Origin of the sequence: Streptomyces mangrovi, assembly GCF_900114215.1 — a bacterium.
Classification (GTDB): domain Bacteria; phylum Actinomycetota; class Actinomycetes; order Streptomycetales; family Streptomycetaceae; genus Streptomyces; species Streptomyces barkulensis.
The window spans coordinates 113,732-227,458 of record NZ_FOSG01000006.1 but is presented as its reverse complement, the minus strand read 5'-3'; the positions used below and the strand labels follow the sequence as shown (position 1 = coordinate 227,458).

Sequence of the window (113,727 nt, the reverse complement as noted above, 5' to 3'; positions counted from 1 at the left end):
GCGACCACCGCGGGGGCGCCGTTGGGCGCGCCCAGCGCGCTGCCGGCGACCTCCAGGAAGGCGGAGAGGTAGTCGCCGTGCCGGTCCTCGGCCTGCCGCCGGAACTCCTCGAGCTGCCGCTGGACGGCTCGCCGGCCCTGTGAGCGGTCGGGCATCCGTAACTCGCGGTCCGAGGCGAGCAGGCCGAGTGTGAGCCGGGGGAAGCGCGAGACGCGGTACTGCGGCAGCCTGCGCTCCAGCTGCCGGGCGATCAGGGCGAGGGCGTAGCGGGGCAGCAGTGCCTGGTCCGCGGCGAAGTTGAGGTAGGCGAAGGGGTGTTCCAGTCCGAAGCGGCCCATGACGGCGCCGTGCGCCTCGCTGGCCCCGCTCCCCCGCGGGCCGACCAGCATCGTCACCGGCCGCTCCGTACCGGGCGGCTGGTCCAGGCACTCGGCGACGAGGGCCAGGATGCCGTTGCGCCCCCGCATGCCCGTTCCCGCGCGGGAATCCTCCATCCGACCGGCCCTCCCCCGTGACAATCAACCGTCGGCACACAGGAGGATGCCACCTTCGTTGCACGGGCGACAACGAAAAGCGACCACCCACCGCGGGAAGTACGGAAAGTGCGGGAGGTGCGGTGCCCGCCGCCTTCCGAGGCGCGCGCCGGGGAGCCTCAGTCCTCCCAGGTGTAGAAGCCGCGGCCGGTCTTGCGGCCCAGCTCGCCGCGGGCGACCTTCTCCCGCAGCAGCTCCGGCGGCGCGAAGCGCTCGCCCAGGGTGCCGTGGAGGTACTCGGCGATGGCCAGGCGCACGTCGAGGCCGACGAGGTCGGTCAGCCGCAGCGGCCCCATCGGGTGCTTGTAGCCCAGGCTCATGGCGGCGTCGATGGCCTCGGGCTCGGCGACGCCCTCCTCGACCATCCGGATCGCCTCCAGACCGAGGGCCACGCCCAGCCGGCTGCTGGCGAAGCCGGGCGAGTCCCTGACGACGACGTCCTTCTTGCCCAGGGCGCGGACCCATTCCAGGGCCGTCCGCACGGTGTCGCCCGCGGTCCGTCCGGCCACGACCAGCTCCACCAGGGCGGAGGCGGGCACGGGGTTGAAGAAGTGCATGCCCAGGAACCGCTCGGGGCGGGCCAGCGCGGTGCCCAGTTCGGTGACGGACAGGGAGCTGGTGTTGGTGGCCAGCACCGTCGACTCGCCCACGGCCTTCTCCACGGCGGCGAGCAGCCGGGCCTTGAGGGCGGGGTCCTCGGGGACGGCCTCGACGACCAGGTCGGCGTCGGCGGGCAGGTCCTCCACGGCGGTGACGGTGGTGACGCGGGCCAGGACCCGCTCGGCGGGCTCCTCCAGCCTGCCGCGCTCGGCGGCCCGGCGCAGACCGGTGGCGACGCGCTCCAGGGCCGCCGCGGCGGCCTCCTCGCCGCTCTCCACGACGACCACGGCCGAGCCGGCCGTCGCGAAGGACTGCGCGATGCCCGCGCCCATCCGTCCGCCGCCCACCACGCCGACGGTTCCCGGTGCCGCTGCCATGAGCTCTCCCCTTGTCTGTCGCGTCCGCTGCCATGCCCGCCGTGTCCGCCGGGGGCAGGGCGACCGTACCGGTGGACGTCCCGTCCCTTGACAGGCGGTCCGGGTGTCGGTTTACCTGACGTCGCCGCAAAGCTAACCGAATGGTCGGTCGGGCTCAAGGGGTGCGGATCCGGGTCCGCGGTACCGCACGGCGGCCCTGGGAGGCCCATGACGGTCCACGACTGGAGTGGTGGAGGCGCATGACACAGCTCACGGAGGCCGGACAGGGCCCCGCCCAGCGGATGTTCGCCGCCGACCGGGCCTCCCGGGGCCTGGGCATGGAGCTGCTCCGGGCCGGCGACGGCTCGGCGGCGGTGCGGATGACGGTGACGGCGCACATGGTGAACGGCCACGGCGTCGCGCACGGCGGTTTCCTGTTCACGCTCGCCGACACCGCGTTCGCCTGTGCCTGCAACAGCCGCGGCCCGGTGACCGTGGCGGCCGGGGCGGACGTCGTCTTCACCGCTCCCGCCCACGAGGGCGACGTGCTGCTGGCCGCCGCCGAGGAGCGCGCCCGCTTCGGCCGCAGCGGCGTCTACGACGTGACCGTCCTGCGGGAGGCGGACGGCCTGGTGATCGCCGAGTTCCGCGGACGCAGCCGCACCGTCGGCGAACGCGGCGCGGACGGACGCGGCGCCCCGGCGGGGAAGGATGCCTCATGAGCGGCGGCCCGGCCCATCCCCCGCGCCCGGCCCTCGCCCCGGCCCCGAGGCCGGGGCAGGCGCCCGCCCTCGCCTCGCTGGACGCGGCCGAGCGGATGGACCGCGAGGAGCTGCGTGCCCTCCAGCTCGACCGGCTCCGCTCCACCCTGCGGCACGCGTACGACAACGTGGAGCACTACCGGCGCGCCTTCGAGGCGGCGGGCACCACCCCGGAGGACTGCCGTTCCCTGGCGGACCTCGCGCGCTTCCCGTTCACCACCAAGGCCGATCTGCGCGACACCTACCCCTACGGCATGTTCGCCGTCCCGATGTCGCGGGTGCGCAGGCTGCACGCCTCCAGTGGTACCACCGGGCGCCCCACCGTGGTCGGTTACACCGAGGACGACCTGGAGGTGTGGGCGGACGTCGTCGCCCGCTCCATCCGGGCCGCCGGCGGCCGCCCCGGGCACAGGGTGCACATCGCCTACGGCTACGGCCTGTTCACCGGCGGGCTCGGCGCGCACTACGGGGCCGAGCGGGCGGGCTGCACCGTCATCCCGGCCTCCGGCGGGATGACGGCCCGGCAGGTGCGGCTGATCCTGGACCTCCGGCCCGAGATCATCATGGTGACGCCCTCCTACATGCTCGCCCTCCTCGACGAGTTCGAGCGGCAGGGCGTCGACCCGCGCGACTCCTCCCTGGAGGTCGGGATCTTCGGCGCCGAGCCGTGGACGGAGGGAATGCGCCGCGAGATCGAGGAGCGCGCCGGGCTGCACGCGGTGGACATCTACGGGCTGTCGGAGGTGATGGGCCCCGGCGTCGCGCAGGAGTGCGTGGAGACCAAGGACGGGCCGCACATCTGGGAGGACCACTTCTACCCGGAGGTCGTGGACCCGATCACCGGTGAGGTGCTGCCCGACGGCGAGGAGGGGGAGCTGGTGTTCACCTCGCTGACCAAACAGGCCCTGCCGGTCGTCCGCTACCGCACCCGCGATCTGACCCGGCTGCTGCCGGGCACCGCGCGCCCGGCCTTCCGCCGTATGGAGAAAGTCACCGGCCGCTGCGACGACATGATCATCCTGCGCGGTGTCAACGTCTTCCCCACCCAGATCGAGGAGATCCTGCTGCGGGTCCCCGGCCTCGCGCCGCACTTCCAGATACGGCTCACCCGCCGGGGCCGGATGGACCACATGACCGTGCGCGTCGAGGCCCGCCCGGGCGCCGGGCCCGAGCGGCGCGCGGCCGCGGCGGCGGCCGTCGCCCGTGACGTCAAGGACGGTGTCGGCATCACCGTCGACGTCGATGTCGTCGATCCGGAGACCCTGGAGCGCTCGGTGGGCAAGATCCGCCGCGTCGTGGACGCCCGCGAGGGCTGACCCGGCGGCGCCCCGGGCGTACCACGGACCGTATCGCGGGCCCTACTCGGGGAGGCGGCCGGCCGGGCACCCGGTCGGCCGCCTCCGGACTGCGGCGCGCGGTGCGGACTGCGATGATCGCAGTCCGCACCGAGGGGGAGGAAGGGGATGGACGGGACACCGTGCAGACGTTCCTGCCGCTCGCCGACTTCGCCGGTACCGCCCGTGTGCTCGACGCACGGCGGCTGGGGAAGCAGCGGGTGGAGGCCCTGCAGGTGCTGCGTGCCCTGACCGTCCCCGGTTACGGCTGGGCACGGCATCCGGCCGTGCGCATGTGGACGGGGTACGAGGAGGCGCTGGTCCGCTACGGCATGGAGATCTGCCGCCACTGGCGGCTGGCGGGGCGTGCCGACACCTGTGAGGCCACGATGCTGACCGATCTGCGGCATGCGACCGGCATCGCCGTCCCCCGCTCCCAGGAGGAGCTGGAGGCGGCCGGCGAGCTGCCGCCCTGGCTGGGCGAGCCCTCCTTCCACCGCAGCCACCGCTCCTCCCTGGTGCGCAAGGATCCCGACCACTACGCGCCCCTGTTCCCCGGCGTGCCGGACGATCTGCCGTACGTGTGGCCCGCCTCGGACCGCGACCCCCGCGCCCGGGAGCCGGGGTGAGGACCCGGCCCGGGGGTACGGGAGGAGGGTGGAGGCGGTCGGGGCCCGCGCGGACCGGCGCACGGGGGCGCGAAGGGACTGGTTTGCGCCCCTCACCCCCTCCGCGAGAATCTTGGCAGAGAGCAACCGTCCATCCGTGCCGACCGTCGAAGGGGGGATCGGGCGGAGCACCCCGGGTGCTGTGCCCCTGTTCTTCCGTGAGCGACCCTCCTCGTTCTCCAGGCGTCCTCGGAGACGCGCAAGCCCGCACCGGTGGCGGTGACGGGCCCGCCGCCCCGCACCACCGCGTCCTGGCCGGACCTGCGGTCGAGTCGGCGCCGGAGCCGGTCGTCGCGGTGGACCGGCGGGGGCGGGTGTCGCTGGTGAACGCCGCCGCTCGTGCCCTGCTGCCCGGCCTCGCCCCCGGGGTCCCGCTGGACACCGGCGTGGCGCCCGGCTGGCTGGTCGCCGCCGCACACGGCGGACCGGACACCGGGGCGGCCGAGACGGCCACAGCGGACGAGTCGGCCGGGACGGCGACGGGAGCGGCGGCGCGCGGGCCCCTCCAGGGGCGCGCCTTCACCGCGTACGCCGCTCCCCTGCCGGACGGGCACACCGCCTGGTGGCTGTCGGACGTCACCGGCCGGGAGGACGCCGAGCGGTCGCTGCGGTCGGAACGGGAGAGCACCGCCTTCCTGGCCCGGGCCTCCGCCCGGCTCCAGTCCTCGCTCAACCCGCGCAGGTGCGTGGTGACGACCGCCCGGCTGGCGGCCGGCCATCTCGCCGACGCCGCCGTCGTGGTCCGCCTGTCGCGGGACCGCCGCCCGGAGGTGACCCGGGCGGTCTTCGACGGGCGGCTGGAGGAGGAGACCCTGTCGGCGTCCCCGGAGGAGATGCCGGGGCTGGCCGAGGCTCTGGCGGGCTTCCCACCGGTCTCCTTCCGGTCGGTCGACCCCGGCCGGATCCCCGCGTGGCTGCTGCCCGAGGGGTTCGGCCGCCCGGCCCCGCCGACGGTCGTCCCGCTGCCGGGCAGCGGCGAGATCGCCGGGGCGATGGTGCTGCTGCGCCGTGCCGGGAGCGAGGACGCCGGACCGGAGGACGACACCGTGACCCGGATCTTCGCCGCCCGCGCCGGTGCGGCGATCTCGGCCGCCGCTCTCTACGCGGAGCAGGTCGCCACCGTCGCCGTGCTCCAGCGTGAGCTGCTGCCGCCCGCGCTGCCGCGTCCGGAGGGCGTGGAGCTGGCCGGGGCCTACCGCCCCGCCCAGAGCGCCCAGAGCGTCGGCGGCGACTTCTACGACGTGCATCCGGCCGACGGGCCCGGCCGGGAGACCGACGTCGTACTCGGCGACGTGGCCGGCAAGGGCCCGGAGGCGGCCGTTCTGACGGGGAAGGTCCGCAACACGCTCGCGGCGCTTCGGCTGGTCGAGACCGACCACGTGCGGCTGCTGGACCTACTCAACCGCGCGCTGCTGAGCGGCCCCCAGAACCGGTTCGTCACCCTGGTGCTCGCCTCGTTCGGCGCCCCGGACCCCGGCACCGGCCGGGTCGACCTGCGGCTGACCTCGGCCGGGCATCCGCCGCCGCTGCTCCTGCGGCACGACGGGACGGTGGAGGCCGCCCGCACCTCGGGCACCCTGATCGGCGTGCTGCCGGAGGCGACCGCGACCACCTGCTCCACCACACTCCTGCCCGGGGAGACCTGTCTGCTGTACTCCGACGGCGTCACCGAGGCCAGGGGCGGGCCCTACGGCGAGATGTTCGGGGAGGAGCGCCTGGCCGACGCGCTGGGCTCCTGCGCGGGACTGCACGCCCAGGCCGTCGTCGAACGCGTCGGGATGCTCACCTCCGAGTGGCTGGCGGGCCGGGAGCACGACGACATCGCGCTGGTGGCCGTCACCGCCGCCCACCGCACCCCGCTGAGCGCGGTGGGCGGGACCGTCCGCGCCGGAGACGACCGGTGAGCCCGGGGCCGGAATCCCTCCGGAGCCGGATGGAGGACTTCTGGGCGGCGCTGGAGAACGCGGACGAGCGCTCCGCCGTCGCCCAGGTCACCGAGGCACTGGACCGGGGCCTCGCGCCCGAGGACGTCCTGCTGGAGGTCATCGCGCCCGCGCAGCGGCGGGTCGGCGTGCGCTGGGCGGAGAACCGGCTCACCGTCGCGCAGGAGCACGCGGCCACCGCCGTCAGCGACCGCGCCGTCACCGCGGTCGCCGGCCATCCGGCGGCCCGGGTGCCCGCCCGGCTCGGCCGGGTCGCCGTGGCCTGCGCCGACGGCGAGTGGCACACGCTGCCCGCCCGGCTGGTCGCCGAGGTGCTGCGGCTGCGCGGCTGGCAGGTGGACTTCCTCGGGGCCCATGTGTCCACCCGGCAACTGGTGTCCCATCTGCACTCCACCGGCCCGGACGCGGTGGCCCTGTCGTGCTCCCTGCCCGTACGGCTGCCCGTCGCCCACGCGGCCGTCACCGCCTGCCGGGCCGCCGGCGTGCCCGTGCTGGCGGGAGGCGCCGGGTTCGGCCCGGGCGGCCGCTACGCCCGTCTGCTGGGCGCCGACGCCTGGGCCGGCAGCGCCCGCGGCGCGGCCGAGCGTCTCGCGGCGGGCATCGCGCCCCCGTCCGAGTTGCCCCCGACCGCCGAGGAGGCGCTGCCGCATCTGGCCGACCGCGAGCACGCCCTGGTCGACGAGGCCCGCGGGCGGCTCGTCGACGAGGTGATGGCGGTGCTGCCCGAACGGTTCCCGCAGTTGCGGGAGTACGCCGGGCGTCAGCGGGAGTACACCGTGGAGGACCTCCACCGCGTGGTGGAGTACCTGGTGGCCGCGCTCTACGTCGACGATCCGGGACTGTTCGAGGGCTTCACCGCGTGGACGGGCCGGATCATGACCGCCCGGAACCTGCCCGTCGACGCCCTGTCCGCGGTGCTGGAGGCCATGGCCGACGCCTTCCGCGAGCTGCCCCGCGCCTCGGCGTACATCGCCGCGGCGCAGGCCGCGCTCGACCGCGAACTCCACTCCCCGCCCCCATGACCCGCCGCCCCGCGGGCGGAGCGGGGTACGGTCGGGTCCCGGTCAGCCGGCGACCAGCAGCGCCTGCGGGGCCGCCGCCTTCAGCCGGGTGTTGAGCCAGGACAGCTGACGGCCCGTCTCGCCCTCGCAGCGGTGGGCGAGTTCCAGCAGCTCGCGGTCGCGCGCCCCCTGGGCCGCCTGGGCGACGGCCGTCCAGGTCGTCTGGACGAGAGTGCCCAGCACGTACAGGTCCTGGAGGTCGCGCAGCAGCCCGACGGGTCCCTCGCGGACCCCGGCGAGCCCTTCGGCGTGCAGCCGTTCGGGCTCCTCGACGTCCTCGCCGGCGGCCTGCTCACCGTAGCGGCGGGCGACGGGCTCCAGGAGGCGGACGTGCTCCTCGCTCATCTTCGCCAGGGTGTCGCAGACGTGGTACACGTCGGCCTCCGCGCCACGCGGCGGTACCCCGGGAGGCGGCGGAAATGCGCCCCGGAGGGCGTCTTCCCTCCGGAAGGCGGGCGGTCGGCGTACGGCCGAGGGGGCCGTGCTCCGGGGGGCTCAGGGATTGCCGGGACAGCGGTCCTCAGGGCAGCGGCGGCCTGTCGACGCCGTGGGGCGCCTGTGTGAAGACCTCCTCCGCGTCCATCGCCTCGGCCCCCGGGGCCGACCTGGAGGGGTCCGCCGGGCTGTATGCCGGTTCGCCGCGCGACGGCGGCGGGGTGCGGTCTCCGGGGGCTCCCTCCCCGTACCGCGGCAGCCGCAGGGCCAGCAGGGCGACGTCGTCGCCGCGGGGGTCCATGCGCTCCAGCAGTTCGTCGCAGAACTCCTCCAGACCGTGGCGGGCCAGGGCGGAGGCGTGGCGACACAGCAGCTCCATGCCGGTGTCGATCGGCCTGGTGCGGCTCTCCACCAGGCCGTCGGTGTAGAACACCACCGTCGCCTCCGGCGGCAGGTCCTCGTAGGCGTCGGGCCAGCGCAGCCCCAGGTTCAGGGTCGCGCTCATGCCCAGCAGCGGGCCGTGGCCGGCCTCCAGGAAGCGGGTGCCGCCTCCGGGCTCGACCAGCAGCGGCGGGGGGTGCCCGGCGTTGACCCAGTGCAGCCGCCAGGGTCCGCCCTCGCGGCCCTCGATCCGGGCGAAGACCACGGTGGCCATGGGGGCGTCGCTGGTGTTGGTCATCGCCTCGTCCAGACGTTGCATGATCACGCTGGGCGGCTCCCTGCGGTCCCAGGCCAGGGCGCGCAGCATGTTGCGGACCTCGGCCATGTGGGCGGCGGCCTGAAGGTCGTGGCCCGCCACGTCCCCGATGACCATCGTGGTGACGCCGTCCTCCAGCAGGAAGGCGTCGTACCAGTCCCCGCCGATCTCGGCCGCCACCTGGGCGGGCCGGTAGCGGGCGGCCATCTGCAGATGGTCCACCTGGGGCAGCGGGGTCAGCAACTGGCGCTGCATGGTCTCGGCGACGTGCCTCTGCTGGTCGAAGAGGCGGGCGTTGTCCATGGCCAGCCCGGCCCGGCGGCCGATGTCCGCGAGCATCATCACCTCGTCCTCGGTGTACGGGGGCGAGTCGCCGGTGCGCGCCGCGGTGAAGGCGCCGAAGACCCGGCGGCGGCTGTGCAGCGGCACCACCACCGCACTGTGCCCGCCGAGCCGGTCGAACAGCCACCGGTGGGCCGCGGTGAGGGGGGTGTCGGGTTCGCGTGCGAGGTCCGCGGCGTCCAGCGACACCGTCCCGGCGCCGCGCAGGGCGCGCACCAGGTCCGCGCCCGCGGACTCCGCCAGCGGCGGCAGGGGCCCCTCCAGTTCCCCGGCCGCCTCCGGGTCCGCGGCGCTGTGCACGGCGACGCGCCGTACCTCGTCCGGCTGCCCGGTGAGCACGTCCACCGCCGTCCAGTCGGCCAGGTCCGGCACCAGCATCCGGCCCAGCTTCCGGAGCACCCGGGGGATGTCCAGACTGGAGATGAGGACGGAGGAGACCTCCGACACCACGGTCAGCCTGGTGGTCAGGGCCTCCAGCGCCTGAAGGTAGGCGGCCGTCTGCCGCTCGGCGGCCCGGCGCACGCTGAAGTCGTGGAAGGCGAGGACCAGACCGGCCGGCTCCCCCGGCAGCTCCAGCGGGGCGGCCGACCAGATGACCGGGAGGGTGGTGCCGTCGCCCCTCAGCAGGTACTCGTCGCCCCCCTCGCGGGGGCGGCCGTCGGCGAGGACCTCGAGCATCCGGCAGTTCTCCCGGGGGATCCGCTCCCCGTCCGCGTCGCGGTGCAGCAGGTCGTGCATGTCGTGGCCCAGCATCCGCGCCGCGGGCCGCCCCACCATCCGCTCGGCCCGTGGGTTGGCGGCGATCAGGCGGCCCGCGGCATCCGTGGCGTAGATGCCCGTGCCCAGGCCGTCGAAGACCGCGCGCAGGACACCGGGCTCCCCTGCCCGGTCGGCCCCGCTCATCGCCCCTGCCGTCCCTGGTGGTCCCACTGCCCTTCACCGCCTCCTCGCGCGGCCGACCGCCGCGTCCCGTGCTGCCCGTACCGGCATCGCGCGCCCGCGTACGCCCGGTCCGCGGCACTGCCGGTTACCCGGTTCCCGCTTCCCCAGACATCGCGCACACCCGGCGGACGGGTGTGATCCGCCCGAGTGGGCGGGGTGCGACGGGCGGCCGGGGGACGGTTGCGGGCCGCAGTGGGAGGACACACGGGTGGGGTGGTGGGAGGACACACGGGTGGGGTGGTGGGAGGACACACGGTATCGATCTTCCCCGGGAGGGAAGGGCGGTAGTGTGCCTGAAGTTCCCGTACCCGTGATCGAGCTGGTGCGGCGGCGCAGGGAGCCGGTGGTCGTCCAGGCCCTCCGCTCCACGGCGGCCGCGACGCTCGCCTACTCCGCCGCCCTCTGGCTGACCGACGCCCGGGCCCCGCTGCTGGCCCCGCTGACCGCGCTGCTGGTCGTCCAGGTCACGCTGTTCGCCACGATCACCAAGGGCATCACCCGGGTCAACGCCGTGGTGGCCGGGGTCACGGTGGCCGTCGGCTTCAGCGCCCTGGTGGGCCTGAGCTGGTGGAGTCTGGGCCTGCTCATCCTCACCTCCCTGGCCGTCGGGCATCTGGTGCGGGCCGGCGACTTCATCCCCGAGGTGGCGATCAGCGCCATGCTGGTGCTGGGGGTCTCCCACGCCACGGACCTGGCCCTGAGCCGGGTGCTGGAGACCCTGATCGGCGCCGCGGTCGGCCTGCTGTTCAACTTCCTGTTCGTGCCTCCGGTGTGGGTGCAGCCCGCCGAGGAGGCGCTGGTGGACCTGGCCGGCCGGATGCGGCTGCTGCTGTTGCGCATGGGCGAGCAGCTGAGCACTCCCACCCCGGTGCACCGGGCGGCCGCCCGCCTCCACGAGGCACGGCGGCTGGACAACGACATCGCGCAGGTCGACGCCTCACTCGTCCAGGCCGAGGAGAGCCTGCGCCTGAACCCCCGGGTCAAGGAGGCGCTGCTGTCCCGGGTCGTGTTGCGCACGGGCCTGGACACCCTGGAGATCTGCACCACCGTGATGCGCGCGATGTCGCGGACCCTCACCGACCTGGCCAGGGAGCGTGAGGAGGAACCGCTGTTCCCGCACGAGGTGGCCGAGGCCGTGGAGGATCTGTTCGGCAACGTCGCCGGAGCGGTGCAGAGCTTCGCCGTCCTGGTCACCAGCGCCGAGAGCGCCAGTTCCGAGGAGGCGGAGGACCGGCTGGCGGCCGAGATGGAGGCCGGGCGCGCCGGGCGCGAGCGGGTCGCCCACCTGCTGCTCGCCCGCGTCCAGGAGCATCCGCGCCAGTGGCATCTGCTGGGGGCTCTGCTGTCGGAGTTCGACCGGGTGCTGGACGAGCTGGACGTGGAGAAGCGCTCGACGCGCCTGGCGGAGGAGCTGGACCGCTACACCCGTGAGGAACGGGACCGGCACCCGGTGCTGTACGAGTTCAGGCGCCGTTTCCGGCTGCCCCGCCGCCCTCGCCGCCGCCGCGGTCCCGGCACCGAGCGGGCGGAGATCTGAGCACGCCCGGTCCGTGCCGGGTCCGGGCCCGGTCCGTGCCGGGGCGCGATTGTCAGTGGCCGGTGGTTTGCTGGGAAGCGGTCGGCCGAAGCCTCGGCGGGCCGGTCCAAAAATGTGCGCCGCGCCCCTGCCACCGGGCGGAGGGGCCGGACGAGGACGAGGGTCACAGGGGGCCCCGATGAGTGACGTCGCCACGGCGGGCAGCACGAAAGGCGCGGCCACGCGCGAGTCCGCGGAACCGGAGCGCGCGGAGCTGCGGCTGGAGCGGCACCGGGTGGAGCTGACGGGCTACTGCTACCGGATGCTGGGGTCGGCCTTCGAGGCGGAGGACGCCGTACAGGAGACGATGGTCCGCGCCTGGCGCGCCCTGGACCGCTTCGAAGGGCGCTCCTCGCTGCGGTCGTGGCTGTACCGCATCGCCACCAACGTGTGCCTGGACATGCTCGGAGGCAGCCGGCGGCGCGCCCGCCCCATGGATCTGTCCTCCCCCTCGGGGGCGGAGAACCCGCCCGGGCCCGCCCTCCCGGAGACCGCCTGGGTGGAGCCGATGCCGAGCGGCCGGATACTGCCCGGCGGCGATCCGGCCGAGACGGCCGTGACACGGGAGTCGGTCCGGCTGGCCTTCGTCGCGGCCCTCCAGCACCTGCCGCCCCGGCAGCGTGCGGTCCTGATCCTGCGCGAGGTGCTCGCCTGGCGGGCGAGCGAGGCCGCCGAGCTGCTGGGCACCACGGTCGCGTCGGTCAACAGCGCGCTCCAGCGCGCCCGCGCCACGCTCGCCTCCGCCGAGATCACCGTCGGCGAGATCGCCGCCCACGGGAGCACGGACTCGATGGACGAGGAGCAGCGGGCGCTCCTCGCCCGCTACGTCAGCGCCTTCGAGTCCTACGACCTCGACGCCCTCACCGCGGTGCTGCACGACGACGCGACGCTGTCGATGCCGCCCTACGAACTGTGGCTGCGCGGCCATGCCGACATACGGGCGTGGCTCACCGGGCACGGCGCGGGCTGCCGGGGGTCACGCCTGATTCCGGTCACGGCGAACGGCTGCCAGGCGTTCGGGCAGTACCGGCCGGATCCGGACGGCGGCTTCTCCCCCTGGGCACTGCAGGTCGTGGAGGTGTCCGGCGGCAGGATCACCGCGCTCAACGCCTTTCTGGACACCGCGCGGCTGTTCCCCCTGTTCGGGCTGCCCGCGCGCCTCGCTGCCCGCTGAGCGCCCCCGGCACGGCACCGCGCCGGCGCCCGCTCCGACGGTGGGCACCGCCCCGTCCAGCCCCGCCCAGGCGATGAGGCGCAGCAGCTCGTCGTCGGCTTCGCCCAGCCGTATCCGGCGGCCCATGCGTCGGGCGGTGAGCTGCATCCGGGCCAGCGCCTCGACGGTGACCATGTCCGCCGCGCAGAACTCCCCGGCGTCCACGACGACCGGGTCCGTCCGGGTGCGGTTCAGCACGCGGTGCAACCGCTCGCACAGCCGCGGTATGCCGGCGCGGGTGACCGGGCCGTCGGCGGCCAGTACGAGCGAGGCCGCCTCCCGGCCGGGTGTCCGCGCTTCCTCATGAGCTGCCAAGGCCGGGCCTCCTGGTCATCGGGGGGCATACGGGGTCACCGGGGCAGACCGGCCGGCCGAGCGGAACTCATCGCCCGCCGCCTGGCCACCGGCACGGCGGCCCCGCCCGGCGGTACTCCGTCCGGGTGAAACGGGCGATGTCCGTCCGCCGCCGGGCGGGCGGTGGCCGTTTCGGCCTCCGCCCGGGGGGCACTCCGGCGCGGACGCCACAGCGGCCGCAGCGGCCGAGTGAGGAGGCAGCACCGTGGGCGGAGCGGTACGGCTGGATCTGGAGGGCAGGAACGCGCTGGTGACGGGCGGCGCCCGCGGTCTGGGCGCGTCCATCACCCGCCGTCTCGCACGGGCCGGGGCCGCCGTGCGGGTGGTGGACGTGCGCCGTGAGGAGGGCGAGAAGTTCTGCGCCCGGCTCAGCGAGGAGGAGGGCGCGGACGTCCGCTTCCTGGAGGTGGACGTACGCGATCCGGAGGCGGTCGAGACGGCCTTCCGGGGGCTGGACGAGGCGTCCTGGCCCCTGGACGTCCTGGTCAACAACGCCGCCGTGGACGTCTCCAAACCGATCGAGCACCTGTCCGCCGAGGAGGTCACCCGGGTGGTCTCCACCAACCTGCTGGGACCGATGTACATGTGTCTGGAGACCTACCGGCGCATGGTCGCCCGCGGCGGCGGACACATCGTCAACATCCTGTCCACCGCGTCCAACCGCACCTGGACCGAGGCCGGCCCGTACTCGGCCGGCAAGTCGGGGCTGCGCGCCTTCACCCACACCCTCTTCAAGGAGGCCCAGCGCGACTGCGCCGGCATCGGGGTCACCGGGGTGATCGCGGGTGGCATGGAGACCCCGTTCGTGACGGAGCGTTTCCCCGACGCGGACACCTCCAAGCTGCAGAGTCCCGACATCGTGGCGGACGCGGTCATCTGCGCGCTGGCGGTCCCCGAGGGCAGCGTGATGCCCGAGGTGGTCGTGGTGCCGCGCAGCGAGACCTCCTGGCCATGACCGGACCGGCGCACGAGGCGGGCCGGTGTCCGCTCCCGCCCCGGCGGCGGGGCGGGAGCGGACACCGACGGCGGGGCGGGGGTCAGGCCCGCGTGATCGGCTCCTGGAGCTCGGTCACCCACTTCTCCCTGTCCCGCGGGCACTCCAGGTACAGCTCCCGCGCGTAGCCGGCCGAGCGGTACCCGCCGGTGTCGATCCAGCGGGCCAGGGCCTGGGCCGTGGGCATGACGCGGTCCATGGGGCCGCGGTGGACAATGGTGGCGGCCTGCTCGATGCCGGGCAGGTCCACGGTCTCGAAGCCGTCCTCCGCCCCGGCCCCGGTCCCGGTCCCGGCCCCGGCTCCGACCCCGGCCGCGACCGTGATGCCGGCGTGGACGACGACCGCGCCGCCCCCGCCGGGGGCGTCCTCGTACCAGGCGATGCCCGGCCCGGCCGCCTCCACCCCGGCCCGCTCCAGCCGGCGGCACAGTTCGTCGTACAGCGGCTGGACGACCGGGCCGATGTGCTCGGGCCCGAAGCTGTCGGCGATGCCGGTCAGCTCGGCCACCCGTACCGGCGGGATGCTCTTGACCACGATGTCCTCGGTGGGCATGTGTCCCTCGCTCTCGATGGTCCGGAGCCTCGCCTCGACCCGGGCCAGCCGCGCGGTGGCGGCCGCCACCGCGTCCTCCAGCTCCGCCCGCCGCAGTCCGAGCATCCCGCGCAGTTCCTCGGTGCCCGGGCGCTCGTCGAGGATCGTCCTCACCTGTTCGAGGGTGAAGCCGAGGTCCTTCAGTGCGATGACGCGGTTGAGCCGGGCGAGCTGGCCCGCCTCGTAGAAGCGGTAGCCGCTGACCGGATCGGTCCGGGCGGGGCGCAGCAGCCCGATCGTGTCGTAGTGCCGCAGCATGCGGACCGACACGCGGCCGTGCCTGGCGAAGTCTCCGATGGTGAACATGACGCTCCCTACTCCAGGGCCTCACACGGTGTCAGGGTCAAGCCCGGACGGCGCGGGTGGCCCGGAGGGGGCGTGAGCGGCTTCAGCCACCGAGCTCGGAACCGTCCGCTCCGGGGCCCGGGGAGGCCGCGGAGGAGGCGGGAGCGCCGGGGGCGGTGACGCGGTCGTCCGCGCGGGCGGCGTTGCGGGCGATGGCGTCGGCCAGGAGCGGCCAGAGCTGTTCGGGCAGGTCGTGCCCCATGCCGGGGATCACCAGGAGCTCGGCGCCGGGGATCGCGCCCGCCGTCGCCTCGCCGCCGCCACGGTCGATGAGGGGGTCGTCGGCACCGTGGACGACCAGCGTCGGAGCGGTGACGGCCCGCAGGTGCGGCGTACGGTCGGGCGAGGCCAGGATCGCGGCGTACTGGCGGGCGAAGCCGTCGGACCGGGGGGACCGGTCGTAGGCGGCCTCGGCTCGCTCGCGCAGTTCCTCGGGGGCGGTCGGGTAGCCGGGCGATCCGAGGACGGAGAAGGAGCGCACGCCCTGCTCCCCCGCCTCCCGCCGGTCGCGGGGCGGCGGTGCCGCCAGCGCGGCCAGCGCCTCGGGGGTGCCCCGGCCGACGGAGCGGTCCCCGGTGGTGGACATGATCGAGCACAGCGAGCGCACCCGCGAGGGGTGGTCGATCGCGAACTGCTGGGCGATCATGCCGCCCATCGAGGCTCCGACGACGTGCGCGGCGTCGATCTCCAGGGCGTCGAGCAGGCCCGCGGCGTCCCGGGCCATGTCGGCGACGCGGTAGGGGGCTGTGGAGGTGTCGCCCGCCAGGACGGCTCGGATGTCCGGGGGCGGGCAGTCGTCCAGGAAGGTGGACAGGCCGCAGTCGCGGTTGTCGTAGCGGACGACGTGGAAGCCCCGGTCGGCGAGCGCCCCGCAGAAGTTCGGGTGCCAGGCGGTCATCTGGGTGCCGAGGCCCATGATGAGCAGCAGTACCGGCCCGTCCGGGTCGCCGAAGGTGTCGTACTCCAGTTCCATCCCGTTGGACAGGGCGCGTGGCATGTGTTCCTCCTCGGCGGGGCCCGGCCGGGGCCGGGGCGGTCGGCTTCCGCGGCCGTCGGGCGGTCCGCCGCCTGTCGCCGGGCCGTACGGCGGGCCCGCCGGGCGGGAGCTGCCTACCAGCCGGTCGGTACGATAGCGGGGCCGCGCCCCGGAGGGAACGGAGCAGGCCTCCCCGGCCGGACGGCTTTCCGGGCCGTACGGTTCTCCGGGCCGGCCCCGCGTCGGCCCGCGTCCGCCCCCTGCCGGCCGGTGCGCACCGGCCGAGACACGGTGGCGCCCGCGTTCAGCCGCGCCCGCCGTCCTCCCCTCCGAAGGTCACCGAGACCCGCTCGAACCCCAGGGAACGCAGCAGGTTCTCCAGCATGTCCTCGGTGTTCGCCTCGGCCCGCTTCGCCAGCCCGCTCTCCTTCGCGGCCTCTGCGATGTGCTCGGCCGCGAGCCGGTGGACCTCCCGCTCGTCGCCCGGGTTGTCGGAGAAGAGGTCGCCGAGCCGGTCGAGCAGGCCGCGCTCCTTGGTGACGGCGTACGAGCGCTCGACGTCCAGCGCGGGCTTCTCCAGCCGGGCGTGCGGCAGCCGCACCGTGGCGCTCCTGCGGTCGTCGGTGACCGTGACGGCCTCCTCGCCGAGACCGCCGAGGTCCACGTACGCGCCGACGCTGCCCGTGCCGACGAACAGCGTCCGACTGCCGCGTACCGCGTCCGGCAGGAACTTCGCGTCCTTGTCCAGGTCGACGACCACCTGGAAGGTGCCGGAGGCCCCCTCGTAGCGGCTCATGTCCCTGAGGGACTTCAGCACCGCGGGGCCGGTGCGGTCCTCGGTCTCGGTGGCGAACGGGTTCCTCAGTTCGGGCAGGATGCGCAGCTGCCCGGCCAGCAGCACTCCGGCCAGCAGGAGGACCACCAGGAGGAGCGGGGTGATCCATCTCGGGGAGACCGTGGATCTGTCGGGGCGGGCCATCTGCGTGCACCTCCGTCTGCGGCGGGAGACTCCGTCAGGTGGGGTTGTTCCCCGAAACTACCCCGGCATGGCAGGGAGTTGACTCCGCGCCGGACAGCGGGCGGTCCCGTCCGCCCTTTCCCGTGGCGCGATTCCACGGGCGCGTCCGCTCCGCTCCGCCGGCGGGAACGCCCGTTCCGTTCCGCCCGCCCCGGAGCGCCCGGTATCGGCCGGTATCGATCGGACGACGGCGGGTACCGGTGCTCTCGTGGACGCCCCCGGCCTCCCCGGCCGTACGGCCGGGGAGGCCGGCACCCGGCGGCGGGGAACGACGAGACGACCTGGAGAGCGGAGTGACTGTGACCGAGCATCCGGGCGAGGCGGCACCGGCCGAGCGGAACGCGCCGGCCGCCCCGCGCCCGGCGACCGGACGGGACGGCGGGCCCGGCGGGCAGGAGGGCGGGCGGGGCCGCCTGGACGCCGACGCGGGACTCGAGGAGCTGCCCCCCGACCTCACCCAGGCCATTCTGGAGGCCACCAAGCAGGTGGCCTCCCTGCTGAAGGGCGCCGGACACCCCTTCGCCCTGGCGGGCAGCGTCGCCGTCTACGCCCACGGCGGCCCGGGGAACCTCCAGCACGACGCCGACTTCTGCGTCCTGCCCGAGGACGCCGACGCGGTGGCCGCCACGCTCCGCGACGCCGGGCTGGAGGTGTACACCCCTCCGGAGGACTGGCTGCTCAAGGCCCGGTGCATGGGCCAGGACATCGATCTGATCTTCGAGCTGGCGCGGCAGCCGGTGACCCGCGAACTGCTGGGACGGGCCGAGGAACTGCCCGTGGAGTCGGTCCGCATGCCCGTGCTGTCGGTGACCGACCTGCTCGCCGGCCTGCTGAACGCCTTCACCGAGCACCACTGCGACTTCGGCGCCGTGCTGCCGATCGCGCGGGCCCTGCGGGAGAAGGTCGACTGGCCCCGGGTGCGGCGCGAGTGCGGAGCGGCGTCGATGCCGGACGCCTTTCTCTACCTGCTGGAACGTCTGCAGGTCATCTCGCCGCAGGACGACGACCGTGGAGGACTGTCATGACGGACCACGACACCGGCCGAAGCGGCCGGGGAGGCCGGGAAGGCGGCGCGGACAACACCGAGTACCGCATCGCCCATCTGCAGGAGAGGCTCGTGCGCGAGGAGGTCGCCGAACTCGGCATGCGCATCGAGTCCCGCGGCGGCACGGTGGTCGTCAGCGGCACCGTCCCCACCGCCGAGTGCCGCGACACCGTCGTGCGCGTCGCGAAGGAGGAACTGGGCGGCACACCGGTGCGGACCGACATCGTCGTGGCCGACCCCACCGCCCCCGACCGTCCTGAGGAGCTGGCATGATCCGCGTCGCGGCCGTCGGTGACATCCACATGGGGCCGGACAGCAGGGGGGTGCTGCGCCCCGCCTTCGAGACCCTGCCCGACCGCGCCGACCTCCTGCTGCTCGCCGGGGACCTGACCCGCCACGGCACGCCCGAGGAGATGCGGGTCGTCGCCGAGGAGGTCGCGGATCTGCGGGTGCCGGTGATCGCCGTGCTGGGCAACCACGACCACCAGGACGAGCGCCCCGAGGAGGTCACCGCCGTGCTGCGGGACGCGGGCGTGACCGTCCTGGAGGGCGGGGGGACGGTCGTGGACGTGGACGGCACCCGTGTCGGCGTCGCGGGGACCAAGGGGTTCGGCGGAGGGTTCGCCGGGCGCAGCGGCGGCGAGTTCGGCGAGCCGATCATGAAGGAGTTCATCCGCTACACCCGCCGCCGCGCGGACGGTCTGCGGGCATCGCTGGAGGAGCTGGACCGGCGGGGGTGCGCCGTACGGATCGCCCTGACGCACTTCTCCCCCGTGCCCGACACCCTCGCCGGCGAGCCACTGGAGATCTATCCCTTCCTGGGCAGCTACCTGCTGGCCGAGGCGGTGGACTCGGCGGGCGCCGACCTGGCCGTCCACGGGCACGCCCACGCGGGTACCGAGCACGGTCTGACCAGTGGCGGGGTGCGGGTGCGCAACGTCGCCCAGCCGGTCATCCGGCGCGCCTTCGCGGTGTACCACCTGGAGTCCGGCACGGAACGCGGAACCGGGGCGCTGGCCGGGGCCTCCCGCTGAGCAGCCGCCGCGCCCGCCCCACGAACTCAGGGCGCCCGGTTCTCGACCGAGAACAGGGCGCCCTGCGGGTCCCGGACGACCGCCTGCCGCCCCGAGGGGGTGTCGGCCGGTGCGGAGACCACCTCGGCGCCCAGTGCCTCCGCCTTCACCGCCGCCGCGTCCACGTCCTCGACGCGGAAGTGGACGTGCCAGTGCGGCCGCACCCGCGGGTCGGGCGCGTCCTCCACCGCTCCGCCGCTCAGGCCCGCCACGGTGCGCCTGTCGATGCGCAGGATCACCCGGTCGTGCTCGTAGCGGATGTCGTAGCGCTCGGGGTCCCCCTTGTCCCAGCCGAACACCTCGCCGTAGAAGAGCGCGGCGGCGAAGGCGTCGCGGGTGAGCAGTTCCAGCCAGGAGGGGGCGTTGATCCTGCTCCCGGCCTGCCACTCCGGGTCGATGCCGCCCTCCCAGATCCCGAAGACCGCCCCCGCCGGGTCGGCCGCCCACGCCACCCGGCCGGAGGCGAACCGCACCGGTCCCACGGCGACGGTCGCCCCTCGTTCGCGCACCCGCCCGGCCGCGACGTCGACGCTGTCGGAGGCGAAGTACGCCGTCCAGGAGGTGAGGGTGCGCAGGCTGTCCTTGGCCTCGCCCAGCCCGGCGACGGGGACGTCCCCGGCCAGCGCGACCACGTAGTGGCCGAGCCGCTGCGAGCCCGGCCGGTACCGCCAGCCGAAGAGTTCGCCGTAGAAGTTCTGCGCGGCTTCCAGGTTGGGAGCCAGCAGGGTGACCCAGCAGGGCGCGCCCTGCGGCACGCTCTCGGTCTCCGTCACGGCCGATCACCACACCGTCTCTCGTCCGGGCCGTTCTGTCAGGCCGTTCTGCCGGGCCGTCATGTCCAGGCTGTTCCGTCCGGCCTGTTCCGTCCGGGATGTCCTGAACCGATGCTGCCCCTTCACTGCGCCCGGGGGAAACCGGCGTCCACCAACCGGAGCAACGGCCGTCTTCGGCGGGGGCCGTTCAGGGCCGGCGCCAGGAGTCGCTCTCCAGATGGGAGCCGGCCTGCGGCCCCATCCGCAGTATGCCGCCGTCGACCGCCCACGACGCGCCGGTGACGTAGGCGGCGTCCGGCCCGGCGAGGAAGGCGACCACGGCCGCCACCTCGCGGGCGTCGCCGGGCCGCCCCGCGGGGATGCCGGGCCGCTTCTCGGTGGTCACGTCGGTGTCCTCCCGGCCGGTCATCGGCGTGGCGATCTCCCCGGGCGCGACGGCGTTGACGGTGATCGCGTGGGCGGCCAGTTCCAGGACCATGACCTGGGTGAGCAGTCCGAGCCCGCCCTTGGCCGCGCAGTAGGGCGCGGCCCCCACCCGCGGCTGGGAAACCGCCGTGTATCCGGCGGCCGGGGCCGCCCGGACCGCCCGGACCGCCTTCCGACGCACTGTTTGACCACCGTTCGGCCTAATCGCGGTGACCTCCGGGACGGCCGGGCGTTGGTCACGGCACCACCGCCTCCAGTCGGGCGGACGGGTGTTTGTTCGCTATAAGGAGTGACTCTTCATGTCGCGTATTGCCAAGGCTGTCGCCGTGACGGCCGCCGCCGGTGCCGCTCTGGCCGGTTCCGCCGGAGTCGCCGCCGCCGACGCCGGGGCGCAGGGCGCCGCCATCGGCTCCCCGGGCGTCGTCTCCGGCAATGTCATCCAGGTGCCGGTCCACATCCCGGTCAACGCCTGTGGCAACACCGTCAACGTCGTCGGCCTGCTGAACCCGGCGTTCGGCAACACCTGCGTCAACGGGAACCAGCACCAGGCCAAGAAGCACCACGCCAAGAAGGACCAGGCCAAGAAGGATCACGGCAAGAAGCACCACAAGAAGAAGGACCACGGCAAGAAGCACCACGGCAGCCGCTGACCGCGCAGCCGACCGCGTCCGGATTCGGAAGAACCTCCGGGGAGGAGGCCCGTACGAAGGGTCTCCTCCCCGGAGGTCTTCCGTTTCCCCTCCCCCGCGTCCCGCTCCGAAGCGGCGTCAGGCGGTGGAGGGGACCGTGTGGCGCGCGGTGCTGCCCCGGGGCACGCACCGGGCGGTGGGCGACCACCGCTCGGCGACCGGGAGGCCGTCGACCAGTTCCAGCACCGACTCGGCCACCAGCACGCCGTACTGGTGCACGTCCACGCTCATGGTGGTCAGCGGCGGCGATGCCAGGCGGCACATCGTCGAGTCGTCCCAGGCGATCAGGCTGAGCCGCTCGGGAACGGCGACGCCCATCTCCCTGGCCGCGCCCAGACCGGCGACCGCCATCACGTCGTTGTCGTAGAGGATCGCGGTGGGCGGCTCCGGCCGGCGCAGCAGCTCCGTGGTGAGCCTGGCCCCCGACTCGTCGGAGTAGTCCCCCTCGACGACCACCGGATCGATGCCGGCCTCCCGGCATCCCTCGACCAGCGCCTCGGTGCGGGCCCGGGTGTGCAGCAGGCCCGCCGGCCCACTGACCCGGGCGATACGGCGGTGGCCGAGGTCGAGCAGATGCGCCAGCGCCTCGCGCACCGGCCCCGCGTCGTCGGTGCGGACCGCGGGCATGGGCGTGTCCTCGCCGCTGCCCGCGCCGACCAGGACGGTGGGGAGCCCCAGTTCGCGCAGCACCGGCGGCCGCCGGTCGCCGACGGTGCGGTTGACCACCACGACCGCCTCGACCAGTGCGCGTTCCGCCCAGCGGCGGTAGGCGGCGATCTCGGCCTCCTGGTCCGCCACGACGTGCAGCAGGAGGGACAGGCCGCGCTCGGCGAGGCGCTCCTCGATGCCGGCGATGAACTCCATGAAGAACGGCTCGACGCCCAGCAGCCGCGCGGGACGCGCGAGCACCAGCCCGACGGCTCCCGAGAAGCCGGCGCCCGCCGTCCCGGTGTGTTCAGCGTTCATTCAGAACGCACCGCCGGAGCGCTCAGGGCGTTGGCGGAGCGCAGCACCGGCGGCTCCGTCAGCGCGGCGGGGTCGATGCCGGCCCCGGTCCGCACGGTGAAGGACCGGCTCTCCCCGGCGAGCAGGGGCACCAGCATCTCGTCCACGACCGCGTCGGGGGCGACCCGGTCGGCCAGGATCGCGACGTCGCGCGCGAACGACGAGGCGCTCACGTCCACCCGGTAGCCGCCCGGCACGGCGACGGCCTCGGCCTTGAGCGGCGCGGGATCGTAGTCCAGCTCCACGTCCTCGGCGAAGAGGTGCACGGCGCGTGCGTCCGGCGCGGTGGCCACCAGCACCTCCCTGCGTGCGTCGTCCGGGCTGACCAGTGACGTGTCCAGTCCGGTGCGGGTGACCGAGCGGGGCGGCACGTCGAGGGAAAGCTTAACGCTCCGCAGTACGACGCCCGCGAAGGTCTGCCGCTCCAGGAGCAGCTCGCCCCTCCAGGGCTCGTCGTGGTCGTTGACCGCGATCAGGGCGGGCCGGCCGTCGCGGGGCTGGACGGTCAGCAGCCGGGGGGCGTAGGCGTGGCGCAGCCCGTACCACAGCGGCTTGGGCCGCTCGTCGCCGTCCACCGCCGCCCAGGAGGTGACCGGCCAGCAGTCGTTGAGCTGCCAGACCACCGATCCGGCCGTCCGCGGCCACCAGGAGCGGAAGTGCTCGATGCCGAAGGCGACCGCGCGGGCCTGGTTGAGCTGGGTCGCCCAGTGCCAGTCATCGAAGCCGCCCGGCTCGGGCAGATGGGGGGCCATGCCGCGGGCGAGCTTGTCGTTGCCCTCCTCGGCCTTCTGGTGCAGCAGGAAGGCGGGCGAGGTGGGTGTCATCGGCTCGTCGTGGACCCACTTGGTCAAAGTCGCCCACGTCGGGGGCCCCTGGAAGCCGAACTCCGAGCAGAACCGCGGGATGTGGTCGCGGTAGTGGGTGTAGTCGACGCGGTTCCACACCTCCCACTCGTGCCGGGTTCCGTGGTCCTGGTCGTTGGGGTGGATCCCGTCGACCGGCGCCCCGGGGTTGTAGGGGCTGTTGGCGCTGTAGAAGCGGGTCGGGTCGAGTTCGGCCACGATGGAGGGCAGCAGTTCGGTGTAGTAGCGCAGGCCCCAGGTGCGGCCCTTCAGCTGCTCGGGCCAGCCCCAGTCGCGAAAGCCCCACATGTTCTCGTTGGCACCGTTCCACAGGGCCAGGGAGGGGTGCGGGGCCAGGCGGGCGACGTTCTCGCGGGCCTCGGCCTCCACCTCGCTCCACAGCGGCTCCTCCTCGGGGTAGGAGGCGCAGGCGAAGGGGAAGTCCTGCCAGACCAGGACGCCGCGCTCGTCGCAGACGTCGTAGAAGTCCTCGGTCTCGTAGATGCCGCCGCCCCACACCCGCAGCAGGTTCATATGGGCGCCGACGGCCTGGTCCACGCGGCGCTCGATCCGCTCGCGGGTGATCCGGGTCAGGAAGTGGTCGTCGGGGATCCAGTTGGCGCCCTTGACGAAGACGGGCCTGCCGTTGACGACGACGGTGAAAGGGGTGCCGATCTCGTCGGGCGCGGTGTCCACCGTGACGGTCCGGAAGCCGATGCGGCGCTCCCAGGCGTCCAGCGGCTCCCGGGAGCCCGTCCGACCCGGGGCTCCGAGGGTCACGGTGAGTCCGTACAGGGGCTGGTCGCCGTATCCGGCGGGCCACCACAGGCGGGCGCCGGGCACGGTGACGGTGACGGTCGCGGCCGTCTCGCCCGCGGGTACGGTGACGCGCTCGGTGCGGCCGTCCACGGTGGCGGTCAGCTCCAGGGGGACGTCTCCGGCGGCACCGCCCAGGCCGGAGCGTTCGACGTCGACGTGGATCTCGGCGCGCCCGGTGCCGTCGGCGTCCACCGTCACCAGCGGGCGCACCCCGGCCAGACGGGCGGTGTGCCAGCGCTCCAGGCGCACCGGCTTCCAGATGCCCGCGGTCTGCAGGTCCGGTCCCCAGTCCCAGCCGAAGCTGCAGGCCATCTTGCGGACCATGTTGAAGGGGTGCGGGTAGACGTGGTCCCGGCGGCCGAGACCGCGCTCGACCTCCTCGGCGTACTCCAGTGCGGAGCGGAAGGAGACGGCCAGTTCCTGGGCGCCGCCGGTCAGGGCGCCGCGGACGTCGAAGCGGTGGGCGCGGTGCATGTTGGCCGTGCTGCCCAGCACCTTCCCGTCCAGCTCGATGGTGGCCACGGTGTCCAGGCCGTCGAAGACGAGGTCCACCCGCTCCTTCGGCCCCGCGGGACCGGCCGTGAGGGCCAGCGTGTAGCGCCAGTCGGTGCGGTGGGCCCAGACCAGCTCCTCCTCGGCGCGGTCCAGGTAGGGGTCGGGGATCAGACCGGCCGCGAGCAGGTCCAGGTGGGCGCTGCCCGGCACGGCGGCCGGCACGGTCCGGCCCACGACGTCTGCGGGGACCGGCCCCCCGGCCGCCGACAACTGCCAGCCGTCGTGCAGGGTTTGGCGGATCATCGGCGCTCACTCCTCGGTCGGCTCCGCGGCGCGGAGCGGCTGGTCTGCGAAGGCGTCCGGGAACGGACGGAAGGCAGGGGGCGGGGGGCGGGAACGGACGTGGGAACGCGGCGGCCTCCGGTGGATTTCTTCCCGGCGGGCCGAGTATCGTCGCCCGAGATTCTTACGCCACCGAACAAAGTAAGTCAACGGCGCCTCCGGCGCCGGCCTGGCCAGGACGGAGACACCACCGTGACATCACGTTCCGCTCCCCTCCCCCTCGATGTGACGCATCTGCGGGCGGCCGGCGTCAGCCTCGTGCTGGACCTGGCCGGCGGCACCCTTCCGCGGGTCCTGCACTGGGGCGCCGACCTCGGTCCGCTCACTCCCGGGGAGCTGGGCTCCCTGCGGCTGGCCGGGGCGCCGCAGCCCATCGGCTTCTCCGTCGACGGCCCGGTCGAGGTCTCCGTGCTGCCCGAGCAGTCGGCCGGCTGGCTGGGCACCCCCGGTGTGGTGGGCAACCGGGGCGGCCGGGACTTCTCCACCGCCTTCGCCGTCCGCGAGGCCACCCTCACCGGGCCCGCGCAGGGGTCCCGCTCCCCCGGCGGCGAGGGCGGCGGCACCGTCACCGTTCTCGCCCGCGACGAGGCCGCGGCCCTGGAGGTGGAGCTGGTGATCGAGCTGACCGCCTCCGGGCTGGTGCGCCAGCGCGCCACGGTCGCCAACCGCGGCTCCTCCCCCTTCGCCGTCGACGCCGTGAACCTCATGCTGCCGGTGCCCGCCGAGGCCGCCGAACTGCTGGACTTCACCGGGCACCACCTGCGCGAACGCAGCCCGCAGCGCACCGCCTTCACCCAGGGCCTGCGGATGCGGGAGAACCGCACCGGCCGCACCGGCTACGACAGCGCCTACCTGCTGGCCGCGGGCACCACGGGCTTCGGCGACCGTTCGGGCGAGGTGTGGGCCGTGCACACCGCGTGGTCCGGCAACCACCGCACCTTCGCCGAGCGCACCTTCCACTCGGTGTCACTGCTGGGCTCGGGCGAACTGCTGCTGTCCGGCGAGGTGGTGCTGGAGCCCGGTCGGTCCTACGCCTCCCCCTGGCAGTACGGCTCCTACGGGCGGCACGGCCTGGACGAGGTCTCCGCCCGCTTCCACCGCTGGCTGCGCTCCCGCCCGCACCACCCCGCCACCCCTCGGCCGGTCACCCTCAACACCTGGGAGGCGGTCTACTTCGACCACGACCCGGACCGGCTGCGCGCCCTGGCCGACGCCGCCGCCGCGGTGGGGGCCGAGCGCTTCGTCCTGGACGACGGCTGGTTCGGCGCACGCCGCGACGACCGGCGGGCCCTGGGCGACTGGTACGTCTCGGACGAGGTGTGGCCTCACGGGCTGAGCCCGCTGACCGACCATGTCACCGGTCTGGGCATGCAGTTCGGCCTCTGGGTCGAGCCGGAGATGATCAACGAGGACTCCGAGCTGGCCCGCGCCCACCCCGACTGGATCATGGCCGCCGGCGACCGGCTGCCCGGCGCGGCCCGCCACCAGCAGGTGCTCGACCTGGCCCGCCCGGAGGCGTTCGCACACATCCTCCGGCGCCTGGACGAGCTGCTGCAGGCATATCCGATCACGTATCTGAAGTGGGACCACAACCGGGATCTGGTGGACGCCGGGCACCGGCCCACCGGCCGCGCCGGCGTGCACGGCCAGACCCTGGCGGTCCACCGGCTGATGGACGAGCTGCGCCGCCGCCACCCCGGGGTGGAGATCGAGTCCTGCTCCTCCGGCGGCGGACGGGTGGACCTGGAGATCCTCCGGCGCACCGACCGGGTGTGGGTCTCGGACTGCATCGACGCCCTGGAGCGCCAGACCATCCAGCGCTGGACGAACGCCCTGATCCCCCTCGAACTCATGGGCACCCATGTGGGGTCGGACGTCGCGCACACCACCGGGCGCCGCCACCCGCTCGACTTCCGGGCGGGCACGGCGCTGTTCGGGCACTTCGGCATCGAGTGGGACCTGACCGCCGCCGCGCCGGAGGAACTGGCGCGGCTGGCGCGGTGGGTGGAGCTCTACAAGGAGCTGCGGGGCCTGCTCCACACCGGCACCTCCGTCCACGCCGACCATCCGGACCCGGCCTGCCGCCTGCACGGCGTGGTCGCCGAGGACGGCTCGGAGGCGGTGTACGCCCTCGTCGCCACCGCCTCCTCCGAGCTGTATCCGCCCGGCCCGGTCCGGCTGCCGGGGCTGGACGCCGACGCCGTCTACCACGTGCGGCCGCAGCCCCCCGGCGATCTGCCGGACGGCAACGCCCACCACTGGGGTGTCCCGCTGCCCTGGTGGACGCCGGAGGGTGTGCGGCTGCCGGGCCGGGTGCTGGCCGCGGCCGGGCTCCGGGCCCCGGTGCTCCACCCCGAGCGGCTGGTGCTGCTGCGCGCGACCCGGGTGTGAGCGGTGCGCGCCGGGAGGGACCGGCCGGCGGTCCCTCCCGGCGCGCCGCCGCGCGGGCGGGCCGTGCCTACGCGGTGGCGGTGCCTCCGGCCGCCGGGCGGGCGCGGCACTGTTCGGCACGGCCCTCCCCGGAGTGCAGCCAGCACTTCGCGTGGTGGTCGTGACCCACCGCGAAGTCCTCCGGCCTGCGGGTGCAGGCCTCGAACGCCACGGGGCAGCGGTCGCGGAAGGCGCAGCCCGGATCGTCGCCGGGAAGGGCGGAGCTGCCCGCCGGCTCGATGCCCGTCGCCTCGGTGAGCCGGGCGCGGTCGCGTGCGTCGGGGTCGGGCGCGGCGGCCGCCAGGATCCTGGTGTACGGGTGTTGCGGGTTGAGGATGACCTCGTCGGCCGGCCCCCTCTCCACCACGCGCCCGCGGTACATCACCAGGATGTCGTCGGAGAAGTGCCGCGCGGTGGCGAGGTCGTGGGTGATGTAGAGGACGGCGAGGTCGTCCTCGCGCTGGAGGCGGGCGAGCAGGTTGAGCACGCCGAGGCGGATGGAGACGTCCAGCATGGAGACCGGCTCGTCGGCGATGACGACCTGGGCCCCGGGCGCCAGGGCCCGGGCGATCGCCACGCGCTGGCGCTGCCCGCCGGACAGTTCGTGGGGGCGGCGCCGGGCGATGTCGGCGGCCGGGGTCAGGTTGACGCGCTCCAGGAGCTGTTCGACCTTCTGCGCGATCTCCGCCTTCCCGCGGGCCCTGCCGTGCAGCTTCAGCGGACGGGCCAGATGGTGCTCGACGGTGTGGAAGGGGTTGAGCGAGGCGAAAGGGTCCTGGAAAACCATCTGGACGTGGTCGCGGTAGGCGCGGTCGGCCACCCGCCCGCCGTCGGGGCCGGTTGCGGTGATCTCGCCCGCGGTGGGCTTCTCCAGACGGGCGATCATGCGGGCGACCGTCGACTTGCCCGACCCGGATTCGCCGACCAGCGCGACCGTCCGGCCGGGGGTCAGGGTGAAGGAAACGTTGTCTACCGCGCGCAGGCGGGAGTGGCGCAGGCCGGAGCGTATGGAGAAGTCCTTGGTCAGGCCGCGTACCTCGAGCGTCGTCATCGCGAGCCCGCCTCCTTCACGATCGTTTCGGTGCCCGTGCCCGTGCCCGTACCTGTGCCCGTGTCAGGACCGGTGCCGGTGCCGGTGCGCTCGCGGGTGCTGGACTCCCCGGTGCGGATGAACGCCCCCCGCTCGCCGGTGAGGCTGGGAAAGGAGTCGAGCAGCCTGCGGGTGTAGGGGTGCCTGGGGGCGCGGTGGATCTCGTCGGCGGTGGCGTACTCGACCACCTCGCCCTCGCGCATGACCGCGATGCGGTCGCTCAGCTCCAGCAGCAGCGGCAGGTCGTGGGTGATGAAGACGACGGCGAAGCCCAGCTCGTCGCGGAAGCGCAGGATCTCCCTCAGGATGCCGCGCTGGACCACCACGTCGAGGGCCGTGGTGGGTTCGTCCATGATCATCACCTGGGGGTCGAGCAGCAGCGCCATGGCGATCATGACACGCTGCCGCATCCCCCCGGACAGCTCGTGCGGGAAGGAGTCCAGCCGGCGCGGGTCCACTCCGACCAGGCGCAGGACCTCGGCGCACCGCTCGCGGCGGGCCCGCGCGGGCATCTCCGGGCGGTGGGTGGTGAGCACGTCCTCCAGCTGGGCCCGGATGGAGATGACCGGGTTCAGGGCGTTCATCGCGCCCTGGAAGACCATCGACAGCTTCGACCAGCGGAAGGCGCGCAACTCCTCCCTGCCCAGGGCGAGCAGATCGAGGTGGGAGCCGTCGCGGTCGTGGAAGACCACCGATCCGGAGGTGACCTCGGCCGGCGGCCGGTGCAGCCGGTTGATCGCGTACGCGAGCGTGGTCTTGCCGCAGCCGGACTCCCCGGCCAGGCCGAGGATCTCGCCGCGGCCGAGGGTGAGCGAGACGTCCTTGACGGCGTGGACGGGCTTCTCGCCCCGGTAGACCACGTCGAGGTTCTCGACGGTCAGAACGGCGTCGCGGCCGGACTCGTCGCGGCCGGGGACGGAACGGGCCGCGGCCGCACGGGTCTTGCGCTCCGCGCTGCCCGCACCCCCGCGGGTGCGGCGGGAGGCGGCCGGGACGGTGCGCAGCTTGGGGTTGATGATCTCGTCGATGCTGAAGTTGATCAGGGAGAGGCCGCAGCCGAACAGCGCGATGACCAGGCCGGGCGGGCCGAACCACCACCACGCCTCCCGCTGGAGGGCGAAACCGTTCTGGGCGTAGTAGAGCATCGTGCCGAGCGTGTCGGAACCGGAGGCGCCCAGGCCCAGGAAGGACAGGCCCGCCTCGCTGAGGATGGCCAGGATGACGGCGAACACGAACTGCGAGGCCATCAGTGGCAGCAGGTTGGGCAGGATCTCCACGGAAACGATTCGCCAGGGCTTCTCGCCCGCCACCTTCGCCGCGGCGACGTAGTCGCGGTTGCGCAGGGAGAGGGTCTGGGCGCGCAGCACCCGGGCGGAGGCCGCCCAGCCGGTGATCGCCAGGACGACCGCGATGGTCCACCAGCCGCGCTGCTCCACGGGGACGAAGCCGGCGATGACGATCACCAGCGGCAGGCCGGGGATCACCAGCATCACGTTGGAGAACAGGGAGAAGCCCTCGTCCACCGCGCCGCCGACGTAGCCGCCGATGACGCCGAAGACCGCCGACAGCACGGTGGCCAGGACGCCCACCAGCAGGCCGATCTGCAGGGAGCCGCAGGTGGAGTGGGCCAGCAGGGCCAGCACGTCCTGGCCGGTCTGGGTGGTGCCCAGCCAGAACTCGCCGCCGGGCGGGGTCATGCTGATGTCGCGGATGGTGTCGGGGTCGCCGGTCAGCACCGGACCGAGGATCCCGAACAGGGCGATGGCGCCCACCAGGCCCAGGCCGATCCCGAGCTTGGGCGACCAGCGCGGCACCAGGGAGCGCCAGCCGCCGGAGCCCGAGCGCCGGGGCACCGGGGAGGCGCCGGTGGTGCCGGCCGGGGTGTCCGGCGCCGCGTCGGCGGCCTCGGCGGGCGGGTTGATGTTCGTCACGGTGTCGGTTCCTCAGCTCTCAGTTGCCGGCGCGGGTGCGGGGGTCGATGAGGCCGTACAGCAGGTCGACGACCAGATTGGCGCCCAGCACGGCCACCGTGATGACCAGGAAGATCCCCTGCATCAGGGCGTAGTCGTTGTTCTCCACGGCCTGCAGCAGCCTCGATCCGATACCGGGGTAGGAGAAGACCTGCTCGGTGATGACCGATCCGGACACCACGAAACCGAGGGAGATCGCGAAGCCGGCCACGGACGGCAGGACCGCGTTGCGCGCGGCGTAGCGGGTCATGATGCGCCGGTCGCGCAGGCCCTTGGCCTGGGCGGTGAGGATGTAGTCCTCCGACACCGTCGAGACCATCATGTTCCGCATCCCCAGCAGCCAGCCGCCCACCGAGGAGATCACGATCGTCAGGGCGGGCAGGATGCCGTGGTAGACCGCCGAGGCGATGAACTCGCCGTCCCAGCCCGGGGTGAGGATCACGTCGTACCCGCCGTTGAGCGGGAACCAGCTCAGGCCCGTGGCGAAGAGGGCGACCAGGATGAGGGCCAGCCAGAAGTACGGCACCGCCGCGAGCACGGTGGTGGCCGGGATGAGCGAGTCCAGCCAGGAGCCGCGCTTCCACCCGACGAGGGCGCCGAGCCCGACGCCGAGCAGGAACGACAGCGCGGTGGCCAGGCCCACCAGCACGATCGTCCAGGGCAGCGCGTCCCCGATGACGGTGGCGACCTCCGCCGGGAAGACGCTCACCGAGACGCCCAGGTCGCCGCGGAACATGTTGGCCAGGTACGAGAGGTACTGGACCACCAGCGGTTCGCCGGTGTCGGTTCCGAGGAGGATCTCGTAGGATCTGCGGACCGACGGGTCGGTCGCGCCGCCCCGCTGTTGCAGCTTCGCCATGAGGGTGTCCACCGGGTTCCCCGGCATCATCCTCGGGATGAAGAAGTTCAGGGTCAGCGCCGCCCACAGGGCGACGAGATAGAACCCGAGCTTCCGGGCGTAGTACCTCACCGATCTCCGCCTATCACTGTCTGCTCCTCCTCGGAACCGTTCACTGCCGTGTCACCACCGCGCCGACCGTCGCGCCGACCGCCGCACCGGCCGTCGGGTCGTCACTTGCCGGCGGGCTTGAGGGCCTTGTAGATCTGGGCCTGGTCGGGACGGCTCCAGACCGCCGGGACGGCGTAGAGGTTGTACTCCGTCGGCCAGCCCTCGAACTTGGAGTCGTGGTATTCGCTGGTGGTGCCGGCGGTGAGGACCGGGATGTAGGGCATGTCCTCCTCGATCCGGGTCTGGATGACGTCGTACTGCCTCTGGCGCTGCTCGGCCGCCTCGGGGGAGAGCTTCTTCAGCTCCTCCAGCGCCCTGTCCACCCGCGGGTCGCTGTAGCGGGCGAAGTTCGGGTTCGCCGTCTCGCCGACCTTCGCGGTGGTCTCGCTGCTGAAGAAGTAGCTGTAGGTGTAGTAGGGGTCGGGCGTCGGCCCGGGGTACAGCGAGTCGATCAGCAGCTGGTACTCGCCCTGCCCGCGGGCCTCGGACCACTCGTTCCAGGAGGACTGCTGGGAGGTCAGCTTGATGCCGGCCTTCTTGAGCTGCTCGGCCATGGTGTCGACGGCGGTGATGTAGTCGGTCCAGCCGGAGACGACCCGGACGGTCAGGGACAGCTTCTTCCCGTCCTTGGCGTAGAAGCCGTCCGGGCCCTTGGTCCAGCCGGCCTGCTCCAGCAGCCGTGTGGCCCTGGAGACGTCCGGCTTCATCGGGGCCAGGTTCTCCTCGAGCTTGTCGGAGACGAGCTCCTCGTTGCTCTCCACCAGCGCGAACCCGGGCGATATCTGGCTGGAGGTGTCCTGGAAGGCCAGCGAGTTGATCTGGGAGCGGTCCATGGCGTAGTAGATCGCCTTGCGCACCGCGGGGTCCGTCTGCGGGCCCTCGCAGCCCATCTCCGCGTCGGAGCAGGTCATCAGGGCGGTCTGGTTGATGGGTACGGTGACGGCCTTGTAGCCCGGGTAGTTCTTCTCCACGTTCTTCATGTCCGGGACCGGGCCGGTCTGCCAGTCGATCTTCCCCGCCTTCAGCGCGTCCGCGCCGGCCTGGTTGCCCGACAGGGCGATGTAGCGGACCTGCCTGACGGCCGGCTCACCGTCCCAGTAGCCGGAGTTGGCCTTGAGGGTGAAGGCCTGGCCCTTGAAGTCGCCCAGCAGGTAGGGGCCGGTGCCGACGGGCTCGGTGACGGTGTTCTTCGAGGGCTCCTCGAAGCCCTTCCAGATGTGCTCGGGGACGATGAAGATCTTGCCCAGGATCTGCGGACCGTCCATGTAGGACGGCTCGTCGAAGGTGATCTTCACATGGGTGTCGTCGACGGCCTCGGCCCTGCCCTTGTAGCCGGTGCCGTTCATCTCCTTGTACTTGGAGATCATGTCCAGTGTGAAGACCACGTCGTCGGCGGTGAACTCCTCGCCGTCCGACCACTTGACGCCCTCGCGCAGGGTCACCGAGAGCTCGGTGCCGTCCTCGTTCCAGGAGTACTCGGTGCCCAGCAGCGGCTCGGCCGGCTCGTCGCGGACCTGGTTGAAGTAGAAGAGCGACTCGAAGATCGTGCCCGCTCCCTCGTTCATGGTCGGCGAGAACGGGTTGAAGTTGGCCTGGTAGTCACCCGCCTGCCCCGTGAAGACCACCAGGGTCTCGTCCTTGGCGCCGCCGCCGCTGCCGCCCGATCCCGAGCAGGCCGTGGCCAGCAGGGCGATCGCGGCCATCCCGGCCGCTGCGACGCGCGCACGGCGGCGTCTTGCTTGCTGGAACATGGTGGATGGTTCCTCTCGTCCTGGAGGGGCACGTCCCTGTGCCGTTCGACCGCCCCGCGGGCGGCGGGTCGCTCAGTGGGGCGATTCTTAAGTCGCCGAAGAAAGAAAGTCAATACTCCTGCGGCGCCACCGGGCCACAGAGACACAAGTGAGACCGGGAGCCGGACGGGGGCCGGGCAGCGACCGGCCGGGCGCCGGGACAGGTACGGGGGAAGAATACGAGGGGAGAGGCCGGGCGGGGGCCGTTCGCGGGAAGAGGCGCCGGACGCCGGAGCGGACGGACACCGGGGGCGGACGGGCACTTGCCCGCCTTCGACAGGTAAATAAACTAACGATTCGTACACGCGCGGCGCGGACCGCGCGGAGCACATCGACAGCGCTCCCGCCCCTCGGCGGGGCGCGGGCGGAGGAACCAGTGAGCGGACCGGCTCGGGCCACGGCCCATGCGAGCAGCAGGGCGGCCGTCCTCGACGTGATCCGCGCGGCGGGCACCATCAGCCGGGTCGGTCTCATCAACGCCACCGGGTTCACCGGCGCGACGATCTCGACCGTCGTACGCCGCCTCATCGACGACGGACTGGTGGTGGAGACCGGGCGCGCGGAGTCCACCGGCGGCAAGCGCCGCGTCCTGCTCCAGCTCAACCAGTCCTCCCGGTACGCGGTCGGAGTCCACCTCGACCACGCGGGCATCACCTACGTCCTCACCAACCTCGGCGGCTCGGTCGTCGCCAGGATGTCCCGCGCGGGCGCGGGGGCCGAGGACCCCCCGGCCGTCGTCGAGCGCATGGCGGGCGAGGTCGGCGCCCTCGTCGAGGGCGTCGGCGTCGGGCGCGAACGGGTGCTCGGCCTGGGCCTGGTCTCCCCCGGCCCCCTGACGCCCACCAGCGGAATGCGGCTGACCCCGCCCCTGATGCGGCACTGGGAGGACTTCCCCCTCGACCGGGCTCTTCAGGAGGCCACCGGGCTGCCGGTGGTCTCCGACAACGACGCCACGGCCGCGGCCCTGGGCGAGCACTGGTCCGGGGGTGTCGGCGCGTCCGCGACCTTCGCCGCGCTGTACATGGGCACCGGCATCGGCGCGGGCCTGCTGGTGGACGGGATGGCCTACCGCGGAGCCAGCGGCAACGCCGGCGAGATCGGGCACAGCTGCCTGGCCGTGGACGGCCCTCGGTGCTGGTGCGGGGCCAGGGGCTGCGTCGAGGCCCTGGCCGGTCCCTCCGCCGTCGTCGCCGCCGCCCGCGCCGACCGGGCCCTGGCCCGCGCGGCCGGGCTGGACGGCGGCTCCGGGCGCCGCCGGTCGTCGGTGACCGCGGACTTCGCCGCCGTCACCCGCGCCGCGCGCCGCGGTGAACCGGGGGCGCGCGCCCTGCTGGAGCGCTCGGCGCGCTATCTGGCGGTGGCCGCCCGCACCCTGGCCAACATCATGGACCTGGAACTGCTGGTGCTCACCGGTCCGAGCCTGGCGATCGCGGGTTCGGTGTACCTGCCGGTGGTGCGGGAGGAGCTGGACCGCGCCTTCTTCTCCCGCGCGGCGCACCCCGTCGCCGTCCGGCTCTCCCGATCGGCCGCCACCGCGCCCGCGATCGGCGCCGCGGCCCTGGTGCTGCAGTCGGAACTCGTACCGCTGCGCCAGGGGCTGCGCCTGCCGGAGAACCTCGCCGACTCCGAGCCCGCCCCGGTGGAGCGGTCCAGCGCCTGAGCCGGTCCGTACGGCGGGAGCGCCCACCGCGGCGGGGTCCCGCGGGACCCCGCCGCGGGACCCGGCGACGGCCGTGCGCACCGCCCGGTGGCGGACGCCTCAGGCAGCGGTCACCCGCACTCCCTCGCCGCGGCCGGCACGGTCGGTGCGCGCGAACAGGGAACCCAGCGCCCACGCGCCGGGGCCGAGCGCGGCGATGAGGAGGAAGGCCCAGCAGAACATCGCCGCCGCCTCCCCGCCGTTCTGCATGGGGAAGAGCGCCTCGGTCTGGTGCTTGACGAAGTAGGCGTACGCCATCGAGCCGGAGCAGAGCAGCGCGGCGATGCGGGTACCGGCTCCCAACATCACCAGTCCGCCGCCGACGAGCTGAATGACGGCTGCCCACCAGGCGGGCCACTGGCCGACCCCGGGCGCCTGGCCGCCGTGCGGTCCGCCGAGCACATCGAACAGGGTCGCCGCACCGTGGCAGGCGAACAGCAGCCCCACCACCACCCGGTAGAGCCCGAGCACATGGTCCCTGTGCCTGTCCAGCAGTTCCATGAAGTGTCCTCTCTCGGCCGTTCCGCCGCCGTTCACCGCGTCCCCGCGGATGCCGCGACGGCCATGTCGTAAGCGAGCTGGGGGATGAACTGCCCGGCCGGTCCGGCGCAGCCGTCCGCCTCGCCGGGGAGCTTGACCCACAGGAAGGCGGCGATCCTCTCGTCGCCGGTCCGGTCGGTCGTCGGGGTGCCGACCGCCCGCCCCGACGGATCGCACCACTGGCCTCCGGCGGGCCCGTTGCCGTTGCGGCTGGTGTCGATCACCGCACGCAGGTCCGGCGACCCGATCGCGTCCAGGACCGCCTTGGCGTAGGCGGTCTCGTCGGCGGTGCGGTTGTAGTTGGAGACGTTGGTGGAGATGCCGTCGGCGTTCTCGGTGATCCCGGCCGCCCTCAGCCGGGAGGCCATCTCCGCCGGCGGGTGCCAGTTTGAGTGCGCGGCGTCGAAGTACACCTTCGCCTTGGACGAGGCCGCCTTGAGTGCCCTGCCCGCGTAGGCCATCGACTCCCGGGTCCGGGCCTGCTGCTCGACGCTCTGGCAGTTCGTCATCAGGGCCAGGACGTCCGGCTCGACGACGACGGCGGCCGGCCGGCCCTCCAGCCCGGCGGCCAGTTCGTCGATCCACTGCCGGTACGCGGAGTGGCTGGGGGCTCCGCCTCCGCTGGCGCCGCCGCAGTCGCGGTTGGGCATGTTGTAGACCACCAGGATCGGTGTCCCGCCCGCCTCCTCGGCGGCCGTGACGAGCGAGTCCACCTCGGCGCGGACCGTGCCGGTGTTGGTCGTGGTGAACCACTGCCCCTGCGGGACGGAGGCGATCCGGTCGCGGATCACGGGCGCGCGCCGGTCTCCCGGGTTGGCCGCCACCCAGCGGGCCGCCTGGGTGTCGGGGTTGACGTAGTAGGGCGAGGCCTCCTCGGTGGTCGCCTGCGCGGCCCCGCCCGGCAGGAGCACGGCCGTGCCGACGGCCGCCAGCGCGGCCGCGGCCGTCGCGAGCACGCGGCCGGCCGGGGGAAAGATCTTGCGGAGCATGAGTACTCCTCGGTGGGGGGACACGGACCGCCGCTCGCCGGCGGCCCGTCGCGACTCCGGGCGTCCCTGCCCCACTCCCGCACGGCCGGGACGGCGTGCTTCCGCGTCATGCGGAAGCACGGGACTCGGCCGGACGCGAGGGCCGGGAGAGCACGGTCACCGGGTCGGCGGTGCGGTGCCACGGTGGACGCCGACCGTCGGCGGCCGACCGCCGACCCGGAGCATGTGATCTGGAACACTTGATGGGAGCGCTCCCAGAAAGAGTAGCGACACTGAGTCCGGCGTCAAGGGAAACTGCGCGGTAGCCGAACGGCGACGCCTTCGTGAACAGGCGTGAGGCGACAGCCCGGGCATCGCGACACCCCCCGGAGGCGTCACCCCCGCCGGCGTTTTCATGGGAGCGCTTCCATATGCGGGTTCCGAAACGCCTTCTCGCCCCTTCCCGCCGCTCCCCCGGCCCCGCTCCTCACGTGTCGGGAGGAGCGGGGCGGGGCAGGGTGACGGTGTCTCTGACCGCCGTCGGCCGTCGCGGGCGGGGCGACCGGCGATGCGAACACGGGAACGGAGAGGTTCGTGGAAGCGATCGACCCGGCCTACGGAACGACGACACTGCTGCTGATGGCCGCGGGCGCCGTGGCCCTGCTGCTGTTCCTGATCATGAAGGTGAGACTGCACGCCTTCGTGTCGCTGGTCCTGGTGAGCGTGCTGACCGCGATCGCGGTCGGTTTCCCGCTGGCCGACATCCCCGACGTCCTGATGTTCGGCTTCGCCGACACCATCGGCTCGGTGGCCCTCCTGGTCGCCTTCGGGGTGATGCTCGGCCGACTGCTGGAGATCACCGGCGGCGCCCAGGTACTGGCCGACACCCTGATCAACCGCTTCGGGGAGCGCCGCGCGCCGCTGGCGCTGGGCGTGGCCGCGCTCCTCTTCGGCTTCCCGATCTTCTTCGACGCCGGGCTGGTGGTGTTCCTGCCCATCATCCTGACCGTGGCCCGGCGCTTCGGCGGCTCGCTGCTGCTGTACGCCCTGCCCGCGGCCGGCGCCTTCGCCGCCATGCACGCCATCGTCCCGCCCCACCCGGGGCCGGTCGCCGCCTCCGAGGTGCTCGGCGCGGACATCGGGCTCACGCTGCTGGTGGGCCTCCCGGTCGCGGTGGCGTCGTGGTACGTCGGTGTCCTGCTGGTCTCCCGCTTCCTCGGCTCCCGCATCCACGTCTCCCTGCCCGACGTGGTCTTCGGCGAGGCGCGCGACACCCGCGGGCGCGGCGAGGGGGACCGCGCGGACGGCGCCGGCGAGGAGCGGCTGGGCGAGCGGCCGCCGTCCTTCGGCACGGTCCTCGGCCTGCTGCTGATCCCGCTGGTGCTGATCTCCTTCGACACCGTCCTGAGCACGCTGGCCACCGCGGGCGTCATCGACGAGGGCGAGGACTGGGCGGAGTTCCTGGGTCTGCTGGGCTTCACCCCGGTCGCCCTGCTGATCACCGTGATCACCGCGATCCTCGTGCTGGGGCGGCCGCGCGCCCCGATGGGGAAGGTCGGCGACATCGTCGACGGCGCCCTGGGGCCGATCTGCTCGATCATCCTGATCACCGGCGCGGGCGGCATGTTCGGCGGTGTGCTGGAACTGTCCGGCATCGGGAGCGCACTCAGCGACTCCCTGTCCGGTCTGGGCCTGTCCCTGATCGTCCAGGCGTTCGTCATCGCCACCCTGCTGCGCGTCGCCCAGGGCTCGGCCACGGTCGCCCTGACCACCGCCTCCGGTCTGATCGCCGGGGCGGCCCGCGCCGCGGAGCTGAGCGATCTGAGGCTCACCCTGCTCGTGGTGGCCGTCGCGGCGGGCGCCACGGTGCTCTCACATGTGAACGACTCCGGCTTCTGGCTGGTGAGCCGCTTCTTCGGGATGGACGTCAAGACCACCCTGCGGACCTGGACGGTGATGGAGACGACCCTGGGCCTGTCGGCGTTCCTGATCGCCCTGGGCCTGTGGGCGGTGGTCTGAGCCCGGCCCCGCATCGGCCCGCAGCCGGCCCGCCGCCGGTGCGGGGCCGTCACCGGTCCCCGTCGGCGGCGGCCAGGTCGTCGTAGACCAGTAGGCCGTCCTCCCGCAGCCGCGCCCCCGGTGTCGGCCGGTGCGGCATGAGCCTGCCGTCGTGCATCAGGTGCCGTACGTCCGCTCCCGAGGTCAGGACCGCGGCGTCGGCGATCAGCCGGCGGTGGCAGCGCCACCACACCGACTCGGAGCACATGACCACCGTGGCGTTCCGTGCGGCGTCCCTCAGCACCCCGTCCAGCGCCTCCCGGAAGGAGGGATCCCGGGTGTGGGCGGCGTATCCGCGGAAGGAGGCGTTGCGCCACACGGTGTCGGGCGAGTCGTCCGGGGGCCTGCGGAAACCGCCCAGCGCCTTCTCCCAGCGGTAGCCGATGCCGTGTGCGGGCAGCCACCGCGCGAGCCTGTCACGGGCGAGGTCCGGGTCGCGGCGGCTGCCCGGGGCGGTGCGGACGTCCACCACCAGGGCGATGCCCGCCTCCGCCAGCAGTACGGCCAGCCTCTCCCGGTCCGCCGTGCCGTGCCCCACGGTGTACAGGACCGAAGCCGGCTCCGGGCCCTCCGTCATGGCGCCTCCTCCCGTCGCGTCTTCCCTTCCTTCCCCCGCTCCTCCGCCGCCCTCCGGCGATACGCGGGCGGCACCTGAGCGGCACCGTGATTCCCGCCCGGATCACGGGGTAACCGTCTGTCCTCGCGGTATGCGCCCCGCCGGGCCGGTACGCGGACGGCCGCCGTCATGCGCACAGGCTCCGGCCGGGGTTGAATGACCGGAAGTAGCGTCGCACTCCCATGGAGCGAGGCAGCCGAGTGAGCCCGACCACAGATCGCCACGACGCCGGTGACGGCCCCGCGCGGGGCGGCCCGGTGGTGTTCGTGATGGACGGGGAGGGGACCGTGCTGCGGTGCACGGCCGGCGTGCTGGACCTGATCGGCCGCCCGGCCGACCAGGTCCGCGGGCGGCCGATGGCGGAGTTCGCCACCACGCCCGGCCCCTGGGGCAGAGCTGCCGGCCACCTCGGTTCCGAGCCCCTGGAACTCCGCACGACCCTGCGCCACCGGGACGGCACGCCGGTCGAGGTGGACGCCGAGGTGCTGCCGCTGCCCGCCGGCGGCGAGGCGCGCCTGCTGATGTGCGCCGCCCCGTCCACCGCCGGGCGGCGCTGGACGGAGGACCAGTCGCTCATCCGCGCCCTGTTCGGGCAGAGCCGCATCGGCCTGGTGGTCCACGACACCGAACTGCGCACGACCCGCGCGAACCTCGGTTCGGAGTTCTTCGGCATCCCGCTGCCCGCGAAGCCCTGGCAGCACACTCCAGGCCGGGACCTGCGCTCGATCCTCGTGCCGGAGGACGCCGCCGCGGTCGAGAAGCAGTGGCGGCGCGTCCTGCGGACCGGCGAGGCGGTCATCGACTGGGAACACTCGGCGCGGCGTCTGAAGGCTCCCGACCAGGAGCGGATCCTGTCCTCCTCGGCCTTCCGGCTCGAGGACGACCACGGCCGTGCCATCGGGGTCGCCGCGGTCTTCACCGACATCACCGAGCAGTACACCGCGCGGCGGCGGCTGGCCCTCCTGCACGCCGCCGCCGCGCGACTGGGGCAGACCCTGGACATCGTCCGCAACTCCGAGGAGCTGACCCGCATTCTGGTGCCCGACTTCGCGGACCTCGCATGTGTGGATCTGGTGGAGAAGGTGATCGAGGGGGACGACCCCGGGGCTTTCTCCACCGGGACGCCGCTGCGCCGGATCGCGGTGGCCCCGGGGGGCGCCGCCTGGCCGGCCGAAATGTACCAGCGCGGGGACCCCGTCCACGCCAGGGACCTGGAGAGCGACGCCCTCCGCGACGGCCAGGCCGTGCTCGTGCCCGATCTGGCCGACCTGGGAAAGCGGCTGGCTCCCGACCCGGAGCGGCAGCGGCTGCTGTTCCCGGAGACGGCCGCCTCGGCGCTGATCGTCCCGCTGCGCGCCCGGGGACGGGTGCTGGGGGTGCTGGGCCTGTGGCGCGGCCGGGAACGGCTCCCCTTCGGTGTGAGCGACGTCCCCCTGGCCGAGGAGATCGCCTCCCGGGCCGCGCTGAGCGTGGAGAACTCCCGCCGCTACACCTCCGAACTGCGTACCGTGGAGACCCTGCAGCGCAGTCTGCTGCCCCCGGCCGGAGTGGAGTTCACCGCGGCCGAGACCGCCGGCACCTACGTACCGGCCGGCACCGCCGCGGGAATCGGCGGGAGCTGGTACGACGTCATCCCCCTGTCCTCCACACGGGTCGCGTTCGTCATCGGCGACGTGGCCGGGCACGGGCTGGGCGCGACGGCCACCATGGGCCGGCTGCGCACCGCCGTGCAGACCCTCGCCGACCTCGACCTTCCTCCCGAGGAGCTCCTCACCCACCTCGACGATCTGGCCACCCGCCTGGCCTACACCGAACCGCAGCCGGACGGCAGCGCGGGCGGGGTCGTGGGGGCGAGCTGCCTGTACTGCGTCTACGACCCGGTCACCGGGCGCTGCGCGATGGCCAGCGCCGGCCATCCACCGCCGATCCTGACCAGTGCCGAAGGGCGCACCCGTCACGTAAACCTCAAGCCCGGTCCCGCGCTGGGGGTGGGCGGCATGCCCTTCGAGCCCGTCGAACTCCACCTGGGCCCGGGCAGCGTACTGGCCTTCTACACCAACCAGTTGGTGGCCCACGACGAGATGTCGTCCGAAGGCCTGACGCGGCGGCTGCGCGAGAGCCTGCACGCCGCGGTGGAGGCCGGTGGCTCCCCCGCCGACATCGGGCGCACCGCCGTCGACCGGGTCCTGACCGAACCGGCGGCCGACGACATCGCCCTTCTCGTCGCCCGGGTGCGGGCACTGCCCGAAGGCGCCACCGTGGCCTGGCGGTTCACCGCCGACCCGACCGTCGTCGGCCAGGCCCGCGAGCTGGTCACCACCCAGCTCACCGCCTGGGGCCTGGAGGAGATGGCCTTCACCACCGAGCTGATCGTCAGCGAGCTGGTCACCAACGCCATCCGTTACGCCGGCTCCCCCATCGGGCTGCGGCTGATCAGGGACAAGACCCTGATCTGCGAGGTCTCCGACCCCAGCCAGACCCAGCCCCATCTGCGCCGGGCCCGGCTGACCGACGAGGGCGGCCGCGGTCTGTTCCTCATCGCCCAGCTCGCGCACCGCTGGGGCAGCCGCTACACCCCTTCCGGCAAGACCATCTGGACCGAGCAGGCGCTGGGCGCCGTTCCCGAGATCCCCCTGGACGTTTTCTGAGGCCGGCCCGGCCGCTCCCTGACACGGCCTCACAGAGGTTCCTCCCTCAGGCCGTTCGGTGGGGCTCCCGCGGGCTCCTCCACAGGAATCCGGGCGACTTCGCGGCCGGATACCGCCCTCGCAGGTGTCGGCCGCCCGCGACCGGCTACCCGGACAAGGAGAGCCGTTTCCAGCAGTCCTCGACAGCGCGGCCATCAGCCGACGCCGACGTACGGGAGACACACCCGTGGCCCACATCCCGCCGAACACCACCGCGCGCGGCACCGCGCGTACCGCCGGCGCGCGGCGGGCCGAACGCGACCTGTGGGGCCTGCTGCTGGTGACGTGCGCGGTGCCGCTGACCGGATCGTTGCTCGACTTCGCCCGGCTGTCCGGCGCACCGGTGGACGGGTGGTCCGGTGCGGTGCTTCCGTGGCTGCGGCTGCTGTGCTCGCTGGCCGCGGGCCGCTGGCTGGCCGGACTGCTCGCACAGCGCCGCGCGCCGCGGCGGCGCGGTGCCGCCCTCGCCGTGACCGTCGTCGCCGGTGCCGCCCGCGCCGCCGAGCTCGTGCGGCCCGGTGAGGTTCAGGGGGTGGTGGGCAGCATCGCCACCACCGCCTTGCTGGCCTGGCTCTGCGGCGAGCTGGCGGCCCGGCACGGGGCCGGATGGCGCGGGCTGGGGATCGGTCCGTCCGGTGCGCGGCCCGCCGCCGAACGGCTGACGGCCGTGATGGTCTTCGGGGCGGTCTTCGTCCTCGCCTACACCACCGTCACCTGGATGGCGGGCCTCCGGACGGGACTGCCCGCGGCCGCGCCCTGGCTGCCCGTCCTGGACCGCGCCCAGAGCGCGGCGCTGGGCTGGAGCGGCCCGGCGGACATGGTGGCCAACGTCCTGTTCACGGGCGTCGCCGAGGAGATGGTGCTGGTGGGCGCCGTGGTCGTACTGGGCCGTGCGGCGGGCCGCCCGCTGTGGGCGGCCTGCGCGCTCAGCCTGCTGCTGCGGGTGGCGGCGCACCTGTACCTGGGCGTGCCCGGCGTCGCCCTGCTGCTGCTCGGCTCGTGCGCTCTCCTGCTGTATCTGCGCCGCCGCAGGCTCACTCCGCTGGTCGCCGGGCACATCGCCTACGATCTGACGGCCTCTTTCGCTCCTTCCCCCGAAGTGCTGCACAACTGCGTCCTCGCCGTCCTGCTGGGCACCGGCACGGCGTTCGCGGCATGGCTGCTGTGGTTCGCCCCGGCCGTCTCCCCCGGCTCCGGCCGTCGCACCGCGGCCGCTTCGGAGGCCGGGCGTCCGGACGGTGCCGTTGCCGCCGACGGCCCGCGCACATAAGACATCAGGCCAGAAAGGCCACAAAGGCGGTGTTCTCCCCACACGCCCACTGAAGGGTCAAAGTCCGGTTGAGCCGGGCGGCGGTGTTATCCACGTCGGGGCGGCCCCTCGGACGAGACCGCCCGTGGAGAGGACTGGAACCGGGACCGCGGACGCGCGCCGGACAGGCGTCGCGGCCGGGGCACCGGTCGGAGCTGGTGGGTCGAGAGGACACGGGCATGGCACTGCGGACGGACGAGCCGAAGCGGGAACAGGAACGGAAGAAAAGCATGGGGGCGGTGGTGGTCGAGTGGCTGACCACCACCGACCACAAGAAGATCGGCACCCTCTACCTCATCAGCTCCTTCGCGTTCTTCACCTTTGCCGGCGTGCTGGCCCTGCTGATCCGGGCCGAGCTGGCCCGCCCGGGCACGCAGATCCTCTCCAACTACCAGTACAACCAGTCGTTCACCATGCACGGCGCGATCATGCTGCTGCTGTTCGCCACCCCGCTGTTCGCCGGCTTCGCGAACTGGATCATGCCGCTGCAGATCGGCGCGCCCGACGTGGCGTTCCCCCGGCTGAACATGCTCGCCTACTGGCTGTACCTCTTCGGCGGACTGATCGCCCTCTCCTCCTACCTCACGCCCGACGGCGCGGCCGACTTCGGCTGGACGGCGTACACGCCGCTGTCGGACGACACCCGCACGCCCCAGGTCGGCGGCGACCTGTGGATCATGGGCTTCGGCCTGGGCGGTTTCGGCACGATCCTGGGCGCGGTCAACTTCATCACCACGATCATCTGCATGCGCGCGCCCGGCATGACGATGTTCCGGATGCCGATCTTCACCTGGAACGTGCTGCTGACCGGTGTGCTGGTCCTGCTGGCCTTCCCGGTGCTGGCGGCGGCGCTGTTCGCGCTGGAGTCGGACCGGGTGTTCGGGTCGCACATCTTCGACCCGTCCAACGGCGGCGCGCTGCTGTGGCAGCACCTGTTCTGGTTCTTCGGCCACCCCGAGGTCTACATCATCGCGCTGCCGTTCTTCGGCATCGTCTCCGAGGTCATCCCGGTCTTCAGCCGCAAGCCGATCTTCGGCTACATCGGTCTGGTGGGCGCGACGATCGCGATCGCGGGTCTGTCGATCACCGTGTGGGCGCACCACATGTTCGCCACCGGTGGTGTGCTGCTGCCGTTCTTCTCCTTCATGTCGTTCCTGATCGCGGTGCCCACCGGCGTGAAGTTCTTCAACTGGCTGGGCACGATGTGGAAGGGCTCGCTGAGCTTCGAGACGCCGATGCTGTGGACGATCGGCTTCCTGGTCACCTTCCTCTTCGGCGGTCTGACCGGTGTCCTGCTGGCCTCCCCGCCGCTGGACTGGCATGTGACCGACTCCTACTTCGTGGTGGCGCACTTCCACTACGTGGTCTTCGGCACGGTCGTCTTCGCGATGTTCGCCGGCTTCCACTTCTGGTGGCCGAAGTTCACCGGCAAGATGCTCGACGAGCGGCTCGGCAAGATCACCTTCTGGGTGCTGTTCATCGGCTTCCACATGACTTTCCTGGTCCAGCACTGGCTGGGCGCGGAGGGCATGCCGCGCCGGTACGTCGACTACCTGGCGGCCGACGGCTTCACCGCTCTGAACACGGTCTCCACCATCGGCTCGTTCCTGCTGGGCATGTCGTTCCTGGTGTTCTGGTACAACGTCTGGAAGACGGCGAAGTACGCGCCGAAGGTCGCCGTGGACGACCCGTGGGGCTACGGCCGCTCGCTGGAGTGGGCGACCTCCTGCCCGCCGCCGCGGCACAACTTCGTCACCCTGCCGAAGGTCCGCTCCGAGTCCCCGGCGTTCGACCTGCACCACCCGGACGTCGCGGCCATCGACCAGGCCGAGAACGTCGGGCGCAGGGACATCGCCGACGTCACTCCGGAGCGGAAGGGCGACATGGGGTGACCGCGGAGTCCAACGCAAAAGATCCGCAAACGGTGTAATCCAGGCATCCCCGGGAACGCGGTCCCCACGTCGGCGCACGCCGCCGACCAGCGCTTCGACCTTTCGGGAGGACGAGATGGCCACGCACGGGAAGAACAAGACCGGCCCCGCCCGGGACGACGAGCTCAAGCACGAGATGGAGGGCGAACTCCGCGCGGGCCGGTCCCTGCGCATGGAGGAGGACCACGAGCTCCAGCCCTCGGGTGAGGACCAGCCCGATGTGGACCGCGCGCCGAACACCGTGCTCACCGGCGGCACGCCTCCGGGGATGGACCACAGCGACGTCGAGGTGCGCAGTGAGCTGGCCCGGCATCTGGGCCTGGGGCTCTACCCGGCCGACCGCGACGCAGTGCTCGGCAAACTGCGCGAGAACGACGCCCCCGACCGGCTGCTGAGCCTGGCGGAGAGGCTGCCGGCCGGGCAGGAGTTCCAAAACGTCCAGGACATCGCCCGGACCCTCGGGCTGGGCGTCGAGGACACCAGCCACCGCACCTGACGGCGACGGCCCGGGTGCGCCTCCCGCCGGGGACGGCCGGACGGCCGCGTCCGACCGGACGCCGCACCCGCCCGGAGCCCGAGCGCTCCGGGCGGGTGCGGCGTCTTCCGGGGCGGGTGGCGGCGGCGCCGAAGAGGGCCGGGGGACCGGCGGCACGGAAGAGACGGCAGGACGAAAGGAGAAGGGCGGACATGAGCGCCCAGGAGCAGCAGGACCCCACCCGGCGGCACCCGCGGCCGGAGTTCCCCCAGCAGGACCAGCCGCATCCCGGCCTGACCGGGCGGATGGAGCCGGAGCCCGATCACGGCGAGTCGTCCTACCGGGGCAGCGACCGCCTGGCGGACCGGAAGGCGGTCGTCACCGGCGGCGACTCGGGCATCGGCCGGGCCGTGGCCCTCGCCTTCGCGCGGGAGGGCGCGGACGTACTGTTCACCTATCTCGCCGAGGAGGAGAAGGACGCCCGGGAGACCGCGCGGCTGGTCGAGGAGGCCGGCCGGAAGGCCGTGCCCCTGCTGTGCGACATCCGCGAGGAGTCCGAGTGCCGCCGGCTGGTGGACCGGGCGGTGGCGGAGTTCGGGCGCATCGACGTCCTGGTGAACAACGCGGCCTTCCAGATGGCGCAGCCCGAGAGCATCGAGGGCATCGGCACCGAGCAGTTCGACCGGACGATGCGCACCAACCTCTACGGCATGTTCTGGCTCTCCAAGCTGTCCCTGCCCCACATCCCCGCGGGCGGCAGCATCATCAACACCACCTCGGTGCAGGGGTACAAGCCCAGCCCCCATCTGCTCGACTACGCCATGACCAAGGGCGCCATCGTCACCTTCACCCAGGGGCTCGCCCAGTACCTGGCCGAGCGGGGCATCCGGGTCAACGCCGTCGCGCCGGGCCCGGTGTGGACCCCGCTGATCCCCGCGACGATGCCCGACACCTCGGAGTTCGGCGAGCAGTCCCCGCTGGGGCGTCCCGCCCAGCCCGCCGAGATGGCCCCGGCCTACGTCTTCCTGGCCTCCCAGGAGGCGAGTTACATCACCGCCGAGATCGTCAACGCCACCGGCGGGACCCCGCTGCCCTGACGCCCCGTCGGCAGGGCCCGCGGCACCGACGGACAACTGACGGGTACTCATCGAAAGCACCCGCATGGCCGCACCCCTTCCGGGTAGGCGTGAGACTACGACACAAAGCGTCACATACCGGTCATCACAGCGAGAGAAGGGATGCTGGATGTCTCACGTCGAGGAGTCGATCGAGGTCCGCGTGCCGGTGCGCACCGCGTACAACCAGTGGACCCAGTTCGAGAGCTTCCCCGAGTTCATGGAAGGCGTCGAGCGGGTCGAGCAGAAGGACGACACGCTGACCCACTGGGTGACGAAGGTCGCCGGCGCCGAGCGGGAGTTCGACGCCCGTATCACCGAGCAGATCCCGGACGAGCGGGTGGCGTGGACGACGGTCGACGGCCAGGCCAAGCAGGCCGGTGTGGTCACCTTCCACCGGCTGGACGACAGCACGACCAAGGTGATGCTCCAGATGGACCACGACCCCGAGGGCGCGACGGACACCGTCGGCGACAAGCTCGGCGTGGTCCGCCACCGCACCAAGGGCGACCTGAAGCGGTTCAAGGAGTTCATCGAGAAGCGTGGCGCGGAGACGGGCGCCTGGCGCGGCCAGGTCTGATCCGGTCCTCCGGACCGCGAGGGGGCTCCTCACCCCCTGTCATGTGGCCGCGGCCCGTGACCACCTCCACGGTGGTCACGGGCCGCGGTTCTCCCATGCGCACGGGTGGGGGCGTACAGCGTGCCGTACGCCCCCACCCGCGCGCGGGCTCACTCCCCCGGCCGGTCCGACGGCTCCGGTTCCCCGGCCGGTTCCTCTGCCCGCTCCCCGGCCGATTCCGGCGGGGCCCACTGCTCCGGCTCGGGCGCCAGCCTGCGGACCACCGGGGCCGCGGCGGCCCCCAGCAGCGTGGCCGTGGTGATCGATCCGAGGGTGATGCCCCAGGCGACGGGGCCGAGTGGGGTGCAGCCGAAGAACTGGCTGACCCCGGGCGTCTGGATGACCCCCACCAGGGCCGCGGCCGAACCGATCCCGGCCGTCAGCACATTGCGGTCCAGCCCACCGGTGAGCAGCGTCTGCGCGAGCTGGGTGCCCACCACCGAGGCCAGGGCCACCGTCCCGGCGCGCCGTCCCCGCCCGGTGAGCCTGGCCGCGCCCCAGGCCAGTCCGGCGCCGAGCGTGGTGGTGGCGCCGCGCAGCAGCACCTCCTGGCTCAGTCCGGCCCCCAGGGAACGGTCCGGGCCCTCGCTCAGCAGCCGCTCACCGGCCTCCGTCGCCGGTTCGCGCACCGCGATGGCCAGCGCCGGGGCGAGGTCGGTCAGGAGGTTGACGAGCATGATCTGACGGGCGTTCAACGGGGAACTGCCCGTCAGTGCGGCGGCCAGCACGCTGAAGGCCACCTCCCCGAGGTTGCCGCCGACGAGGATGGCCAGCGCGTCGCGCACCGAACCCCACATCGCGCGCCCCTCCAGCAGCGCGGCGATGATCGTCTCCAGCCGGTCGTCACCGACGACCAGATCGGCGGCGGCGGTCGCGGCGGGCGTGCCGCGCCGCCCGAGCGCGATCCCCACGTCCGCCAGCCGGATGGCCGGGGCGTCGTTGGCGCCGTCCCCGGTCATCGCCACCACCCGGCCGATGCGCTGGTACGCCTGGACGATGCGGACCTTGTGGTGGGGGCTGCACCGGGCGATGACGTCGAGCGTGGGCAGCAGTTCGTCGAGCTCGTCGTCGCTCAGCTCGTCGAGTTCGGCGCCCGTGCACACCTTCTGGTCGGGGTCCTCGCTGACGGTGGCCGCGATGGCGTCCGCGGTGGCGGGGTGGTCGCCGGTGAGCATCACCGTCTGCACTCCGGCCGCCCGCAGCCGCGCGGTGGCCGGCGCGGCCGAGGAGCGCACCGGGTCGGCGAGGGCGACGAAGCCGAGGAACGTCAGGCCGGCGACGGACTCGTCGGTGAGGTCCTCCCCCTCCTCCAGCGTGCGCTCCGCCACGGCCAGCACCCGCCGCCCGGCGCCGGCGAGTTCCTCGGCCGCGCCGGTCAGGCGCTCGCGGGCCGCCGCGTCGAGCTCCTCCTCCTTCCCGGCGCCCTTCCCGGCGTCCTTGCCGCCGCTCCCCTCCCGCAGCCGTGTGCAGCGCTCCAGCACGTTCTCGGGCGCGCCCTTGACACTGAGCAGCATTCCGCGCGAGGTGCGGCCGGCGGTGGCGTGGTAGGCGCGGGACGGTTCGAACGGCAGGGCGTCGGTGCGCCGCCACTGCGACGCCCCCTGGCGTACGGCCACCTTCGCCCGCCGGGCCCCGGCCACCACCGCGCGGTCGGTCTGGTGCTCCATGGGCTCGGAGGCGCGGGCCGGCGGGGTGGCGCGCAGCGCGGCGCCCAGGATCTGCTTGCGGGCGGTGTCGAGCCGGTCGGCGGGCAGCTCGCGCCGGCCGTCGCTGACGGCGGCGAGCTGCAGATCGCCCTCGGTGAGGGTGCCGGTCTTGTCGAAGCAGAGCACGTCGGCACGGCCGAGCGCCTCGATGGTGCGGGGGTTGCGCACCAGCGCGCCGTGGTCGGCCAGGCGGCGGGCGGCGGCGAGCTGGGCCGCGTTGACCAGCAGCGGCAGCCCCTCGGGTACGGAGGCGACGGCCAGGTTCACCGCGGAGGCGAGCGTGTCCGCCAGAGGGCGGCCGTGCAGCAGCCCGGATCCGGCGACCGCGGCGGCCGAGCCCAGTGCCAGCGGCAGGCTGGTCTTCGTCAGGGCGTGCAGCCGCGACTCCACCCCGGTGTCGGGGGCCTTCTGGCGGGCGGTGGCCAGGCTGCGTCCGACCTCGGTGGCCGATCCGGTGGCCACCACGACGGCCACCGCGGTGCCCGCCGAGACGGTGGTGCCCTCGTAGAGCATCGAGCGGCGGTCGGCGATCTGCGCGGCGACCACCGGGGCCGGGTCCTTGGCCACCGGCAGGGATTCGCCGGTCAGCGAGGACTCGTCGACCTCCAGCCCCTCCCCCCGCAGCAGCCGGCAGTCGGCGGGGACGACCTCCTGGGAGCGCAGCACCACCACGTCCCCGGGCACCAGGTCCCCCGCGGCCACCAGGCGTTCGGCCCCGCCGCGCCGCACCCGCGCACCGATCGCCGAGCGGGCGAACAGCTCCTCCAGCGCCTTGTCGGTCCTGACCCGCTGGACGGCACCCACCAGCGCGGACGCGCCGGTGATGCCGGCCACCAGCCCCGCGTCGGTGCGCGATCCCACGGCCGCCGACAGGGCGGCGCCCGCCGCGAGCACCGGAGTGAGCGGATTGGCCAGCTCCTCGATGAACGCGGCCGGCAGGCCGATGCGCGCCGGCTGCTCGGAGGTGGCCTCCCGGCCCGCCCTGCGCTCGGCCTCCTCCCGGCTCAGGCCCTCGTCGGTGCTGCCCAGCCGCTCCAGCGCGCGGTCGGCGGGCATCAGATGCCAGGGGGTGGTCTCCACCGGCGGGGTGACCGGGCGGGACAGCAGTTGCCGGGCCCGCCAGGTGCCCAGGCAGAACGCCGCGGTCCCGGCGCCGGTGCCCGCTGCGGCGCCGCGGGCCGTCGCCCGGGCGGGAGGCGCCTGGAGGGCCGCGACGGCGCCGACACCGCTGCCTCCCGCGGCCAGGAACCGGCTCTCCCGGTCGACCTGGGAGGCCACCCCGACCGCGTCCACGACCAGGCCGGCCGACTCCAGGTCGGTGCCGATCAGGATGTGCGCGCCCCAGGCCGGCGGTTCGCCCTCGCGGTGCACGCCGATCCCGCAGTCGGCGGCGGCCAGCGCCCGCCGGTCGCCCGACAGCAGCAGCACCACCGCGCCGTCCGCCTGCAGGCCGCGCAGGGAGGCGGTGAGGCGGTCGCCGCCGGGGACGACGGCGTCGGCGAAGCCGAACGCCGGCTCGGGCCGGGTGCCGGCCAGGACCACGCGCGCCCCTGCGCGGCGGGCCGCGGCCGCCACCGCGTCCGCGCCCGGGGCCTTCTGCCGGGCCAGGCCGGCGACGGCCTCCAGCCGCCCGCCCCTGGCCAGGCCCAGGACGCTCTCGCTGCCCTGCCTGCGCAGCCGGGCCGCCGCCCGCGCGCCCCTGCGCCCGGTCAGCTCCAGCTCCTCCAGCGGCCCCAGGACCCAGCCGTCCTCGTCGCGGTGGGTCTCACCGGTCCTCTCGGGGACGAAGAGCGCGAAGAGCCGCTCGGCGGCCTCCCGGGGGTCGGCCCCCTCCAGCGGCACCAGGTCGGCCAGTTCGTGGTGGCTGCCGCTGAGCGCCTCCTCGTCCAGCACGACGGTGTCCGTCTGCCCAAGACGGCGCAGCACGCTCCGGTCCATGACGGTCGCCCCCCGCAGCGCCAGGGCGCGGCCGAGGGTGGTGGCGAAGCCCTCCCGGCCCGCGTCCGGGGCCTTGGGCACTCCGGAGAGCGCCACCGCGAGCCCGCGCCGCGGTCCGGCGAACGGCGCGGCCGCGGCCCCGGCCGCGGCCGTCAGCGCCATCGAGCGCTCGACGTAGCGGTCGACGGCGTCGGGGGGCGGGGGCACGGGCCGTTCCACCGCGACCGGGCCGGCCGCCGCGTCCCCGGGGCTGCCCACCAGCCTCGTCTCGGCCTCCTCCCACGCCCTGCGGTAGGCCCCGGCCTCCCGCCACTGCGCCATGCGCTCCACGACGTCGAGCACGAGGCCGCCGCCGCGCGTGGCCACGCCCTGGGTCAGGGCGGTGAGGACCGGCAGCAGGGAGTCGGCCTGCTGCGGGTCGTGCAGTCCCCTGGCGACCAGTTGCCGCAGCCGCGGATGGCGGGCGACGGCCCCGGTGAGGGCGGCCACCTCGGGCGGCAGTGGCGTCCAGGGGGCCACCCGGTTGAGCGTGGACAGTCCCAGCCCCACCACGTCGGCGGCCAGGGCGGTGACGGACTGGCCCGTCCGCGGTCCCTCGCAGGGGTGGTGCGGCTCCTGGCACCACTCCTCGTGCTCCTCGTCCGCGCAGGGGACATGCCCCTCCGCACGCTCCACCAGCGCCACCAGTTCGCGTTCGGGCGGCGGCGGGGACTCCAGCGCCACCACCACCCGCCCCGACGGCGCGTTCACCCGTGCCCACAGCACCCCGGGGTGCCGCTCCAGGACGCGTTCCACACGCCGGGCGGTCCGCTCGCCCTCCGGTGTGTTGACCCCGTGGACGGTGATGTAGCAACGCCCCGGCCGGGACCACACGGCCCGGCGCGACAGTCCCGTGAACTGCCCGGCCAGCCGGCCGGCGGCGCCCACCGCCTCGCGCGCCCCGGTCTTCACCCCCTGCGGCACCACAGCGGCCGGCGAAGGCACCGGTAGACGCAGACCGGACAGTCCCGGCACACCCGGCAGACCCGACAGCAACGACATCGACCGTGCCCTCCCGACCCCGAACCGACAGACGAACCCGCGGGTGGCCCCACGGACAAGCGGCACCACCGGCACAGTCCCCGCCGAAGGATTCGCACGCTCCGGATAACCCCGTACGCCCGGCTCACACCTGCCACCCGTGTCGCTTGCGGACAAGTGGGGCCGTACCCGACGTGTCGTACCGGCCCGAGGGGGAACCCCGGTGCGTCGAGACAGACGCACCGAGACAGCAGCGCGGCCCGGTCCGCCGGGCCGGCGGGATGGACATCTATGACCAGCGGGTACATGGGTCCCGAGGACTTCGGCCGGGATCCTCTCGGAGAGTTCCTCGCGCGCTTCCTGGGCGCCTCGTCGTCGGGCGGACAGCGGCCGGGGCCCCGGTACTTCGACTTCGTGCGGCTGATGAGCGAGCCCGCCCGGCAGCTCGTCTCCTCCGCGGCCTCCTACGCCGCGCAGCACGGCAGCACCGACCTCAACACCGAGCATCTGCTGCGGGCGGCGCTCACCACCGACCCGACCCGCGCCATGGTCTCCCGCGCCGGCGGCGATCCCGACACCATCGTCTCCGAGATCGACCGGCACGCCGGGGACGGTCCGCCGCGCTCCTCCATCTCCGTCAGCCCCGCCGTCAAGCGCGCCCTGATGGACGCCCACCAGGTCGCCCGCTCCTCCGGTTCGTCCTACATCGGTCCGGAGCACGTGTTGGTGGCCCTGGCCGCCAACCGGGACTCGGCGGCCGGCCAGATCCTCAACGCCGCCCACTTCGATCCCCGCTCCGGGCTTCCGGAGGGGCCGCAGCCCGGCGGTCCGGGTCCGGCCGGCGAACGCCAGCCCGCCCCGGGAGGACGCCCCGGAGGAAGTGGCACACCGAATCTGGACAAGTTCGGCCGCGACCTGACCGAGCTCGCCCGCGAGAGCCGTATCGACCCGGTGATCGGCCGCGACGAGCAGATCGAGCAGACCATCGAGATCCTGGCCCGGCGGGGCAAGAACAACCCGGTGCTGATCGGCGAGGCGGGCGTCGGCAAGACCGCCATCGTGGAGGGCCTGGCCCAGCGCATCACCGACGGCGACGTGCCGGACAACCTGCTGGGCCGCCGCGTCGTCCAGCTCGACTTCGCGGGCGTGGTCGCCGGCACCCGCTACCGGGGCGACTTCGAGGAGCGGCTCAGCGGCATCATCGACGAGATCCGCGAGCACACCGACGAGCTGATCGTCTTCATCGACGAGCTGCACACGGTGGTGGGCGCCGGGGGCGGCGGCGAGAGCGGCGCGATGGACGCCGGCAACATGCTCAAGCCGGCCCTGTCCCGCGGCGAGCTGCACGTCATCGGCGCCACCACGCTGGAGGAGCACCGCCGCCACATCGAGAAGGACGCCGCGCTGGCCCGCCGCTTCCAGCCCGTCCTGGTCCCCGAGCCGGGCACGGCCGACGCCGTGGAGATCCTGCGGGGGCTGCGCGACCGCTACGAGGCGCACCACCAGGTCCGCTACAGCGACGAGGCGCTGCTGGCGGCCGTGGAGCTGTCCGACCGCTATCTGACCGACCGCTTCCTGCCGGACAAGGCGATCGACCTGATGGACCAGGCCGGCGCGCGGGTGCGGCTGCGCTCCTCCACCCGGGGCACCGACGTGCGGGCCCTGGAACGCGAGGCCGAGCAGTTGCGGCGCGACAAGGACCAGGCGGTGGCCGACGAGGACTACGAGCGCGCCAAGGAACTGCGCGACCGCCTGGCGGAGGTGGAGCGGCAGGCCGCCGAGGGGGACGGGAGGCAGCCGGTGGGCGACCGTATCGCCGAGGTCGGTGTGGAGGACATCGCCGACATCGTCTCCCGCCAGACCGGCATCCCCGTCAGCACCCTCACCCAGGAGGAGAAGGCCCGGCTGCTGGGCCTGGAGGACCACCTGCACCGGCGGGTGGTGGGCCAGAACGAGGCGGTCTCCGTCGTCGCCGACGCCGTGCTGCGCTCGCGGGCCGGGCTGTCCAGCCCCGACCGCCCGATCGGCAGCTTCCTCTTCCTCGGTCCCACCGGCGTGGGCAAGACCGAGCTGGCCCGCGCGCTGGCGGAGGCGCTGTTCGGCACCGACGACCGGATGGTGCGCCTGGACATGAGCGAGTACCAGGAGCGGCACACCGTCAGCCGGCTGGTCGGCGCCCCGCCCGGGTACGTCGGCCACGAGGAGGCCGGCCAGCTCACCGAGGCGGTGCGCCGCCACCCGTACTCGCTGCTGCTGCTGGACGAGGTGGAGAAGGCGCACCCGGACGTCTTCAACATCCTGCTCCAGGTGCTGGACGACGGGCGGCTGACGGACGCCCAGGGCCGCACGGTGGACTTCACCAACACCGTCATCGTGATGACCAGCAACCTCGGCTCCGAGGCCATCACCGGACGCGGCGGCGCGCTGGGCTTCTCCCCCGGCGCGGCGGGCGGTGAGGGTGCCGAGGCCGAGGAAACGGCCCGCCGCGAGCGGGTGCTGCGCCCGCTGCGCGAGCACTTCCGTCCGGAGTTCCTCAACCGCATCGACGAGATCGTGGTCTTCCGGCAGCTCTCCGACGAGCAGCTGCGGCGGATCACGGACATGCTGCTGGACGAGACGCGGCGGCGGCTGCACGCCCAGGACGTGGAGGTCGACTTCACCCCGCAGGCCGTGGAGTGGCTGGCCCGGCACGGCTACCAGCCGGAGTACGGGGCCCGGCCGCTGCGCCGCACCATCCAGCGGGAGGTGGACAACCAGCTCTCGCGGATGCTGCTGGGCGGCGAGCTGGCGCCGCACACCCGGCTGCGGGTGGACGTGTCGGACGGTGCCCTGGTCTTCCACCGGGACCGGGCGGCCGCGCCTACGGCGCCGTAGGCGGCGCGGCCGAGCGCGCCGGAGCCGTGCGTGCGGCGGCCGCCGGTCCCGGGGTGGGAACGGCGGCCGCCGCACGGGGCCCGGTGGGTGGGTCCGGTGTACCCCGGTGTCTCCTCAGTGACCCTTGCCCCGGCCGGTGAGGGCGTCGCGGAGCCGGTCGACCATGCCCGCGCCGGCGTCCATGACCTTGTTGGCCGGCGGGGTGTCGGGGGCCGAGGGGTGGGGGCGCGTCGGGGCGGTCCTCTTCGCGGTGCGCGCCTTGTCGCCCAGCTTGTCCAGCTTCTCCTGGGTCGCCGCCTGGCGCAGCCGCGGGAAGAGGTTGCGCTCCTCGTCGGCGATGTGGGAGCGGATCTCGGTCATCAGCTCGGCGACGAGCCGGTCGAACTCGGGGTCGTCGGCGCCGCGCCCCTCCATCGCCTTCATGGTGCGCTCGGCCGCGGAGTGCTCCTCGATCTCCTTGTCGGCGATCTCGTCGCCGTCCGGCAGCATCTCCCGCACCGCCGGGTACAGGTACTGCTCCTCGGCGACGGAGTGCCGCACCAGCTCCATGACGGCCTGGTCGGCGAACTCCTTGCGCCGCGCGTCTCCCACGGGCATGGCCTCGATCCTGCCGAAGAGCTCCTCGACCTCCCGGTGGTCCGTGCTCAGCTCCTGGATGATGTCTCCGCCGTGTCCCATGGCCGGTGTCTTCCTTTCGCCGTCTGTCACAGGCGCCCGCCGAAGGGCGGGCACAGACACCGTGTGCCCGGAGTCCGGAACGGTTAACGCCCGGTGACCCACCGCCGTGGCGCCTTTGCCCCGCGGGGAGCCGGGCGCGCCCGGAGGTGTGTTTCGGACATGCCGACGCGGGGCCCGCGGCCGGGAGGCCGGGCCCCGCGTCGCCGTGCGCGCCGCCCGCGGCGGGCGCCGGCCGTCCGGCTCACTTCTGGGTCAGCATGCCCTCGCGCAGGCGTGCCAGCGCCCTGCTCAGCAACCGGGAGACGTGCATCTGCGAGATTCCCAGCTCGGCTCCGATCTCCGACTGCGTCATGTCGCCGCCGAAGCGCATCTGCAGGATGCGCCGGTCGCGCTCGTCGAGCTGCTCCATCAGCGGCTTGAGCGCGTGGAGGTTCTCCACCTTCTCCAGGGCCGGGTCGACGTCCCCGAGCTGGTCGGCCAGAGGGGTGTCCTTGCCCTCGTCACCCACGGGAAGGTCCAGGGAGCCGGCGACGTAGCCGTTGCTGGCCACCTGCCCCTCGATGACCTCCTCGACGGTGACGTTCATGAACTCCGCCAGCTCCTCGGTGGTGGCGGAGCGGCCCAGCCGGCGGCCGAGTTCCTCGTTCGCGCGGGCCAGCTCGATGCGCAGCTCCTGCAGCCGGCGCGGAACGCGCACGGCCCAGCTGGTGTCCCGGAAGAAGCGCTTGATCTCCCCCACGATGTACGGGACGGCGAAGGAGGTGAACTCCACCTCGCGGCTCAGGTCGAAACGGTCGATGGCCTTGATCAGACCGATGGTGCCGACCTGGACGATGTCGTCCATGGGCTCCGCGCGATGGCGGAACCGGGAGGCGACGTAGTTGACGAGCGTCAGGTTGAGCTCGATGAGGGTGTTGCGCGCGTACTGGTACTCGTGCGTCCCCTCCTCCAGCACACGCAGGCGCTCGAAGAACAGCTTCGAAAGCTGCCGGGCGTCGCGGGGCGCGACCTTGCCCGCGTCCTCGATTCTCGGCAGTTCGGGCAGATCAGTGGAGGCGGTCTCCTGCTCCTGGTCCGGCAAGACGTCACCGCTCGTCAGCTGAACCTCCGGGCTCAGGCTACGCATCATGCCCTCCTCTTTTGATCTGTCATGTGCAGCACGGCGCGTACCCGGCCCCGAACAACTCACACGCCCATCCGGGTGAGGTTTTACCTACGTACACACGATGTCTGTTAATCGCCCGGGGTAAATGCCACCATAGCGGATTTACTTCTCACAGCACACAGGTGTGAATGGCATGTTCGCGGTGGCCGGCGGGCCGCCGGCGCCGCTCGGCCTCCCGCCTTCCGCGCGACCACCGGCGCGCGGAGGGCGGCAGGTCCTAGGTTGTGCACGGCGGCCGGCCCGGCCGCCGTCACACAGGGCACAGGATCAGGAGGGCCCCATGACCGACGGCCGACCCCGCGGCGAACGGGACGCGCCGCCCGCGATCGACCGCAGCATCCCGCACTCGGCGCGGATCTGGAACTACTGGCTGGGCGGCAAGGACAACTACACCGCCGACCGCGAGGCGGGCGACCAGTACCAGGAGATCTTCCCCGGGATCGTGGAGCTCGCCCGCGCCTCGCGGGGCTTCCTCTCCCGCGCCGTGACGCATCTGGCCGGGGAGCTGGGCATCCGGCAGTTCCTGGACATCGGCACCGGGCTGCCGACCGCCGACAACACCCACGAGGTCGCCCAGCGGGCCGCCCCCGGGTCGCGGATCGTCTACGTCGACAACGACCCCCTGGTCCTGGCCCACGCCCGGGCCCTGCTGACCTCCACCCCCGAGGGCGCCACCGCCTACATCGACGCCGACCTGCGCAGGCCCGACACCATCCTGGCCGAGGCCGCCCGGACCCTGGACCTCGACCGGCCGGTCGGCCTGATGCTGATGAACATCCTGGGCCACATCGAGGACTACGACGAGGCCAGGGCGACCGTGAAGCGGCTGATGGCCGCCCTGCCGTCGGGCAGCTGCCTGGTGAGCAACGACGGCACCGACGGAAACGAGGCGTTCAACCGCGCGCAGCGGTTCTACAACGAGATGGCCGGGGTCCCCTACCTGCTCCGCACCCCCGAGCAGATCGCCGGGTACTTCAGGGGCCTGGAGGTGCTGGAGCCGGGCGTGGTGCCGGTCTCACGGTGGCGGCCGCAGGCCCCGCCGACCGGGGCGTCGCTCTCCGGGGACCTTCCCCCCGCCGTGGACGAGTACGGCGGGGTCGGCGTCAAACCGTGACGCCCGGGAGCGCCGGGAGCGCACCGGGCCGGTGAGCGGCGAACGGCACCGCCCGCGCGTGGCGGGCGGTGCCGTGGAACGGCCGCGGAGCAGGCGGGATTTGTCAGACAGGGCCTAGGGGAGGTACTTCTCCACGGCGGCGGCCCCGTGCTCCTCCAGCTCCCTGCGCGCCCTCTCGATCCGCTCCGGCGTGGGCTCGCGGCCGGACAGCCTGACCAGGTCCTCCGGGTCCACCGGCTGCTCGCTGCCGGTGCGCAGGTGCGTCGGCCGCGGTGCGGAGGACTCTTCCTTGTCGTGTTCACCCTTCACAGCGAGCCTCCTCTGCTCGGTTCCACCCCCATGAGCGGGGTTGTCTGCTGCGTACCCCCGCTTTCCCGGCTGATTCGCCCGGGCGGTACGCACGGTCACGGGCCGGCCGGCTCCAGGCTCGTCCCCGAGGCGCGCCCGGCGGCCCTGAGCCGGTCGCGGCCCAGCCTCACCATCGCCCCGGCCCCCGCGGTGTAGGCCAGCGAGAGCACGGCCGCCGCCTGCGCCGGGTGCAGGGCGGACTCCAGGGCCCGCAGCGCCGCCCGGTGGGCGGAGCCCACCGCCAGCAGCGCGCACACCCCGGCGCCGCCCAGCAGCGCGCTGCCCGCGCCCGCCTGCCGGGCGGCGGTCCGCAGCCCGTCGCCGACCCCCTGGAAGCGGTCGCGGAACAGCTCGGACGCCTCCCGGGTCACCTGCTCCACGGCGTCGGCGATGTGCTCGCCCGCGGTACCGCTGTGCGGCATCGTCTCCCTCTCCCTTCCGGGCCCGGTCCGCCCGGTGCCCGTGTTCCCGCCGCGCCCGGCAGCGCGGCGTCCCGCGCATGCCCCGTACCCGCCGAGGCCCCTTCGATGCCCGTCCCCGGCCGGAGCACGCCGTGTCCCCGGCGCGCTCCGGCCGGGGACACGGCGTACGCGGGGCCCGGCTAGTCGCGGCCGGTGGGGTTGTCGTCCGAGAACTTGCGGGTGTCGCGCGGCTCGACGTAGGGCTCCTCCTCGGCCGGGTGCCCGCCCTCGATGGCCCGGCTGCGCTCCAGCTCGGCGTTGAACTCCTGGCCGAGGAGGATCACGATGTTGGTGATCCACAGCCAGATCAGGAAGATGATCACGCCCGCCAGGCTGCCGTACGTCTTGTTGTAGTTGCCGAAGTTGGCGACGTAGAAGGCGAAGGCGGCCGACGCCAGGATCCACAGCAGCACGGCGATCAGGCTGCCGGGGCTGATCCAGCGGAAGCCACGCTTGACGTTGGGCGCGGCCCAGTACAGCAGCGCGATCATGAAGGCGACGAGCAGGACCAGCACCGGCCACTTGGCGATGCTCCACACCGTCAGGAAGGTGCTGCCCAGGCCGATGACGTCGCCGGCCCGCTGGGCGATGTCGCCGGTGAAGACCACCGCGATCGAGCTCACCGCCAGGATGATCAGCAGGACCAGGGTGATGCCCACCCTCACCGGGAGCGTCATCCAGATCGGGCGCCCCTCCTCGATGTCGTAGACGGCGTTGGAGGCCCGCATGAAGGCGGCGACGTATCCGGACGCCGACCACACCGCCAGCGCGACACCGATGACCAGCGCGATCCCCGCGGCGCCCTGGTTGTTCTGGAGCTGCGTCAGCATGCTCTCGAGGATGTCGCGCGCGGCGCCCGGGGCGATGTTGCCGAGGTTGTCGATCAGGGGCTGGATCGCGGAGCTGCCGATCACGCCCAGGATCGACACCAGCGCGAGCAGCGCGGGGAAGATCGACAGGACTCCGTAGTAGGTGAGTGCGGCCGCCCAGTCGGTGATGTTGTCGTCCTTGAACTCGGCGACCGTACGTTTCAGCACGTTCTTCCAGGACTTCTTCGGCAGGTCGGTCGGCTCGTGGGGGGTCTGCTCACCCCGGGGCTCCCGCCCGGCGGAACCGCCCCGCTGCTGCTGGCTCTTGTCCTTCGACATGGTGGCACCTCGCCGGTTCCCGGCCGGGCCGCCCCGCCCGTGAGGGGGAGGGGCGGCCTCCGCGGAGCTTGTCTCAGTGCGCCGAGCCGGGGCTCTGGCGGCGGGTTTCCTCGGCCATGCTCTGCTTGGACCGCTGGGCCTGTCCCTTGACCTCCCCCGCCTGGCCGCGCGCCTCGTCGGCAGTGCTGCGGGCGGCGCCCGAGGCGGTCTCCTTGACCTGCTGGGCCGCCTGCTGGCCGGATTCCCTGGCGTCCTCCTTCAGGTGCTCCACGGACTCCATCGCCGCTTCCTTGACCGGCTCGGCCAGTCCGCCCGCCTTCTCGGAGAGCCGGCCCACCGCCTGCTCCTCCTTCTGCGAGCCGCGCAGCACCGAGGCCGCCAGCATCCCGGCGCCGAAGGCGATCACACCGGCGGCCAGCGGGTTGCCCTGGGTCTTCCGCGCGGCGTGGTGGGGGGCGGCCTTGACGGCCTCGCCCGCCTGCCCGGCTCCCTCGCGCGCCTTGTCGGCGGTGTTCCCGGCACTGTCACGGACCGACTGCGTCGTGTCCGAGGTGGTTCCCATGACTCGCTCCCGTACTACGGTCATCCTGCCCCGCGCCCGCTCCTTGCGGCGGCGGACGGCGTGGCGGGGGTTGGCGTGGTCGGCAAGCCTGCCGACGTCCTCCGACAGCTCCTGCCGGGTGGTGTCGATCCGAGCCCTCAGCTCGTCGGGTGACGTGCCCATTCGGCGTCCTCCTTGAGGGTCTGGACGGTGCGCTCCGGCTTGGGGTGGACCTGCTTCATCTTCGAGCGGCCCATCACGTACATCACGGCCGCGGCCACGCCCCACAGGGCGGTGACGATGAGCGCCGCCCAGCCCCAGTCCATGACGTTGGCCAGACCGAAGGTGAGCGCCAGCGAGGCGAACAGGACGGTCATGTAGCCGGCGAACCCGGCTCCGCCGTACATGCCGGCGGCCTTGCCCACCTTGGTGGCCTCCTCGCGGATCTCGGCCTTGGCCAGTTCCACTTCCTGCCGGAACAGCTTCTGCGCGTCCGAGGTGACCGCGGAGAGCAGCTCGCCGATCGAGGCGTCCTCCTGCGTCGTCCTGTCCCGGGCCTCCAGGTCGGTGTCCGGCCGGTGAGCCGTGTACGCCATGTCAGCCCACCTCCGGGCGACGGGGGACGTCGGGGGTCCCGTAGGTGCCGGTGGCCCCGTAGCCGCCGGTGCCGGTGCCGGTGGCGCCGCCCGGGGCGCCCGGGGCGCCCGGGGTGGTGCCGTAGGAGGGCTCCCCGTAGCCGGGCATCTGCCGGACCTCTCCGCCCGGGCCCGTGGGGACCGCGGCGCCCTGCGACGGCGGGTAGGCCTCGTAACCCTGCGCCTGCGCCGTGCCGGAGCCGTCCTGCTCCTGCCGGGCCGACTTGGTGCCCGCCTTGGCCACACGCCCGATGGCGAAGCCGGCCAGCGCCGCGCCCGCCAGGAACGCGCCCGGACGGCGGCGCGCGAAGGACTCGACGCCCTCGACCAAACCGCCGACGCCCCGCTCCTCCAGCATGTCCGCCGCGCGGCGGCCACCGTCGGCGGCCTGGGACGCCAGGTTCCGCACCGGGGAGTCGGACCGGGTGTTCTCCGCCATGCCCGACAGGTCGTCGGCCCACTGGCGTATGGTGTCGGCCGTCCTCCTGGTCTGCGTGTCCGCCTCCTGCTCGGCACGCTCCCTGAGGTGGCCCGCCATGTTGACGACCTGGTCGCGGGCCTCGCCCGTCACGTTGTGCGCCTGCTCCTTGGCGCTGCCGGCCACGGTGCCCGCGGCCTCCTTCGCCCGGTCGGCCGTGGCGCGGCCCTCCTGCTTCGCGGCCTGGCCTTTCTGCTGTGCGGGGCCGTTGCCCGTGATCGGAGATTCACTCACCGGTGCCTCCAGTTGGTCTTACGGAATTTGCCTTTTGCGTCATATGTGACTAGTGACTCACGAAGGGCGAGGTACCCGGCCTTCGACCCGGCATTCACACAATATTCCCTTTTGCCCGGCGCCGCGGCACGGCCGGGGCCCGTACGGAAAGGACGTCTCCGAACGGGCCCCTGGGGGTGGAACCGGCGGTTCAGCGGCGGCGGCGCCGCTTGTCGTCGGCCTTCTCCTCCTCGATGCGCTCCTTGCGCACCTGCCCCTCGACGGTCTCCTCCTCGGTGCGCTCGTCCGTGGTCAGGCGCACCCGCTCCACCGGGCGCACCTCGGTCTCGACCACCGGGCGCTCCTCGTGCAGGGTCACCTCGTGCTCACCCTCGGAGATCTCCGGGCCGCTCATGGCCTCGCCCCTGTTCTCCTCGGTGATGGGCTCGCGCTCCACGCGGACTTCCTCGCGCCGCACGGGCACCGTCTTCTGGACGTCCTCGGTGACGACGTACTTGCGCAGCCGGGCCTTGCCGGTCTCCTGGCGCTCGACGCCGACGCGCATCTCCTCCTCGGACCGCGTCATGGCCTCGTCGCGGTCACGGCCGCGGGTTCCGCCCGCACCGGTGCGGCTCCTGGCCGTGCCGGCCGTGCCCGCCGCGGCGGCGGTGCCCGTGGTACCCGCGGCGGCGGTGTCGGTGCGGCCGGTCTCCTGCCCGTAACCGCCCCAGTCGACACCGTAGTAGTCGTACAGCCGGCGCTCCTCCTGCTCGGACAGGTGCCCGCCCTGGTCCACGTCGACGTGGGGAGCGTCCTTGACCTGGTCCTTGGAGTACGGCACCTCCAGATGGTCCTCCACCATGGCCGCGTCATGGATCGGAACGAAGGTCTCGTGGCTGCCGAAGAGCCCGGTGCGGACGCTCGCCCACTCCGGCTGACCCGTGACGTCGTCGAGGAAGACGTGCCCCGCCTCTCCGATCTTCTTGCCCTCGGCGTCGTAGACCTGGTGGTCCAGTACCTCGGGTATCTGCTCCCTGGTGATCATGGGCTCTCCTCGTTGCCGGTTCCTCTGACTCCAAGACTGCGGATAACCACCCGGAAGGCCCTGGAAACCGAAAAAAAGGACAAATATGGATCAAAACGAACGGTTCTCCTTCTCTCGCCGGAGCGCGGGCCCTCCCCCTCGCCCTCCCGTGCAGCGCCCGCCCGTGTAGCGGCGGGATCATCGGGTACTCCGGTCCCCGGCGACCCGAGCGGGCCGAAGGGAGATGCGGAGTGCCGCTCCGGCTTGAGGACTACGCCCTGCTGGGCGACACCCGCACCGCCGCGCTGGTGGGATACGACGGCTCGGTGGACTGGCTGTGTCTGCCCCGGTTCGACTCCGACGCGTGCTTCGCCGCCCTGCTGGGCCGTCCCGAGCACGGCCGCTGGCTGCTCGCCCCCAGCGACCGGGCCCGGCCGCTGGCCCGCCGCTACCGGGACGACAGCGCGGTGCTGGAGACCGAGTACGCCGGTCCCGAGGGTCGGGCCCGGGTGACCGACTGCATGCCCGTCGACGGCGACCACCCCTCGGTGGTGCGCGTGGTCGAGGGTCTGGAGGGGCGGGTGCGGATGCGCTCGCTGGTGCGTCTGTGCTTCGACTACGGCGTCACCCCGGCCTGGCTGCGGCCCGAGGGGCGCAGACTGCGCGCCTACGCGGGACCGGACGTGGTCGTCCTCGACTCCGGCGCGGACTTCACCGTGGACGACGACGGCGGCTGCGTCGCCGACTTCTCCGTCGACGCGGGCCAGAAGGTGGGCTTCCGGCTGGCCTGGAGAGGGCTGCGCCACGGGGAGCCGGACCGCCCGGACACCGCGGAGCTGGTCCGGACGGTGGCCGCCACCGAGCGGTGGTGGCGGGAGTGGGCCGGCCGCTGCACCTACTCCGGCGAGTACCGCGAGGCGGTGGTGCGCTCCCTGATCACACTCAAGGCGCTGAGCTACTCCCCCAGCGGCGGCATCGTGGCCGCCCCCACCACCTCCCTGCCCGAGCAGCTGGGCGGGGTGCGCAACTGGGACTACCGCTACTGCTGGCTGCGCGACGCCACCTTCACCCTCATGGCACTGCTGGACTCCGGATACGAGCGGGAGGCGGTGGCCTGGCGCGACTGGCTGCTGCGCGCGCTGGCCGGCGCCCCGCGGCGGATGCAGATCATGTACGGCGTCGAGGGCGAGCGGCTGCTGAGCGAGACGGAACTGGACTGGCTGCCCGGCTACGAGCAATCCCGCCCCGTGCGCATCGGCAACGCCGCCTCCGGCCAGCTCCAGCTGGACGTCCACGGGGAGCTCATGGACGCCCTGCACCAGGCCAGGGCCCATGGCGTGCCGCCGGACCAGGACGCCTGGCGGGTCCAGCGCGCACTGATGGACTTCCTGGAGTCGCACTGGCGCGATCCCGACAACGGCATCTGGGAGGTGCGCGGCCCGCGCCGGGACTTCACCCACTCCAAGGTGATGGCCTGGGTGGCCGCCGACCGGGCGGTGAAGGCGGTGGAGCGCTTCGGTCTGGAGGGGCCCGCCGACCGGTGGAGGAGCCTGCGGCGGGAGATCTTCCGGGAGGTCTGCGCGTACGGCTACGACGCCGACCGCGCGACCTTCACCCAGTACTACGGCTCCGCGGAGCTGGACGCCTCACTGCTGCTCATCCCGTCCGTGGGCTTCCTGCCGGCGAGCGACCCGCGGATGAGGGGAACCGTCGCCGCGATCGAGCGGGAGCTGGTCGGGGACGGCCTCGTGCAGCGCTACACCATGGGCGGCCGCACCGACTCCGTGGACGGCCTGCCCGCGGGCGAGGCGGCCTTCCTGCCCTGCTCCTTCTGGCTGGCCGACAACTACATCCTCCAGGGCCGCGTGCGGGAGGGCCGGGAACTGTTCGAGCGGCTGCTCGACCTGCGCAACGACCTGGGCCTGCTCTCGGAGGAGTACGACACCGGGCACCGGCGGCTGGTCGGCAACTTCCCCCAGGCCCTCTCCCACATCCCGCTGATCGACACCGCGCAGAACCTGGCCGGGAGCCGGGGCCCCTCCCGCCTCCGCTCCGGCGACGGGCACTCCGGCGACGGGCCCTCCTGAGGCCGTCGCTCCCGGGCCCGCCCGGTGGGCGCCCCCGCCCGGCCCGCTCAGTGCCGGGCGAGCTCGATGACCGTCTTGACGTCGTCCGGCCGCCGCTCGAAGGCCTGGGCGAAGGACTCCAGCGGCACCCGGCGGGTGATCAGCGCGTCCAGCCAGCCCCGGTCCGCCTCGGCCAGGGCCTCGGCCGCGGCCGCGTAGTGCTGCCGGTTGGCGTTGACCGAGCCGACCACCGCGGAGTTGTCCAGCACCAGTTCGCGGTTGAGGTATCCGGCGTCCACCTCCAGGGTGCGCCCGGCGGGCGACAGCCCGGTCAGGCAGAGCACGCCGTAGGGGTCCATGGCCGACATCACCCCGAGGACGACCGGCGCGGCACCGGTCGCCTCGATCACCACGTCCGGCCGTACCCGCTCCATGACCCGCTCGGCGTCCTCGCAGTGGTACTCGGCGCCCAGCCCCCGGACCAGCTCCGGCTTGGGGCCGCTCTCCACCCGGTCCAGGACGTGGACCTCCAGACCGCGCCGCCGCCCGAGCAGCGCGGCGAGCAGTCCGATCGGCCCGGCCCCCGTGACGAGCACCGAGCGCGGGGCGAACCAGGACCTGCCGCCGACGCGCTCCACCTGGTCCCAGGCCTTGGCCACCACGGTGGTGGGCTCCATGAGCACCCCGACGTGCTCCAGTCCGGGATCCAGACGCACCGCATAGTCGGTCTCGACCGTCCAGGAGGTCGATGCGTAGCCGTCGAGCCCCTTGATGCCTCGCTCGGTGAACATCCCGTTGCGGCACATGTCGAAGTAGCCGTGGGCGCACGCCCCGCACGGCACGGGGTCGGGCCGGCGGACGACGCCGACCACCAGATCGCCGGGCACCCAGCCGCTGTCCGGTGGCGCCTGGCGCACCCGGCCCAGGGACTCGTGGCCGATGACCAGCCGCTCCCGGTCCGGCGGCGGGGCCCCGTGGCCTCCCGAGACGATCTCCGCATCGGTGCCGCACACGCCGACGGCCAGGCCGTCCACCAGCAGTTCCCCCTCCCCCGGCTCGGGGTCGGGGAGGGTGTCGAGCCGCAGGGAGTTCTTCCGGTCGGGAGCCACGGTCAGCGCCTGCACGTCCACTCCATCCGTCGGGCGGGGTCCGGTGCTCTCCCCGGTACCCCCGGCCGCGCCGGACACGCGCCACACTGGGGGCATGTGCCGCAGTATCAGGACACTCCGACCGCCCATGGCGCCCGAGGTGGGCGACGAGGACATCCGCGCCGCCGCCCTGCAGTACGTCCGCAAGGTCTCGGGCTTCAGGGCGCCCGCCGCCCACAACCGCGCCGCGTTCGAGCGCGCAGTCGAGGCCGTGGCCGAGGCGACCCGGGAACTCCTGGACGACCTGGAGGTACGCGGCCGGGGCGGCCGTCCGCCCGGGGAGCCCCCGTCCCGCTCCTGACCTCCCCGCCCGGTCTCCGCACCCCGCTCCCCGGGCGGGGCAGGGGCCAACGGGCGTTGACCTAGACTCGCCGCCATGCAGCCGACCGAAACCGCCCCCGGCGGCCGTCCCCGCCGCTCCGACGCCACCCGGGCCGCCATCCTGGAGGCGGCCCGTGAGCGCTTCGCCTCCGACGGCTACGAGCGCGCCACCATCCGCGCCATCGCCCGGGACGCGGGCATCGACCCTTCGATGGTGATGCGCTACTACGGCACCAAGGAGGGGCTGTTCGCGGCGGCCAGTGAGTTCGACCTGCGCCTTCCCGACCTGGCCGCCGTGCCCCGCGAGGAGGCCGGGGCCGTGCTGGTCGGGCACTTCCTGGAACGCTGGGAGGAGGACGAGACGCTGAACGCGCTGCTGCGCGTCGGCGTCACCAACCCCGCGGGCGCCGAGCGCATGCGCGCGCTCTTCCAGGAGCAGGTGGCCCCCGCGGTGGCGGCCGTCTGCCCCGATCCGGAGCTGGCGGGGACCCGCGCGGCCCTGGTGGTCTCGCAGATCCTGGGCATGGCCGTGAGCCGGTACGTGCTGCGCTTCCCGCCCGCGGCCGGGATGCCGCGGGCGGAGGCCGTCGCCTGGCTGGCGCCGACGGTGCAGCGCTATCTGACGGCGGAGTCGCCCTGACACACCTCGAATGCCAACGATTGTTGGCCAACGCCTGTTGACTCGATGCCGCCCGGCGCGCCACCCTGGCACCAGACGTTGGCCAACAATCGTTGGCATCAAACGGAAGAGGTGCTGCCCCCATGAGCGGAACCGCCGAAGCCACCACCCCCGCGCTCCCCGGACGGACGGACGTCGTCATCGTCGGCGCCGGACCCACCGGTCTGGCCCTGGCCGCCCACCTGGCCTCCGCCGGCGTGGCCTTCCTCCTGCTGGACCGGCTGCCGCAGGGCGCGGGCACCTCGCGCGCGGGGGTCGTCCACGCCCGCACCCTGGAGACGCTGGAGCCGGTGGGGGCCGCCGCCCCGCTGGTCGAGCGCGGTCTGCGGGTGACACGGTTCGGCGTGATCCGGGGACGGCACCGGCTGGCGACCGTCGCGTTCGACGGCCTGCCGACCCCGTACCCCTACGCGCTGATGCTCCCGCAGCACGAGACCGAGGCCGTACTGCAAGGCCGTGTCCGCGCCCTGTCCGGCGACCGCGCCCCGGTACGCCGCCCGTACACCGTGACCGGCCTCGGGCAGGAGGCCGGCGGGGTGACCGTCACGGTGGACGGCCCGCGGGGGACGCGGACGGTGCGGGCGGCGTACGCCGTCGGTGCCGACGGGATGCGCAGCACGGTCCGGGAGGCAGCCGGCATCGGCTACCGGGGCGGCCGCTACGCCCAGTCCTTCGTGCTGGCGGACATGCGGATGGACTGGCGGCCCGGCCGCGGGGAGGTGTCCATGCTGTTCGCCCCGGAAGGACCGGTCCTGGTGGCGCCTCTGCCCGGGGACGTCTTCCGCCTGGTGGCCGCCGTGCCCGAGGGGCCCGGGGAGCCGGACGCCGCGTTCGTCCAGCGGGTGCTGGACGAACGCGCGGGCGGGCAGGGACGGGTCGGCGAGATGTTGTGGGGCTCGCGCTTCCGCGTCCACCACCGGATCGCCGACCGCTACCGAGCCGGGCGGATCGTGCTGGCCGGCGACGCCGCCCACGTCCACAGCCCCGCCGGCGGCCAGGGCATGAACATCGGCATCCAGGACGCCGCCGCCCTCGGGCGGGCGCTGGCCGACGTCCTCCTCCACGGAGCGGACCCGGACGCCCGGCTGGAGGCCTACGAACGGGAGCGGCGCCCGGCGGCCGAACGCGTCATCGTGTTCACCGACCGCCTCACCCGGGCGGTCACCGCCCGCTCCCTGCCCCTCCGCACCGGCCGGGACGTGACCCTGCGCCTGCTGGGCCGCGTCCCGGCCTGGCGCACCCGGCTGGCCGCCGAGCTGGCCGGGCTCCGCCCCTGACGGGGGCCGACGGGCAAGGAGCCCTCAGCACCCGTCACTCCCCGCCGGACTCCCCGTGCCCGCCGTACGGGACCAGCCGGGCCAGAGCGCCGGGCAGCTCGCCGGTGTGCACCACTCCCAGCCGCCGGGTGGCGCGGGTGAGGGCGACGTAGAGGTCGTTCAGGCCGCGCGGCGAGGCGGCCGCGATCTCCTCCGGCCCGACGAGCAGGACGGAGTCGAACTCCAGGCCCTTGGCCCGTGCGACGTCCAGCACCGCCACCGTGCCCTCCAGCCGCACCTCCCCTCCGGTCTCCGCCCCGGGCACGGCCGCCGCCACCGCACGGCCCAGCTCCGCCAGCCGGGCACCCGGCACGATCACCGCCAGCCGCCCCTCCCCCACGGCGACCGCCTCCTTCGCCGCCAGCTCGCCGACCCGGGAGGGCAGTTCACCCCGCGGTACGCGCAGACGCCACGGCCGTACGCCGGTGGAGCGCACCGGCCGCGGCGGCTCGGCGGCCGTCCCGAGTGCGGCCAGCACGCCGGCGGCGACCTCCGCGATCTCCGCGGGGGTGCGGTAGTTGACCTCCAGTCGCTCCAGCCGCCACCGGTCCCCCACGTGCGGGGCGAGCGCCTCCTCCCAGGACGCCGCCCCGCCCCGGGCCCCCGCCTGGTCCATGTCGCCGACCAGGGTCATCGACCGGCCGGGGCAGCGCCGCATCAGCAGTCGCCGGTCCATCGCGGACAGCTCCTGCGCCTCGTCCACGACGACATGGCCGAAGGCCCAGGTCCGGTCGGCCGCCGCGCGCTCGGCCGGTCCAGCCGGTCGCAGGCCGCGGCGATGGCGTTCGAGCGCCCGGCGGCCTCCCGGTAGGCACGCAGGATCTCTCCGGCCGTCTCCCCGGGCGCGGGCGGCGCGCCGTCGTCCGCGGGGGCATCCCCCTCACCCGCGAACGCCCGGACGAACCAGTTGTGTTCGACTGCCGTCAGATGTTTGACCAGCCCCAGCAGACTCGTCCCGGAGGGCACCCCCGCCGCACGGGCCGCCTCTTCCGGCACACCGGCGGCCTTGGCGGCGACCGCGTCCCGCAGATAGTCGAGGAAGGCCAGCAGGGTGGTCCGCTCCCCGGCTTCCACCTCCGGGGGCCGCACGGCGCCGCGCGGCCCCTCCGCCGCCCTCGCCGTGCCGCCGGCGTCTGCGGTGCCCGTGGTGCCCGTGGTGCCCGTCATGCGGCGCCCCTAGCCGCCGCGCACGCCCCCGGAGCGGAGCCCGGAGCTGCTCAGGCCAGCAGTGCGTGCAGCGAGGCGGTCATCGCGGCGGCGAACGCCTCCCCCGTGCCGGCGTCCACCCGGTCCAGCGACAGGTAGGGGTTGAGGTCCTCAAGCTCCACGAGCAGCAACTCCCCCTCCGCCGTGCGGCAGGCGTCCACCCGCTGGATGCCGTGGTCGATGGCGTTCCAGTCCACGAACCGCTGCGCGAAGGCGAGGTCGTCCGCCGTGGGGGCGTACGGTTCCAGCTCCCAGCGCCGCCCGGGGTCGGGGGCGTAGAGGGCGTACTGGAAGGAGCGGTCGACGAAGTAGAACGAGACCTCGTGGTGGAAGTCGATCCTCGGCTGGACCAGCAGACCGGCGCCCGGCCCGAGGGCGAGGCGGGCCAGCCGCTCCGCGGGGACGACCTCCAGGCCGATGGAGTCGGCGCCGAGTTCGGGCTTGACGACGTACTCGGCCGCCGGCGGCAGCCGGTCCAGGTCCTCGCGGCGGTCAACGGTGGGGATGACCGGCTCCCCCGCCGCGCTCAGCTCGGTCAGGTACCGCTTCCCGACCATGTCCGCCCTGCCCGACAGCTCGTTGAAGACCCTGCTCCCCCGCTCCAGCGCCCGGGCGCGGAAGTCCTCCCAGGCGTCCCGGTGGTGCAGCACGGGGCCGCTGTTGCGCACCACGACCGCGTCGAAGGCGTCCATCAGCGCCGCCGCGTCGCGCGGGTGGCAGAGCGCGATCCGGAAGTCCTCGCGCAGCCGGGCCGAGAGGCGGACGTCCTCGTCGCCGTAGCGGCGGCCCCGGGCCTCGTAGGAGAGGTCGGTGACGTAGAGCAGTGCGGGCTTGCGGCGCATGGTTCCCGTTCCCTGTCGCGTGTCGTGTCGCGTGTCGGCTCCCGAGAAGCTACCTCCCGGCCTCCGGAGACCGGGGTGCCCCTCCGCCCGGAAGGCGCACTCCGGACGGAGTAGAGGAAATGTGCTGATATCACTCTTCCGCCGCTTTCGGCACCCCGGACGCTCTGTGAAGCTTGAGGAACACACGGTGACAAACCCATCGCCACACAGGGAGTTGACCCATGGTGCTGTCGATCTCCGGTGTCCTGCTGTTCGGAGTGATCGTCTTCCTGTTCTTCCGCAAGGACAACCTCAAGCTCTCCCACGCCATCGTGTGCGCGCTCTTCGGGTTCTACCTGGCGGGATCGGCGATCGCACCCGGCATCCAGGCGGGCGGGGACACCCTCGCCAACCTCCTCGGGAACATCCCCTTCTAGGAACCCCCGGCGCGGCCCCTCCGGTACGCCAACCGGAACCACCGCACCCACGACCCGCAGGACTTCGAGCCCCAGGGCTCCGGACGGCAGGAGATTCGGCGTGGCCTGGCGGCCCTTCCCCCCGGCACTCACCCCGCTGCACGCTTCCCACCCCCACCCCCACCCCGCACCGGGCGCCGCCCCGCCGGCCCGCGGGCGGGACCTGCGGCGGGCCGCCGCGGAGTACGCCCTCGACGCACTGCGACTGCCGGCCGTGGCCGCCCGCGGTCTGGGGCGCCTCGCCTCCGCGGGGCGGCACCGCTGGGAGCGCACCCCCCGGGAGCGGCGGGGTCCGGTGCTGTTCACCGTGGCCGCCTGCCTGCTGACACTGTGGCTGGCCCCGTACGGGCCGCTGCTGGGGGCGGCCGCGCTGGCGGGCGCCGCGCTCTGGCAGGGCCGCGACCGGTCCCCGGACACCGCCGGGGGCGAGCCGGGCGAGGCCGAGCGCGCGCGGCTGCAGACCCTCTACGAGGCGCTGGTGCCGCATCTGTCACTCGCCGACGACCCCCGCCCGCAGCCCCTGTACGCCCACGACGGCGACTGGCGGCGGGCCTTCACCGGCTTCGCGTTCGCCGAGGAGGGGCGGCTGGCCCGGCTGCGGCTGCGCTACCCGCCGCACTTCGGGGACGGCGATCCCAAGTCCCGCGCGCACCTCCAGGAGCTGCTGTGCGCCAAGGCCGGCCGGGGCCGGGAGTACCACTTCGCCTGGGCGGAGGAAGTGGGCGAGCTCACCCTGACCGCGCTGCCGCCGCTGCCCTCCGGCATCTGCGCGCAGCGCTTCGTCACCGCGCCCGGCGAGACCGTACTGGGCTTCACCGACCTCCACACCGTCCCCCGCACGGTACCGGTGGTCGCGGAGGGCGGCGAGCGGCTGGACGTGCCTCCGGTGGTGTGGCGTACGGGCCCGCGCTCCACCGAGCCGCACCTGCTGGCGCTGGGCCACCCCGGGTCGGGGACGACCACGCTGCTGCGGTCGGTCGCCCTCCAGGCCCTGCGGCAGGGCGAGGTGCTGGTCGTGGACGGCGGCGGAGCGGGCGAGTACGCGTTCCTGGCCGGACGCGGCAGGGTGCGGGCGGTGGAGTCCACCCCGGCCGGCGCGCTGTCGGTGCTGGAGTGGGTGGTGCGGGAGACCGAGCGCAGGCTGCTGGCCGCCAACCGGGTCCGCCAGACCGGACGGGACGCGCCGGAGGACGTCTGCCGCCCGCTGTGGGTGCTGGTGGACCGGCCCTCGGTGCTCAGCCACCTGGCCCGTGCCGAGGGGCAGCGCGACCCGCAGGACCTGCTCCAGGTGCCCCTGCGGTACGGGCGCGCGGTGCGGGTGACCGTGGCGCTGGCCGACCAGTTCGAGGGCGCGGGGGAGCTGACCGGGGCCGTCCGCGCGTACACCCGGGCGCGGGTGGTGCTCGGCGCGGCGACGCCGCAGGAGGTGCGGGCGGTACTCGGCGAGGCGCCCTCGACCACACCGCCTCCCGAGGTGCCCGCGGGGCGCGGTTACGCCCGGCTGGGCTCGGGGCCGGTGCACCGCCTCCAGGTGCCCGCCGCCCCCGACCCCTTCGACGGGGAGGCGGCCGAGCCGCAGCGGCGGGCGGTCCTGGACCTGCTGCCGGAGCCGGTGGCCGGTCCGCCGAGGGCCGCGGCCCGGCGGGCGCTCCACTGAGGCTCCGGCCGGCGGCGGGCGGGCGGCGGTTCAGGCGACGGAGCTGCGCGGGATGTCTCCGCCCGCGTTCCGGCCGTCGGCGACCAGCCGCGCGGCCGCCGCCAGCCGGGCCGCCGCCTCGGCGGCCACGGGGCCGGAGACCGTGAACGGCAGCCGCACATAGCCCTCGAACGCGCCGTCCACCCCGAAGCGCGGCCCGGAGGGGACGCGCACCCCCAGCCGCTCGCCGGCCTCGGCGATCCGCGAACCGGACAGGTCGCCGGTGCGCGCCCACAGCGTGAGGCCGCCGCGCGGGACGGTGAACCCCCAGTCCGGGAGGTGCTCGCGCAGGGCCTCGGTGAGAGCGGCGCGGTTCTCCCGGGCCCGCTCGCGGTGGACCGCCATGGCCCGGTCCCAGCCACTGCCCCAGCCGCTGTCCCCGTCTTCCCGCCCATCGCCCGGTGCCCCGCCCTGCCCGCCGCTCTCCGTCAGCAGCCGGGCGACGGCGAGCTGCTCCAGCACGGGGCTGCCCAGGTCCGCGTAGACACGGGCCGCGACCAGGCTGCGGATGGTCTCGGGCGCGGCCCGGATCCAGCCGATGCGCAGCCCGGCCCAGATGGCCTTGCTGGCCGAGCCGACCGTGACGACGGTGGAGCCTCCCGCGTCGAACGCCGCGACCGGGCGGGGCATCGGCTCGCCGGGCGGGGCGTCGAGGTCGAGACCGGCCATGGTCTCGTCCGCCACCAGCACGGTGCCCGCGGCCCGGGCGGCGGCCACCAGCTCCCGGCGCTGCTCCTCCCCGGCCAGCGCGCCGGTGGGGTTGTGGAAGTCGGCGATGACGTACGCCATCCGCGGCGCGGCGTCCCGCAGCACCCTGCGCCAGGCGGGCAGGTCCCAGCCTGTGAGTCCCTCGCCCATCGCGACGGGCACCAGCCGGGCGCCCGCCTCGCTCAGTAGGCGCAGCACGTTGGCGTACGAGGGGTGCTCGACGGCGACGCGCTCGCCGCGCGGCGCGAACAGCGCGCGGATGGCGACCACCGCGCCCATGGCGCCGGTGGTGATCATGATCTGCTCGGGCATCGTCGGGACGCCGCGGGCGGTGTAGCGGTCGGCCAGTGCCTGGCGCAGCACCGGCAGTCCCGCCGGGTAGTCGCCGTGGGTGTGGGCGTAGGGCGGCAGATCGGCCAGGGCCCCCTGGAAGGCACGGGTGAGCCAGGGCTCGGGGGCGGGAAGGGCGGCGCAGCCCAGGTCGATCATGGTCCCGGCGGCATCGGGGGGCAGGGGCGCCAGTCCGCCGGACGGCAGGGGGTTGCCGGCGGGCAGGGCCGTCCAGCTCCCCGCGCCGCGGCGCGAGGCCAGGAACCCGTCGCCGCGCAGCGCCTCGTACGCGGCGGCCACGGTGGTGCGGCTGACGGACAGGGCCGCGGCCAGCTCCCGCTCGGCGGGCAGCCGGGCGGCGACGGGGACGCGGCCCTCCAGCACGAGCAGGCGCACTCCGTCGGCGAGGGCCCGGTAGGCGGGCGTCCGCCGCGTTCCGCCCGCCTCGGCGCGGTGGGAGGACAGGAGGCGGGCGAGTTGGGACGCTCCGACCGCCGAGGTCCACTGAACCATCGGTTGAGTCCACCTTCTCCAGATTGGCCATGTGCGGGATCCGCCTACAGGCCACAGAGTGTCACGCATCAGTCCAACGCGCCAGAAAGGACGGACTCTTGTCCGGTTCCAGAGGACTCACAGGATCCGGGGACTCCGGCGGCTCGGCCGCACGCCCCGACCGTCTCGCCCGCCGTCTCGTACGGCTCTACGCCGGCCTGGTGCTCTACGGGGCCAGCCTGGCGCTGATGGTCCGCGCCGATCTCGGCCTCGGCCCGTGGGACGTCTTCCACCAGGGCGTCTCCGGACACACCGGGCTGACCATCGGCACCGTGGTGATCATCACCGGCGCGGCCGTGCTGCTGCTGTGGATACCGCTGCGGGAGCGGCCCGGCCTGGGCACCGTCTCCAACGTGATCGTGGTGGGGCTGGCCATGGACGCCACCCTGGCCCTCATGCCGGAGCCGGCCGTGCTCGCGGTACGGGCGCCGCTGCTGGTGGGCGCGGTGGTGCTGAACGGGGTGGCGACCGGCCTGTACATCACGGCGCGCTTCGGGCCGGGCCCGCGCGACGGCCTGATGACCGGCCTGCACCGGGTCACCGGACGCTCGGTGCGCCTGGTGCGGACGGGCATCGAGGTGGCCGCCCTGGCCACCGGCTTCCTGCTGGGCGGCACCGTGGGCGCGGGCACGGTGCTCTACGCCCTGGCGATCGGGCCGCTCTCCCAGTTCTTCCTGAGGATCTTCGGCACGCCCGCCGGCGGGACGGACGACGGACAAGGCGGTTCGGGAGACGATCCGGCGGACCGCCCGCGGGGGCGCCGGCGGCGTCGCGCCATACTGCGTCCATGACGGCACCGGCCCTCCGCGCACCGCGCCCCGACCATCCCTTCTTCGACCACCCCGCTCCCCTGGCCTTCGCCCACCGGGGCGGCGCCGCGCCGGGAGCGGAGAACACCCACGGCGCCTTCGCGCGGGCGGTGGAGCTGGGCTACCGCTATCTGGAGACCGACGTGCACGCCACGGCGGACGGGAAGCTGGTCGCCTTCCACGACGCCACGCTGGACCGGGTCACCGACGGCAGCGGGGCGATCGCCTCCCTGCCATGGGCACAGGTGCGGCGGGTCCGGGTGGGCGGCGGTGAGCCGGTGCCGCTCTTCGCCGACCTGCTGCGCGCCTTCCCCCGCGCCCGCTGGAACATCGACGTCAAGGCGGACGCCGCGCTCGCCCCGCTGCTGGAGATCCTGGACCGCGCCGACGCCTGGGGCCGAGTGTGCCTGGGGGCCTTCGACGAGTCCCGGGTGACCCGGGCCCGGCGCCTGGCGGGCCCGCGGCTGGCCACCTCGCTGGGCACGCGCGGCGTCCTGGGCCTGCGGCTGCGCTCGTACCGCCTGCCGGGCGCGGTCGGCCGCGGCGCGCTGTGCGCGCAGGTCCCGGTGCGGCACGGCGGGATACCGGTGGCGGACCGGGCGTTCGTCCGCCACGCCCACCGCAGGGGCCTCCAGGTGCACGTGTGGACGGTCAACGATCCGGAGCGGATGAGGGCGCTGCTGGATCTGGGCGTGGATGGCATCATGACCGATCACATCGAGACACTGCGCACGGTGCTGGCCGAGCGGGGGGCCTGGATCTGACGTCCGGCGGCCGGACGGCCGGAGCCGCCGGGCGGCGAGGGCCGCTCCCCCGCCCGCGTCCCGTGTCTGCGCACGGGACGAACGAGGGGGCGCGGGTGGGCACCGAGACCGTGGCGGGGGCCGGGGCCGCCGAGCGGCGCCGCGAGCAGCGCGGCTGGTACTTCTACGACTGGGCGGTCTCCGTCTTCTCCACCAGTGTGCTCACCGTCTTCCTCGGCCCCTATCTGACCTCGGTCGCCGAGGCCGCGGCGGACGGCGCCGGCTACGTCCACCCCCTGGGCATCCCGGTCCGTGCCGGCTCGTACTTCGCCTACACCGTCTCCGTCTCGGTGCTGCTGTCGGTGCTGGTGATGCCGCTGGCCGGGGCGATCGCCGACCGGTCGGGCCGCAAGAAGCCGATCATGGGCGTGTTCGCCTACCTGGGGGCGGCGGCCACCACGGGGATGTTCTTCCTGGAGGGCGACCGCTATCTGCTGGGCGGGGCGCTGCTGGTGGTGGCGAACGTCTCCTACGCCACGGCCGTGGTGGTCTACAACTCCTTCCTGCCCCAGATCGCCACCCCCGGGGAGCGGGACGCGGTCTCCTCGCGCGGCTGGGCCTTCGGCTACGCCTCCGGCTCCCTGGTGCTGGTGGCCAACCTGGCGCTGTTCCTCGGGCACGAGTCGCTGGGCGTGGACGAGGGCACCGCGGTGCGGATCTGCCTGGCCTCGGCGGGCCTGTGGTGGGCGGTCTTCGCGATCATCCCGCTGCGGCGGCTGCGCGAGCGGCCCTCCGCTCACGCCCCCGCCGGTTCGGCCGGCCCGGCCGGTTCCGCCACCGGGGGGATGTCCCTGCGGGGCGGCTGGCGGCAGCTCGCCGGGACGCTGCGCGATCTGCGCCGCTATCCGCTCACCCTGATGTTCCTGCTGGCCTACCTGCTCTACAACGACGGCGTGCAGACGGTGATCACCCAGGCCTCGGTCTTCGGCGCCGGGGAGCTGGGGATGGACCAGACCACCCTCATCGGCGCGATCCTGCTGGTGCAGGTCCTGGCCGTGGTGGGGGCGCTGCTGCTGGGACGGCTGGCGGTGCGCTACGGCGCCAAGCGCACGATCCTGGGCTCACTGGTGGCCTGGACGGCGACGGTGGGCGCCGGATACGTGCTGCCCGCGGGCGAGCCGGTGTGGTTCTTCGTGCTGGCCGCGGCGATCGGGATGGTGCTGGGCGGCACCCAGGCGCTGTCGCGGTCGCTGTACGCGCAGCTGGTGCCGCCGGGCAAGGAGGCGGAGTACTTCTCGCTGTACGAGGTCAGCGATCGCGGCACGAGCTGGCTGGGGCCGCTGGTGTTCGGGCTCACCTACCAGCTCACCGGCAGCTACCGGGACGCGATCATCTCATTGGTGATCTTCTTCGTTCTGGGTTTCGTCCTGCTGTTGCGGGTACCGGTCAGACGAGCGGTGGCGGCGGTGGGTGCCGCTGCGCCGGATCGGATTTAGGCCATCGGCCGAAGGGCGGGTAGTGTACGCCTGCAACTCGTCGGATGGACCGTTACCGCACGCCAAAGATAGGCGAACGTTACGTTACGTTCCTTGTGGGATGTGACAAAGCGGGCGGCTGCGGGTACCGCATATCCGACGAGGCAGCGGCACGACGGGCGACGCATGTCCCAGATCGGGAATCTTCACCGCCGACCGGACGTTGACCGGATGACGACGACAGCGACACCTGTCCTGTGGGCGACAAGCCCGGGAGGCACGATTCATGAGTGAGCGAGCTCTGCGCGGCACGCGACTCGTGGTGACCAGCTACGAGACCGACCGCGGTATCGACCTGGCGCCACGCCAGGCCGTGGAGTACGCATGTCAGAACGGTCATCGGTTCGAGATGCCGTTCTCGGTTGAGGCCGAGATTCCGCCGGAGTGGGAGTGCAAGGTATGCGGCGCCCAGGCGCTCCTGGTCAACGGCGAGGGCCCCGAGGAGAAGAAGGGCAAGCCCGCGCGTACGCACTGGGACATGCTCATGGAGCGGCGCACCCGTGAGGAGCTGGAGGAGGTGCTGGCCGAGAGGCTGGCGGTCCTGCGCTCCGGGACCATGAACATCGCCGTGCACCCGCGGGACAGCAAGCGCAAGTCCGCCTGACGGCGGCACGCGGCACCGCGCCGCACCGCGGGAGCACATGGGTGAGGGCCCGGCCACCGTCCGGTGGCCGGGCCCTCACCCATGTGTGCGGCCGGGCGGGGGACGGCTAGCGCGCCTCCCCGTCCTCCCCGCCGCGGGCGTCGCGCTCGTCGTCGCGCACGACCTCTCCCTGCACCACCTTGCCGTCGGGCCGGTGGATGCGGAACTGCTCCTCCGCCGTGCGCGCCTGCCGCAGGGAGTCCTCCAGGGATCCGGGGGCGAAGCCGGTGCGGCGGCCGAGCCGGCGCTCCACTCCGCGGCGCAGCAGCGCGGCCGTCGGCGGGAAGACGCACAGCAGCCCGGCCGCGTCCGAGATCAGGCCCGGCAGCATCAGCAGCAGGCCGCCGAGCATGGCCTGCCCGTGCCCGCCCCGGTCGGCCTGCGGCCCGGAGCGCGGCTCGGCGCCGGGCTGGAGGCTCTCGACGGTCTCGACCAGACCGCGCCAGGCACGGCGTCCCGCGCGCTTGACGATCGCGGCGCCCAGTACCGCCCCCGCGACCAGGACGATCAGGACGACCAGTCCGTTCGTGGCGTCCGCCAGCAGGGTCAGCAGCCAGATCTCCAGGACCACGAAGGCGGCCAGCCCCAGGGGGACGAAGCTGCGCCGGGAGCGGCGCCGGGGCCCGGTGCCGGGAGATCCCGGGCCCTGCGGTCCGGGACGGGAGTGCCGCGGAGGTGGCTCGTACGGGTACGGTGCGCCGGTCGTCATGTCATCCAGTGTGCCTGCGGCCGAGCGCCTGGTTCACACGGGACCGCACACCCCAGGCGGTGACCCGCCACAGGGCCTCGGCGACGATGTCGCGGTTCATCTTGCTGTCGCCGCGTTCGCGCTCGACGAAGGTGATGGGCACCTCGACCACCTGGTACCCGGCCTGCACGGCGCGGTGGGCGAGGTCCACCTGGAAGCAGTACCCCTGGGACGCCACGTCGTCCATGCCCAGCCCCAGCAGGGTCTCCTTGCGGAACGCCCGGTAGCCGCCGGTGACGTCCCGCAGGGGCACGCCCAGCAGCAGCCGGGAGTAGGTGCTGCCGCCGCGCGAGAGGAACCTGCGGTGGCCCGGCCAGTTGACCACCCGCCCGCCCGGCACCCAGCGCGAGCCCAGCACCAGGTCGGCGCCCTTGAGCGCGGTCAGCAGCCTGGGCAGTTCCTCGGGCTGGTGGGAGCCGTCCGCGTCCATCTCGACCAGGACGTCGTAGCCGTTGTCGATGCCCCAGCGGAAGCCCGCCAGATAGGCGGCGCCCAGCCCCTCCTTGCCCTCCCGGTGGAGGACCTCGACCTGCTCGTCCTCGGCCGCCATCTCGTCGGCGACCTTCCCCGTGCCGTCGGGGCTGTTGTCGTCCGCGACCAGGACGTGGGCCTCGGGGACGGCGGCGCGCACTCTGGTGACGATCGGCCGGATGTTGTCGACCTCGTTGTAGGTCGGGATGATCACGAGGATCCTGCCGAGCGGATCCTTCCGGCGCTGCCCCGCCTCGTTCACTGCTGCCGCCTCTTCTCGTCCGTCCCGTTCACCCCGTGTGCCCGCCCCCGTCGGCCGGTCGCGAAGGCCGCGGCGCAGGACAGGACGCCCACCATAGCGAGCACCCACTCCGGTACGGGGCCGATCCGGTCGGCCAGGGTGGTCTCGTCGCGCAGCGGGAGGTCGGCGGTGACCACGTCCTGCGTGAACTCCTCCGTGCGCTGCCCGATCGTGCCGTCGGGGGCGACGATCGCGCTGATGCCGCTGGTCGCGGCGGTGACCACGGCCCGTCCGTGCTCGACGGCCCGCAGTCGGGACATGACCAGCTGCTGCTCGGGCTGGCCGGTGTTGCCGTAGGTGGCGTTGTTGGTCTGGATCACCAGGGCGCGGGCGCCGTCGTTGACGGTGTCGCGCACGATCTCGTCGTAGGCGACCTCGAAACAGATGACGTCGCCGAGCCGGGCGGGGCCGACGTCCATCACCCCGGTGCTCTGGCCGGGCCAGAAGTCGCGCGGGACGCGCTGGAGGCGGGTGATGACCTTGCTGAGCTGGTCGCGGTAGGGGACGTACTCGCCGAAGGGCACCGGGTGCTGCTTGGTGTACGAGGCTCCGGGGCCCGCCTCGGGGTCCCAGACGATGCCCTGGTTCTCGACGTAGCCCTCGCGCTCGGGGTGGTCGACGAGGGCGCCGACCAGGACGGGGACGCCCACGGCCTTCGCCGCCCGGTCGATGGCGTCGTACGCCTGCGGGTACCGGTGCGGGTCCAGGTCGGAGGCGTTCTCCGGCCAGATCACCAGGTCCGGCCGCTCCTCCCGGCCCGCCTCCACGTCCTCGGCCAGCTTCAGGGTGGCCTCGACGTGGTTGTTCAGGATCATCATCGGGCGGCCGAGGAAGTCCATGCCGGGCTGCTGGACGTTGCCCTGGACGACGGCGATGCGGACGGTGTCGGCCGCCGCGGTGCGGACCGGCACGGCCTGGCCGGCGGCGGTCACGGCCGCGGCCAGGGCGACCGCCCCGGCGGCGGCGAGGGCCGGGCGCGCCGTACGGGCGCCGGCCCCGTCCTCCTCGGCCGTCCCGGCCGCTCCGCGCCGCCGGCCGGCGGCGGCCGCGCCGGCCGAGACGGCCGCCGCGGCGAGCAGGGTGCCGGTCAGCGCGACGGCGAAGGTCACCAGCGGGGCGCCGCCCAGGGCGGCCGGCGGCAGGAACGGCGAGTCGGTGACGGCGAAGGCCAGCCGCCCCCAGGGGAAGCCGCCGAAGGGGATCCGGTCGCGCGCCCACTCCTCGGCGACCCACAGGCAGGCTCCCCACAGCGGCCACAGCGGCAGCCGTGAGGTCGCGGCCAGCCCGGCGCCCATCGGGACGAAGAACAGCGACTCGACCAGGGACAGGCCGAACACCGCGTCCCAGCCGATCACATGGAGCCACTTGAGCAGTACGAGGAAGAACGGCAGCCCCATGGCCAGACCGAGCCAGGCCCCCTGACCGGCGGTACGCCCCCGGGTGAGGAGGGCGAGGACGGCGACCGCGGCGACCGACAGCGGCCACAGGCCGTACGGGGGGAAGGCGGCGGCCAGAGCGACACCGCTCACCGCAGCCGCCGCCGTGCGCCACGCCTCGCGGCGTGCCGACCTGGCCAGGCGGACGGGGAAACGGGGCGCCGGACGGGCCCCGGCTTCGCCGGCGGCCGGGGCAGGAGCTTCCCCGGCGGCGCGGGCCGGGACGCCGGACGGGGCGGGCGTACGGCGGTGCTGCGGCTCGTCCGGACGGTCGGCGGCCGCGCCGCCGGTCTCGGCTTCGGCGGTGGTCTCGGGGCCCGATGGCACGGTCGCGGCCTTTCTCGCAGGTCGAGCAGGTCGTACGGTGATGAGCCCGACCGTACAACGCCAGGCGGCCCCCACGGGGGCGGGGTGGGGATGTGAAGGCTCCGTACCGGGGCGGGGCGGGCGGCCCCGCGCGGCCGGCGAACGGGGCGAACGGAGCGGGCGGGGCGGAGGGGACGCGCGAAGCGGAAGGGACGTACGGGGCAGGGGCGTCCTCGGGATCGGGGCCCGGCGCCCTTCGGGCCGACCTGGGACCCGCTGGCTGCGGATCGGCCGAAAGTCGTTGTCTACTGAGCCTCCGGGCCCCACCCGGGTCGCACCGCCGACCAGCCGGGATCACTCCGTCTCCGTGCCGCGGACGCTGGATCTGGCTCCCGGCCGTACGCCGGCGCGACGCACCGCCCATGACCCAGCTCGCTCGACGACTGTGCGCGGAGGATCCCCGGTCGGACGTCCTGTGGTGGACCCGGCAGAACCTACCCGCCGACCGCCACAGCCTGTCAACACCCCCACGACCTGCGGCGTTTCCTCAAAGCAGCAGGTCAGTGCCGAGAGGGCCACCGCGGGAGGGCGGACCTGGAGGGACATCGTTCGGCGGTATGGCCCCGCCTTCCATCACCCGTTCGGGTGTTCGTAGATCGTTTGCCCCCCGACCACCGTCCGCAGGCAGACGGGCAGCGGGCGCCCCGGGCCGAGGTCGGGCAGACCCGGGGTGCCCGAGCGCGGGTCGGTGGACCAGGCGGCGATACGGCCGTCGGGCACCTGCACCACCAGGTCGCCGGTGCGCCACAGGGCGTAGTCGGCCGGGGCTCCGGGGACGAGGACGCCGGCGTCGTCACGGCCGACCGCCCGCCAGCCGCCGCGGGTGTGGGCGGTGAAGGCGGCGCGGACGGAGATCCGGTGCTCGGGGGTGCGGTGGAAGGCGGCGGCGCGCAGGGTGCCCCAGGGGTCGAGCGGGGTGACGGGGCTGTCGGAGCCGAGCGCCAGGGGCACACCGGCCCGCAGCAGGGCGGCGTACGGGTTGAGGGTGCGGGCGCGTTCGCGGCCCAGGCGCCGGGCGTACATGCCCCCCTCGCCGCCCCAGGCGGCGTCGAAGGCAGGCTGAACGGAGGCGGTCAGGGCCAGCTCGGCGAAGGCCGCGACGGTGGCCCCGGTCAGCATCTCGGCGTGCTCGACACGGTGCCGGGCGGCCCGCACCCGCTCCAGGCCGACCCGCTCGGCGGCAGCGCGTACGCCCTCGGTGACGGCGGTGAGGGCGGCGTCGCCGATGGCGTGGAAACCGGCCTGGATCCCGGCCTCGGTGCAGGCGGCGACGTGGGCGGCGACGGCCTCGGCGTCCAGGTGGCCGGTGCCGCGGTGGCCGGCGTCGGCGTAGGGCTCGTGCAGATGGGCGGTGTGGGAGCCCAGGGAACCGTCGGCGAAGAGGTCGCCCGCGGCACCGAGGGCGCCGAGCTCCCGAACCCGCCGCGCGCCCTCGGGGGAGGTGATGTGCTCGGCCCAGTAGCCGAAGACGCGGGGTCCGGGCTCGGCGGCGGCCAGCTCCAGCAGGCCGGTGAGGTCGTCCTCGCTCGAGATCTCCGGTCCCGCGCACTCGTGGAGGGTGCCGATGCCGCGGGAGGCCGCGTGGCGCAGGGCGGCGCGCTGGGCCTCGGTGCGCTGGGCGGGGGTGATGGAGGCGTGGGCGACGGCGCGCACCGCATGGTGGGCGTCGCCGGTCAGGGCGGCGTCGGGGGCGTAGCCGGGCAGTTCCGTGACGCCGGGGTCGCCGGGGACGAGGTCGAGCAGCGCGGTGGTGACCAGGGCCGAGTGGACGTCGACGCGGGTGAGGTAGAGCGGCCGGTGGTCCGCGGCCTCGTCGAGCTCGGCGCGGGAGGGAAGCCGCTGTCCGGGCCAGGCGGCCGCGTCCCAGCCGTGGCCGAGCAGGATCCGGTCGCCGGGACGGGCCCGGGCGTACTCCCGTACGCGGTCCAGGACCTCGGCCGGGGAGCGGGTGCCGGACAGGTCGAGGCCGGTGAGCGCCAGACCGGTCGCGGTGGCGTGGACGTGGGAGTCGGTGAAGGCCGGGGTGACGAGCGCGCCGTCGAGGTGGACCACCTCGTCGACGCCGTCGGCGAAGGAGTCCGCGGCCCCTTCCGAACCGACCCAGGCGATGCCGCCACCGTCGACGACCATGGCGGTGGCGAAGGGGTCGGCGGGGCTGTGGACCTCGCCTCCGCGCAGGAGGACGGTGCGGGGGCGGCCGGGGCGGTCGGGCCGGTCGAGAGGGGCCGTGCTGTCGCTCATGGCTGCCAGTCTCCCCCTCCCCCGCCGCTCCCGGCCGCCGGGGTCGCCCGTACGCGGCACGGGACCCTCACACGCGGGGCGGCCGGGCCTCGTAGGGGGTGGACAGCACGACGGTGGTGCGGGTGGAGACCCCGGCCAGGGAGCGGATGCGCGCCAGCAGGTGCTCCAGTTCGACGGGGGCGGCGACCCGGACCTTGAGGATGTAGTTCTCGTCGCCCGCGACGCTGTGGCACGCCTCGATCTCGGGCACCTCGGCGAGCCGGTCGGCGATGTCGTCCGGGGCGCTGGGATCGAACGGTTTGACCGAGATGAAGGCGGTCATGGGCAGCCCGACGGCCTCGGGGTCGACGATGGCCGCGTAGCCGCGGATGACACCGCGCTGCTCCAGCCTGCGGACGCGCTGATGCACCGCCGAGGTCGACAGGCCGGTGGCCCTGCCCAGGTCGGTGTAGCTCATCCGCCCGTCCCTGACGAGCAATTCCACGATGCGACGATCCAGCTCCTCCACGACAGGCAACCTACTGCGCCGGGCGCACCACGGCACACCGTTCGGCCTGTCGGCGACCCCGGGGCGCGGACATGTGACGAACGCCACACTCGCGCTCCCGTGTCCGGGAGGGCGCGGAGATTACGGATGGGCAACGGAGGGAAATGCTTGCTGTGGCCGGGACACCCTCGATCGGACACCCGGCAGCCCGTCCAAGGGGGATTGCATGCGCAAGGTGAAGTCGCTCCACACCGGTCACCCGGACGCCGAGGCCCACGAGGAGAGAGCCGAGGCCGACGAGACCTATGAGACCTACGAGATCTTCCGGGTGGTCTGCCCGGACTGCGCGCAGCCGATAGCGCTGCTGGCGGACGAGGAGACGCTCCCCGAGCACGCCCTGTGCCCGACCCCGTGGAATCCGTTCGGCCTGACGGTGTGCCAGGGATCGGGGCGTCCGGTGGAGGACGCCGGGCCCGAGGGCCCGGAGCACGAGACCCGGGAGCAGGACGCCGCGACGCTGCTGACGCTGCCCGAGGGGCTGCACTGGCGGATGCAGCCCTTCTCCCACGTCGGCGGCCCGGGTACGCACCCGATGCGCGTTCCGCACGGGCGTCACCCGCGCCACTGACGGCCCGCGCCGCCCCGGCCCGGAAGCACCGCACGTCCCGACACCGCCGGGACACCGCCGGGCACGGACGCGCCGGCGGTCCGGCCGGCGGCCCGCGCCCGGGGCCCGTCCGGCGGCGCGGACCGCCGTCGCGCTCAGCGGCTCTCGGGACCGGTCAGGTGGCGGGCGATGACCACCCGCTGGATCTGGTTGGTGCCCTCGACGATCTGCAGCACCTTGGCCTCCCGCATCAGGCGCTCGGCCGGGTAGTCGCGGGTGTAGCCGTAGCCGCCCAGGAGCTGGACGGCGTCGGTGGTGACCTTCATGGCCGTGTCCGTGCAGAACAGCTTGGCCATCGCCGCCTGCCGGGCGAAGGGCTCCCCGGCGTCGCGCAGACGGGCGGCGGCCAGGTACAGGGCGCGTCCGGCCTCGATCTGGGTGGCCATGTCGGCCAGCATGAACCGCACGCCCTGGAAGTCGGAGACGGGGCGGCCGAACTGCTCGCGCCCGGCGGTGTGGGCCAGTGCCTCGTCGAGGGCGGCCTGGGCGACCCCGATCGCGCAGGCGGCGATGCCGAGCCGGCCGGAGTTGAGGGCGTCCAGGGCGATGGCGAAGCCCTGCCCCTCCTCGCCGATCCGGCGGCTGTCGGGGACGCGGACCCCGTCGAAGTGGACCTGGGCCGTGGGCGACCCGCCCATCCCCATCTTGCGCTCGGGGGCGGCGGCGCTGAGTCCTTCGGCGTCGCCGGGGACGAGGAAGGCGGTGATGCCGCGCGGTCCCTCCTTCCCGGTGCGGGCCATGACGGTGTAGAAGTCGGCGATGCCGCCGTGGGTGATCCACGCCTTGGTGCCGTCGAGCACCCAGTCGTCGCCGTCACGGACGGCACGGGTGCGCATCGCGGCGGCGTCGGAGCCGGAGGAGGGCTCGGACAGGCAGTACGCGCCCAGCAGTCCGCCGGCGAACATCCCCGGAAGGTGTTCGGCGCACTGCTCCTTGGAGCCGTAGTGGGCGAGCGCGTGGCAGGCGAGGGTGTGGACGCTGACGCCCAGGCCCACGGTGAGCCGGGCCGCGGCCAGCTCCTCCAGGATCTGCAGGTACACCTCGTAGGGCTGCTCGCCGCCGCCGAACTCCTCGCCGTAGGGCAGTGAGAGCAGGCCGGACTCCGACAGCAGGGTGAAGGTCTCGCGGGGGAAGCGGCCGCTCTCCTCCTCCTCGGCCGCGACCGGACGGATCTCGCGCTGGGCGAGTTCACGCACCAGGGTGAGGAGGTCACGGGCCTCCTCGGTGGGCATCCGGCGTTCCACCGGCTGGGGGCCGTACTCGGTCATCGCGGCGCTCTCCTCCCTGTCGGGGGCTGCGGCGGCGGGCGCTCGGGGTGGGGCGCCGCCACCGGTGAGTGGTGATACCGGCCGATGTCGCCCCTCGGGTCGCGAGAGCGGCTGACCAGCGGCTGTGGCGATTGGAGTATGCCCGATCGGCGGCCCTGCGTCACCGCGGGGCGAGGATCGCTGCGGAGATCGCGGCGGAGGTCACCGCCGGTTGTCGGTCCCCGCTGCCACACTCCACCGTATGCGGGACGGCCAGGGCCCCGGGCGAGGGGACGGACGGAAACGGGAGGGCGCGGTGCGCTGGGCGGTGGCGGTGACCGCCGAGGGCACGGCCCTGCTGTGCCCGCTGGACGGGCGGGGGCGCGCGGCGGGTCCGGTTGCGGCCGAGCCGGACGTGGCGCGGGCCGTGGCGGAGCGCACCGCCTCCGGCTCGGTCACCCGGTGGGTGTGGCGGTCGACGGCGCAGGTGTACCCGCGGCTGCTGGAGGCCGGGGTGCGGGTGGAGCGGTGCCATGACACGGAGGCGTGCGAGGCGCTGCTGCTGGGCCGCGAGGGCCGGTGGGGCGAGCCGCGTTCGCTGTCGGCGGCCTGGGCGCGGCTGCGCCGGGCGCCGGTGCCGGAGGATCCGCCGCTGCGCGCGGCCGACCGGCAGCCCTCGCTGTTCGCGCCGGGCCCGGTGCCGCTGCCGCCGGGCACGGACCCGCTCGAGGCCCTGCTGGAGGTGTACGCCGGCCAGTTGCGGAGGGTGGAGGCGGCCGGGCACCCGGAGCGGATGCGGCTGCTGCTGGCGGCGGAGTCGGCGGGGACGCTGGTGGCGGCGGAGATGAACCGGGCGGGGGTGCCCTGGCGGGCGGACGTCCACCGGGAGCTGCTGCGGGAACTGCTGGGTGAGAGCTATCCGGGCGGCGAGCCCACCCGGCTGGCCCAGCTGGCCGAGGAGGTCTCGCGCGCCTTCGGGCCGGGGGCGCGGGTGCGGCCGGATCTGCCGGCGGACGTGGTCAGGGCGTTCGCGCGGGACGGGATCCGGCTGTCCTCGACGCGGGCGTGGGAGCTGCGGAAGATCGACCACCCGGCCGTCGCCCCGCTGCTGCGCCACAAGACGCTGTACCGGCTGCACACCGCGCACGGCCGGTCCTGGCTGCGCACCTGGGTGCGCGACGGCCGCTTCCGCCCCGAGTACGTGCCCGGCGGCTCGGTCACGGGCCGCTGGACGAGCAACGGCGGGGGCGCGCTGCAGATCCCCAAGGTGGTGCGGCGCGCGGTGGTGGCCGACGAGGGGTGGCGGCTGGTGGTCGCCGACGCCGACCAGATGGAGCCCAGGGTGCTGGCCGCCGTCTCCCGCGACCGGGGTCTGATGGAGGTGGCCGGAAGCGGCCGGGACATGTACTCGGTGCTGTCGGACCGGGCGTTCGGCGGTGACCGGGACCGGGCCAAGCTGGCGCTGCTGGGCGCGGTGTACGGGCAGACGTCGGGGGACGGCCTGCGGCACCTGGCGGACCTGCGGCGCCGCTACCCGGCGGCGGTGGCGTACGTGGACGAGGCGGCACGCGCCGGCGAGGAGGGCCGGCTGGTGCGCACCTGGCTGGGGCGCACCTGCCCGCCCGCGGCCGCCCGGGAGGAGGATTTCGGGGACGGCGGGGCCGGTCCGCCCGAGACGGACGCGCAGGGCCCGTCCGGTGGCGGCGCGGCCCGGGCCCGCGGCCGGTTCACCCGCAATTTCGTGGTGCAGGGCAGCGGGGCCGACTGGATGCTGCTGGTGCTGGCCTCCCTGCGGCAGTCACTGGCCGGGACGCGCGCCGAGCTGGTGTTCTTCCAGCACGACGAGGTGATCGTGCACTGCCCGGCGCAGGAGGCGGAGGCGGTGGTGGAGGCCGTCCGCGCGGCGGGCGAGCGGGCCGGGCGCGCGGCCTTCGGCGAGACCCCGGTGCGCTTCCCGTTCACCACGGCCGTGGTGGAGTGCTACGCGGACGCCAAGTGAGCGGGGGCTCGGGGGATCACAGTGGTGTACCCGGGTACACCGCACCCTCGCGGGCCTTCCCGGCCCCGCCGGGCCTTGTACCGCGTTTCCCGTGTTCCCCGCGTTCCCAGGAGGCACGCCATGAGCGACGCGATGAGCGGCACCGCACAGATCGGCGTCACCGGACTCGCCGTCATGGGCCGCAACCTGGCCCGCAACCTCGCCCGCCACGGCCACACCGTCGCCGTGCACAACCGCACGGGCGCCCGGACGAAGGCGCTGGTGGAGGAGTTCGGCAAGGAGGGCGACTTCGTGCCCGCCGGGACGCCGCGGGAGTTCGTCGCCGCGCTGGAGCGGCCGCGCCGCCTGGTCGTGATGGTCAAGGCGGGCGAGGCGACCGACGCCGTCGTCGGGGAGTTCGCGCCGCTGCTGGAGCCGGGCGACATCGTCGTCGACGGCGGCAACGCCCACTTCTCCGACACCCGCCGCCGCGAGGAGGCGCTGCGCGAGCGCGGCGTCCACTTCGTCGGCGCGGGCGTCTCCGGCGGCGAGGAGGGCGCCCTGCACGGGCCGAGCATCATGCCCGGCGGCTCGGACGAGGCGTACGCCGCGCTCGGCCCACTGCTGGAGGACATCGCCGCGAAGGCTCACGACGGCGCGCCCTGTACCGCGCACATCGGGCCCGACGGCGCCGGGCACTTCGTGAAGATGGTGCACAACGGCATCGAGTACGCCGACATGCAGCTCATCGCCGAGGCGTACGACATGCTGCGCGCCGTCGCCGGGTACGCCCCGGCCCGGGCCGCCGAGGTCTTCCGCACCTGGAACACCGGGCGTCTGGACTCCTACCTCGTCGGGATCACCGCCGAGGTGCTGGCCCACACCGACGCGGCCACCGGGCGGCCCTTCGTCGACGCCGTCGCCGACGCCGCCGAGCAGAAGGGCACCGGCCGCTGGACGGTGCAGACCGCCCTGGACCTGGGCGTGCCGGTCTCCGGCATCGCCGAGGCGGTCTTCGCCCGCTCCCTGTCCGGGCACACCGGTCTGCGCGAGGCCGCCACCGGCCTGCCGGGCCCGCACCGGCCCCCGCTCGGCGAGCGGGACGCCGCGCACTTCGCCGACCAGGTCGAACAGGCCCTGTACGCCTCGAAGATCACCTCCTACGCCCAGGGCTGGAACATGATGCGGGCGGCGAGCGAGGAGTACGGCTGGAACATCGACCTGGGGACCGTGGCCGCCGTCTGGCGCGGCGGCTGCATCATCCGGGCCGCCTTCCTGGACCGGGTGCGGGCCGCGTACGACGCGGACCCGGCACTGCCCACGCTGCTGGCCGACGCGGAGTTCGCCGGGGAGACCGGCGCCGCGCAGGAGGCGTGGCGGGCGGTGGTGGCCACCGCCGTCCGGTACGGCGTCCCCGTGCCGGGCCTGTCGGCGGCGCTGGCCTCGTACGACGCCCTGCGAGCCGACCGGCTGCCAGCCGCTCTCACCCAGGCGCAGCGCGACTACTTCGGCGCCCACGCCTACCGGCGCACCGACCGGCCCGGCGTCTACCACACCCTGTGGGGCCAGGACCGCTCCGAGGTCCGCACCGACGGCTGACCCCGGCGGCCGGGCGGTCAGAGGGCCCGACGGCCCGCCGCAGGCATTGGTATGGACATGACCCCCAGATCCCTTCTACGCTCTCCCGGACCAGACCTGAGAGCGCTCTCATGTCTCCGCTGTCCGACCCCACCTCGACCTCACCAGGTAGAGCCGACAGAAGGAGAACAACCGTCATGCGACGCAGGATCGGTGTGCGCGCGGGCCTGTCCGCGCTGCTCGCGCTGGGCGCCCTGACAGCCACGGAGAGCGGGCTCGCCTCCGCCTCACCCGCCTCCCCCGCCCCGGCCGAACCCCGCGCCGGCGCACCCGCGCAGGGACTGGTGGACGCCATGGAGCGCGACCTCAAGCTGACCGAGCGTCAGGCCCGGAAGCGGCTGCGGCAGGAGGCGGCGGCCATGGAGGCGGCCCCCGGAGCCGAGCGGGCCGCGGGCGCCGACTTCGCCGGCTCCTGGTTCGACGCCCGCTCCGGCGAGCTGGTCGTCGGCGTGACCGCCCCCGGCAGAGCCGACGCCGTACGGGCCGCCGGCGCCGAGGCACGGGTGGTCGAGCACAGCGCGAAGGAACTGGACGCCGCCAAGGAGCGGATCGACGCCCGGGCGGAGCGGAAGGCGGCCCCGGATGCGGTGAGCGGCTGGCATGTCGACCCCCGCGCCAACACCGTGGTGGTCGACCTCGTGAAGGGGGCCGAACGCGACGCCGCGGTGCGGGACTTCCTGGCCGACGCGCGGAAGGCCGGTCCGGTGACGGTGCGCGAGACCGCCGGCGGGGCGCCGCGCACCCTCGCCGCCGGCGTCGTCGGCGGCGACCCGTACTACACCGGCAACGCCCGCTGCTCCATCGGCTTCTCCGTGCACGGCGGCTTCGTCACCGCCGGGCACTGCGGGTCGGCCGGGGCCTCGGTGCGCGGCTGGGACGGCTCCCAGATGGGCACCTTCCAGGGGTCTTCCTTCCCGGGCAACGACTACGCCTTCGTGCGGACCGGCCACGGCTGGTGGACCGTTCCGGTGGTACTGGGCTGGGGGACGGTGCCCGACGTCCTGGTGCGCGGTTCGGCCGAGGCCCCGGTCGGCGCCTCGATCTGCCGCTCCGGCTCCACGACCCGCTGGCACTGCGGCCAGGTGCTGGCGAAGAACGAGACGGTCAACTACAGCCAGGGCGCCGTCCACCAGATGACCAAGACCAGCGTCTGCGCCGAGCCCGGCGACTCCGGCGGCTCGTTCGTCAGCGGCGACCAGGCCCAGGGCGTCACATCGGGCGGCTGGGGCAACTGCTCCGGCGGCGGCGAGACGTGGTTCCAGCCGGTCAACGAGATCCTGTCGGTGTACGGCCTGACGCTGCACACCGCCTGACAACCCCATACCCCCTGTGCACCGCGCCCGGGAGTGCGCGGAGTGGAGGCCGCCCGGCCGGACGCCGGGCGGCCTCCGGCCGTCCTCCCGCCCGCCGGGGGCGGATCTGTGTTACGTTGGACCCGTTGCAGTTTTGGTACCCATGAACTTTGTGCGCGCCTGACGGTTTGTGACCTTCAGGCGCCTTTGTTTTTCCGGCTCTTCCGGCGGGGTCTCATTGCGGCGACACGGAGATCCGCACAGTGCGGATCTCCTGCTCTGCCCCTATCTGGAGGAGAAAAAGTATGGCTACTGGCACCGTGAAGTGGTTCAACGCGGAAAAGGGTTTCGGTTTCATCCAGCAGGACGGCGGCGGCGCCGACGTCTTCGCGCACTACTCGAACATCGCCACCCAGGGCTTCCGCGAGCTCCACGAGGGCCAGAAGGTCACCTTCGACGTCACTCAGGGCCAGAAGGGCCCGCAGGCGGAGAACATCCTCCCCGCCTGATCTCGCCGCGTTCGGCGAACGCGACGCGCAGCACCATGAAAGCCGGGGCCCGCACCACAGGGTGCGGGCCCCGGCTCGTGCCGCGTTCCGGCCCGCGGCCGCACCGCCACTTCGCCGCACCGCCGTGCGCCCCCAGCCGTACGCTCCTCTCCGGCCCGCCCGGCCGGCTCTCTCCGCGCAGCAGCGCGATCCGCTCTTTCACCGGCTCGTTCCCGCGACTCTCCGCCCGTTCAAGCGCCGCGGAGCCTCCCCGGCACGCGCCGCTCCGAGGAAGGTCCCACCCCGCGTGAACCAGAATTCCGGAACCCGTTCCGCCCGCCCGGCCCGCCGCCGTCCCTCCCGCTCCCAGGCCGGCGCGCGGATTCCCGCCCAGAAGACGGCCCCCGGCCGCAGGAGCGCCCCGCGCCGGGACGAGCCCATGGCGCCGGCCGGCACCCCCGGGCTGCCCCCGGCCGCCTCGTTCGCCGAGCTGGACATGCCCGCCTCGCTGCTGGAGGCCCTGGGGCGCGAGGGCGTCACCGCCCCGTTCCCGATCCAGGCGGCCACCCTGCCCGACTCGCTCGGCGGCCGCGACGTCCTGGGCCGCGGGCAGACCGGTTCGGGCAAGACCCTCGCCTTCGGGCTGGCCCTGCTCGCCCGCACCGCCGGACACCGCGCCGAGCCGCGCAGCCCGCTGGCCCTGGTGCTCGTGCCCACCCGGGAGCTGGCCCAGCAGGTCACCGACGCCCTCACCCCGTACGCGAAGGCCGTACGGCTGCGGACGGCCACGGTCGTGGGCGGTCTGTCCATCGGCCGCCAGGCCGCCGCGCTCAGGAACGGCGCCGAGGTGGTCGTCGCCACCCCCGGGCGGCTGAGGGACCTGGTCGAGCGCGGCGACTGCCGGCTGGACCAGGTGCGCACCACCGTGCTGGACGAGGCCGACCAGATGGCCGACATGGGCTTCCTGCCTCAGGTCACCGCTCTGCTGGACCAGGTGCGCCCGGACGGCCAGCGGATGCTGTTCTCCGCCACCCTGGACCGCGACGTGGACCGGCTGGTGCGGCGCTTCCTGTCCGACCCGGTGGTCCACTCCGTGGACCCCCCGGCGGGCGCCGTCACCACGATGGAGCACCACATCCTGCGGGTGAGCACCGACGACAAGAACGCCGTCGCCACGCGCATCGCCGCCCGCGACGGGCGCGTGATCATGTTCGTGCACACCAAGCGCGCCGTGGACCGGCTGGTCAAAAGGCTGCTGGCCAGCGGCGTGCGGGCCGGCGCGCTGCACGGGGGCAAGTCGCAGAACCAGCGCAACCGCACACTGGAGCAGTTCAAGGACGGGCAGGCCACGGTCCTGGTGGCGACCAACGTCGCCGCCCGCGGCATCCACGTCGACAACCTCGATCTGGTCGTCAACGTGGACCCGCCCGCCGACCACAAGGACTACCTGCACCGCGGCGGCCGTACCGCACGGGCCGGCGAGTCCGGCAGCGTCGTGACCCTGGTCACCCCCGAGCAGCGCCGCGAGGTCGACCGGATGGTGGCCGCCGCCGGTGTGTCGCCCCGGGTCACCCCGGTGCGCTCCACCGGTGAGGAACTCGTCCGGATCACCGGGGCGAAGGAGCCCTCCGGCGTCCCCGTGGTCCTCGCCGCGCCGCCCGCCGAGCGGCCCCAGCGGGCCCAGCGGCCCCGGGGTGGTTCTTCCGGCAGGAGCGGCGCAACCGGCCGGGGCGGCGCCTCCCGCGGGCGCCGGGGGCGCCCGGCGCGGGGGCGGCGTGCGCCGGGTGCGGCGAGCAGCGCCTCCTCCTGACCCGCTCCCGGTCGCCGGGGCACCCGGTGGGACCCGTACAGCCCCGTGCAGGAGGATCCGATGGCGAAGACCAGCAACCCGATCGAGCTGCAGAAGGCCCTGGGCGGCGTGGACTACCCCGCCGACCGCGAGTCCCTGGTGCGGAACGCCGAGGAGAAGGGCACCGAGAAGGAGGTCGTCGAGGAGCTCTCGTCGCTGAAGAAGGACCGTTTCGACGGGCCGGACGATGTGAGCAAGGCGGTCTTCGGCAAGGGCTGAGCCCCGCCCGTACGGCATCCCTGGGGGCGCGACCGCCGAGCGGTCGCGCCCCCAGGGCGTGTGCGGTGCCGCCTGCGGGGCGGCCGGGCAGTGGTACGGCCGGCTCCGCGGCTAGCTCCGCCCGCCCTCGCCCTTCTCGCCGGTGAGGTCCTCGCGGTCCATACCGGCCTCGTTCATGGCGTCCTCGAGCTGCCGTCCGACGTTCCCGCGGTCCTTGTTCGCCTCCTCGGCCCGGCGGGCGGACTCCTGGCCCTGCTCGTCGAAGACGACCTGATCGGTCTTCTCGGTCTTCGGCCGGTTCTCCTCGGGGGTGGTCATGACGGCCTCCTCGGCTCCGTGGCGTGCGCGGTCGTCCGCGACCGCCGTCGTTCTCCTGTGCAGGAGGACGCCGTACCCGTTCAGGGGCTCCGCATGCGCGCCCGCTTCCCCCCGTCCGCTCCCCCGTCCGCCGTCTCCGCGCCGGCTCGTACCCGCCGGTGTCCGCGGTGGTTCAGGTGGTGGTTCAGGCGGTGGCCGCGCGGCCGTCGTGCTTGAAGACCTGGCGGTCGTGCCACTTCACGAAGACGGGGTCGACCGTCGGCCGTCCGGGGCGGGGCCTGGCCAGCGGGGCGCCGTCGAGCGCCTCGACGGCGCGGCCCGCCGGGCCGCGGGCGGTGTAGCGGGGGGAGACGCGGATACGCAGGTCCGAGGTGAGACCGAGCGCCCCCAGGTCGAACAGCGCGTGGTGCAGGGCGCACAGCGCCAGGCCGTTGGACGGCTCGTCCGGGCCGTCCTGGCTGTGCCAGCGCACATGGGCGGCCTCCAGCCCGGCCGGGTGGCGGCCCAGCGCCCCGTCGTAGCCGCACATCGCGCAGGCACGGGCGTACGCGTGCAGCACCTGCCGGGTGAACTCCGGTCGGCGCGGGCGGCGCCTTCGCGCCCCGAGGGTGAGGGCGGTCTCCTCCACGGCCGTCAGATCCAGCCCGGCGTCGGCGCGGATGGCGGGTCCGAGGGCCGGGGTGAAGTGGAGGTCCAGCAGGAGCCGGGCGGCGGAGGCCAGGGTGCCGGGGTCGGCCAGGAGTCGCTCGACGGTCGCGTGCAGCCGTCCGGTCGCGCCCCGGGCGCGTAGCCAGGAGCCGCGCTCGTGGGCCGAGGCGGGTATGGGGCGGCCGTCGGCGTCCCGCGGATCCCACAGGGTGCGTTCCAGGTGCACGAAGGGCATCGCGACGCGGTCGGTGGACCGGGCCGGAGGGCCGTAGTCGTCGATCATGCGGCCGACCGGCTCCTCGGCCTCGTCGTAGGCCACCGCCGTGCTGCCGGTGGCCGCGAAGCGGCCCAGCAGCCACAGCAGCAGGAGCGGTTTGTGCGGTGCGCGCCGTCCTGCGACGGTCGCCCGCCTCAATCCCGCCAGCGCGGACAGCAGTTCGTCCTCCGTCGCCACGTGCCTCGTCACGGCGGCCACGGTGCCATGTCCGGGCCGGGCCGCGCCGGGGAACACGTGGACGGGCCCGGCCGCTCGTCAGTCCTTTCCGGTGGAGGAGCCGCCGCGGGAGGTCCACGGGACGGTCGGCTGGAGCACGGCCTCGGTCAGCGCGCGGGTGCGCAGGGCGGTGACCTCCTGGTACTCGGGGTCGGCGACCATACGGCAGAACGCCTCCCGGCTGGGGTAGCGCACGAGCAGCACCGCGTCCCACTCCTGTCCGTCCTCGGCGACCAGGGCCGTGGCGCCGTCGCCGGCGTAGAGCACCTCGGCGCCGTAGCGCTCCAGGAAGCGGTCCGCCAGGTGCCGCGCGTACTGCCCGTACGAGGTCCGGCCGTCCGGGGCGAAGCGCAGCAGATTGAGCATGACGACCGGGCCGCCGGGGTCCTCGGCCAGCATGCGCTTGAGGTCGGCTCCCGTGGGGTCGATGGCCATGGGGATCTCCTTGCCGCCGTGTCGGCGCGTCGGTGTGCGGGTGTGCCGGTGTGCGGGTGTGCGGGTGTGTCGGTGCACTGCCGGCGGGGTCGGCAGGAGCTTAGACGCCCCGCCGCCCGCTGCATACCGTCTGGTCGGTCCGCCTTGGGGTCATGCGGTTCACCGGTACGGGCGAGCCTGTGGCGGACTCCGGAGGGTAGGCCCTTGTGCGCACTGAGGCGGACGGGTTCCCGTCCCCGCCCCCACCCCTCCCCACCCCTCGGCGGCAGGAGATCCCCTTGTCCTCCACACTGTCCCCCAGACCGTCTCCCGGGCCGTCCTTCGGCCCGTCCCCCCGTACGACCCGGCGCGGTTTCCTGGGCCTGACCGGCGCCGCGGCGGCGGCCGCGGCCGGTGCGGCGGCGCTTCCGCCCCTGGGCGCCTTCGGCGCCGGCGCCGCGGCCGGCGAGTACCGGCTCCCGGCGGTCACCCACCCCTACCACCCGGCCGCCCTCTACCCCGGGGACGCCGACGACGACGCCCCCGGCGAGCCACTCAACGCCGGTGTGGAGTGCTGCCGGGAGGGGGTGGACGCCTGATGCCCGTCTTCGTCCCCCGCTCGGAATGGGGCGCCCGCGCCCCCACCAACCGGCCCTCCGGCATCACGCCGGGGGACGGCGGCACCACCGTCCACCACGTCGGCGGCACGCCCGTCGCCCGCTCCGACCACGACGAGTGCGCCGGCCAGGTGCGCGGCATCCAGAGCCACCACATGGACGGCAACGGCTGGGCCGACATCGCCTACACCTATCTGGTGTGCGTCCACGGCCGCGTCTACGAAGGGCGCGGGCCGTGGGTGCGGACCGCCGCCAACGGCACCGACTCCGGCAACCGGGACTGGTACGCGGTGTGCGCGCTCACCGGCGGCTCCTCCTCCGACTACGACCCCGTCACCGAGGAGCTCCTGGACGCCCTGCGCTGGTCGATCGCCAATCTGCGCGACATCGGCGGCGCGGGCCGCGGGATCAACCGGCACGGCGACCATCTGCCGACGTCCTGCCCGGGCCTGCTCTCCTCCTATGTGCGCGACGGCTCGCTGGAGCCCGCCTCCGGCCCTCCCGCCTGGCCCGGCGTCCACCTCAGCCATCCGCCGGCCACCGAGCACCCCGCCGTGGGGCTGTGGCAGCGGCGGATGCGCGAGCGCGGCTGGTCCCCCGGCACGGGCGGGCGGTACGACGCGCGGTCCAAGGAGGTGTGCGAGCGCTTCCAGGCACGGCACGGCCTGACGGTCGACGGCGTCGTCGGCCCGGAGACCTGGAAGGCGTGCTTCGGCTGACGCCCCGCCGGCCGCGGCCCTCTCCGGACACCGGCGCGCTCCGGGCCCCCGGCGGGGCCGGGTGGCCCGTTCGGCCCTGGGCCGGGGGCAGGCATCCGCGGAAGGGTTGCGGGCAGCGTGTTCCAGGGGGCGCGGAATCCGCGCCCCCGGCCGGCCCCGCACGGCCGGCCGGGCACGTACACGCGCACGCGCACGCGCGCCGGGGTACGGCGCGGGACGAGGGAGGAAACGGTGGAGCGGACGGCACAGGGCACGGCCGGGAGGGCGAAGGAGGCGGTGGACGTCGTCGCCTACGGGGTCGTCGCCGACGAACGGCCCCTGCTGGAGAAGGCGTTCGACGGGCGGCACCGTCTGCGCTGCCTGGACCTGGTCCTGGACCGGGACACCGCCGCGACGGCCGCCGGATGCGCGGTGGTGTGCAGCAGCGTCAACGACGTGCTGGACGAGGAGGTGCTGACCACCCTCGCCGACGGAGGCACCAGGCTGGTCACCCAGCGCGCCACCGGCTACAACAACATCGACCTGGAGGCCGCCCGGAAGCTGGGCCTGTCGGTGGCGCGCGTGTCGCACTACTCCCCGCACTCGGTGGCCGAGTTCGCCTGGGCCCTGGCCCTGGCGGTCAACCGGCGGGTGCCCCGCGCGGTGACCCGCACCCGCGACTTCGACTTCCGGCTCAACGGCCTGATGGGACGCGACTTCCACGGGCGCACCGCCGGGATCCTGGGCACCGGGAAGATCGGCGCGGCCTTCGCCCGTATCGCCGCGGGCTTCGGCATGCGCCTGCTCGGCTCCGACGTCGCGGAGAACCCCGAGTGCCTGGCCCTGGGCATGGAGTACGTCGACCGCGACCGGCTGTTCACCGAGTCCGACCTGATCAGCCTCCACCTGCCGCTGCTGCCCGACACCTACCACGTGGTCGACGGCGACGCCCTGCGCAGGATGAAGGACGACGCGATTCTGATCAACACCAGCCGGGGCGGCCTGATGGACGCCCACGCCCTGGTGGAGACCCTGCGCGAGGGCCGTCTGGACGGGGTGGGGCTGGACGTGTACGAGGAGGAGGCCGGGGTCTTCTTCTTCGACCGTTCGCTGGACGTGGTGACCGACGACACCCTCGCCCGGCTGATGACCTTCCGCAACGTCCTGGTCAGCTCCCACCAGGCGTACTTCACCCACGACGCGGTGGAGCAGATCGTCCGGGCCACCGCCGCCAACGTCGAGGACCACCTGGCCGGACGCACGGGCGAGAACGTCCTCGTTCCCCCGCCCGCCACCTCCGCCCCGAGCTGACCGGCCCGGGCCGCGTACGGCCGTCGCCCCGGGCGGGGGCGACGGCCGTACGCGCGTGAGGCCTCAGGCCTCAGGCCCCCGGCGGCCCGCCGGCCGCGGGGAGGCCGCCGGCGCCGGGAAAGCCGGCCGCCTCTCCCCCGGCTCCCTTGGCGCCGTGCGTGAAGCGGCTCTCGAACCGGGCCGCGGCGAAGCCGGCCGCGCCGACGGCCGCGACGGCCGCCAGGGCGGACGGGCCCAGGGGTTCGGTGCGGAGCACCTCCTCCAGGAAGGGCACCGTGACGGTGGCCGCGCCCAGCGCCACGGCGGCCAGCACCGCCGCCGGCAGGAAGGGGTTCTCCCGCGTCAGCAGCCGTTCCCGCAGCCCCAGCACGATGCCGAGCTGGGCCGCCAGCAGGGCCAGGAACAGTGCGGTCTGCCACGGCCGGCCGGTCTCCCGCGCCCACAGCGCCGCCGCCAGGCAGACGGCGGTCACCAGCGCGGCCAGCCGCAGGATCCGCACCCACAGCCCGTCTCCGAGCACATGCCGGCCGGAGGGGTGCGGCGGGCGGCGCATGGCGTTCGCGGAGACCGGTTCGGCTCCCATGGCCACGCCCGTCAGACCGTGGGTGAGCAGGTTGATCCACAGGATCTGGCCCGCCCGCAGCGGCACCGTCAGACCGAGGAAGGGGCCGATCAGCATCACCAGGATCTCCGCCGCTCCCCCGGCCATGCCGTAGAGCAGGAAGCGGCGGATGTTGTCGTAGACCCGTCGGCCCTCCTCCACCGCCGCGACCACCGTGCGCAGTTCGTCGTCGGCGAGCACCAGGTCGGCGGCCTGCCGGGCGACCTCGGTGCCCCGCCGCCCCATCGCCACCCCGATGTCGGCCTGCCGCAGCGCCGGGCCGTCGTTGACTCCGTCGCCGGTCATGGCGGTGACCGCGCCGCGCGCCCGCCAGGCCTGGACGATGTCCACCTTCTGCTGCGGGTCGGTGCGGGCGAACACCCGCACGGTGGACGGGTCGGCGACCTGCCCGGCGGCCAGCGCGCGGCCGGTGACCACCTCGGGCGGCTCGGTGGGCGCGGTCCCGTCGGTTCCGGTCGGGCCCGGGCCCCGGTCGAGGATGCCGAGCCGGGCAGCGACCGCGCGGGCGGTGGCCGGATGGTCACCGGTGATCACCACCGGGGTGATGCCCGCCCCGCGGCAGGCGGCGACGGTGGCCCCGGCCGCCTCCTTGGGCGGATCGCTCAGCGCCGCCAGCCCCAGCAGCCGCAGCCCGCGCCCGGCCTCCTCCCAGCGGCCCGGCCCCCGGCGGCCGGGTTCCCCGTCGAGCGGGCCGGACGCCACGGCCAGAACGCGGTAGCCCTCCGCCGACAGCGCGGCGGCCTCGCGGTGGGCGCGCTCCAGCCGCAGGGGCGTCTCGTCCAGGAGCGAGCCGTTCAGAACCGTCTCGGGGGCGCCCTTGAGGCACACCAGGTGCCCGCCGGAGGGCTCCCGGTGGACTGTGGTCATGTGCTTGCGCAGGCTGTCGAAGGGCACCTCGCCGATCCGGGGGTGCTCGCGCAGCATCTCGGCGCGGTCCAGGCCGGCCTTGGCGGCCGCGGCCAGCAGCGCCGCCTCGGTGGGATCGCCGAGCGCACTCCAGCGCTCCTCGCCGTCGTGCGGGGGGTGTAGCGCGGCGTCGTTGCACAGCGCGGCGGCGGTCAGCAGGGCCCGTACGGCCTGTGCCGTCGCGGGGGCGGGCGGCCCGGGCGCGCGCTCGCCGCCGCTGCCACTGCCACTGCCACTGCCGTCGGACAGCAGCTCGCCGGCCGGTTCGTACCCGCCGCCGGTGAGGCGGACGGTGCCCCGGGGCGTCCATACCCGCTCCACGACCATCCGCCCCTCGGTGAGGGTGCCGGTCTTGTCGGTGGCCAGCACGGTGACCGAGCCGAGGGTCTCCACCGCGGGCAGCCGCCGCACCAGCGCGTTGCGGGCGGCCATCCGCCGGGCGCCGAGGGCCAGGGCGAGGGTGACGACGGCGGGCAGCGACTCGGGGACGGCGGCCACGGCCAGGCTGATCGCGGTGACGGCCATCGTCTCCAGCGACTGGCCGCGGGCCAGGCCCAGCAGCAGCACCAGCAGGCACAGGGCCACCGTGACCGCCGCGAGCACCCGGCCCAGGCCGGCCAGGCGGCGCTGGAGCGGGGTGGGGCCGCGGCGCGGACGCAGCAGGGCGGCGATGCGGCCCAGCGCGCTGTCCGCTCCGGTGGCGGTGACGGTCGCCACCGCCCGGCCGCGTACGACGACGGTACCCGCCCGCAGAGCGCCGGCCTCCGGTTCGCCGGCCCGGACGTCCTTGTCCACGGGCACTGCCTCGCCGGTCAGCGCGGACTCGTCCACCGCCAGCACCCAGGAGCGCAGCAGCCGCGCGTCCGCCGGGACGATGTCGCCCTCGCCGAGCAGGAGTACGTCGCCGGGCACCACCTCGGCCGAGGGCACCTCCCGTTCGGCGCCGCCGCGCACCACCCGGGCCACGGGCGCGGACATGGCGGTCAGCGCCGCGATCGCGTTGTCGGCACGCACCTCCTGGGCCACACCGACACCCGTGTTGACGACGATCACCAGGGCGATGACGGCCGTGTCGCCGTGGTCCCCGGTCAGCAGCGTCAGCGCCACCGCGCCGAGCAGGACCAGGATCAGCGGGTCGCGCAGCTGTGCGGCCACCCGCGCCCGCAGCGGCGTGCCCGGGGGCTGTCCCACCTCGTTGCGGCCGCGCTCCGCCAGCCGCCGGGCGGCCTCCTCCTCGGTGAGGCCGTCCGGGCGCGCGGCGGGAGGGGCGGGCGGGTCCTGCATGGTCTGCTCCGGTTCGTCACGGTGGATGCTCGGCGGCGCGTGCGGATCCCGCGCGGTCCGGCCCGGATCAGCGGTCCGGCCCGGATCAGTACAGCGAGGCGGGCCAGGTCAGCGTCACGGCCAGGACGACGCCCGCGTCCAGCGCGATGCCCAGCAGCAGCCACGGGTTGAACCAGAGCACCTTCAGCACCAGCCCGCCGGCCGCGGCCACCACGGCCGCCGGGGCCCACCAGCCGGCGTCGGCCAGCAGGGCCACGCCCGCGATGGCGTACAGCAGGGCCGTGACCGCGGCCAGGGCGGTCGCCGCGGCCCTGGAGGTCTCCTCGGTCACATGGGCCGCGGCCAGCGCCCAGGAGTGGCCGGGGGCGAAGGGGGGCGGGTTGTCCGGGTCCGGAGGCGTCACCCAGATCCGGTAGTGCACCAGGGCGTGCGCGAGGAGGAAGACCACCACCAGGGCCCTGATCACGGCGCGGGCTCCGGTTCCCTTCCGCCCTGGTCCAGCCGGAAGGGCGGGTAGGCGTCCGTCATCAGCGCCGCGTAGACCGTCACCCGCAGTACCCAGCGGTTGAGTCCGACCAGCAGGTCGAACAGGCCGCGGGGATAGGTGTCGGTGAAGGCCTTGGCGATGATCGCGAAGAACGCCAGGACCATGATGAGCCCCGCGGACCAGAACCCCTGCTCCTCCATGCCGCCTCCGCTGCCTCCGCCGGCGAGGAAGGCGACCACGATGTAGTGCGGGATCGCCAGCAGCCACCACTTCACCAGCACCAGGCCGCGCGAGAGCCGCCCCGGGTAGTCGACCTCCAGCCGCGCCGGGTAGTCCGGCTCCGGGCCCAGGCTGAAGGGCGGGTAGCGGTCGGTGGCGAACGCGCCGGTGGAGTAGAAGGCCACCCGCCAGCTCCAGCGCAGCACGCCGGTGTTGAAGTCGAACAGCGGCCTGGGGTAGCGGGCGGTGAACAGGATCGCGAAGAACGCGATCACGGTCACCACGAAGAACGCGATCCACAGGAAGAACAGCACGACGAAGTGCGGGATCAGCAGGATCCACTTCACCAGCCACAGCCACCTCGACAGCGGCCGGTCCAGCTCCGCCTCCACCGTCACGGGCCGGCGGGCCCCGGTTGCCGCCATGGAGAACACGGTGATCAGCTCCTTCGTTCTCTGGTGCCCGCGGGCGCTCAGGGGCTGCCGGGGGCCGGGTGCAGGGAGCGTGCGACGGTGTCGGCGAAGGCGTCGACCGCCTCCCAGTCGCGGTAGTCGCCGTAGCGCAGGCCCATCGCCCGGAAGACCGCGCGTCCGGGGCCGGGCAGGTGCTCCGGTGCGACGACCCCGGAGAACATGGCGTGCTCGCGGGGTGAGAGGTCGGCCAGGACCTCCTCGGTCACCTTCGGCTCCTCCTTGGCGGCCATGGGCTTCCACGGGCCGCGCAGGGCCGCGGGCATGCCGACGCTGAAGATCCACACCGGCCGGCCGGCCAGCAGCTCCCGGTGGGTGTGGACGAATCCGGTGGCCTCCGGCAGCCAGGCCATTTGGTGGACGGCGCTGCCCAGCACATAGGCGTCGTAGCCGTCCGCGTCGCCGACCGCGTCCAGGGGCGCGGTCTCGGCCCCGACGCCCCGCTCGGCCAGCCGGGCGGCGATGCGCTCGGCGATCTCGCGGGTGGAGCCGTGGGCGCTGGCGTATCCCACCAGTACGGTCATGTCGCATCCTCCTCGCCGCGGCTCTCGCCGTGGCCTCCGCCGGGTTTCCCGCCGTGGTCCCCGCCGAGCGGGACCGGCACCACCAGCACCGGGCAGCGGGCGTGGTGGAGCAGGGAGTGCACCACCGGGCCCAGCCGCATCGCCAGCCGTCCGCGCCGCCGGTGGACGGCGACCACCACCACGTCCGCCGCCTCGCTGGCCTCGACCAGCGCGGGGGCGGCGCCGCCGTTGACGGTCCTGACCTCCGCCCGCACCTGCGGGTAGCGGCCGCGGAACGGATCCAGCACCCCTTCGGCCGCGGCCGTCTCGGCGCGCGCGACCCGGGCGATGTCCTCGCGCCGCGGGCTGGTGGGCACCAGCGGCTCCCCGGGCGGGGCGAGGTGCCGGTAGACCCAGGCGTGCAGCGCCACCAGACGCGCCTGCCGGGCGGCGGCCTCGCGGAAGGCCAGGCCGACCGCGTCGGTGTCGGCCTCGCCCTCCACGCCCAGCAGCACGGTGTCGTGGGGGACGCGGTTGTGCTCCGGCGGCAGGTCGCCGCGTACCACCAGCAGCGGCCCGGCGGTGTGCGCGGCGACCCGCAGGCCCACCGACCCCAGCAGCAGGCCGGTGAAGCCGCCCAGCCCGCGGGAGCCGACCACGGTCACAGCGGCCCGGTGGCTCAGGCGCACCAGGGCGTCCGGGGCGTCTTCGTCCACGGCCGAGGCCACCACTTCCAGCCGCGGGACCAGGCGGCGGGCGTGCTCGGCGGCCGACTCCGCCAGCGTCCGGGCGTCCTCGCGGGAGGGGGTGTGCGCCGCGGGTTCCGCCCCGGTCTGCGGGAGCGCGGCCCAGGGGCGGCCGTGCACGACCTGAAGCGGCACCCCGCGGCGGCGCGCCTCGGCCGCCGCCTGCTCCAGCGCCAGCTCGGCGTGCCGGGAGCCGTCCACCCCGACGGCCACATGGCCCCGGGGTCCGGCTGCGTTGGCGTCCATGGTCGCTCCTCCCGTTCCGCCGCACGGCGCGGGCGCTTGGCCCGCTTCCCTCCAGCCTTACCGGAAAAGTCCTTTTCCGCCTGAGGTCGGCCGCCTTCCGGTGGGCCGTTCGGCCCCGGGCGCCGGGCGCCGGGCTCCGGCCCGGGCCCGCCTCAGCCCGGCACCCGTGCGGGCACCGGGCTGAGGCGGGCCGAGGTCACGCGGTCGACGACCGCGCGCGGCCGGGGGCCAGGGCCGCGCGGGCCGCCTCCAGACGGGCGACCGGCACCCGGAAGGGGGAGCAGGAGACGTAGTCCAGCCCGGCCTGGTGGAAGAAGTGCACGGAGTCGGGGTCGCCGCCGTGCTCGCCGCACACCCCCACCTTCAGACCCGGTCGGGCGGCCCGGCCCTCCTCCACCGCGATCCGCACCAGCCGGCCCACTCCCTGCCGGTCGAGCGTCTCGAACGGCGAGTCCCGCAGGATGCCCCGCTCCAGGTAGGCGGAGAAGAACGACCCCTCCACGTCGTCGCGCGACAGTCCCCAGGTGGTCTGCGTCAGGTCGTTGGTGCCCAGGGAGAAGAAGTCGGCCTCGGCCGCGATCCGGTCCGCGGTCAGAGCCGCCCTGGGCAGCTCGATCATCGTGCCGACCGGGCAGGCGACCTCCACCCCCGTCTCCCGGGAGACCTCGGCCAGTACGGCGTCCACCTCCTCGCGCACCAGCCGCAGTTCGTCGGAGGTGTCCACCAGCGGCACCATGATCTCCGCCCGCGGGTCGCCGCCGTCGCGCAGCCGCCGCGCCACGGCCTCGCCCACCGCCCGCACCTGCAGGGCGATCAGCCCCGGCACCACCAGGCCCAGCCGCACCCCGCGCAGCCCCAGCATCGGGTTGTGCTCGTGCATGCGCTCCACCGCGCTCAGCAGGCGCACGTCGTGCGGGTCGGGCTCGCCCCCGGCCGCCTCGGCGGACGCCACCCGCACCGCCAGCTCGGTGTGGTCGGGCAGGAACTCGTGCAGCGGCGGGTCCAGCAGGCGGATGGTGACCGGCAGGCCGTCCATCGCCTCCAGCATGGCGGTGAAGTCCTCGCGCTGCGGCGGCAGCAGCGCCGCCAGCGCCTTCTCGCGCCCGGCGTCGTCCTCGGCCAGGATCATCGCCTCCACCAGCCGGCGCCGCTCGCCCAGGAACATGTGCTCGGTGCGGCACAGGCCGATGCCCCGCGCGCCGAAGCGGCGGGCGCGGGCGGCGTCCTCGGGCGTGTCGGCGTTGGCCCGCACGCCCAGACGGCGCGTGGCGTCGGCGTGCTCCATCAGCCGGGCCACCGCGTCGACCACGCCCGGGAGCCGCTCCCCCGTCTCGAAGTGCCGCATCACCGGGGAGCCCACCAGGGGCAGCTCGCCCAGGTAGACGGCGCCGGCCGACCCGTCCACGGAGACCGTCTCGCCCTCGGCGACCGAGGTGCCGCCCACGGTGAAGCGGCGCGCGGCGGCGTCGATCTCGACGGCCTCCGCGCCGCACACGCACACCCGGCCCATGCCCCGGGCCACCACGGCCGCGTGGCTGGTCTTGCCGCCCCGGCTGGTCAGGACCGCCTGGGCGGCCACCATCCCCGGCAGGTCGTCGGGCGTGGTCTCGCCGCGCACCAGCACCACCTTCTCCCCGGCCGCCGCCCGGCGGGCGGCCTCGGCCGAGTCGAAGACCACCGCCCCGAAGGCCGCGCCGGGGGACGCCGGCACCCCGCGGGCCAGCGGCTCGCCGGCCCCGGCGGTGTCGAAGCTCGGGAACATCAGCCGGGCGAGCTGCTCGCCGCTCACCCGGTCCAGGGCCTCGTCCCAGCCGATCGTCCCCTCGTCCGCGAGCTGGGCGGCGATGCGGAAGGCGGCCTCGGCGGTGCGCTTGCCCACCCGGGTCTGCAGCATCCACAGCCTGCCGCGCTCGATGGTGAACTCGATGTCGCACAGGTCCCGGTAGTGCCGCTCCAGCCTCTCCATGTACTCGCACAGCTGCGCGTAGCACCCGGGGTGCAGACGTTCCAGCTCGGCCAGCGGCACGGTGTTGCGCGCCCCGGAGACCACGTCCTCGCCCTGGGCGTCGGCCAGGTAGTCGCCGTAGATCCCCTGCAGCCCGGTGGCCGGGTCGCGGGTGAAGGCCACACCGGTGCCCGAGTCCGGGCCGGCGTTGCCGAAGACCATCGTCTGGACGTTGACGGCCGTGCCCAGGTCCTCGGGGATGTGCTCGCGGCGGCGGTAGACGCGGGCACGCTCGGTGTTCCACGAGGAGAACACCGCGCGCACCGAGCGCCGCAGCTGCTCGGCCGGGTCCTGCGGGAACTCCTCGCCCGTCCGCTCGCGCACGATGCGGCGGAAGTCCTCCACCAGCAGCCGCCGCTGCCCCGGGTCGGGCCGGCGGGCCAGCGCCTCGGCGAACAGGGCCCCGTCGATCCCCATCACCGTGGCGCCGAACATCTGGATCAGCCGCCGGTAGGAGTCCCAGGCGAAGTCCTCGTGCCCGGAGGTGCGGGCCAGCCCGTGCACGGAGGCGTCGTTCAGCCCGATGTCGAGGATCGTCTCCATCATCCCCGGCATGGAGTAGCGCGCGCCGGAGCGCACCGACAGCAGCAGCGGGTCGTCCGGGTCGCCCAGCCTCCGCCCGGCGGCCCGTTCCAGCGCCGCCAGGTGCCCGGCCACCTCCTCCACCAGCCCCTCGGGCTCGGCGCCGGTGGCCAGATAGGCCCGGCACGCCTCGGTGGTGACGGTGAAACCGGGCGGCACGGGCAGGCCGATACGGGTCATCTCGGCGAGATTGGCGCCTTTGCCCCCGAGCAGGTCGGCCTGCTCCCGGCCCCCCTCGGTGAAGTCCTGGACGTAGCGGACCATCTGTGGTGCCTCCTCAGCGGCTCGGCGCCCGTGCGGGCCTGGGCCCGGCGGCGGAGCACCTCGGCGGATGGGGTCGCGGCCCCGGTGCGGGAGCCTGCCGCGGGGGCCGGCCCGCCGCACCGGGTGGGGCTTCAGTCGTGCGGTACGACGGCCACCGGCGCCGGCGAGTGGTGCATCAGGGCGTGGGTGACCGGTCCGGTGTGGAAGCCCAGCCGGGCGCGGCGGTTGCGGCGCCCCACCACCAGCAGGGAGGCGTTCTCGGCGGCCTCCAGCAGGTGGTGGGCGGCCCTGCCGACCACGGCCTGCGGCCGCACCTCCACCTCCGGGTGCCTCTCCCGCCAGGGGGCCAGCACCCGGGTCAGGGCGTCGGACTTCTCCTCGGCCAGGTCGTCGATCAGGTGGGGGTTCACGGCCACCGGGTTGATGCCGTACACCGGCGGCGGGTCCCAGCCGTGGACGACCGTCAGCGGCACCCCGCGCCGGGCGGCGGCGTCGAAGGCGAACTCCAGCAGCTCCTCGCGCGGCCTGGTCAGGTCCAGTCCCACCACCACGTCACCGGTGTCCTTCTCGGCGGTCCCGGCCCGCACCAGCACCACGGGGCACTCCACGTGCGCCACGGTGGACAGCGCCACCGAGCCCACCAGGAAGCCCGTCAGCGTCCCCCGGCCCCGCGAGCCCAGGACCAGCAGCTCCGCCTCGCCCACCGAGTCCCCGATCACCTCGGCCGGGCGGCCGGCCAGCCGCTCCACGGCGACCTCCAGCGAGGGGTGCTCGCGGGCCAGGTCGGCGGCCGTCTCGTCCGGCAGCGCCTCCCACCGCTCCCGCGCCTCCGGGTCCATCCCGGACAGCACCTTCGGGTGGGAGTCGTTCTCCTTCACATGTACGAGCCGCAGCGGCAGCGTGCGGCGCAGCGCCTCGCGGGCCGCCCACTCGGCGGCGGCCAGGCTCTCACGCGAGCCGTCCAGGCCCACGGTGACGGTGCGGGTCATGGTGTGTACCTCCAAGCCTTCCCTGCGGAGCGGCCGTCCGCTCCACCTCCAGGCTGCGGCCGGGTACCCGCCACCGCGAGGGGACACAGGTCCCGACGGGTGGGACCGACCGGCCTGCCGGGCCGCTCCCAGGGCCGGCAGGGGGTCCTGCCCGGGCCGAACGGCCCTGCGCCGGGCCCCTGCCGGCCCTGGGAGCGGCCCGGCTCCCGCAGCACCCTGGAAACCGAGGCAGAAGGAGAGGGGACCGGCCATGACGGGCACCACCGGCACCACCGGAACAGCGGACACCATGGGCGCCGCACGCCCCGTACGGCCGGCCCACGCGCTGCTGGCCGACGGCCGGACCGTGGAGATCCGCCCCGCCCGCCCCGAGGACCGCACCGGCGTCGAGGGGCTGTACGGGCGGATGTCGCCCGAGAACCTGCGCCTGCGGTTCTTCGGCTCCGGCAGCGAGCTGGGCCGGCAGGCCGCCCGCCGCGTCTGCGGACCGCCCCGCCCCGGCAGCCTGGCCCTGCTGGCCCTCCACGAGGGGCGGCCCGTGGGGATCGCCGAGTACGAGCGTGAGGACGGGCACGGGGACGGGAGCGAGAACGGCGACGAGGGCGCGGGCCGCACCGCGGAGGTCGCACTGGCGGTCACCGACGAGTTCCACCACCGCGGCGTGGGCACCCTGCTGCTCGAACACCTCGTCCACGCCGCCCGCGCCGCCGGCGTCACCGCCTTCACCGCCGGAGCCCTGGCCGACAACCACGCGATGCAGAAGGTCTTCGCCGACCTCGGGCTGCACACCACCCGCCGCTACGACTCCGGCGAGGTGCGCTGGACCATCCGGCTGGACCCCGACGAGCACTACCTGACCGCCGTCGACGAGCGCGCCCGCACCGCCGACGCCGCCAGCCTCCGCCCGCTGCTGCGCCCCCGCTCCCTCGTCGTGGTCGGCGCCGGCGGACCGGAGGGGGAGGCGGGCCGCGCCGTCCTGCGCGACCTGCGCCGCGCCGGCTTCACCGGGCGCCTGCTGGCCGTCGCCCCCGGCGCACGGTCCGTCGAGGGCGTCCCCGCCCACCCGTCGGTGACCGCCCTGCCCAAGGCGCCCGAGCTGGCCGTCCTGGCCCTCCCCGCCCACGAGGTGCCCGAGACCGCCGAGCAGTGCGGCAAGACGGGGGTGCGCGCCCTGGCCGTCCTCGGCCCCCGCCTCGACGCCGGGCAGGGCGCCGCCCTGCTGGCCGCCTGCCGCCGCCACGGCATGCGCCTGCTCGGCCCCCACTCGCTGGGCGCCGCCAACACCGAGGACGACATCCGCCTGGCGGCCGTCCTCACCGCCGCACTCCCCGCCTCCGGCACCGCCGGAGTGGCCGTGCAGTCCGGCGGGGTCGGCACCGCCCTGCTGGGCGGACTGGCCCGCCTGGGCATCGGCGTCTCCACCTTCGCCTCCCTGGGCGACAAGTACGACGTCAGCGGCAACGACATGCTCCGGTGGTGGGAGGGCGACGGCCGCACCGACCTGGCCCTGCTCCACCTGGAGTCCTTCGGCAACCCGCGCGCCTTCTCCCGCACCGCCCGCCGCGTCGCCCGCCGCATGCCCGTGCTCACCGTCGACGCCGGACGCTCCGAGGCCGGACGCCGGGCCGCCGCGGCCCACACCGCCGCCGCCTCCGCCCCCGCCATGACACGGCGCGCCCTGTTCGAACAGGCCGGGGTGATCGCCACCCGCGGCATCGGCGAACTCCTGGACACCGCGGCCCTGCTCCACTCCCAGCCCCTGCCCACCGGCACCCGCGTCGCCGTGGTCTCCAACGCCACGGGCGCCGGGGTCCTGGCCGCCGATGCCTGCGCCGAGGCCGGGCTGACCCTGCCCCGGCTGCCCGACTCCCTCACCGCGGAACTGCTCGGCACCCCGCCCGACGGCACCATCGCCTCCCCCGGAAACCCCGTCGACACCAGCACCGCCGGCGGGCCGGGGCCGGCCGAGTGCGCGGGACGGCTGGCCGGGTACGGGGGTGTGGACGCGGTCCTGGCCGTCCTGGTGCCCACCGCCCCGGCCGACGGCAGCGGGGAGGACCGCGAGGCGGCGGTCCGCGAACTGCTGCGCACCGCCGCCGCCCACCCCTCCCGCACCGTCGTCGCCGTGCTGCCCGGTCAGGCCGAACGCGTCCGCCTGCTCCGCACGGGCGACGGCACCGCCCTCCCGGCGTACGCCGAACCCCAGGACGCCGCCCGCGCCCTGGCCCACGCCGCCGGACGGACCCACTGGCTGGGCCGCCCGCCCGGCGAGGTGCCCGAACTCCAGGGCGTGGACACCGAGGCCGCCCGCGCCCTGGTCGGCGCCTTCCTCGCCGACCACCCCGGCGGCGGCCCGCTCGGCCCCCGCGACCGCGCCCGCCTGCTGGACCACTACGGCATCCCCCGCCTGCCCCAGGCCTGGGCCGGGGACGAGGACGCCGCCGCCCGCGCCGCCGCCCGCCTGGCCGCACAGGGTGGCGGGCGCGTCGCCCTCAAGGCCCACTGGCCCGGCCTGCAGGACGGGAGCGAGGAGGAGGCGACCGCCCTCGACCTCCAGGGCGAGGACCGCGTACGGGCCGCCTGGCGGGAGCTGTCCGCCCGCCTGGACGGCGCCATGACCGGCGCACTCGTCCAGCCCATGGCACGGCGCGGCACCGAACTGGTCGCCGGCGTCGTCCAGGACGAGGTCTTCGGCCCCCTGGTCCTCTTCGGACCGGGCGGCACCGCCGCCGAACTCCTGGCCGACCACGCCGCGCGCCTCGCCCCGCTCACCGACCGGGACGTCCACGACCTGATCACCGCGCCCCGCTGCGCCCCCCTGCTGCTCGGGCGCCGCGGCACACCGGTGGACCTGGAGGCACTGGAGCAGATCCTGCTGCGCCTGTCGCGGATGGCCTGCGACCTGCCTGAACTCGCCGAGGCCCACCTCGGCCCGGTTCTGGCCCGCCCGGACGGCGCCACCGCCGTCGACACCCGCGTGCGCCTGCTGCCCGGGCGCGCCCACGACCCCCACCTGCGCCGGCTGCGCTGACAGGCCGCCGGAGAGAGAACACGGAGGACACCATGAAGCACAAAGTGGTCGGCGCCGTCATGACGATCGACGTCGTCAAGGCCCACCCGACGACACCCTTCAAGCAGATCGCCCACCTGCTCGCACGGCACGGCATCAGCGGCCTGCCCGTCGTGGACGGTGACGACAAGGTCCTCGGCGTCGTCTCCGAGACCGACCTCCTGGCCCACCAGGCGCGCCAGGGCTCGGACGGCGCCCCGCCCAGGGGGCGCCCCGGCCGCCGCAGGGCCGCCGCAGGACGGCCGCTGACCGCCGGCGAGCTGATGACCGCGCCCGCCGTCACCGTCCACGCCCTGGACTCCGTGGCACGCGCGGCCCGCACCATGGTCGCGCACGGCGTCCAGCGGCTGCCGGTCCTGGACGAGGAGGAGCGGCTGGTCGGCATCGTCACCCGCCGCGACCTGCTGGGCGTCTTCCTCCGCCCGGACGCCGACATCCGCGCCCAGGTCGTCGACGAGGTCCTGATTCGGTCCCTGTGGCTGTCCCCGGACACCGTCTCCGTCTCCGTGGCCGAGGGCGTGGTCACCCTCACCGGACAGGTCGAGCGGCGCAGCGAGATCCCCGTCGCCACCGCCCTCATCCGCCGCCTGGACGGCGTGGTCGACGTCGTCAGCCGACTGACCTACCGCCTGGACGACTCACGGCTGCGGCCCGAGGAACCCGCACTGCACGGCCTCGCCGACCGGTGGCTGCGCAACCACTGACATACCCGCCGGCGCACCACCGGCACACCGCCGGCCCTTCCGGGCACCCGGGAGGGCCGGCGACGCACAGGAAGGCGATCACGATGACACCACCCCACGTACTCGTCGCCCACGGCTCGAAGAACGGCTCCACCGCGCAGATCGCCCGGTGGATCGGCCAGGACCTGCGGGACAGCGGCCTGACCGCCGACGTCCTGCCCGCCGCCGAGGCCGCGGCCCTCGGCGATCTCGAAGCCTACGACGCCGTCCTGCTGGGCTCCGGTCTGTACGCGGGCCGCTGGGTCAGGGAGGCCACCCGCTTCGCCCGGCACAGGCGCCACGCGCTGGCGCGGCTGCCGGTGTGGCTGTTCAGCAGCGGCCCGCTGGACGCCTCCGCCGAGGAGCGCGACATCCCGCCCGCCCCCGGCGCCGCGCGTGTGGCCGCCCTGATCGACGCGCGCGGCCACGTCACCTTCGGCGGCCGGCTGGGTGAGGACGCGCGCGGCTTCATCGCCCGGCAGATCGTCAAGCAGGGCAAGGGCGGCGACTTCCGCGACCGCGAGCACATCCGCCGGTGGGCGCGCTCGGTCGCCGCCGAGCTCACCGGGGCGGCCCGGAACACCTGAGCACCCGAAAGCCGCCGTGTCCTGTGCCGTGTCCCGGGCGGGACACGGCACAGGACACGGCGAAGGCCCGGCTTCCGGGCGGAACCCGGAAGCCGGACCGGGGGCACCGGGCCGGAAGGCACCCGGCCGAAGACCGCGGCCCGGCCGGTTCCCCGGCCGGGCCGCTCCCCTCCTCGCCCTCGGCTCCTCAGCCGATCTCGATGTCCACCCGCGGCGGCTGCCGCAGCGAGTTGTGCACCGTGCAGTGGTCCACCACCGCCGCCAGTGCCCGGGTGCGCGTCTCCCCGATGTCCCGCGGCAGCACCAGGCGCAGCCGCACCTCCCCCACCCGCGCCGGCCGGCCGTCGGCCATCTCGTACTCCGTCTCCACCCGCAGCCCCTCGCGCGGCAGCCCGTGCCGCGCCAGATAGCGGCCCGCGTAGAAGCCCACGCACGAAGCCAGCGAGGCGACGAACAGGTCCACGGGTGTGGGCCCCAGCCCCTCGCCGCCGGCCTCCGGCGGCTGGTCCACGGTGAACTCGTGACCGCGCACCGAGACCTGGTAGGCATCGCCCCCCGACAGGGCCACCGACACCTTCTCCATGACGCACCTCCTTGACATCGCCTCCAGTCAACCGACCCGCGCACCGCCGCGGCAGGGGCCGACCGGACGCGCCGGGGGGCCGTACGGCCCCGCTTTCCGGGCCGCCCGGCCGCCTGGACCGGTCGGCGGCGCGGAACGGGACCAACGGCACTGCCCCGGCGGACGGCCGCCGGGGCAGCCTGGTGGCGGCCGGAACGGGAGGAGAACACCATGCCACCCACCACACTCGACGCGGTCGTCCTGGAGAACCTCGTCTCCGCCGCCGTGGCAGCACCGTCGATCCACAACACCCAGCCCTGGCGCTATCGCCTGGACCCCGCCACCTCCACCCTGGAGGTACGCGCCGCCGCGGGGCGGGGGCTGCGCCACACCGACCCCGTCGGGCGGGCCCTGCACATCTCCGTCGGCGCCGCCGTGTTCAACCTCCGCGTGGCGGTGGCCCACACCGGCTGGGAACCGTCCGTACGCCTGCTGCCCCGCCCCGGCGAACCGGACCTGCTGGCCTCCGTGCGCCCGGTGCGGACCGACGCTCCCGACCCGCGCCACCGCCCCGACCTGTACGCCGCCCTGTGGCGCCGGCACAGCAGCCGCTTCCCCTTCTCCCCGCACCGCCCGCCCGAGGAGCTCCTGCGCGAGCTGGCCGCCGCCGCCCGCGCCGAGGGCGCCTCGCTGTGGTTCCCCGGCGCCCGGGACACCACCCGGATGATGCGTCTGACCGCCGCGGCCGAACGCCGCAACACCGAGACCGACGCGCGCCGCGCCGAGAACCGCTCCTGGATGCGCGAGGGTGCCCACGACGGGCTCCCCGGCGCCGCCCTGGGCGCCCGCGACGCCACCGGGCGCCTGCCGCTGCGCGACTTCTCCGGTGTCGGGGCGGCCGGCGCCCTCACGGCCCGGTTCGAGACCGGGCCCACCATCGCCGTCCTGGCCACGGCCCGGGACCGGCGCGCGGACTGGCTCCGCGCCGGGCAGGCCCTGGAACACGTCCTGCTGGTCGCCACCGCCCACTCGGTGCGGACCTCACTGCTGCACCAGGCCCTGGAGTGGCCGGACCTCAGGACGTCCCTGCAGCGCGTCACCGAAGGCCCGCGGTACGTCCAGATGCTCGTCCGCCTCGGTTACGGCCCCGAGGGACCGGCCACGCCGCGCCGGCCGGTGCGGGAGGTGCTGGAGACGGGGGCCTGACCGTGCCGCCCCGGACACCGCGCAGCCGGGCGGGGCCGGCCGCTCGGGCTCCGGTTTCTCAGACCCCGTCCAGCGGCACCCGCCACACCAGACGGGAGCCGCCGGACGGCGGTCTCTCCACCAGCAGCTCGCCGCCGAGCTTCTCGGCCCGCTCCGCCAGGTTCACCAGCCCGCTGCGGCGTCCGCCCTCCGGAATGCCCACCCCGTCGTCGGCCACCGTGGCGGTCAGGGAGCCGCGCGCCACCACCAGCGAGACCTCCGCCACCGCGGCCCGCGCGTGCCGCGCCACGTTCGACAGCGCCTCGGCCAGCACCGCCACCACATGGTCGGCCACGGCCGGCGGCACATCGGTGTCCACCAGCCCCTCCATGCGCAGGGCCGGGGTGAAGCCCAGGTTCCCCACGGCCTCCTCCACCAGCCGGGCCACCCGCACCCGCAGCCCCTGTTGCCGGGCCCGGCCGTCCCCGTGGCTGCGCAGACCGAAGATCGTCGATCGGATGATCTTGATGGTCTCGTCCAGGTCGTCCACGGCCCGCAGCAGCCGCTCACTCGCCTCCTGGTGCTGGACGAAGCGCACCGCGCTCTGCAGCGTCATACCCGTGGCGAACAGCCGCTGGATGGCAAGGTCGTGCAGATCGCGGGCGATGCGGTCGCGGTCCTCCAGCAGGGCCACCTGCTCGGCCGCCCGGCGCCGCTCCGCCAGCTCCATGGCCACCGCGGCCTGTCCGGAGAAGGACGCCAGCGGCGCCGTCTCCGTCTCCGTGAACGGCGCACGCCTCTCCCTGCGCGCCAGCAGCAGCACACCGCGCACCCCGTCGCCGGCGCCCATCGGCACCGCCACCGTCGGGCCCATGCCCTTCCAGCGTTCCGTACCGGCCGAGATACGGGGGTCGTTCGCGATGTCGACACTGGTGATCGCCTCGCCGGCGGCCAGCGCCGCCCCCACGAACGATCCTTCCTCCGGCAGCACCAGTCCGCGGAACTCCTCGCCGCCCTCCCCTTCGGCCAGCACCACCTGGAGATTGCCGGTGTCCTCCAGGGGCAGGGCCAGTACGCCCAGGTCCGCGGCGAGGATGTGGCGCGCGTGGTCGACGACCAGTGCCAGCACCTCCTGCTCGTCCGCCCCGGACAGCAGTCCGGCGGTGATCTCGGCGTTGGCCTCCATCCAGCGCTCGCGGTTGCGGGCCTGCTCGTAGAGGCGGGCGTTCTCGATGGCCACGCCCGCCGCCACGGCGAGGGTGGACAGCACCGCCTCGTCCTCGGCGTCGAACTCCGCCCCGCCCCGCTTCTCGGTCAGGTAGAGGTTGCCGAACACCTCCTCGCGCACCCGGATCGGCACGCCCAGGAAGGAGTGCATCGGCGGGTGGTTGGGCGGGAAGCCCG

The 113,727-nt window shown here is 74.3% G+C and carries 97 protein-coding genes and 2 pseudogenes (2 of these 99 only partly in view); 47 read left to right on the top strand and 52 right to left on the bottom strand.

The features are described from left to right. Both BM237_RS11115 and BM237_RS11110 read right to left on the bottom strand, forming a co-directional pair. Nucleotides 1-494, bottom strand: partial view of a hypothetical protein gene (locus BM237_RS11115; protein WP_093849404.1) — the start only. 1,480 nt of this gene lie to the left of the window's left edge; only the first 494 of its 1,974 coding nucleotides appear in the window; it begins with the start codon at nucleotides 492-494; the stop codon falls past the left edge of the window. Nucleotides 495-652: 158 nt separating this feature from the next. Beyond that, nucleotides 653-1,510, bottom strand: a complete 858-nt coding sequence (locus BM237_RS11110) for a 3-hydroxyacyl-CoA dehydrogenase family protein (protein ID WP_093849403.1) — start codon at nucleotides 1,508-1,510, stop codon at nucleotides 653-655. Between the two features lie 239 nt (nucleotides 1,511-1,749). Between BM237_RS11110 and paaI the strand changes: the two genes are divergently transcribed. The 5 genes from paaI (at nucleotide 1,750) to BM237_RS11085 (ending at nucleotide 7,217) form a co-directional block, all read left to right on the top strand. Then, nucleotides 1,750-2,211 (top strand): hydroxyphenylacetyl-CoA thioesterase PaaI, encoded by a 462-nt coding sequence (paaI, locus tag BM237_RS11105; RefSeq protein WP_093849402.1) that lies wholly within the window; start codon nucleotides 1,750-1,752, stop codon nucleotides 2,209-2,211. Beyond that, the gene (paaK, locus tag BM237_RS11100; RefSeq protein WP_093849401.1) at nucleotides 2,208-3,566 is read left to right on the top strand and encodes a phenylacetate--CoA ligase PaaK; all 1,359 of its coding nucleotides are present in this window, start codon (nucleotides 2,208-2,210) and stop codon (nucleotides 3,564-3,566) included. Before paaI ends, paaK begins: the two co-directional genes overlap by 4 nt. Nucleotides 3,567-3,727: 161 nt before the next feature. Next, on the top strand, nucleotides 3,728-4,213 hold the full coding sequence (locus BM237_RS11095) for an MSMEG_6728 family protein (RefSeq protein WP_093849400.1): 486 nt from the start codon (nucleotides 3,728-3,730) through the stop codon (nucleotides 4,211-4,213). A 197-nt stretch (nucleotides 4,214-4,410) separates the two neighbouring features. Then, a complete protein-coding gene (locus BM237_RS11090) occupies nucleotides 4,411-6,156 on the top strand; it encodes a SpoIIE family protein phosphatase (RefSeq protein WP_245793545.1) in 1,746 nt (581 codons plus the stop codon). Between the two features lie 29 nt (nucleotides 6,157-6,185). Further along, nucleotides 6,186-7,217, top strand: a complete 1,032-nt coding sequence (locus tag BM237_RS11085) for a cobalamin B12-binding domain-containing protein (RefSeq protein ID WP_093849399.1) — start codon at nucleotides 6,186-6,188, stop codon at nucleotides 7,215-7,217. Nucleotides 7,218-7,259: 42 nt separating this feature from the next. Here BM237_RS11085 and BM237_RS11080 read toward each other — a convergent pair whose 3' ends face one another. Then, on the bottom strand, nucleotides 7,260-7,631 hold the full coding sequence (locus BM237_RS11080) for a hypothetical protein (RefSeq protein WP_217655826.1): 372 nt from the start codon (nucleotides 7,629-7,631) through the stop codon (nucleotides 7,260-7,262). Between the two features lie 145 nt (nucleotides 7,632-7,776). Further along, nucleotides 7,777-9,633, bottom strand: a complete 1,857-nt coding sequence (locus BM237_RS11075) for a SpoIIE family protein phosphatase (RefSeq protein ID WP_093849398.1) — start codon at nucleotides 9,631-9,633, stop codon at nucleotides 7,777-7,779. Between the two features lie 328 nt (nucleotides 9,634-9,961). Here BM237_RS11075 and BM237_RS11070 point away from each other — a divergent pair, with 328 nt between their 5' ends. Both BM237_RS11070 and BM237_RS11065 read left to right on the top strand, forming a co-directional pair. Then, nucleotides 9,962-11,209 carry an FUSC family protein gene (locus BM237_RS11070; protein ID WP_093849397.1) on the top strand — a complete coding sequence of 416 codons (1,248 nt, stop codon included), beginning with the start codon at nucleotides 9,962-9,964 and terminating at the stop codon, nucleotides 11,207-11,209. Between the two features lie 178 nt (nucleotides 11,210-11,387). Beyond that, nucleotides 11,388-12,422, top strand: a complete 1,035-nt coding sequence (locus BM237_RS11065; protein ID WP_093849396.1) for a sigma-70 family RNA polymerase sigma factor — start codon at nucleotides 11,388-11,390, stop codon at nucleotides 12,420-12,422. Nucleotides 12,423-12,488: 66 nt separating this feature from the next. On the opposite strand, the pseudogene BM237_RS30275 reads toward BM237_RS11065, so the two are convergent. Continuing rightward, nucleotides 12,489-12,776 (bottom strand): annotated as a pseudogene (locus BM237_RS30275) (STAS domain-containing protein); the annotation flags it as partial. A 244-nt stretch (nucleotides 12,777-13,020) separates the two neighbouring features. Between BM237_RS30275 and BM237_RS11055 the strand changes: the two are divergent. Next, a complete protein-coding gene (locus tag BM237_RS11055) occupies nucleotides 13,021-13,770 on the top strand; it encodes an SDR family oxidoreductase (protein WP_093849395.1) in 750 nt (249 codons plus the stop codon). Nucleotides 13,771-13,852: 82 nt separating this feature from the next. Here the strand turns inward: BM237_RS11055 and BM237_RS11050 are convergent, their stop codons facing one another. The 3 genes from BM237_RS11050 to BM237_RS11040 form a co-directional block, all read right to left on the bottom strand. Continuing rightward, nucleotides 13,853-14,707, bottom strand: a complete 855-nt coding sequence (locus BM237_RS11050; RefSeq protein ID WP_093849394.1) for a MerR family transcriptional regulator — start codon at nucleotides 14,705-14,707, stop codon at nucleotides 13,853-13,855. Between the two features lie 82 nt (nucleotides 14,708-14,789). After that, a complete protein-coding gene (locus tag BM237_RS11045; RefSeq protein WP_093849393.1) occupies nucleotides 14,790-15,743 on the bottom strand; it encodes an alpha/beta fold hydrolase in 954 nt (317 codons plus the stop codon). A 283-nt stretch (nucleotides 15,744-16,026) separates the two neighbouring features. Then, the gene (locus BM237_RS11040) at nucleotides 16,027-16,701 is read right to left on the bottom strand and encodes a DUF4230 domain-containing protein (protein WP_093849392.1); all 675 of its coding nucleotides are present in this window, start codon (nucleotides 16,699-16,701) and stop codon (nucleotides 16,027-16,029) included. A gap of 338 nt (nucleotides 16,702-17,039) precedes the next feature. Between BM237_RS11040 and BM237_RS11035 the strand changes: the two genes are divergently transcribed. From BM237_RS11035 to BM237_RS11025, 3 genes are read left to right on the top strand one after another with little or no spacing between them, the layout of a single operon-like run. After that, the gene (locus tag BM237_RS11035; RefSeq protein WP_093849391.1) at nucleotides 17,040-17,765 is read left to right on the top strand and encodes a nucleotidyltransferase family protein; all 726 of its coding nucleotides are present in this window, start codon (nucleotides 17,040-17,042) and stop codon (nucleotides 17,763-17,765) included. Continuing rightward, on the top strand, nucleotides 17,762-18,058 hold the full coding sequence (locus BM237_RS11030; protein WP_093849390.1) for a BON domain-containing protein: 297 nt from the start codon (nucleotides 17,762-17,764) through the stop codon (nucleotides 18,056-18,058). Before BM237_RS11035 ends, BM237_RS11030 begins: the two co-directional genes overlap by 4 nt. Beyond that, on the top strand, nucleotides 18,055-18,819 hold the full coding sequence (locus BM237_RS11025) for a metallophosphoesterase family protein (protein WP_093849389.1): 765 nt from the start codon (nucleotides 18,055-18,057) through the stop codon (nucleotides 18,817-18,819). The genes BM237_RS11030 and BM237_RS11025 overlap by 4 nt, the downstream gene beginning before the upstream one ends. 26 nt (nucleotides 18,820-18,845) lie before the next feature. On the opposite strand, the gene BM237_RS11020 is transcribed toward BM237_RS11025, so the two are convergent. Beyond that, on the bottom strand, nucleotides 18,846-19,631 hold the full coding sequence (locus BM237_RS11020; RefSeq protein ID WP_245793544.1) for a VOC family protein: 786 nt from the start codon (nucleotides 19,629-19,631) through the stop codon (nucleotides 18,846-18,848). 187 nt (nucleotides 19,632-19,818) lie between these two features. Next, nucleotides 19,819-20,181: pseudogene (locus tag BM237_RS11015) on the bottom strand (SDR family oxidoreductase); the annotation flags it as partial. 175 nt (nucleotides 20,182-20,356) lie between these two features. Here BM237_RS11015 and BM237_RS11010 point away from each other — a divergent pair. Continuing rightward, nucleotides 20,357-20,707, top strand: a complete 351-nt coding sequence (locus BM237_RS11010; RefSeq protein WP_093849388.1) for a chaplin — start codon at nucleotides 20,357-20,359, stop codon at nucleotides 20,705-20,707. 117 nt (nucleotides 20,708-20,824) lie between these two features. Here the strand turns inward: BM237_RS11010 and BM237_RS11005 are convergent, their stop codons facing one another. Next, on the bottom strand, nucleotides 20,825-21,712 hold the full coding sequence (locus tag BM237_RS11005) for a LacI family DNA-binding transcriptional regulator (protein WP_093849387.1): 888 nt from the start codon (nucleotides 21,710-21,712) through the stop codon (nucleotides 20,825-20,827). Continuing rightward, nucleotides 21,709-24,210, bottom strand: a complete 2,502-nt coding sequence (locus BM237_RS11000; protein WP_093849386.1) for a glycoside hydrolase family 2 protein — start codon at nucleotides 24,208-24,210, stop codon at nucleotides 21,709-21,711. The genes BM237_RS11005 and BM237_RS11000 overlap by 4 nt, the downstream gene beginning before the upstream one ends. A gap of 231 nt (nucleotides 24,211-24,441) precedes the next feature. On the opposite strand from BM237_RS11000, the gene BM237_RS10995 reads away from it, so the two are divergent. After that, a complete protein-coding gene (locus BM237_RS10995; RefSeq protein ID WP_093849385.1) occupies nucleotides 24,442-26,640 on the top strand; it encodes an alpha-galactosidase in 2,199 nt (732 codons plus the stop codon). A gap of 67 nt (nucleotides 26,641-26,707) precedes the next feature. On the opposite strand, the gene BM237_RS10990 is transcribed toward BM237_RS10995, so the two are convergent. The 4 genes from BM237_RS10990 to BM237_RS10975 form a co-directional block, all read right to left on the bottom strand. After that, nucleotides 26,708-27,730, bottom strand: coding sequence for an ABC transporter ATP-binding protein (locus BM237_RS10990; protein WP_093849384.1), 1,023 nt, complete (start codon nucleotides 27,728-27,730; stop codon nucleotides 26,708-26,710). Then, complete coding sequence (locus BM237_RS10985) at nucleotides 27,727-29,700, bottom strand: dipeptide/oligopeptide/nickel ABC transporter permease/ATP-binding protein (protein WP_245793543.1); 1,974 nt, start codon at nucleotides 29,698-29,700, stop codon at nucleotides 27,727-27,729. Before BM237_RS10985 ends, BM237_RS10990 begins: the two co-directional genes overlap by 4 nt. 19 nt (nucleotides 29,701-29,719) lie before the next feature. Further along, complete coding sequence (locus BM237_RS10980; protein ID WP_093849383.1) at nucleotides 29,720-30,709, bottom strand: ABC transporter permease; 990 nt, start codon at nucleotides 30,707-30,709, stop codon at nucleotides 29,720-29,722. 101 nt (nucleotides 30,710-30,810) lie between these two features. Then, entirely contained in the window at nucleotides 30,811-32,499 is a 1,689-nt protein-coding gene (locus tag BM237_RS10975; RefSeq protein WP_093849382.1) for an ABC transporter substrate-binding protein, read from the bottom strand. Nucleotides 32,500-32,914: 415 nt separating this feature from the next. Between BM237_RS10975 and BM237_RS10970 the strand changes: the two genes are divergently transcribed. Next, a complete protein-coding gene (locus tag BM237_RS10970) occupies nucleotides 32,915-34,198 on the top strand; it encodes an ROK family transcriptional regulator (RefSeq protein ID WP_093849381.1) in 1,284 nt (427 codons plus the stop codon). 99 nt (nucleotides 34,199-34,297) lie between these two features. Here BM237_RS10970 and BM237_RS10965 read toward each other — a convergent pair whose 3' ends face one another. Then, nucleotides 34,298-34,738 carry a DoxX family protein gene (locus tag BM237_RS10965; protein WP_093849380.1) on the bottom strand — a complete coding sequence of 147 codons (441 nt, stop codon included), beginning with the start codon at nucleotides 34,736-34,738 and terminating at the stop codon, nucleotides 34,298-34,300. 32 nt (nucleotides 34,739-34,770) lie between these two features. Further along, nucleotides 34,771-35,766, bottom strand: a complete 996-nt coding sequence (locus BM237_RS10960) for a glycoside hydrolase family 6 protein (protein ID WP_093849379.1) — start codon at nucleotides 35,764-35,766, stop codon at nucleotides 34,771-34,773. A 573-nt stretch (nucleotides 35,767-36,339) separates the two neighbouring features. Between BM237_RS10960 and BM237_RS10955 the strand changes: the two genes are divergently transcribed. Beyond that, entirely contained in the window at nucleotides 36,340-37,764 is a 1,425-nt protein-coding gene (locus BM237_RS10955; RefSeq protein ID WP_093849378.1) for a GntP family permease, read from the top strand. A gap of 49 nt (nucleotides 37,765-37,813) precedes the next feature. On the opposite strand, the gene BM237_RS10950 is transcribed toward BM237_RS10955, so the two are convergent. After that, nucleotides 37,814-38,380 (bottom strand): DUF488 domain-containing protein, encoded by a 567-nt coding sequence (locus tag BM237_RS10950; RefSeq protein WP_093849377.1) that lies wholly within the window; start codon nucleotides 38,378-38,380, stop codon nucleotides 37,814-37,816. Nucleotides 38,381-38,619: 239 nt separating this feature from the next. On the opposite strand from BM237_RS10950, the gene BM237_RS10945 reads away from it, so the two are divergent. From BM237_RS10945 to BM237_RS10920, 6 genes are all read left to right on the top strand, one after another. Further along, nucleotides 38,620-41,067, top strand: coding sequence for a SpoIIE family protein phosphatase (locus BM237_RS10945; RefSeq protein ID WP_245793542.1), 2,448 nt, complete (start codon nucleotides 38,620-38,622; stop codon nucleotides 41,065-41,067). Nucleotides 41,068-41,293: 226 nt separating this feature from the next. Then, nucleotides 41,294-42,376, top strand: a complete 1,083-nt coding sequence (locus tag BM237_RS10940; protein ID WP_093849376.1) for a CPBP family glutamic-type intramembrane protease — start codon at nucleotides 41,294-41,296, stop codon at nucleotides 42,374-42,376. A 218-nt stretch (nucleotides 42,377-42,594) separates the two neighbouring features. Then, a complete protein-coding gene (ctaD, locus tag BM237_RS10935; protein ID WP_093849375.1) occupies nucleotides 42,595-44,307 on the top strand; it encodes an aa3-type cytochrome oxidase subunit I in 1,713 nt (570 codons plus the stop codon). 115 nt (nucleotides 44,308-44,422) lie between these two features. Further along, complete coding sequence (locus tag BM237_RS10930) at nucleotides 44,423-44,842, top strand: DUF2795 domain-containing protein (protein WP_093849374.1); 420 nt, start codon at nucleotides 44,423-44,425, stop codon at nucleotides 44,840-44,842. 191 nt (nucleotides 44,843-45,033) lie between these two features. Continuing rightward, nucleotides 45,034-45,918, top strand: a complete 885-nt coding sequence (locus BM237_RS10925) for an SDR family oxidoreductase (protein WP_093849373.1) — start codon at nucleotides 45,034-45,036, stop codon at nucleotides 45,916-45,918. A 148-nt stretch (nucleotides 45,919-46,066) separates the two neighbouring features. After that, the gene (locus tag BM237_RS10920) at nucleotides 46,067-46,516 is read left to right on the top strand and encodes an SRPBCC family protein (protein ID WP_093849372.1); all 450 of its coding nucleotides are present in this window, start codon (nucleotides 46,067-46,069) and stop codon (nucleotides 46,514-46,516) included. 149 nt (nucleotides 46,517-46,665) lie between these two features. On the opposite strand, the gene BM237_RS10915 is transcribed toward BM237_RS10920, so the two are convergent. Next, nucleotides 46,666-51,240 carry a cation-translocating P-type ATPase gene (locus tag BM237_RS10915; protein WP_139238087.1) on the bottom strand — a complete coding sequence of 1,525 codons (4,575 nt, stop codon included), beginning with the start codon at nucleotides 51,238-51,240 and terminating at the stop codon, nucleotides 46,666-46,668. Nucleotides 51,241-51,510: 270 nt separating this feature from the next. Here BM237_RS10915 and BM237_RS10910 point away from each other — a divergent pair, with 270 nt between their 5' ends. Next, on the top strand, nucleotides 51,511-54,093 hold the full coding sequence (locus BM237_RS10910) for an ATP-dependent Clp protease ATP-binding subunit (RefSeq protein WP_175540968.1): 2,583 nt from the start codon (nucleotides 51,511-51,513) through the stop codon (nucleotides 54,091-54,093). A 114-nt stretch (nucleotides 54,094-54,207) separates the two neighbouring features. On the opposite strand, the gene BM237_RS10905 is transcribed toward BM237_RS10910, so the two are convergent. Further along, nucleotides 54,208-54,771 (bottom strand): hemerythrin domain-containing protein, encoded by a 564-nt coding sequence (locus BM237_RS10905; protein ID WP_093849370.1) that lies wholly within the window; start codon nucleotides 54,769-54,771, stop codon nucleotides 54,208-54,210. Nucleotides 54,772-55,012: 241 nt separating this feature from the next. Beyond that, nucleotides 55,013-55,897 (bottom strand): RNA polymerase sigma factor SigF, encoded by an 885-nt coding sequence (locus BM237_RS10900; RefSeq protein WP_093656464.1) that lies wholly within the window; start codon nucleotides 55,895-55,897, stop codon nucleotides 55,013-55,015. A gap of 319 nt (nucleotides 55,898-56,216) precedes the next feature. On the opposite strand from BM237_RS10900, the gene BM237_RS10895 reads away from it, so the two are divergent. After that, nucleotides 56,217-57,050 carry an SAM-dependent methyltransferase gene (locus tag BM237_RS10895; RefSeq protein ID WP_093849369.1) on the top strand — a complete coding sequence of 278 codons (834 nt, stop codon included), beginning with the start codon at nucleotides 56,217-56,219 and terminating at the stop codon, nucleotides 57,048-57,050. A gap of 114 nt (nucleotides 57,051-57,164) precedes the next feature. Here the strand turns inward: BM237_RS10895 and BM237_RS10890 are convergent, their stop codons facing one another. The 7 genes from BM237_RS10890 to BM237_RS10860 all read right to left on the bottom strand — a co-directional run bounded on the left by BM237_RS10890 (nucleotide 57,165) and on the right by BM237_RS10860 (nucleotide 61,919). Beyond that, nucleotides 57,165-57,359, bottom strand: coding sequence for a hypothetical protein (locus BM237_RS10890; protein ID WP_093849368.1), 195 nt, complete (start codon nucleotides 57,357-57,359; stop codon nucleotides 57,165-57,167). Between the two features lie 95 nt (nucleotides 57,360-57,454). Continuing rightward, nucleotides 57,455-57,820: a phage holin family protein gene (locus BM237_RS10885; RefSeq protein ID WP_093849367.1), complete on the bottom strand. Its 366-nt coding sequence runs from the start codon at nucleotides 57,818-57,820 to the stop codon at nucleotides 57,455-57,457. A gap of 179 nt (nucleotides 57,821-57,999) precedes the next feature. Next, nucleotides 58,000-59,007 carry a YihY/virulence factor BrkB family protein gene (locus BM237_RS10880; protein ID WP_093849366.1) on the bottom strand — a complete coding sequence of 336 codons (1,008 nt, stop codon included), beginning with the start codon at nucleotides 59,005-59,007 and terminating at the stop codon, nucleotides 58,000-58,002. 73 nt (nucleotides 59,008-59,080) lie between these two features. Then, nucleotides 59,081-59,731 (bottom strand): DUF3618 domain-containing protein, encoded by a 651-nt coding sequence (locus BM237_RS10875; RefSeq protein WP_093849365.1) that lies wholly within the window; start codon nucleotides 59,729-59,731, stop codon nucleotides 59,081-59,083. Then, nucleotides 59,707-60,144: a phage holin family protein gene (locus tag BM237_RS10870; protein ID WP_093849364.1), complete on the bottom strand. Its 438-nt coding sequence runs from the start codon at nucleotides 60,142-60,144 to the stop codon at nucleotides 59,707-59,709. The genes BM237_RS10875 and BM237_RS10870 overlap by 25 nt, the downstream gene beginning before the upstream one ends. Before the next feature lies 1 nt (nucleotide 60,145). Next, nucleotides 60,146-60,895: a hypothetical protein gene (locus BM237_RS10865; RefSeq protein WP_093849363.1), complete on the bottom strand. Its 750-nt coding sequence runs from the start codon at nucleotides 60,893-60,895 to the stop codon at nucleotides 60,146-60,148. Nucleotides 60,896-61,085: 190 nt separating this feature from the next. Next, entirely contained in the window at nucleotides 61,086-61,919 is an 834-nt protein-coding gene (locus BM237_RS10860) for a DUF2382 domain-containing protein (RefSeq protein ID WP_093849362.1), read from the bottom strand. A 230-nt stretch (nucleotides 61,920-62,149) separates the two neighbouring features. On the opposite strand from BM237_RS10860, the gene BM237_RS10855 reads away from it, so the two are divergent. Then, entirely contained in the window at nucleotides 62,150-63,985 is a 1,836-nt protein-coding gene (locus BM237_RS10855; RefSeq protein ID WP_093849361.1) for a glycoside hydrolase family 15 protein, read from the top strand. A gap of 47 nt (nucleotides 63,986-64,032) precedes the next feature. Here BM237_RS10855 and BM237_RS10850 read toward each other — a convergent pair whose 3' ends face one another. Next, nucleotides 64,033-65,088: a glucose 1-dehydrogenase gene (locus BM237_RS10850; RefSeq protein WP_093849502.1), complete on the bottom strand. Its 1,056-nt coding sequence runs from the start codon at nucleotides 65,086-65,088 to the stop codon at nucleotides 64,033-64,035. Nucleotides 65,089-65,167: 79 nt separating this feature from the next. Between BM237_RS10850 and BM237_RS10845 the strand changes: the two genes are divergently transcribed. The 3 genes from BM237_RS10845 (at nucleotide 65,168) to BM237_RS10835 (ending at nucleotide 67,389) form a co-directional block, all read left to right on the top strand. Then, the gene (locus BM237_RS10845; protein ID WP_093849360.1) at nucleotides 65,168-65,413 is read left to right on the top strand and encodes a DUF2277 domain-containing protein; all 246 of its coding nucleotides are present in this window, start codon (nucleotides 65,168-65,170) and stop codon (nucleotides 65,411-65,413) included. 75 nt (nucleotides 65,414-65,488) lie between these two features. Next, nucleotides 65,489-66,073, top strand: a complete 585-nt coding sequence (locus BM237_RS10840; protein WP_107415221.1) for a TetR/AcrR family transcriptional regulator — start codon at nucleotides 65,489-65,491, stop codon at nucleotides 66,071-66,073. A gap of 122 nt (nucleotides 66,074-66,195) precedes the next feature. After that, nucleotides 66,196-67,389, top strand: coding sequence for an FAD-dependent oxidoreductase (locus BM237_RS10835; RefSeq protein WP_093849359.1), 1,194 nt, complete (start codon nucleotides 66,196-66,198; stop codon nucleotides 67,387-67,389). Nucleotides 67,390-67,423: 34 nt separating this feature from the next. On the opposite strand, the gene BM237_RS10830 is transcribed toward BM237_RS10835, so the two are convergent. Genes BM237_RS10830 through BM237_RS10820 form a run of 3 tightly spaced genes read right to left on the bottom strand, consistent with a single transcriptional unit; the run spans nucleotide 67,424 to nucleotide 69,476 of the window. Further along, on the bottom strand, nucleotides 67,424-68,131 hold the full coding sequence (locus tag BM237_RS10830) for an ATP-binding domain-containing protein (RefSeq protein WP_342746224.1): 708 nt from the start codon (nucleotides 68,129-68,131) through the stop codon (nucleotides 67,424-67,426). Next, a complete protein-coding gene (locus tag BM237_RS10825) occupies nucleotides 68,086-68,595 on the bottom strand; it encodes a mycothiol transferase (RefSeq protein ID WP_093849357.1) in 510 nt (169 codons plus the stop codon). Before BM237_RS10825 ends, BM237_RS10830 begins: the two co-directional genes overlap by 46 nt. A gap of 50 nt (nucleotides 68,596-68,645) precedes the next feature. Then, complete coding sequence (locus tag BM237_RS10820; protein ID WP_093849356.1) at nucleotides 68,646-69,476, bottom strand: ATP-grasp domain-containing protein; 831 nt, start codon at nucleotides 69,474-69,476, stop codon at nucleotides 68,646-68,648. Between the two features lie 221 nt (nucleotides 69,477-69,697). Between BM237_RS10820 and BM237_RS10815 the strand changes: the two genes are divergently transcribed. Both BM237_RS10815 and BM237_RS10810 read left to right on the top strand, forming a co-directional pair. Beyond that, entirely contained in the window at nucleotides 69,698-69,892 is a 195-nt protein-coding gene (locus BM237_RS10815) for a hypothetical protein (protein ID WP_093849355.1), read from the top strand. Between the two features lie 100 nt (nucleotides 69,893-69,992). Next, the gene (locus BM237_RS10810) at nucleotides 69,993-71,588 is read left to right on the top strand and encodes a hypothetical protein (protein ID WP_175540967.1); all 1,596 of its coding nucleotides are present in this window, start codon (nucleotides 69,993-69,995) and stop codon (nucleotides 71,586-71,588) included. 30 nt (nucleotides 71,589-71,618) lie between these two features. Here the strand turns inward: BM237_RS10810 and BM237_RS10805 are convergent, their stop codons facing one another. Next, nucleotides 71,619-73,178 carry an aminotransferase-like domain-containing protein gene (locus BM237_RS10805; protein ID WP_093849354.1) on the bottom strand — a complete coding sequence of 520 codons (1,560 nt, stop codon included), beginning with the start codon at nucleotides 73,176-73,178 and terminating at the stop codon, nucleotides 71,619-71,621. Between the two features lie 98 nt (nucleotides 73,179-73,276). Between BM237_RS10805 and yczE the strand changes: the two genes are divergently transcribed. From yczE to BM237_RS10785, 4 genes are all read left to right on the top strand, one after another. Next, on the top strand, nucleotides 73,277-74,008 hold the full coding sequence (gene yczE / locus BM237_RS10800; RefSeq protein WP_245793541.1) for a membrane protein YczE: 732 nt from the start codon (nucleotides 73,277-73,279) through the stop codon (nucleotides 74,006-74,008). Continuing rightward, complete coding sequence (locus BM237_RS10795) at nucleotides 74,005-74,790, top strand: glycerophosphodiester phosphodiesterase family protein (RefSeq protein WP_093849353.1); 786 nt, start codon at nucleotides 74,005-74,007, stop codon at nucleotides 74,788-74,790. Before yczE ends, BM237_RS10795 begins: the two co-directional genes overlap by 4 nt. Nucleotides 74,791-74,885: 95 nt before the next feature. After that, nucleotides 74,886-76,265: an MFS transporter gene (locus BM237_RS10790; RefSeq protein WP_093849352.1), complete on the top strand. Its 1,380-nt coding sequence runs from the start codon at nucleotides 74,886-74,888 to the stop codon at nucleotides 76,263-76,265. A gap of 265 nt (nucleotides 76,266-76,530) precedes the next feature. Further along, the gene (locus BM237_RS10785) at nucleotides 76,531-76,908 is read left to right on the top strand and encodes an RNA polymerase-binding protein RbpA (RefSeq protein WP_093656502.1); all 378 of its coding nucleotides are present in this window, start codon (nucleotides 76,531-76,533) and stop codon (nucleotides 76,906-76,908) included. A 106-nt stretch (nucleotides 76,909-77,014) separates the two neighbouring features. Here BM237_RS10785 and fxsA read toward each other — a convergent pair whose 3' ends face one another. From fxsA to BM237_RS10760, 5 genes are all read right to left on the bottom strand, one after another. Further along, nucleotides 77,015-77,656, bottom strand: a complete 642-nt coding sequence (gene fxsA, locus BM237_RS10780) for an FxsA family membrane protein (protein WP_093849351.1) — start codon at nucleotides 77,654-77,656, stop codon at nucleotides 77,015-77,017. A gap of 1 nt (nucleotide 77,657) precedes the next feature. Then, complete coding sequence (locus tag BM237_RS10775) at nucleotides 77,658-78,428, bottom strand: polyprenol monophosphomannose synthase (RefSeq protein ID WP_093849350.1); 771 nt, start codon at nucleotides 78,426-78,428, stop codon at nucleotides 77,658-77,660. Further along, nucleotides 78,425-80,230, bottom strand: coding sequence for an apolipoprotein N-acyltransferase (gene lnt / locus BM237_RS10770; RefSeq protein WP_093849349.1), 1,806 nt, complete (start codon nucleotides 80,228-80,230; stop codon nucleotides 78,425-78,427). The genes BM237_RS10775 and lnt overlap by 4 nt, the downstream gene beginning before the upstream one ends. A 612-nt stretch (nucleotides 80,231-80,842) precedes the next feature. After that, nucleotides 80,843-82,510 (bottom strand): amidohydrolase, encoded by a 1,668-nt coding sequence (locus BM237_RS10765; RefSeq protein WP_093849348.1) that lies wholly within the window; start codon nucleotides 82,508-82,510, stop codon nucleotides 80,843-80,845. Nucleotides 82,511-82,577: 67 nt separating this feature from the next. Next, nucleotides 82,578-83,018, bottom strand: a complete 441-nt coding sequence (locus BM237_RS10760; RefSeq protein ID WP_194074729.1) for an Lrp/AsnC family transcriptional regulator — start codon at nucleotides 83,016-83,018, stop codon at nucleotides 82,578-82,580. A gap of 205 nt (nucleotides 83,019-83,223) precedes the next feature. Here BM237_RS10760 and BM237_RS10755 point away from each other — a divergent pair, with 205 nt between their 5' ends. After that, the gene (locus tag BM237_RS10755; RefSeq protein ID WP_093849347.1) at nucleotides 83,224-83,625 is read left to right on the top strand and encodes a hypothetical protein; all 402 of its coding nucleotides are present in this window, start codon (nucleotides 83,224-83,226) and stop codon (nucleotides 83,623-83,625) included. A gap of 134 nt (nucleotides 83,626-83,759) precedes the next feature. On the opposite strand, the gene BM237_RS10750 is transcribed toward BM237_RS10755, so the two are convergent. Next, the gene (locus tag BM237_RS10750) at nucleotides 83,760-84,932 is read right to left on the bottom strand and encodes an acyl-CoA dehydrogenase family protein (RefSeq protein ID WP_093849346.1); all 1,173 of its coding nucleotides are present in this window, start codon (nucleotides 84,930-84,932) and stop codon (nucleotides 83,760-83,762) included. 241 nt (nucleotides 84,933-85,173) lie between these two features. Between BM237_RS10750 and BM237_RS10745 the strand changes: the two genes are divergently transcribed. From BM237_RS10745 to BM237_RS10720, 6 genes are all read left to right on the top strand, one after another. Next, a complete protein-coding gene (locus tag BM237_RS10745) occupies nucleotides 85,174-86,910 on the top strand; it encodes a bifunctional 3'-5' exonuclease/DNA polymerase (RefSeq protein WP_093849345.1) in 1,737 nt (578 codons plus the stop codon). A 132-nt stretch (nucleotides 86,911-87,042) separates the two neighbouring features. After that, nucleotides 87,043-88,488, top strand: coding sequence for an NADP-dependent phosphogluconate dehydrogenase (gndA, locus tag BM237_RS10740; RefSeq protein ID WP_093849500.1), 1,446 nt, complete (start codon nucleotides 87,043-87,045; stop codon nucleotides 88,486-88,488). A 176-nt stretch (nucleotides 88,489-88,664) separates the two neighbouring features. Beyond that, complete coding sequence (locus BM237_RS10735) at nucleotides 88,665-89,840, top strand: S1 family peptidase (protein ID WP_093849344.1); 1,176 nt, start codon at nucleotides 88,665-88,667, stop codon at nucleotides 89,838-89,840. A gap of 284 nt (nucleotides 89,841-90,124) precedes the next feature. Then, nucleotides 90,125-90,328 carry a cold-shock protein gene (locus BM237_RS10730; RefSeq protein ID WP_093656524.1) on the top strand — a complete coding sequence of 68 codons (204 nt, stop codon included), beginning with the start codon at nucleotides 90,125-90,127 and terminating at the stop codon, nucleotides 90,326-90,328. A 286-nt stretch (nucleotides 90,329-90,614) separates the two neighbouring features. Then, a complete protein-coding gene (locus BM237_RS10725) occupies nucleotides 90,615-92,117 on the top strand; it encodes a DEAD/DEAH box helicase (RefSeq protein WP_425443677.1) in 1,503 nt (500 codons plus the stop codon). 60 nt (nucleotides 92,118-92,177) lie between these two features. Then, entirely contained in the window at nucleotides 92,178-92,375 is a 198-nt protein-coding gene (locus BM237_RS10720; protein ID WP_093849343.1) for a DUF2795 domain-containing protein, read from the top strand. 111 nt (nucleotides 92,376-92,486) lie between these two features. On the opposite strand, the gene BM237_RS10715 is transcribed toward BM237_RS10720, so the two are convergent. The 3 genes from BM237_RS10715 to BM237_RS10705 all read right to left on the bottom strand — a co-directional run bounded on the left by BM237_RS10715 (nucleotide 92,487) and on the right by BM237_RS10705 (nucleotide 94,269). After that, complete coding sequence (locus tag BM237_RS10715) at nucleotides 92,487-92,693, bottom strand: hypothetical protein (protein WP_093849342.1); 207 nt, start codon at nucleotides 92,691-92,693, stop codon at nucleotides 92,487-92,489. A 184-nt stretch (nucleotides 92,694-92,877) separates the two neighbouring features. Continuing rightward, entirely contained in the window at nucleotides 92,878-93,795 is a 918-nt protein-coding gene (locus BM237_RS10710; RefSeq protein ID WP_093849498.1) for a phosphorothioated DNA-binding restriction endonuclease, read from the bottom strand. A 78-nt stretch (nucleotides 93,796-93,873) separates the two neighbouring features. Then, complete coding sequence (locus BM237_RS10705; protein WP_093849341.1) at nucleotides 93,874-94,269, bottom strand: DUF1330 domain-containing protein; 396 nt, start codon at nucleotides 94,267-94,269, stop codon at nucleotides 93,874-93,876. A 278-nt stretch (nucleotides 94,270-94,547) separates the two neighbouring features. On the opposite strand from BM237_RS10705, the gene BM237_RS10700 reads away from it, so the two are divergent. The 3 genes from BM237_RS10700 to BM237_RS10690 all read left to right on the top strand — a co-directional run bounded on the left by BM237_RS10700 (nucleotide 94,548) and on the right by BM237_RS10690 (nucleotide 96,874). Further along, entirely contained in the window at nucleotides 94,548-94,847 is a 300-nt protein-coding gene (locus tag BM237_RS10700; protein ID WP_093849340.1) for a hypothetical protein, read from the top strand. Then, entirely contained in the window at nucleotides 94,847-95,584 is a 738-nt protein-coding gene (locus BM237_RS10695) for a peptidoglycan-binding domain-containing protein (protein ID WP_093849339.1), read from the top strand. The genes BM237_RS10700 and BM237_RS10695 overlap by 1 nt, the downstream gene beginning before the upstream one ends. A gap of 276 nt (nucleotides 95,585-95,860) precedes the next feature. Beyond that, nucleotides 95,861-96,874, top strand: coding sequence for a 2-hydroxyacid dehydrogenase (locus BM237_RS10690; protein ID WP_093849497.1), 1,014 nt, complete (start codon nucleotides 95,861-95,863; stop codon nucleotides 96,872-96,874). A gap of 70 nt (nucleotides 96,875-96,944) precedes the next feature. Here BM237_RS10690 and BM237_RS10685 read toward each other — a convergent pair whose 3' ends face one another. The 7 genes from BM237_RS10685 to BM237_RS10655 form a co-directional block, all read right to left on the bottom strand. Next, entirely contained in the window at nucleotides 96,945-99,686 is a 2,742-nt protein-coding gene (locus BM237_RS10685; protein ID WP_093849338.1) for a cation-translocating P-type ATPase, read from the bottom strand. An 85-nt stretch (nucleotides 99,687-99,771) separates the two neighbouring features. Further along, nucleotides 99,772-100,152: a hypothetical protein gene (locus BM237_RS10680; RefSeq protein WP_093849337.1), complete on the bottom strand. Its 381-nt coding sequence runs from the start codon at nucleotides 100,150-100,152 to the stop codon at nucleotides 99,772-99,774. After that, a complete protein-coding gene (locus tag BM237_RS10675) occupies nucleotides 100,149-100,817 on the bottom strand; it encodes a DUF4389 domain-containing protein (RefSeq protein ID WP_093849496.1) in 669 nt (222 codons plus the stop codon). The genes BM237_RS10680 and BM237_RS10675 overlap by 4 nt, the downstream gene beginning before the upstream one ends. 47 nt (nucleotides 100,818-100,864) lie before the next feature. Beyond that, complete coding sequence (locus BM237_RS10670; RefSeq protein WP_093849336.1) at nucleotides 100,865-101,386, bottom strand: flavodoxin domain-containing protein; 522 nt, start codon at nucleotides 101,384-101,386, stop codon at nucleotides 100,865-100,867. Next, the gene (locus BM237_RS10665; RefSeq protein ID WP_093849335.1) at nucleotides 101,383-102,357 is read right to left on the bottom strand and encodes a universal stress protein; all 975 of its coding nucleotides are present in this window, start codon (nucleotides 102,355-102,357) and stop codon (nucleotides 101,383-101,385) included. The genes BM237_RS10670 and BM237_RS10665 overlap by 4 nt, the downstream gene beginning before the upstream one ends. 196 nt (nucleotides 102,358-102,553) lie before the next feature. Continuing rightward, nucleotides 102,554-105,208 carry a pyruvate, phosphate dikinase gene (gene ppdK / locus BM237_RS10660; RefSeq protein WP_093849334.1) on the bottom strand — a complete coding sequence of 885 codons (2,655 nt, stop codon included), beginning with the start codon at nucleotides 105,206-105,208 and terminating at the stop codon, nucleotides 102,554-102,556. 131 nt (nucleotides 105,209-105,339) lie between these two features. After that, nucleotides 105,340-106,197: a universal stress protein gene (locus BM237_RS10655; protein ID WP_093849333.1), complete on the bottom strand. Its 858-nt coding sequence runs from the start codon at nucleotides 106,195-106,197 to the stop codon at nucleotides 105,340-105,342. Between the two features lie 289 nt (nucleotides 106,198-106,486). Here BM237_RS10655 and BM237_RS10650 point away from each other — a divergent pair, with 289 nt between their 5' ends. The 3 genes from BM237_RS10650 to BM237_RS10640 all read left to right on the top strand — a co-directional run bounded on the left by BM237_RS10650 (nucleotide 106,487) and on the right by BM237_RS10640 (nucleotide 110,576). Continuing rightward, nucleotides 106,487-109,228: a bifunctional acetate--CoA ligase family protein/GNAT family N-acetyltransferase gene (locus BM237_RS10650; RefSeq protein WP_093849495.1), complete on the top strand. Its 2,742-nt coding sequence runs from the start codon at nucleotides 106,487-106,489 to the stop codon at nucleotides 109,226-109,228. Nucleotides 109,229-109,260: 32 nt separating this feature from the next. Continuing rightward, complete coding sequence (locus tag BM237_RS10645) at nucleotides 109,261-109,971, top strand: CBS domain-containing protein (RefSeq protein WP_093849332.1); 711 nt, start codon at nucleotides 109,261-109,263, stop codon at nucleotides 109,969-109,971. An 83-nt stretch (nucleotides 109,972-110,054) separates the two neighbouring features. Beyond that, complete coding sequence (locus tag BM237_RS10640) at nucleotides 110,055-110,576, top strand: flavodoxin domain-containing protein (protein WP_093849331.1); 522 nt, start codon at nucleotides 110,055-110,057, stop codon at nucleotides 110,574-110,576. Between the two features lie 187 nt (nucleotides 110,577-110,763). On the opposite strand, the gene BM237_RS10635 is transcribed toward BM237_RS10640, so the two are convergent. Beyond that, nucleotides 110,764-111,159: an OsmC family protein gene (locus BM237_RS10635; RefSeq protein WP_093849330.1), complete on the bottom strand. Its 396-nt coding sequence runs from the start codon at nucleotides 111,157-111,159 to the stop codon at nucleotides 110,764-110,766. A 210-nt stretch (nucleotides 111,160-111,369) separates the two neighbouring features. Here BM237_RS10635 and BM237_RS10630 point away from each other — a divergent pair, with 210 nt between their 5' ends. Continuing rightward, a complete protein-coding gene (locus tag BM237_RS10630; protein WP_093849329.1) occupies nucleotides 111,370-112,344 on the top strand; it encodes an Acg family FMN-binding oxidoreductase in 975 nt (324 codons plus the stop codon). 58 nt (nucleotides 112,345-112,402) lie between these two features. Here BM237_RS10630 and BM237_RS10625 read toward each other — a convergent pair whose 3' ends face one another. Then, on the bottom strand, nucleotides 112,403-113,727 hold the 3' portion of the coding sequence (locus BM237_RS10625; RefSeq protein WP_175540966.1) for a sensor histidine kinase. Its footprint extends 391 nt past the window's final position; 1,325 of the gene's 1,716 nt are visible here — the last part of the coding sequence; its start codon lies off the right edge, out of view; the stop codon is at nucleotides 112,403-112,405.

Coding starts and splice junctions, on each gene's coding strand:
- BM237_RS10845 (WP_093849360.1), top strand. CDS start 65,168: ATGTGCCGCAGTATCAGGACACTCCGACCGCCCATGGCGCCCGAGGTG.
- BM237_RS10825 (WP_093849357.1), bottom strand. CDS start 68,595: ATGACGGGCACCACGGGCACCACGGGCACCGCAGACGCCGGCGGCACG.
- ppdK (WP_093849334.1), bottom strand. CDS start 105,208: ATGGTCCGCTACGTCCAGGACTTCACCGAGGGGGGCCGGGAGCAGGCC.
- BM237_RS10880 (WP_093849366.1), bottom strand. CDS start 59,007: ATGTCGAAGGACAAGAGCCAGCAGCAGCGGGGCGGTTCCGCCGGGCGG.
- BM237_RS10820 (WP_093849356.1), bottom strand. CDS start 69,476: ATGCGCCGCAAGCCCGCACTGCTCTACGTCACCGACCTCTCCTACGAG.
- BM237_RS11030 (WP_093849390.1), top strand. CDS start 17,762: ATGACGGACCACGACACCGGCCGAAGCGGCCGGGGAGGCCGGGAAGGC.
- BM237_RS10805 (WP_093849354.1), bottom strand. CDS start 73,178: ATGGTTCAGTGGACCTCGGCGGTCGGAGCGTCCCAACTCGCCCGCCTC.
- BM237_RS10635 (WP_093849330.1), bottom strand. CDS start 111,159: ATGGAGAAGGTGTCGGTGGCCCTGTCGGGGGGCGATGCCTACCAGGTC.
- BM237_RS11110 (WP_093849403.1), bottom strand. CDS start 1,510: ATGGCAGCGGCACCGGGAACCGTCGGCGTGGTGGGCGGCGGACGGATG.
- BM237_RS10900 (WP_093656464.1), bottom strand. CDS start 55,897: ATGCGTAGCCTGAGCCCGGAGGTTCAGCTGACGAGCGGTGACGTCTTG.
- BM237_RS11040 (WP_093849392.1), bottom strand. CDS start 16,701: ATGGCCCGCCCCGACAGATCCACGGTCTCCCCGAGATGGATCACCCCG.
- BM237_RS10905 (WP_093849370.1), bottom strand. CDS start 54,771: ATGGGACACGGCGGAGACATCATCCAGGAGCTGAGCACGGACCACCGG.
- BM237_RS10950 (WP_093849377.1), bottom strand. CDS start 38,380: ATGACGGAGGGCCCGGAGCCGGCTTCGGTCCTGTACACCGTGGGGCAC.
- BM237_RS10685 (WP_093849338.1), bottom strand. CDS start 99,686: ATGCAGGACCCGCCCGCCCCTCCCGCCGCGCGCCCGGACGGCCTCACC.
- BM237_RS10715 (WP_093849342.1), bottom strand. CDS start 92,693: ATGACCACCCCCGAGGAGAACCGGCCGAAGACCGAGAAGACCGATCAG.
- BM237_RS11075 (WP_093849398.1), bottom strand. CDS start 9,633: ATGAGCGGGGCCGACCGGGCAGGGGAGCCCGGTGTCCTGCGCGCGGTC.
- BM237_RS10785 (WP_093656502.1), top strand. CDS start 76,531: ATGAGTGAGCGAGCTCTGCGCGGCACGCGACTCGTGGTGACCAGCTAC.
- BM237_RS10860 (WP_093849362.1), bottom strand. CDS start 61,919: ATGATCACCAGGGAGCAGATACCCGAGGTACTGGACCACCAGGTCTAC.
- BM237_RS11010 (WP_093849388.1), top strand. CDS start 20,357: ATGTCGCGTATTGCCAAGGCTGTCGCCGTGACGGCCGCCGCCGGTGCC.
- BM237_RS10875 (WP_093849365.1), bottom strand. CDS start 59,731: ATGGGCACGTCACCCGACGAGCTGAGGGCTCGGATCGACACCACCCGG.
- BM237_RS11050 (WP_093849394.1), bottom strand. CDS start 14,707: ATGTTCACCATCGGAGACTTCGCCAGGCACGGCCGCGTGTCGGTCCGC.
- BM237_RS10765 (WP_093849348.1), bottom strand. CDS start 82,510: ATGAGCGACAGCACGGCCCCTCTCGACCGGCCCGACCGCCCCGGCCGC.
- BM237_RS10745 (WP_093849345.1), top strand. CDS start 85,174: ATGCGGGACGGCCAGGGCCCCGGGCGAGGGGACGGACGGAAACGGGAG.
- BM237_RS10910 (WP_175540968.1), top strand. CDS start 51,511: ATGACCAGCGGGTACATGGGTCCCGAGGACTTCGGCCGGGATCCTCTC.
- BM237_RS10960 (WP_093849379.1), bottom strand. CDS start 35,766: ATGCTCCGCAAGATCTTTCCCCCGGCCGGCCGCGTGCTCGCGACGGCC.
- BM237_RS10795 (WP_093849353.1), top strand. CDS start 74,005: ATGACGGCACCGGCCCTCCGCGCACCGCGCCCCGACCATCCCTTCTTC.
- ctaD (WP_093849375.1), top strand. CDS start 42,595: ATGGCACTGCGGACGGACGAGCCGAAGCGGGAACAGGAACGGAAGAAA.
- BM237_RS10655 (WP_093849333.1), bottom strand. CDS start 106,197: ATGACCCGCACCGTCACCGTGGGCCTGGACGGCTCGCGTGAGAGCCTG.
- paaK (WP_093849401.1), top strand. CDS start 2,208: ATGAGCGGCGGCCCGGCCCATCCCCCGCGCCCGGCCCTCGCCCCGGCC.
- BM237_RS10630 (WP_093849329.1), top strand. CDS start 111,370: ATGCCACCCACCACACTCGACGCGGTCGTCCTGGAGAACCTCGTCTCC.
- BM237_RS10925 (WP_093849373.1), top strand. CDS start 45,034: ATGAGCGCCCAGGAGCAGCAGGACCCCACCCGGCGGCACCCGCGGCCG.
- BM237_RS10705 (WP_093849341.1), bottom strand. CDS start 94,269: ATGGCCATCGACCCCACGGGAGCCGACCTCAAGCGCATGCTGGCCGAG.
- BM237_RS11000 (WP_093849386.1), bottom strand. CDS start 24,210: ATGATCCGCCAAACCCTGCACGACGGCTGGCAGTTGTCGGCGGCCGGG.
- BM237_RS11005 (WP_093849387.1), bottom strand. CDS start 21,712: ATGAACGCTGAACACACCGGGACGGCGGGCGCCGGCTTCTCGGGAGCC.
- BM237_RS11045 (WP_093849393.1), bottom strand. CDS start 15,743: ATGCCACGCGCCCTGTCCAACGGGATGGAACTGGAGTACGACACCTTC.
- BM237_RS10720 (WP_093849343.1), top strand. CDS start 92,178: ATGGCGAAGACCAGCAACCCGATCGAGCTGCAGAAGGCCCTGGGCGGC.
- BM237_RS10965 (WP_093849380.1), bottom strand. CDS start 34,738: ATGGAACTGCTGGACAGGCACAGGGACCATGTGCTCGGGCTCTACCGG.
- BM237_RS10895 (WP_093849369.1), top strand. CDS start 56,217: ATGACCGACGGCCGACCCCGCGGCGAACGGGACGCGCCGCCCGCGATC.
- fxsA (WP_093849351.1), bottom strand. CDS start 77,656: ATGACGACCGGCGCACCGTACCCGTACGAGCCACCTCCGCGGCACTCC.
- BM237_RS10840 (WP_107415221.1), top strand. CDS start 65,489: ATGCAGCCGACCGAAACCGCCCCCGGCGGCCGTCCCCGCCGCTCCGAC.
- BM237_RS11025 (WP_093849389.1), top strand. CDS start 18,055: ATGATCCGCGTCGCGGCCGTCGGTGACATCCACATGGGGCCGGACAGC.
- BM237_RS10920 (WP_093849372.1), top strand. CDS start 46,067: ATGTCTCACGTCGAGGAGTCGATCGAGGTCCGCGTGCCGGTGCGCACC.
- BM237_RS10975 (WP_093849382.1), bottom strand. CDS start 32,499: ATGTTCCAGCAAGCAAGACGCCGCCGTGCGCGCGTCGCAGCGGCCGGG.
- BM237_RS10665 (WP_093849335.1), bottom strand. CDS start 102,357: ATGGACGCCAACGCAGCCGGACCCCGGGGCCATGTGGCCGTCGGGGTG.
- BM237_RS10640 (WP_093849331.1), top strand. CDS start 110,055: ATGACACCACCCCACGTACTCGTCGCCCACGGCTCGAAGAACGGCTCC.
- BM237_RS10695 (WP_093849339.1), top strand. CDS start 94,847: ATGCCCGTCTTCGTCCCCCGCTCGGAATGGGGCGCCCGCGCCCCCACC.
- BM237_RS10730 (WP_093656524.1), top strand. CDS start 90,125: ATGGCTACTGGCACCGTGAAGTGGTTCAACGCGGAAAAGGGTTTCGGT.
- gndA (WP_093849500.1), top strand. CDS start 87,043: ATGAGCGGCACCGCACAGATCGGCGTCACCGGACTCGCCGTCATGGGC.
- BM237_RS10645 (WP_093849332.1), top strand. CDS start 109,261: ATGAAGCACAAAGTGGTCGGCGCCGTCATGACGATCGACGTCGTCAAG.
- BM237_RS11085 (WP_093849399.1), top strand. CDS start 6,186: ATGGAGGACTTCTGGGCGGCGCTGGAGAACGCGGACGAGCGCTCCGCC.
- BM237_RS10990 (WP_093849384.1), bottom strand. CDS start 27,730: ATGACGACGCTCGAGGTACGCGGCCTGACCAAGGACTTCTCCATACGC.
- BM237_RS10930 (WP_093849374.1), top strand. CDS start 44,423: ATGGCCACGCACGGGAAGAACAAGACCGGCCCCGCCCGGGACGACGAG.
- BM237_RS10915 (WP_139238087.1), bottom strand. CDS start 51,240: ATGTCGTTGCTGTCGGGTCTGCCGGGTGTGCCGGGACTGTCCGGTCTG.
- BM237_RS11065 (WP_093849396.1), top strand. CDS start 11,388: ATGAGTGACGTCGCCACGGCGGGCAGCACGAAAGGCGCGGCCACGCGC.
- BM237_RS10815 (WP_093849355.1), top strand. CDS start 69,698: ATGGTGCTGTCGATCTCCGGTGTCCTGCTGTTCGGAGTGATCGTCTTC.
- BM237_RS10870 (WP_093849364.1), bottom strand. CDS start 60,144: ATGGCGTACACGGCTCACCGGCCGGACACCGACCTGGAGGCCCGGGAC.
- BM237_RS10885 (WP_093849367.1), bottom strand. CDS start 57,820: ATGCCGCACAGCGGTACCGCGGGCGAGCACATCGCCGACGCCGTGGAG.
- paaI (WP_093849402.1), top strand. CDS start 1,750: ATGACACAGCTCACGGAGGCCGGACAGGGCCCCGCCCAGCGGATGTTC.
- BM237_RS10670 (WP_093849336.1), bottom strand. CDS start 101,386: ATGACCGTACTGGTGGGATACGCCAGCGCCCACGGCTCCACCCGCGAG.
- BM237_RS10675 (WP_093849496.1), bottom strand. CDS start 100,817: ATGGCGGCAACCGGGGCCCGCCGGCCCGTGACGGTGGAGGCGGAGCTG.
- BM237_RS10750 (WP_093849346.1), bottom strand. CDS start 84,932: ATGACCGAGTACGGCCCCCAGCCGGTGGAACGCCGGATGCCCACCGAG.
- BM237_RS10755 (WP_093849347.1), top strand. CDS start 83,224: ATGCGCAAGGTGAAGTCGCTCCACACCGGTCACCCGGACGCCGAGGCC.
- BM237_RS10650 (WP_093849495.1), top strand. CDS start 106,487: ATGGGCGCCGCACGCCCCGTACGGCCGGCCCACGCGCTGCTGGCCGAC.
- BM237_RS10735 (WP_093849344.1), top strand. CDS start 88,665: ATGCGACGCAGGATCGGTGTGCGCGCGGGCCTGTCCGCGCTGCTCGCG.
- BM237_RS10835 (WP_093849359.1), top strand. CDS start 66,196: ATGAGCGGAACCGCCGAAGCCACCACCCCCGCGCTCCCCGGACGGACG.